This window comes from Fictibacillus norfolkensis, from assembly GCF_014836645.1.
In the GTDB taxonomy this organism is placed as follows: Bacteria; Bacillota; Bacilli; order Bacillales; family Fictibacillaceae; genus Fictibacillus; species Fictibacillus norfolkensis.
Genome location: NZ_JACSQM010000005.1, coordinates 115,344 through 230,686, shown reverse-complemented (window position 1 = coordinate 230,686; position 115,343 = coordinate 115,344). Strand labels below are relative to the sequence as shown.

The following is a 115,343-nucleotide window of genomic DNA, read 5'->3' as shown; positions in this document are numbered from 1 at the left end:
CTTATCAATTTAATGCGCGTTCTCTTACAATTGCTGACCAAATGATGGGGTTAGTAAACGGGCTTCGCTAAATGAGGTAGGTTTGTATGACGAATAAGATGCAAGAGTTGAATAAAAACGAAAAACCGAAAACACAGCGTTACCAAGAGAAAGAAACGTCTTCTAAAGAAGAGAAGAAAAAGTTGATCCATAGCGGAACGAAAAGAAGCTTTCCGATCTGGCTGCGTCTTCTGCTTCTTGTCTGTGGAATCATCGTCTGTTTTGCTGTTGGTACGATGGTTGGCTATGGTGTGATTGGTGACGGTAAACCGATGAACGTGTTTGAAAAAGAAACATGGACACACATCATCGACCTTGTAGAAAAAGATGCGTAAAGATATAATAAAAAAACAATGGCAATGAATGTAGTCATTGTTTTCTTTTGATGTAAAATTAGTACCAGGTAACAATACCAAGTATAATAAAAATAGACTATAAAACATGAGTGAAAAAAGAAAGGTGATGTTTGTATATGTTAACAATCGAAGAGATCAAAGAAATCATTCCGCACCGTTATCCGTTCTTGCTAATCGACCGTATTTTAGAAGTAGAAGAAGGAGAACGCGCTGTTGGAATCAAGAACGTTACAGCGAACGAAGAATTCTTCAACGGCCACTTCCCAGAATACCCGGTTATGCCAGGCGTATTGATCGTAGAAGCACTCGCTCAAGTAGGTGCAGTCGCGATGCTGAAAAAAGAAGAAAACCGCGGACGTCTTGCTTTCTTTGCAGGCATCGATAACTGCCGCTTCAAAAAGCAAGTCGTACCAGGCGACCAGCTTCGCTTAGAAGTCGAGATGACACGTGTGCGCGGTTCGATCGGTAAGGGCAAAGGAATCGCAACTGTGGATGGCCAGGTAGCCTGCGAAGTCGACATCACCTTCGCCCTAGGCAAATAGGGGTCTGACCCCACACAATTAACATAAAAGCTTGAAATGGAGCATTCCCTTAGGGTGTATGTCCTATTTCAAGCTTTCTTTTTATGCTATTTTTATTTCTAGCTTCAAAATATGGCTGTGCGAAGGAGAATAAATCATGATGAAGAATTATGAGTATATCTTGTTTGACTTAGACGGGACTCTTTCTGATCCTAAAATCGGTATTACAAAATCTGTTCAGTTTGCACTGAGAAGAATGGGCATTACAGAAGAGAACCTTGATCACTTAGAATCTTTCATCGGACCACCGCTTCAGCAATCTTTCTCAGAATTCTATTCCTTTAATGAAACGCAGATTGGAACAGCCATCACGCACTATCGTGAAAGATTCAAAGACAAAGGCATGTACGAGAATACACTTTACGAACATATCCCTTCACTTCTTCAAGAACTAAAAGATAATGGCGTTACATTAGTTGTCGCAACTTCTAAACCCACCGTATTTGCTGAAGAAATCTTAAAATACTTCAACATACATCATTATTTTAATCTGATCGTTGGCAGCAATCTCGACGGAACACGTACGAGCAAAACAGAGATCATCCAGCATATACTTCATCATTTTAACGATCAATCTAAGAAATCGTTCATCATGATCGGTGACAGAAAGCATGATATTATTGGTGCGCATAACACAGGTATCGATTCAATAGGAGTTACATACGGGTATGGGTCAATTGAAGAACTTACAGCGGCAAAACCTACTAATATTGTTAAAAATGTCTCTGAATTAAGGGAAGTTTTGTTGAATAATATAACTATTCAAATCCAGAGATAAAAATAATAAAAAATTCGGATTAAGTGTACGTGTGGAAAATACACTATTCCTATATGTCCGCATAAGGCGGTCGCAGTTAAATTATTACGAGGTAATTCCTTTTATATCCACGGATAAGCTCAATAATTCCAGGTATAAACTCAATAATTTCGCGTATAAAATTATTTATCCGATTTTCGACAAAAGTTCGCTATTAATCTGTCAACTACCATCAATATTTGGAAGACGCGACAAAAAAAACAAAAAAACCTGGAGCACCCTCCAGGTTTCAAACTACATGCTTATTTCGCCCTCGCCACGATTCCGTTATGCACCTTGATGTAACCATGTCGTAAAATCTCCAGTCCGTTTTCATGCAGATAGAGTCCCATCTGCTCTAACGTCATCAGCTCACGATACGTATGGTTCATCACATCCGCCATGATCTCGTAGTACAGCTTGGAACGCATTTGCGCACGAGGCGTTGTCATCACGATATAGCCGCTCGGCTTTAAGAATTTTCGATGCCACTCAACAACTTCAGCTTTCATAGAATCTGGAAAATGCTCTAACAACCCGACGCTGAGCACGATGTCGAACTCTCTGCCATATGGGAGATTGCGGATATCATCCACGACATACGAGATATTGAAGTCGTTTTTATAATAAACTTTATCTCCGCCCGTTCGTGAACTTTTTCCCAAAAACGGATAAGACTCAGGAAATTCTGCGAACCGTGTATCTCGGCAGAACGGATCATAATCCACCATCACTACTTCGCCGTCAGGGTACATCGCACTTAGCTGCATCGCTTCATATCCTTCAGCGGCACCCAAAAATAGAATACGAGGCTTATCCACGTCCAGTCCCTCGAACAAAGCTCTCTTTCCGCGCGGATCCCAGATGCCGTCCTGAATGCGGTGCACATAATTCCAGAGGTGGATCCGCACATAATCACCGAGTGCCGTCTTTACTTCACTAAGTTTAAAGCTTGTTAAACTTTTTAAAAATGCACCCTTTTTCTCTCCAATTTCAGTTGGAACATCCTTAGAGAACCATTCGTGAAAGGACTGGTTGAACATCGTCCAGGATGTATGCACTGGGAGCATCTCACCGTGCGCCTGTTCCCACTCTGTTTTTTCTTTTGAAAGAGAAGTCACCTCATACGGTTTGCCAATATCTTTCCACGTCACAGTGGACCAATCGTTCACCGTATTTACTTTTACAAACTTTTCATATTCTCTTCTGTCTCTATACTGTCGCAAATCCATTCGGTATGACGGTCTCATTTCCGTTTGGCCGAACGTTTTCGGTTGCTGAACCGCTGTTTCAAGCATGATACGTCCTCCTTAAAAAAAGGATTTTTTATAGTTATTCAAAGAAAGTATGTAAAATCCTCTAAAACCTAACATTTCGCTTTTGCATGATAAAATAGAATAAAGAAAACAGGGAGGGAAATGGATATGAAGATTATTTTTATCGGTGACAGCATTACAGCTTCAAATAAAAATACAGACCCAGATCGACTTGGGGACGGGTACGTTCGCATTATTAAAGAAGTCTTGCCAAAGGAAGTAACAGTGATCAATAAAGGTGTGAACGGACATCGCGTGACAGACCTCGCTTTTCGGTGGCAGCGAGATGTAATCGATCTTGAGCCAGATCTGCTATCCGTATCGATCGGAATCAACGATGTATGGAGACAGCTCGACAGCCCTCAATTACAGCAGATCGATGTTTCTCAGTTTGAAGAGGTTTACCGCAGCCTGTTATCTCAACTTTCAACAAAAACAAAACTCGTCTTAATGGAACCGACGATTATAAAAGAAAACACAGAATCTCAAGGAAATCAGCTGCTGATTACGTATGTGGAAGTGGTCCGAAAGTTAGCAAAAGAATTTAAAGCCGTACTCGTACCTACACATGAAATGTTCATCAGCCATCTAAACAAAAAACCAGATGTGTCCTTAACAACAGACGGTGTACATATGAGACGAAAAGGAAACGAACTCATGGCAAAAACTTGGCTGGAAGCGGCAGAGTCACTCATCACTCAATAAAACCGAACAGGAGTTACATAGATGGCAAATACACTAACATTCTTTAACGAGATACATCGAGACGCGTTAAACGCGTTTTATTTACCTCAGGAGCAAGAAAAATTCACGGCCATGCCGAGTGATGCCTTAAAAAAGTGCGAAAAAGATCAGGGTCGTCATCCTGTGGTTATTGAGGCAAACGGCAAAACAGTCGGTTTTGTCGTTCTGCATAAGGGTGAAAACATTCAAGATTTTACTGCAAACCCGAACGCGATGGTGATTCGTGCGCTATCCATTAATCACTCCGAGCAAGGAAAAGGGTATGCGAAGGATGCGATGCTGCAGCTGCCTCTGTTTATTTCCAAACACTTTCCGGAAGTGAACGAACTCATCCTAGCCGTAAACTTTAAGAACGATTCAGCAAAAAAGCTTTACGAAAAAGTAGGTTTTGTAGATCGCGGCCAGATCAAACCTGGTCCAGTCGGGCCACAATATGTGCTGCATTATGATGTTTGATTATTAAGCTAATATAAAGCTGATTTTTGAATTGTAAAGTGTTGGTTATGACTTGGTAAATTGCGTCTTTTCGGGTTTTTTTCATGATATATTCTGAACAGGGACAAAGAAATCCCATACTCATGCAAAAATCATAATGAAAATCCGAAGGGAGCAATTGAACAATGAGCAAAACGTTTTTGGCTAAAATCGGAGCATCTCTTTTGGCAATATTTTTGATCACTGCATGTAGCAACGCGGAAGACACGAACACTGAGGAAGAAACGAATACGGAAGAAACAGAGACTCAAGACGAAGAAACAACGACCGATGAAGAAGGTTCTACAGAAGAAGAAACTTCAACAGAAGAGGAATCGACAGAAGAGTCAGCTGAATAAGATAAAAGAAGTGCCGGGCCTCTACCTGTTGGAGAGGACCCGGTTTTTTGTTGTTTGAAGTCATTTGACATGGGACGAGCAAATTTCACTGCAAGGTGCGTGCATCTTATAAAATTTCACGGTACGTGTTTTTTTATTTATTACACGTTCGCTCAAAAATGGCCCCTTTTTGCTCCAACCATCTCTTGTTCTGCTCCAATTAACCATCGTTTCGCTCAATAAACCCCTGGTTTCGCTCCATAACCCTGAGATTTCACTCTTGACTTAAAAAAACAAGTAAACAGCTATCAACTTCATATTTCCAAACCCTCTACCTCCTTGGAAATGTCGAAAATATAAGAATATTTAACTATTTATAGAAAGTTTTATCAGCCGAACGGCTCATTTCCAAGAAAAGAAAACATGGCATAATAAAAGGAATGAAAGCGTTATCTTAAAAGTATTTGTGCAAACGCTTTCGCTAATTTGCACACCACTAAAAGGGGGAAATGAAGTGAGGAAAATGAAATTTCGCAACAGAGTTTCTTGGTTATTGCTTTTTACGCTTATTTTGCAAACGTTTGCATCTGCTTTACTCATACAACCATCTTCAACAAAAGCTGTGGAGCGCACCGTAACACTTGTTGGCGATCTGCAATCTGAACTTGGTGGTTCCGGTGATTGGAACCCGGCAGAAACAGCTACAAAAATGGAACTTCAACCGAACGGAAAGTACAAGCTTACAGGAAAACTTCCTGCTGGAACCTATGAATACAAGGTTGCGATTAATGGTTCTTGGGACGAGAACTATGGAGTGGACGGAAAACAAGGTGGCGATAACTACAAGCTGACGATCGATACGGAAAAAGAAGTGACATTTCTTTACGACGACACAACTCACAAACTTACGATTCCGGAACCACTTCCTGCTGAGAAAACACCGCGAATCGTAGGTGACATTCAGCCGGATATCGGAGCAGGCGGCGAGTGGACGCCTGGTGAATCGACGGCTCTTTTACAAGATGAAGACGGTGACAACATCTACACGTACACCGCACAAGTGCCAAAAGGAAAGCACGAATTTAAGATCGTGCTCGGTAACAATTGGGATGCCCCAAATTACCCGGCAGATAACATGAAATTGAATGTACTGAAAGACGCAGAGATCACGTTTTTTTACAACCATGACACAAAAGAAGTGTACACGAACTATGACGCGGGTCTTCCGGATGGCAGCGTGAACGCAGGCAAGCTTCACCATGATACATGGGACGAAGCGTTTCGTGCGCCGTTTGGAGCGATCAAAGCTGGAGAAGACGTAACACTCCGCCTGCAAACGAAAAAGGGCGATCTGACTGGTGCAAAGCTATATCTTCGTAACTATAACTCCGGCAATACGACGGTAAAAGATATGGTGAACGCTGGCTGGACGACAGTGAACGGCGAAGACATCGAGCTGTGGGAAGCTACGGTTACACCTGAAGAAAAAGGGGTGTACGGCTATAAATTCACCGCGCGTGATGGAGATGCGGTAAAAGAATATGGAGAAGATACGGGTGATGGCGGCAAAGGAACAGCTGCGGATACGAACGCCGCTCTATTCCAGATGACCGTGTACGACCCGTCTTACAAAACACCTGATTGGATGAAAGAATCTGTTGTATATCAGATTTTCCCGGACCGTTTTTATAACGGAAACAAAAAGAACGACAAAGCAAAAACAACAGCGCGTGGCACTGAACCGATCGAGCACAGAGATTGGAATGAGCTGCCGGACAACCCTCGTCAAGCAGAAACAGAAGGCTATGACGGAGACGAGATCTGGTCGAACGATTTCTTTGGCGGCGATATTGCTGGAATCCAAAAGAAATTAGATTATATCGAGTCACTTGGTGTTAATACGCTTTACCTAAACCCTGTGGCACATGCAGCATCCAACCATAAATATGATGCGACGGACTATAAAGCGATGGATCCGATGTTTGGATCACCAGAAGAATTTAAGGCTTTTACGAAAGAACTGAAAAAACGCAAGATGCACTTGATCCTTGATGGTGTATTCAACCATGTGGGAGACGATTCGATCTATTTTGACCGTTACGGAAAATACAAAACGGTCGGGGCGTATGAATATTGGGCAAGCATCTACGACCTGATGAGTTCAAAAGGCTTAACAGAAACAGAAGCGAAAAAACAAACAGAGACAAAGTTTAAGAAAGAAGGACAAGAGTTTAGTCCGTACGGGTTTCATAACTGGTTCAACATCGAGAACGAAAAAGTGAACGGTGTTTATAAATACCAAGCGTGGTGGGGCTTTGATTCACTTCCTGAGATCAAATCGATTCCTGGTGAAGCGGTAGACTATGATTCTGAGTTGAACAACAAGCCGTTCGCAGACTATATCATGTATGACAAAGATTCTGCTGCAAAATCGTGGCTAGACCGCGGTGCATCAGGCTGGCGATTGGATGTTGCAAACGAAGTAGATACAGAGTTTTGGAGAGAGTTCCGAAAAGAGCTGAAGGAAGGCAAGAAAGATGATCCACTGATCCTAGGTGAGATCTGGGATGATGCGTCTGAATACTTCCTTGGTGATCTGTATGATTCGGTTATGAACTATCGTTTCCGCGGTGCGATGATCGATTACTTGAAGAACGGTAACGCGGAAGGTGCAGAGAACCAGATGAACGCCGTGTTTGAGGATTACCCACAAGAAGCATTCTATGCCTTGATGAACTTGATGGGTTCTCATGACACACCTCGTGCAGCCTTTATCCTTGGAAACGGAACAGATTCTTACGAGCGTGCTGAACTTGATCCAAAGTATGACCACGAGCTAGGTGTGAAACGACTGAAGCTCGCGGCGATCTTACAGATGGGTTATGCTGGTGCACCGACTCTTTATTATGGAGATGAAGCGGGCGTTACAGGCTCTAAAGATCCGGATGACCGAAGAACGTATCCATGGGGCTCTGAAGACAAAGATCTTGTAAAGCATTATCAAAATATCGGAAAAGTGCGCAGTGATTATCATAATCTTTTTAGCTATGGCGAGCTTCACCATCTATACGCAGAAAAAGATGTGCTTGCTTATGCTCGTACAGATAAGAAAAATGCGGCACTTGTTATTACAAACCGCGGGACCGAAGACAAGACCGTTGAACTCGACGTGAAAAAGCTGATCGTAAATAACGTAAAGCTAACAGATCAGCTGAACAAAAAGTACAAAACAGCTGTAAAGAATGGAAAGCTATCAGTAACGATTCCAGCGATGAGCGGTCGCATGCTCGTTTCGGATAAGCACCAGAATCTGAAGACGCCAAAAGCTGTAAAGTATGTAAAAGCGTCAGAAAGCAGTCACGCAGTTTCGCTACTCTGGAAAGGTGACGCAAAACGTTACGCAATCTATCAAACTACGATCTCTGGTGCTTTTTATGAAAAGGTAGCAGAAACGAAAGGCAACTCAATCAAGATCGATAAATTGGACAACGGACGCAAGTATTATTTTGCCGTTGTTGCGGTCGATAAAAACAACAACGAATCTCTAAAAACAGAATCAAAAGCCGCGATTCCTCATGTGGCGTTAAAGAACGGTAACTATAACATTTCAAATGTAACAGCGTTAAAGAATGGCGTGATCGATTTATCTAAGCCACAAACGGTTTCAGCTGATATCAAAATCACAGGTGAAACAGAGACCGATTTAGCAGAAGGCTTACAAAGTGAGCTACAAGTAAAAGAGCCAGGCAAGACGAACTGGACATCTCACAAAGGAACGTATACCGCTCAAAACGGAGAATACAACACGTTTAGCGCAGATTTCTTACCTTTTAAAGAGGGAGCGTATCAATATCGTTATGCGTTCTCAACCGATCTAGGCAGAACGTGGGTCACAAGTGAAACAAAGACGGTTACTTTTACAAAAGGTGATGACACGATTGCTCCTGCAACATCAGTAACATTAGAAGAACCAGCGCAAGAGTCAGGACAAGTGAACCTGAAGTGGTCTATAGAGGGCGCAAACGAACCTTATCTATACACGATCGTTCGTGATGGAGAGGTCATTGACCAAGTCCTTGATACGAGTGCCATAACGTACAAAGATCTGAACGTAACGAACGGAAAAGTTTATACGTATGAAGTGCACATATATGACAAAGCCGGTAACAGCGTGAAGTCTAACGCCGTTCAAGTTACACCAGATCTTGTTATGGTGAAAGTCACAATGAAAGTAAACGCACCAGCCTATACACCACAAGGGGTGGATGTTACGATGCCAGGCAGCAAGAACGGCTGGAACACAGGTGCGTGGAAGATGACGCGTGGCGGCGCAGTAACAAACGATTATGAATATACGTTTGAAGCGCAAGAAGGCGAAGTTATTACCTACAAATACGCAAAGAACAGCTCTTGGGATCAAGAAGGTCTTGCTGACCATACACCGAGTAATCCGAACGATGATGATGTAAGTTATTACGGGTATGGTGCAACAGGAACGGACCTGAGTTTTGTGGTAACGAACCAAGGCGGCAATGCGATGGTCGTTCAAGATAAGATTTTACGATGGATCGATATGCCGGTCGTCGTAACCTCTCATACAGATGGCCAGACTGTAACATCTGACACGATCACCCTAAAAGGAAATGCCATCAAAGAAGGTGTGATGACGATCAACGGTCAGCCGGTTACGATCAACGACGACATGACGTTCTCACACACGGTGAACTTGAGTGCAGGAGAGAACAAGCTGAACATTCATATCGAACCGTCAGAAGAGAACAAAACGACTATCTTTAAAAATGACGGCGGCGCGATTGGAAAGAACACGAAGGATATCGTGATGACGATTAATAAGAATTAGTTTGGTAGGATGCTGCTTCTCTTATGGAGCGGCATCTTTTTTATACAAAAACGAGTAATCCCATAAGGAGTACTCGTTTTTAAAATATCTAATTCCTGTACTTCTCTAAAATATTTTCGATCACACTCTCTACATCTTTATTATTTCTCTTCGCCTCAGCATACCTCTCATAATCCTCAGCTGAAACCTCTAACAAGAAGCTTTTCGGAAAAATATAAGGTTTTCCTTTGTCTTGTTCGTCTAGATTGTTCAACACTTCCAGCTCGTCTTCGTTCTCCTTGTTGTGTTCAGGATCATATACAAACATCCTTCCATATTCTTCTTCTACACTTTTGTTCACATTGATAAAATACTTCATTCACAAAACACTCCTGTTTTTTGATTATGTAACTGTTATTCCCTAGACACGTTGTCATCAGACATATAAAGACACAAAAAGGGAAGATAACCTATAAAAATTGTACAAGCATGACTCGTCATATTTCGAACTTTGTCCCGATAAGATGTAGAGAGAGCCTGACAAGCGCAGGCTTATCAAGCGGAAAAGGAGTTGGAAGTAATGAAAACTGCTGGTTCTTGGTCTCATTCGTTAAAATTTCTTTTGTTCAGTGCAGTTGGTATTTTCATGTTCTTCATTCCGATCACAGTGAAAGGAAAGTCGTCGATTCCACTCGATCACCTTGTAACGTGGGTAAGAGATACGGCGGGTGAAGCAGTGCCGCTTTATGCATTGCTCGTCATATTGCTCGGTGCTGTTTATCCGTTCTACACGAAAACGTGGAACAAAGACCGAGTCACAACTACGTTCTCTTTATTAAAAGTTGTAGGGCTCGTTGCAGCTGTCCTGCTTTACTTTGAATGGGGGCCGAGCTGGTTGAGTGATCCGAACATGGGACCGTTCTTATTTGAGAAACTCGTGATTCCTGTTGGATTGCTCGTTCCACTCGGTGCAGTTTTCCTAGCGTTTATTGTAGGATATGGTCTGATGGAATTTATTGGGGTGCTTGTGCAAAAGATCATGAGACCCATCTGGAAAACCCCGGGCAGATCTGCAGTCGACGCAGTCGCTTCATTCGTCGGCAGCTATTCGATCGGTCTACTTATCACGAACCGCGTGTTTAAAGAAGGAAAGTATACGGTAAAAGAAGCAGCTATCATTGCAACAGGGTTCTCTACCGTCTCTGCAACGTTCATGATCATTGTGGCAAAAACGCTAGGTCTGATGGAAATGTGGAACACCTACTTCTGGACGACGCTTGTCGTGACTTTCTTAGTAACGGCAATCACAGTGAGAATTCGTCCGTTAAGCAGAATGGATGATACGTATTCAGGTGGGGAAGGTCAGCCTGAAGAAGAGGTGAATGAGAAATACTTGCAAACCGCTTGGAGAAACGCGATGGATTCATCTCAGAATGCTCCTGCATTTTTGACTAATATCTGGTCGAATTTAAAAGACGGTTTTCTGATGGCGATGAGTATATTGCCTTCCATTATGAGTGTCGGTTTAATCGCCCTTTTGTTGGCAGAATACACGCCTGTCTTTGACTGGTTGGGCTACGTTTTCTATCCGATCACATGGGCGCTGCAGCTTCCCGATGCCATGCTTGCTGCAAAAGCGGCTTCAATCGGTGTTGCTGAGATGTTCCTGCCTGCACTCTTAGTAGCGGAAGCGGCACTCGTCACGAAATTCGTAATCGGCGTCGTATCCGTAGCTTCCATTCTGTTTTTATCCGCAAGTATTCCGTGTGTACTCTCAACAGAAATCCCAATCAGTGTTCCAAAACTACTAATTATCTGGTTCCAACGCACGGTACTGGCATTGATTATAGCGACTCCGCTAGCTTATTTACTGCTATAAAAGGAGAACATTACTTTTACTGGTTGTTATGAATGCTCTTTATCGATAGAATAGTAGTATATAAAACTAAATAGTCATTACCACTAGGGGTGCCTTTGTTAAGGCTGAGATTAAAGTGAACTTTAAGACCCTTGGAACCTGATTTGGTTAGAACCAGCGTAGGGAAGTGGTGTGTGGATCAGATACTTCGCTATAAATACTAAAAACTGTGAAACCACCTCTTTGCTGCATAAAGGAGGTGGTTTTTTATTATGGAAAAACAGCTTCATGTGATTACTACGGGAAGGCAAAATGATGATGTTTTGGTGAAAATAGCTACAATCATTCATCCGTATATGACGATGCTGCATGTACGGGAAAAAACAAAGTCTGCTAAAGAAGTCAGTCATCTTATCGAACGTCTGCAGAAAGCAGGAGTGCCTTCCTCTAAAATGATCGTAAATGATCGGGTGGATGTAGCACTTTGCACAGGCGTAAAAGGTGTTCAGCTGACACATCGCAGTTTAGATGTGTCACAAGTGCGAAGAGCACTGCCTGAAATGATGATCGGGAGCTCCGTCCATTCCGTTTCAGAAGCACAGGATGCTGAACATAACGGTGCTGATTTCATCATGTATGGTCATATTTTTAAGACGGCTTCCAAACGTGATGCGGAGCCAAGAGGGATAGATCAGCTTCAATATGTGGTAGATCAAACCACAATTCCGGTCATCGCCATCGGAGGCATCACACCAGAAAACGTACAGAATGTCATCAAAACAGGTGCATCTGGAATCGCTGTGATGTCAGGCATCTTAGAAGCAAAATCACCACTACAAGCTGTGAAACTGTACAAACAACAACTGGAGGTGTGGGATGCGCACAACGTATGATGCCATCATTATTGGAGGCGGCGTGATCGGCTGTTCCATCGCCTATGAGCTTTCTAAACAAAACAAACGTGTGCTGCTTCTTGAAAAAGAAACAATTGGGAGCAGGGCGTCGAGTGCTGCAGCTGGCATGCTCGGTGCAGAGATGGAGTTTGAGACGAATCATCCACTCTATCTGCTCGCGAAAGAAAGTCGGGACTCCTTCAGCTCTTTATCACAGGAGCTTTTCGATGTTTGTGGGATAGACATCGAGTTAATCCAGGAGGGAATCTATGAACTCGCGTTTACAGAGGAAGAAGCGGTTGATTTAAAGAGAGAAGCGGCCAAGCGTCAAGATCAAGGGGAAGAAGTTTTCTGGCTCCCAGCACAAGACCTGCTTAGGAAAGAACCCGCGTTGTCTCCACTTGTAAAGGGAGCTCTCTATTTTGAAAAAGATGCTCAAGTTTCACCTGTTAAACTTACTCGTGCATTTTATCAGTCCGCAAAAATCCTTGGTGCCGAGATAAAAGAGCATAGGAAAGTGGTTCAGCTTCTCCAAACTGGCAACAAGGTGACAGGTGTCGTAACAACAAAGGAAACGTTTCATGCTGATTCCGTCATAGTAGCTGGAGGGGTGTGGAGCTCTGATCTAGAACCTTCACTAAAAATGATGCCGGTAAAAGGAGAATGTCTTTCTTTCAAAACGAAGCAACCACTACTCACAGGTACGGTAAAATACAAAAACTGTTACCTCGTTCCAAAGCGGGAAAACCGAATTCTTGTTGGCGCGACAAGTACACCGCACGTCTTTGATGAAGAAGTTACATTTTCAGGTCTCTTTGAATTGATGGAGAAGGCGAAACAGATCGTTCCTGAAGTAAGTAGTGCTAGTTTTGAAAAAGCATGGGGAGGCATCAGGCCTCAAACGCTATCCGGTAAGCCCTATATCGGTCCTCATCCACATAAAGAGGGGCTCATTCTTTCGACAGGACATTACCGAAACGGCATTCTGCTTTCCGCCATAACGGGAAAAAGGATTGCCGACCATATTGAAAGCGAGGTACATCATTCGTGAAACTTATGATAAATGGAGAAGAGGTCATGGTGCCAAACACTTTGCAGTCGATCACAGATCTGCTGAAGCACCTTAACTTACATGACCAAGTTGTAATTGCAGAAGTGAACGAAGATATTATCGATAATCAAAAACAAAGAGAAACTCAAATAAAAGAAAACGACAAGATCGAACTTGTTCGATTTGTTGGCGGAGGTTGATTGTATGTTAAACATTGGACACTATTCCTTTTCATCACGATTACTTTTAGGTACAGGCAAATATCCAGACTTCAAAACACAAAAAGAAGCGGTAGAGGCATCTGGTTCTGAGATTTTGACGTTTGCGGTTCGTAGAATGAACATCTTTGAAGGAAGTCAGCCCAACTTTTTAGAGATGCTTGATCTGAAAAAATACACGTTATTACCGAACACAGCAGGTGCGAAAACGGCGGCAGAAGCGGTTCGAATCGCAAAACTGGCGAAAGCATCGGGATTATGTGATATGGTAAAAGTAGAAGTCATCGGATGCGACAAAACGCTGCTGCCGGATCCCGTTGAAACGTTAAAAGCAACAGAAGAGCTATTAAAAGAAGGGTTTATCGTGCTTCCTTATACGTCAGATGATGTGGTTCTCGCTAGACGATTAGAAGAGCTTGGTTCACATGCGATCATGCCTGCCGCTTCCCCGATCGGTACCGGGCAAGGGATCATCAACCCGCTTTATTTAAAATTTATCATCGAGCAAACGAAGGTTCCGGTTATTGTTGATGCAGGAATCGGCAGTGCGAGTGACGCGATGATCGCGATGGAACTCGGAGCGGACGGTGTGCTGTTAAACACAGCCGTTGCGGGTGCGAAGGATCCTGTGAAGATGGCCCTCGCGATGAAAATGGCGGTAGAAGCGGGAAAGCTAGGGTATGAAGCGGGAAGAATCCCGAGAAAAGAAACGGCAACAGCGAGCAGTCCTTTAGAAGGGTTGAGTGTGAAGTGAATGGACGGTATTCAAGGCAGGAATTATATAGCCCGATCGGTATAGATGGGCAAGCAAAAATACGGACAAAAAGTGTGCTGATCGTTGGTGCCGGCGCGCTTGGTGCAGGAAGCGCTGAAGCTCTTACACGTGCAGGCGTGAAACGAATCGTTCTTGTTGATCGTGATTACGTGGATTGGACGAACCTTCAGCGCCAGCAGCTTTATTCTGAAGAAGATGCAAAGAGACAGCTGCCAAAAGTAGTTGCTGCAAAAAATAGATTGAACCAGATCAATTCCGAAGTAGAAATTCAGGCACATGTGATGGATATGGGGATCGAGGAAGCAGAAGAATTGATCTCTGGCATTGATCTGATCATGGATGCGACGGATAATTTTGAGACGCGTTTGTTGATCAACGACTTGGCTCAGAAAAATGAGATTCCATGGATCTATGGAGCGTGTGTTGGGAGCTACGGCATCTCTTACACGATTTTACCTGGGGATGGGCCGTGTTTGAATTGTTTGCTCGATAAGATTCCGGCGAACGGCCAAACATGCGATACGGCAGGAATTATCTCTCCAGCAGTTCAGATGGTTACCGCTTATCAAACAGCTGAGGCGTTAAAGATTTTAGTTGAAGACTATGCATCCATTCGGAAGAAGATCGTAACATTTGATACGTGGACCAATCAGCACGTTCAATTAGGGATGGGAAAAGCGAAGAAGATAGATTGTCCATCTTGCGGAGCTAACCCAACATATCCTTATTTAGAAAAAGGCGCTTCGTTAAAAACAGCTGTTCTTTGTGGGCGGGATACCGTTCAGATCCGTCCAGCTCATACTCTCGAAATTGATTTGGGAGAAATGGAGAAGAGATTGCTGCCTCATGGTGAAGTTCGCTGTAATCCTTATTTACTGGAGCTTCAAAGTGGCAGTCACCGCCTCGTTCTTTTTAAAGACGGACGCGCACTTGTTCATGGAACGAAGAATACGGCAGAAGCGAAATCTTTGTATCATAGATATATTGGGTAAAAATTTTGTATAATCATTAATAGGAGGTGATTTGATTTATGGAGTTTTTTGATCTGATCTATCAAACGGACGCATTAGTTTTATCCATTAGTATCGCACTAACGTTCATTATAGCTAAGCAGCTTTCGGTCGTTAATCAATCTCTTGTTCATAGATCAAATCACCATATGAAAAAGGACAGGCTATGTTCCGAGAAGAGGATGAACGATTCTCATCTTGTGCAAAACTATTGTTTCATTCGAGATGAGATCGCACGGACAATGTTTAGAAAAGAAACGCCAGATGATAAAGAAGGGCACGTTTACTCCTTGTTTGCTTAGATTTTTTTAAAAACAAGGAGGAACAACGATTGAAGAAATATGTATCCATTCTTTCATTACTTGCTATTTTTCTATTATCCGGCTGCAATAACGCACCGATTACCGCAGAAAGTCCGGGTGTGTGGAACCATTTTTTTATCTACCCGTTTTCAAAGCTCATCCAATATGTGGCGTATCTGTTTAACGATAGCTATGGCATTGCAATCATCATCTTAACCGTTGTAATACGGTTCCTGATCATGCCGTTAACGTTGAAACAAACGAAAAATCAGGAAAAGATGAAGAAGATTCAGCCGGAGATCAAGCAGCTTCGTGAAAAGCACACAGGGAAAGATCGAGAATCTCAACTGCAATTACAAAACGAATTAATGGCTGTTTATAAAAAACATGAGGTTAACCCGCTATCAATGGGGTGTTTGCCCCTTTTGATCCAGATGCCTATTCTGTTTGCGTTCTATTATGCAATCATCAAAACGAAAGAAATTGCTCTGCATAACTTTCTTTGGTTTAACTTAGGCACAGCAGATCCCATACATCTGCTCCCGGTGTTAGCGGCTTTAACCACGTTCATCCAATATAAAATGAGCACAACTGAGCTTGCTGCTTCAAATCCGCAAATAAAAATGATGGGTTACCTGATGCCGATCATTATCCTATTTTCTGCATGGAAGCTAGCCGCCGTTCTGCCTCTTTATTGGATGGTGGGGAATGTGTTTTTGACGATACAAAATGTTGTTTTGCAAAAACGAAAGAAGAAAGCAGCGTCTGCTAGCTTGTAATAAAAAAAGGCTGTTTTCGTATTCCTTGTTGCTTTTGAAAGTAGTTGATTTCCGTTCCAGATGCTCGCTTTCCGCGGGGCAGACGGTGAGCCACATTTGTACGTTTCCGTATAAGTGTCTCACCTGTCTAGTTGCAATGGCTAGCCCCTCGAGGTCAAAAGTTGAACGTTCAAGAAGGCAACTTGCGCCTTCATAGCCCATTCAACTTTTGCTGGTCGGGGCTGAACCAGCCATTTCCACTCTTCCGACTGCCCGCCTGTCCCGCAGGAGTCTCGCATCTTCCACTCCAATCAAAAGTCAAAGAAGGAAATAAAAGATTTAAAAGCAACATTTTTTAGAAAACAGCCTAAGAAAAACGACCAGATCTTTAATCTCTGGTCGTTTTTATATTCGTTATCCATGTTTAAGCCGCGTGTTTTTTGCGCAATCTTTTGTTCCGTATCTCTTCAACAGCACCAGATCCTAAGAGGACACCGGTGATAATGAGCAGGAATCCGAATATGTGCTGAAACAAGATCTGTTCACCTAAAAAGAGGTAGGCACCAACAAGAGCGAAAAATGGATTCAAGTTAATAAAGATTGAAGCTTCTGACGCTCCGATTTTACCGATTGCCTCATTATAGAGCATATGACCGACAGCTGTAGCGATACAAGCTGAGGCAAAATAGATCAGCCATAGAGAAACGGTCGAATTCTCAACAACACCTGCAAATCCTTGTGGCTCTTCAATCAATCCGATCACGATCAGGAACAGTGAACCGATCACCATCATATAGCCGGTCATGAGTCGCGGATCTAACGTGTGCGCCACGCGCTTGATGAGGATAAAGCTTACAGCTTGCGTAATTACAGATAATAAAATGTATCCATCACCGAACGAGATCCCTGCTACCTGACTGTTTCCTTCTAAAACGATGAACGTAACGCCAGAGAATCCAAGCAGAAGTCCGATCGATTTTAAGAGCGTAAGAGGCGTTCCTAAAAACGAGATAGCAAGAATGGTCGTTAGAAGCGGCGACATTCCCATGATCAACCCGCCGTTCGTGGCTGTTGTTTCGGTTAAGCCGATCGAAAGAAAGTAGTGGTGCGCGACAACATTAAAGATCGACGCGAGGAAGACATACCAAAACTCCTTTTTAGTCAGCCACCGCACTTTTTTTATTATAGAGAGAAGCAGAAAGACGGTTAAGCCCGCCGTTAGAACACGAATTCCAGTGATTGTAACAGGCAAAAAGTTCGTAACAAGAATCTTCGTCGCTGTTACGTTTAATCCCCACACCACCATCACTAGGAATAAAATCACATACGTCCGATACGCTTTCATTATGTCATCTTCTTTCTTCTGCTTTTTACTTCATAAAGTAAAGTATTTCAAATGTTTTAATTTCCATTGTACAGCATTCAAAGTGGATTTACAGGAAAAAAGCTTACAAAGTTTAGATTGAGGCGAAATGACCATATCTACTTTAAAAGGTAGTCTGCTATAGTGGGAGAAAATGTTTTTTGAAGCTGGCGATTAAGGGGTCTGGCAGGCGACGTTTTATGGACAGGTTTGTCGAATCGCCTTTATTTTTGATTTTAGACTTAATTGGTAGCTGTTTAGACTTAATGCGTGTCTGATTAGACTTAATCTACTCTGAAAACGACCTTATTGAAGCCCAAAACGACTTAATCTCAAAAAAAGGAGGTGAATCACACCATGCAAAAAGTTAACCCGTATGTACTATTAGTGGTCGCAAACTTAATCTGGGGCGGTAATTTTGTGATCGGACGTGCTATAGCGAGCAGTTTACCACCTGTAACACTATCATTTTTGCGATGGTGTACCGCATTCATTATTTTTCTTCCCTTCGCCGTACCATTTTTACGAAAAGAATGGCAGATGCTAAAAAAGCACTGGCAAGTCGTCCTCATCTTATCGATCACTGGAATCACGGGTTTTAATACGCTTCTGTACATCGCTCTGCACTTTACGACGTCCATTAATGCATCCATTGTTAACACATCAACGCCGATTCTGCTCTTCCTATTGTCGTTTGTTTTTCTCAAAGAGAAGCTTAATGCGAAACAGATTGCAGGAGCCCTGCTTTCACTCATTGGACTGCTATTTATTATCTCAAAAGGCTCAATCACAGTTTTACTCCAGCTGTCGTTTAATAAAGGTGACTTAATCGTGATCGGAGCTGTGATCTGCTGGAGCATCTATTCGCTACTGATTCGCAGATATGCGGGAATTCTCCCTACATACAGCACGTTCATTGTAACGGCGTTTCTTGGCATCATCATCTTGCTGCCATTTTTCATACACGAGATGCAAACGAAAGAAATTGTATGGTCACTTGGCACTATCGCAACCATTCTTTACACGGGGATCTTTGCATCGATCGTTGCGTTCATGTCCTGGAATACAGCGGTTGAGCGGCTCGGGCCGAGTAAAGCTGGAGTCTTTTTGAACCTGATCCCTGTGTTTGCTGCGATTTTTGCCGTTCTTTTTATCGACGAATCACTCGCATGGTATCAAGGAGCTGGAGGTGTGCTCGTTATACTGGGTGTTTTTATTTCAACACGCCTTACAAAAAAAGAGAAAAGCATATACCAAAAGCAAGCAGAAGTGTTAAAGTGATAAGTAAATAATTTACAAAATTAACGAAACTTTTCTTTTGTTTCAGTCGTATTACTGGTGAAAAGAGAGAGTTATGATAGGAGGAATTGGGGAGCACATGACAACACATACGTTAGAACTTAAAAACTTAACGAAAAAGATCAAAGGCAAGACCATTGTGGATGATCTCTCGTTTTCGGTAAGAGAAGGTGAGATTTTCGGTCTGCTTGGTCCGAACGGAGCGGGTAAGACAACAACGATTCGAATGATCGTTGGGCTGATCTCTATCACGGACGGAGACGTTTTGATCAACGGTGATAACCTGCGAGGGAACTTTGAAAAAGCGATGGAACGCGTTGGGGCGATCGTTGAAAATCCGCAGCTGTACGATTATATGACCGGCTATAAAAACCTCATGCAATATGCGAGGATCATGCCGGATGTGACGAAGGAAAGAATTGACGAAGTGATTGACCTCGTTGATCTGAAGAACGCGATTCACGATAAGGTGAAAACATACTCGCTTGGTATGAGACAGCGACTGGGTGTAGCTCAGGCACTTTTACATAAACCGAACGTGTTAATCCTTGATGAACCGACAAACGGACTCGATCCACAAGGAATCTATGACCTTCGTAACTATTTACGTCTACTCGCGAACAACGGTACGTCTGTTGTCGTTTCTTCACACATGCTCGCTGAGATGCAGATGATGTGTGACCGTGTAGCCATTATTCAACACGGAAAGCTTATGCGTATCGACGAGATTCTGAACCAGGATGACGAAGCCGATGTGAAGGTTCATTTCAAAATCGAAGGAGACGTTTCGCAGGCTAAACAAGTCCTTCTTAATTTGAATGAAGATTTGAACGTAACTGAGTCAGGTCAAGAACTGATCGTCCAAACAGCAGACGTCCGATTTATAGCTGAAATGAACAAACAACTTGTTCTAGCAGGCGTTCTCGTTGTGGGCATCCAACGTAAAACGAAGACACTCGAAGAACGATTCTTAGAAATGACAAAGAAAGGGGGAGATCTGAATGAAGTGGCTGTCCCTGTTAACGAATGAGTGGATTAAAATCTTTAGCCGTACACGTACATGGATCTTCCTTGCCATCCCAATCGTTATCATTATCGGTATCGCTGTTTATGACAAAGTAACAACAGATGTAGAAGTGAACGAAAATTGGAAGCAAGAGCTGACGCAAACGGTTAAGGATGACCAAAAAGCGCTGGATGAAGCAAAGAAAAACAACGATAATGAAATCTATATCGATATGTTAGAATCAAACATCAAGCAGAACGAATACGCCATCGCTAATGATATTTCTCCTTATGAAACAACAGCATGGCAGTTCATGAAAGATATGGCTTGGATATCAATTTTTATCGGATTGTTTGTAATCGTAGTGGCTAGTGATATTGTATCTAATGAATTTGCAAAAGGGACGATCAAGATGCTTCTGATCCGCCCTTATAGCAGGTGGAAGATTCTTTTATCGAAATTCGTTGCAACACTTGGCTTTGCGTTCTTGATGTGGCTCGTTGTCATCTTAGTGACATGGCTCGTTGGTGGCCTTGCCTATGGATTTGGAGGCATGGATCAGTCGTACTTGATAACAGCAGAAGATGGGCAAGTGAAAGAAAGGCTGATCGTGGAGTACGTGTTTGCTAACATTGGAGTAGAATTTATCGAATTAACAGCACTCGTAGCCATGTCATTCATGATCTCAACCTTGTTCATGAGTAACTCGGTCGCAATCGGTGTGGCACTGTTTACGATGTTTGCAGGAAATACGATTGTTGCACTTCTTGCTACAAAAGATTGGGTGATCTACACATTGTTTGCCAATATGGATCTTAGTGTATTGATTGATGGACAGAACCAGATGATCAAGGATTTAACACTACCGTTCTCCATCAGTGTGCTCGCGGTATACACGGTGATCATGCTCGCGATTACGTTTACGGTATTCCAAAAACGCGATGTAAAAGCTTAAAGGTTGTAGGGATGACTCTCAGTTTTGGGAGTTGTCCCTTTTTTAATAGGTAAAAACTTATTTATAGGCCCTAAAAAGTAGTTTATAAGCCCTAAAACATTTTTTATAGTCCTTCCAATCTTTTTATAGTCCTTTAAAAAAATTTATAGTCCCTCAAAATTATATATAGGCCTTTCGACAATTCTACATGCAAATAAAAAGGACAAGGGGCTCTGCACCTGTCCTTTCTCTATATATCTCCTATCCAATGATTCTATCTCTACGCTTTTTGTGATTGAAATTGGTCTTCTTCTGTAGATCCTTTAAGAGCCGTTGTTGAAGCTGTACCACCCGAAACGAGCTGTGTTACTTCATCAAAATAGCCTGTTCCTACTTCACGCTGGTGGCGAGTTGCCGTATAGCCATCGATCTCACTATCAAACTCTCTTTGCTGCAGCTCAGAATAAGCACCCATGCCTCTCGCTTTATAGCCTTTTGCTAGTTCGAACATGCTATGGTTCAGTGCGTGGAAGCCTGCCAACGTTACGAACTGGAACTTATAGCCCATTGCTGCAAGCTGCTGCTGGAACGTTTCAATCGTTGCGTCATCTAGCTTCTTTTTCCAGTTAAAAGAAGGAGAACAGTTGTAAGCTAATAGTTTACCAGGAAACTGCTCGTGGATCGCATCTGCAAAACGCTGCGCTTGTTCTAGGTTCGGTTCACTCGTTTCGCACCAGATCAAATCCGCATAAGGTGCATAGGCAAGACCGCGTGCGATCGCTTGATCAAGCCCAGCATTCGTACGGTAAAAGCCTTCAGCAGTTCGCTCACCTGTAATAAAAGCGCGATCGACTGGATCGATGTCACTAGTGATCAAGTCTGCCGCATCAGCATCCGTACGTGCGATCAGGATTGTTGGTGTTCCCATTACATCTGCTGCCAGACGAGCAGAGATCAAGTTACGTACTGCCGTCATCGTCGGCAACAGTACTTTTCCACCTAGATGTCCGCACTTTTTCTCAGAAGATAACTGATCTTCAAAATGAACAGCCGACGCTCCAGATTCAATCATACCTTTCATCAGTTCGAACACGTTCAGTTGTCCGCCAAAACCAGCTTCTGCATCTGCAACGATCGGGAGGAAGTAATCGACTTCGTCTCCGCCTTCCATGTGCTGAATCTGATCAGCGCGCTGAAGAGCAGAGTTGATGCGTTTTACCACGTGTGGCACAGAGTTTGCCGGATACAAACTTTGATCAGGATACATGTTTCCAGAAAGGTTGGCATCTGCTGCGACCTGCCAACCGCTTAAGTATACGGCTTTCAGACCTGCCTTAGCTTGCTGAACAGCCTGATTGCCCGTTAGTGCTCCTAAAGCGTTTACATATGTTTCGTTCTGAAGGAGATCCCAAAATTTTTCGGCACCCTTTTTAGCAAGTGTATGCTCGATATCAATAGATCCGCGTAAGCGAATAACCTCTTCTGCTGTATAAGGGCGCTGAACTCCTGACCAGCGCTCTTCATTTTGCCACATATCCTGTAATTTCTCCACACGTGATTGATTCATTTATCTCTCTCCTTAAGTTTTCATAGTATTTTTGAAATCGTGTTTTCTTAAAGGTTGATCTGAAAAACTGCGTGATTTTCGATCGTCTAAGTTTTATTTCTTCATTGACCAGTTGATTGGAGCGGAAGGTTGCCGACTCCTGCGGGACAAGCGGTCAGGTGAGACACTTAAGGGCGCAAAGCGGCAAGTGGCTCACCGCCTGCCCCGCGGAAAGCGAGCAACCTGGAGCGGAAATCAACCACTTCCAAAAGCAGCAAGAAATAAGACCTACAATACCTCATAACCTCGATTGGTCAAGAAATCTTGAAACTCATCATCGCGAATCAGCTCATCAAACAGCTCGACAGCTTCCCTAAAACGACCAGAATTGAATGATTCCTCATTCATTCCTTGCTTCAGCTTTTGAACTTCCTGCAACTTTAGTTCCTCTACCAGCTCGAACGTCACTTTGCGGCCGTCACGTAAAATGCCTTTAGGGTGTCTGATCCATTGCCATACTTGAGCTCGTGAGATTTCTGCAGTAGCTGCATCTTCCATGAGGTGGTTGATCGGTGCAGCTCCTTTACCTCTTAGCCAAGAAGCGATGTATTGGATGCCAACACTAATGTTGACGCGCAAACCTTCTTCTGTGATTTCGCCTTCTGGTACAGCCACTAAATCATCAGCCGTTACGACTACATCTTCACGTTTTCGATCGATCTGATTAGGTGTTGGCATGATTCGGTCAAAAACGTCCATAGCAACAGGCACGAGTCCCGGATGGGCGACCCATGTCCCGTCATGACCGTCAGAAGCCTCGCGCTCTTTGTCAGCACGCACTTTTTCAAAAGCAGCAGCGTTTGCGGCTTCATCATTTTTGATTGGAATCTGTGCCGCCATTCCACCGATCGCAGGAGCGTTTCGTTTATGACACGTCTTGATTGCCAAAAGAGAGTAGGATCTCATGAACGGAACAGTCATCGTAACGAGCGAACGGTCAGGAAGAATAACGTGTGGCTGATTACGGAACTTCTTAATATAGCTGAAAATATAATCCCATCGACCACAGTTTACACCTGCGGAATGTTCACGAAGTTCGTATAAAATTTCGTCCATCTCAAAAGCCGCAACAATGGTCTCGATGAGTACAGTTGATTTAATCGTACCTCGTGGAATCCCTAGCTGTTCTTGTGCGTAAATAAACACATCGTTCCAAAGGCGAGCTTCTTTATGACTTTCCATTTTAGGAAGATAGAAATAAGGTCCTGACCCGTTTTCGATCAGTGTCTTTACATTGTGGTAAAAATAAAGGCCAAAATCTACTAAGCTACCAGACATCGGTTCGTTGTCGACAACGATATGTTTTTCTTCAAGATGCCAGCCGCGAGGTCGTACGATGAGCGTGGCGATCTTTTCGTTCAATGTATACGTTTTTCCGTTTCCATTATCAAAAGAAATAGAACGGTTAACGGCATCCTTTAAGTTAATCTGACCATCAATCGTATTCTCCCAAGTTGGAGAGTTGGAATCTTCAAGATCTGCCATGAAAAGCTTAGCTCCTGAGTTAAGCGCGTTGATCACCATCTTGCGGTCAACAGGACCTGTTATCTCTACTCGTCGGTCTTGAAGATCTTGTGGAAGTGGTGAGATGGTCCAATCACTGTTACGGATATGTTCGGTTTCCGGTAAAAAGGTGGGCATGATCCCAGCATCAATTTCACTTTGCCTAGCTTTACGTTGTTTCAGAAGTTCTTTGCGGGTGTTGTTAAAGTGAAGGTGCAATGATTTTAAGAAAAGAATGCTACCTGGTGTTAATATTTTTTCATACGCTGGGGTAATGTCGCCTAACACTTGTAGATTAGTAGTTTCAATCGTCACTTATTACACAGTCCTTTCTGAACATGTTATTAAACAGATGTAGTTATAATACTATTGTTATATAACAGAAGAGGTAAAAAAATTTACCTCTCGTGTTTTCCCATGCAGCGCTCGCACTCATAAAGATAAGATTCATGTTGTTCCTCGATTACACATCCACACTCCGCACACGTCTTCTTAGGGATATTACGGTGAAGCTCCAAGTAATTTTTCATTTTAAATTCCTCCTGTTTTGTTATTGATTTGATTATAATGCATTGTATTATAACAGATTATATTTTGCAACACCTGTTTTATAACATTTTTGCGTTTTTTATAAAATTGAGTCATTTGTCCAGCTGTTTATCATTGATATAACTGGGTTTGTGGGAATGTATTGAATATTTTAAAACTGTTGTAATACAGTATAAAATCCATTGCATTTTTTAACCCTTATTTGAATTTTGAGAAAATAACGCTTACAATGAATTCATTCAAAGTAAGTGTGGTGATTGATTTGAAAATAGATGATACAGATCGAAAAATATTAGAGTTATTAACACAAGACGGCAGAATGTCTTATGCAGAGATCGGTAAGGAATTAAGCCTTTCGCGTGTATCTGTTCGCGAACGTGTTAATCAGATGAGAAAAGCAGGAGTTATAGAAAAATTCAGTGTGGTGATTGATTCAGAAGCAGCAGGTAAGACCGTTTCAGCTTTCTTTGAAGTGGATTGTGAACCAGCCTATTTAGTAAAAGTAGCAGAGAAACTCGTAAATAACCCAAGTGTCGCAAGCTGCTACCAGATGACAGGACCAAGCACATTACATATGCACGTATTGGTAGAAGATTTTCCTTCGTTAGAGAAGTTTATCAATAATGAACTGTATGGCATCAAAGGTATTTCCAGAGTAGAATCACATATTCTACTCAGAAGATTCAAGAGCCGATCAGGGCTAAAACTATAAGGCTGTTTTCGTAAACTTTGTTGCTTTTGGAAGTGTTGATTTCCGTTCCAGGTTGCTCGCTTTCCACGGGGCAGGCGCTGAGCCACATTCGTACGTTTCACTCTTAAGTGTCTCAGCTGCCCGCCTGTCCCGTAGGAGTCTCACACCTTCCACTCCAATCAATTGTCAAAGGTGACAAGGAGTTTAAGGCAACAATCTTTTAGAAAAGAACGAACTATAAAGAATACAAAGAGGATTCGAAATGGACACAATCCATATCGAATCCTCTTTTGTTATTTCAGTCAACTGCTATATGTGTGTCAGAAAATACTAGTTTCGACTAGAACTAAGTGAAAAAATTCCTATTAACATCATCTGTATTTAAAATAACAGACTAGTATGGTAGTTTGAGGTTAACAAAATTCAATGTGTAGCACTTAATTGTAGATAAGAAAGGACAATAATAATGAGTTGGAATGACAATCACCACGTAGAACGAGAAAAAACGAAATTCTTAACTAAAATTGGCTGTTTTTTCAGTGTAGTCACTTTAGGAATCTTCGTTATTTTAATAGTAGCTTGGTTTATTTCATCTTCTCAAGAAACTCAGTTAAAGGTAAGCCAGTCTCCTAATAAAACAAATTCAATCGAGATAGTTAAGAAAGATGATTTTCCCGACCCTACCATTGTAATTAATTACGATAACAAAAGTATTATGAAAACAAAAATACCAGACAAAATAACTGTGGAATGGAAAAATGATTATGAAGCTATTGTAATTCTTACTAAGCAAGGAAGAGAACCAGAAACTGTTAGATTAAAGTTTAAGCAATGACATAGAAGATTCAGTATTTCATGAAATTATGTTAACGAAAAGCATCGATTCAAGCTAATTGTCCACTCACGCCCTCCCCCTTGGTAATCCGAGCCCCAAAGCGTCCAAAGCGGAAAGGGGCTTACCTTTCACCCCACAAAAAAACCAAAACACCTGAAACGGAAATCCACTGCATTCAAAAGTCTCCCATTTACAACCCACTCAAATAAATATCATGAAACAAACCCAACTAGGTGCATTCTCCTATCTCAAGAACGTTTAGTAGTGCATTAGTTTATGTCTCTTTACATAGGTGCGGGAACAAAGAACCAAATTATGATTTTATATAGAAAATATTCTGAATATATTTTATAATCAGAAACAATATTAAACGTTTGTTAGCTAATATTTAAATTTTGGTTAACAAACGGAGGTAATTTCTACTTAATCGTACCGAAAAAGTGAAAAAAGGGGAGAGGTGAAGAGAAAATGGCAGGTTTGATTGTAAGGCGTGTTTTTCAGTTAGTGCTCTTATTAATCGGTATTTCATTCATTGTTTTTATGAGTATGCATATTGCGCCAGGTGATCCGGCAAGTATTATCGGTGGACCGACAGCGACTCAAGAAGACGTTGAAGCGATCAGAGAAAACCTTGGACTAAATGAGCCGTTGCTTGCTCAATATTTTGATTACTTGAAAGGTATTTTTGCAGGTGATTTAGGGTTCTCTTATCAAACAAAACAAGCGGTGTCAGAAGCGATTATCGATCGTTTCCCAAACACACTGAACCTGGCTATCGCAAGTATTATTGTTGCGATTGTAATCGGTGTAACGGCAGGAATCGTATCGGCATTAAAGCATAACACCTGGTTTGACGGACTGAGCACCATTATTGCTCTTGGAGGAATCTCCATTCCTAACTTTTGGTTAGGTGCCATATTAATCCTTATTTTCGCTGTTAACCTTCAATGGTTTCCAGTTGGGGGATTGACCGAACCGTTCTGGACTGTTGAAGGAATGAAACAGCTCGCACTTCCTGCTATCACTCTTGGAACAGGCTCAGCCGCAATGATCGCCAGAATGAGTCGTTCTGCCATGTTGGAAGTGATTCGAGCAGATTATGTAAGAACCGCAAGAGCGAAAGGCGTTCGTGAAAAATCAGTCATCATGATGCATTGTCTTCGAAACGCAATGATTCCTGTGATTACAGTAATCGGCTTAAATTTTGGATTCTTACTTGGAGGCACCATCATTACAGAATCTGTTTTTGCCATCAATGGGGTTGGCAGGCTCATGATCGAGTCTATTGCAGCTCGTGATTTCCCGATGGTTCAAGGGTCGGTTCTTCTTGTAGCCACACTGTTCGTCTTAGTGAACTTGATTGTAGATATCGTATATGCCTTTATTGATCCAAGAATCAGTTACGAATAAACGCGAAGGGGGGATAACATGTCAACGGAAGTAGTAACACAGCAGGTACCGTCACATAAGAAAAAGAAAGAGTTTGCGCTTTTCAAAACGTGGAAACGGCTCATCAAGAATAAGATGGCTATTGTCGGTCTCGTCATCATTGCTTTTCAGCTGTTTATGGCTCTTGCAGCTCCAGTCATCGTAGGAGTGGATCCGAACAAACAGAACTTGGAACTGAGTGAACTGCCTATTGGGACAGAAGGTCATTGGCTAGGAACGGATAATTATGGACGAGATATCTGGAGCAGAATCGTATATGGCGCGAGAATCTCGTTGTTAGTAGGAATCGGTGCTGTAAGTCTTGGATTAGTGGGCGGAGTCGTACTTGGTTTGCTATCTGGTTACTATAGAAGACTCGATGGCATTATTATGAGATTCGTAGATTTAATGTTTGCTTTTCCTGGTATCCTGCTAGCTATGCTGATCATCGCAATCTTAGGGACAAGCCTTGTGAACGTCGTAATTGCCATCAGTATCTGGTCGATTCCAACATGTGCGCGTATCGTCAGGGGAAGTGTTCTCTCCATTAAGAAGCAAGAGTACATTATCGCGATGCGGTCACTTGGAGCAAGTGACCTTCGCATCATGGTCAGGCATGTTCTGCCAAATTGTATGGCTCCTATTATCGTCTTTGCGACCATGAGGATGGCAACGGCGATTCTATCAACGGCATCATTAAGTTTCCTAGGCTTAGGCGCACAACCGCCAACGCCTGAATGGGGTGCGATGATTGCTGCAGGACAGGAGTACATGTGGACATCGCCACATATGATCGTGATTCCGGGTATCGCCATCATGCTAGTTGTGTTTGCGTTTAATGTTGTTGGTGATGCGCTTCGTGACGCGTTAGACCAAGGAATGAGTTTAGACAAATAAGAGGGGGATATGACAAATGGGAAAAAAGTGGTTTGCTAGTTTGCTAACGGTTCTTTTTGTATTGTCATTGGCTTTAGTGGGTTGCAGCAGCAATTCTTCATCAGGTGGAAGTGCAGGGAAAGCTGAACAAGAGCTAACCTATGCAACGACTTCAAAAGTGGTAGGTCTATCACCAATCCTAACAAATGATTCTGTTTCATCTACAGTGATCGAACAGATCTATGAAACGTTATTTGTTCGAGATAATAAAGGCGAAATCGTTCCACACCTTGCAGAATCTTACGAGAACCCAGACGAAAATACGTGGGTGATCAAGTTGAAGAAGGATATAAAATTTCACGATGGGACTCCGTTCAACGCAGAATCTGTTAAATACACGTTTGATAAATTGAAAGATCCGAAGACGGCAGCACCGCGGGCATCACTTTTAGCACCAGTTTCATCCATCGAAGTTCAGGACGAACATACAGTTGTTTTAAAAACAGAGAAGCCATATGGACCGATGCTTGCGGCCCTAACGCACTCCAATGCGGCCATCGTATCTCCAACAGCTGATCAAAAGCAGGATCTCATGAAAGATCCAGTCGGAACAGGACCATTTACGTTCTCTGAAAAAGTAAACGGCGACGACATCGTACTCGTGAAGAACAAGGACTATTGGCAGAAGCCGGCCAAACTTGAAAAGCTAACGTTTACAGTCGTTCCTGAAGTATCAACGGCGATCTCTATGCTGCAGACCGGAAAAGTTCAGTTGATCGATGGACTGGCACCTGAACTGATGCCGCGTCTAGAGAAGATTAAGAATGTTGAAATTCAGAAAAAAGAAGGAACTCCAGTTTATTACTTGGCTTTTAACATGGAAAAAGAACCGATGAACGACTTGAAATTCAGACAAGCGGTTTCTCAAGCGATCAATCGTGAAGGGTATTTGAAAAAGCTGAACGGTCTCGGAGTTTATTCAAACAGCTTCATCGGACCAGAGGTTTTTGGGCATAACGAAAGCAGTGATAAGGGACCGAAATTTAATCAGGCAGAAGCGAAGAAACTTGTGAAAGATAACGGGTTTGACAAAAAAGTGATAAAAATACTAGCAGCTAATACGAGTCAGTACATGAACATGGCTGAAGTCATTCAGTCACAGTTAAAAGAAGCAGGGATAAACGCAACCATCGAGACGATCGAATGGGGTACTTACCTGGATGTTTCGAAAAAAGGTGACTTTGATATTACGATTGCCGGCTGGTCGAACGTTACGGGAGATGGAAGTGAATTATTATTCCCACGACTTCATTCTGCAAACATTGATGCGACAAACTTAAGCCGTTATAAAGATGCTGAGCTCGATAAGCTGATCGATCAATCTCGTTCTGTTGTAGATCAGGAACAGCGTAAGGAAATCTTAACAAAAGCAGATGAATATGTGATGACACAGCTTCCTGTTCTGCCGATCTACCATGGCATCGCGTCAGCAGCTTACGATAAATCTGTTAAAGGCTTTGAGATGGAACCTACAGGACAGTGGTCATTATACGGCGTTTATAGAGAGTAGGGATGGATGATGAAAGAAACTGTTTTAGAGGTAAAGGATCTAGTGACAACGTTTAAATCAGCGGACGGTCCATTGCCGGCTGTCCGTGGCGCTTCCTTTTCAGTGAAAAAAGGAGAAACACTCTGTATCGTTGGAGAATCGGGCTGTGGTAAAAGTATCACAGCTCTTTCCATCATGGGACTTCTGCCATCAAACGGAATGATAGCAGACGGATCGATCTTCTTTAATCAAAAAAACCTTGCCGAGATGTCACCAAAACAGATGCAGAAGGTGCGCGGTAACGATGTATCTATGATTTTTCAGGAACCGATGACAGCTTTAAACCCAGTATTTACGGTAGGTTTTCAGATTCGTGAACCATTGATGATCCATTTGAAGCTATCCAAGAAACAAGCACATATGAGAGGAATTGAACTCTTAAAGATGGTTGGAATTCCGTCACCTGTCGAACGGATGAATCAATTTCCTCATGAGTTGAGCGGAGGGATGAGGCAGCGCGTCATGATCGCGATCGCACTGTCATGCAACCCGTCGCTGTTGATCGCTGACGAACCGACAACAGCACTTGATGTGACCATTCAGGCTCAAATCATCGACCTTTTGAACGATTTGAAAGAACAGCTCGACATGAGCATGATCATGATCACGCATGATATGGGAGTTGTCGCCGAGATTGCTGATCGAGTGATCGTGATGTATGCAGGAGAAATTATTGAAGAAGGCCGTGTGGAAGAAATCTATGAAAATCCACAGCATCCTTATACAAAAGGGTTGTTAGCTTCTGTACCAAATGTTGATGATCCTGAATTTGATCTGAAGCCGATCGTAGGGTCGATGCCGATGCTAAATGAGCAGATCTCGGGATGCCGTTTTCATCCACGCTGTCCGTTTGCTTTTGATAAATGTATGGAAAAATCTCCGGAAACGTTTCAAGTTACAGATAAACAGAATGTAAGATGCTGGCTGCAAGAAGAGGGGGTCGAACAGAATGGCGGTAGACGAGCAAGTTCTCTATAGCGTAAAAAATGTAAAAAAGCACTTTCCAGTGAGAGGCGGCATCCTGCAGCGGGTAAAGAACCATGTGAAGGCAGTTGACGGAATCACGCTTGATATTTATAAAGGAGAGACACTAGGCGTTGTTGGTGAATCCGGCTGCGGCAAATCGACGCTCGGAAGAACGATCCTTGGACTTGAATCGCTGACAGAAGGAGAACTCGTTTTTAACGGGAATAACATTAGTAACTATTCATCGAGGCAATTAAAGCCTTTTAAAAAAGAGATGCAGATGATTTTTCAGGATCCGTACGCCTCACTTAATCCAAAACAGCGGATTGGTGATGCTCTAGAAGAAGCGCTCATCATCCATACAAATCTATCCTCATTAGAACGAAGAGAAAGGGTCCTTCAACTTTTAAATGAGGTTGGTCTAAAAGAAGAGCATTATGAGCGCTATCCGCATGAATTTAGCGGCGGTCAGCGCCAGCGAATCGGAATAGCCCGTGCGATCTCAATCAATCCATCCTTTATTGTGTGTGATGAACCTGTGTCCGCATTAGATGTTTCTGTTCAAGCACAAGTGATAAAACTTTTACGCGATCTTCAAGAAAAGCATGGCTTAACCTATCTGTTCGTGTCGCATGACCTTGGTGTAGTGCGTCACCTCTGCAATCGAGTGCTGGTTATGTATCTAGGTCAGATGGTAGAACTCGCACCTGTTCATAAGCTGTACGAAAATCCAACACATCCATATACGGAGGCGTTATTGTCAGCGATACCAAGGCCGACCGTTGGGAGAAAGAGAGAACGTATCCGGTTAAAAGGCGATCTGCCTAGTCCTTCTAATCCACCAACCGGATGTCCGTTCCATACGCGTTGTCCTATCGCACAAAACAAGTGTTCAACAGAAAAACCCGCATGGCGCGAAATTGATGAAGGTCATTTTATCGCCTGCCACGAAAGGTGAGAATCATGAATCAAACGATACAGGATACACAACAGAAACTTCAGTACAATGCTCTTCATAACCCTTATCACTCAGATCGGATGAGCGTTTTTTCGAAAAAAGGGATGGTTGCGACGAGTCAGCCGCTCGCCGCACAAGCTGGGCTTGAAATGTTAAAAAAGGGTGGAAATGCAGTTGATGCAGCTATCGCCACCGCAGCTTGCCTAACGGTCGTTGAGCCAACATCGAACGGGATTGGTGGGGATGCGTTCGCCATCGTCTGGATGAATGGTGAACTGCATGGCTTGAACTCGAGTGGTCCCGCACCAAGAAGCATTTCGATCGAAGAAGTGAAGAAAGCGGGACATGATAACATGCCAAAGTTCGGCTGGCTGCCTGTTACGGTGCCAGGTGCACCTGCTGCTTGGGCGGAATTGACCAACCGATTTGGTAAGCTGCCGTTTAAAGAAGTGCTGCAACCTGCGATCTCTTACGCCGAAGAAGGTTACCCACTGACTCCTATTCTCGGTAAGTACTGGCGAAAAGCGTATGAAACGTACAAGCGTGAATTAAGTGGTGAGGAGTTCGAGAGCTGGTTCCAAACCTTTGCACCAGACGGACGTGCACCAGAAGTTGGCGAGATCTGGCGCTCACCTCACCATGCAAGTACCTTACGAGACATCGCAGAAACGAAATCAGAATCCTTTTATAGAGGAGCACTCGCACAAAAAATAAGCGAGGCGTCAGAAACGCACGGCGGATTTCTCCGAAGTGAAGATCTCGCTACCTTTTATCCCGAGTGGGTGAAACCGATCAGCGTGAACTACAGAGGATACGACGTTTGGGAAATACCGCCGAACGGTCAAGGAATCGTTGCACTCATGGCGCTCAACACGCTAAAAGGGTATGATTTTAACGAAAAAGAATCAGCGGAAACGTATCATAAACAGATCGAAGCCATCAAACTAGCCTTTGTGGATGCGAAAAAATATGTAACTGACCCACTAAGGATGAATGTATCTGTTGAAGGATTATTGTCGGAGAACTATGCTGCAAAACGAAGAGACCTGATCGGTAGTGAAGCTCTTCAGCCAGAACCCGGAACACCGCCAAGTGGTGGAACGGTATACCTTGCAACGGCAGATGAAGAAGGCAATATGGTCTCGTTCATTCAGAGCAACTACATGGGATTCGGTTCTGGCGTAGTTGTTCCTGAGACGGGAATTGGCCTGCAGAATAGAGGACATGATTTCTCGCTGGATCCAGATCACGATAACGCACTCGCTCCTGGCAAAAAGACGTATCACACAATCATCCCTGGCTTCTTAACGAAGAATGGAAAAGCGGTAGGTCCTTTCGGTGTGATGGGAGGCTACATGCAGCCGCAAGGTCACGTGCAGGTTGTGATGAACACGGTTGATTTTCATCTGAACCCGCAAGCCGCACTAGATGCGCCACGCTGGCAGTGGATGGAGGATAAGAAAGTTCTAGTCGAACGCTCACTACCGCCGCATATTGTTGATGACTTAGCTAGAAGAGGTCATGACGTTCAGGTGGCCGCAGATTCAGGAAACTTTGGTCGAGGACAGATCATTTGGAGAGACCCAGAGACGGGTGTTTTAGCAGGTGGAACGGAAGGAAGAACAGATGGCTCGATCGCTGCATGGTAACATACAAAACTCAACTAAGAATAAAGGACTGATCACATGACGTATCTCAACTTGTTTCTTGCCTTCTTTCGGTCGGGCATGCTGGGGTATGGGGGAGGTCCTTCTTCCATCCCTTTGGTTCATAAGGAAGTGGTCGGAAAATACAAATGGATGAACGACGAAGAATTTGGAGATGTGTTGGCACTAGGAAACACACTTCCTGGGCCGATCGCGACAAAAATGGCAGGTTACATCGGATACCGAGTTGCAGGCATTATGGGTCTCTTCGTCGCCCTATTAGCAACAATACTGCCTACTATTATTTTAATGATTCTACTTCTAACCTCACTCCGCGAATTTAAGGATCAGCCATGGGTGCAAGGCATGACAAAAGGCGTCATTCCTGTTGTAGCTGTGATGCTCGCTGTCTTAACGTGGCAGTTCTTTGATAGCTCCAAAAAAGGATTAGGTTTAAAACTCAGCCTTCTTCACATCTTTGCAGGCGTGGTCCTTCTTCAATTTCTCGGTGTTCACCCTGGAATCATTATTGGAGCGTTATTGGCCTTTGCTCTTTTTGGACCATTAAAGGGAAAGAATAAACAGACAGTAAACGTGCGGGAAGGAGAGAAGACAGGATGACTTTTTGGCATATCTTTCTCGCCTTTTTCCTACCCGGAATCTTAGGATACGGCGGTGGCCCAGCGTCGATTCCCTTGATTGAAAACGAAGTGGTTGACCGCTATGAATGGCTTTCTGTTAATGAATTTACAGAAGTGTTGGCGCTCGGCAATGCACTTCCTGGTCCGATCGCGACAAAGATGGCAGGCTACATCGGATACCAAGAAGGAGGCTGGTTCGGGGCGTTTGTTGGCGTATTTGCAACCGTTGCGCCTTCCCTTTTATTGATGGTCGCGTTTCTAGGTCTTGTTTATAAATTTAAAGATTCACCACGAGTAAAGAACATGAGCACGTATGTAAAACCGACAATCGCTGTACTACTTGGCATCATGGCGTATCAGTTCTTTGCCGAATCTTATATTAGTGTTGGTTGGATGCACACGCTGTTTCTAGCTGCTGTCAGTTTTTTATTGATGGAAAAAGTGAAAGTGTCCCCGGTGTTCGTCATTATTGGATCACTCGGGTATGGAGCGGTGTTTTTGGCTTAGGTTAGGGGGAAGCGGAACTTCATTGAGGTTTCGTTTTTTTTCGTGTGTTGCAGAGTTGTCAGTTATGGTCAAAAATCGGATAAATGTTGGATTACCTCGTATAAATGGCCGTTTACCACGTATAAAATTCCGATTACCTCGTAAAAAAAGTGAATTACCACGTAATGAACGACCTCATTACCCAATTAAAGAGCCTTTCCAAATTCGTACAACCATATGGTAAGATAATAAAAAAAGATAAGCATGTTGGACAAGACAGATGAATACTTTTTAAAGGGAAACGGAGGACTTAACATGAGACCGATATGGCTTGGAATTGCGGCAGCCTTTTTCTTTGGCGTCACGTTCATTTTGAATCGTTCCATGGACTTATCAGGCGGAAGCTGGCATTGGAGTGCAGCCCTTCGCTTTTTTTACATGGTTCCGCTATTATGGATCATCGTTTGGATGCGTGGCAACGTGCGTCCTGTTTTTCAGGAACTTAAAGCACGGTTTGGTATATGGTTCTTATGGAGTTCGGTAGGATTTGTGCTCTTTTATGCACCGATTACATACGCAGCAGGCTTTGGAGAAGCGTGGTTAGTCGCCGCGACTTGGCAGATTACAATCGTGGCAGGCTCTCTTCTCGTGCCTTTCTTCTATGAAGGAGAAAGAGGCAATGGTGCAACACGCCAAAAGATTCCTTTTAAAGGATTAGGTTTTTCGCTGATCATACTAGGAGGTGTCGCACTCGTTCAAGTGCAGGAAGCGAGTGGTGTGAACGGCTCCGCTTGGTTGAACGTTGTGTTGCCTGTTTTGATTGCGGCGATCGCTTATCCACTCGGCAATCGAAAAATGATGGTCGTTACGAACAAACGCCTCGATGCTTTTCAGCGAGCATTCGGCATGACAATCGCTTCACTTCCGTGGTGGATTGTCCTTGCTGGGATCGGATGGGTGGAGAGCGGACCTCCAACGAACGATCAGCTGTGGCAGACGTTCTTAGTCGCTATTTCATCAGGTGTTATCGCAACCGTTCTCTTTTTTCAAGCGACGGACCTTTGTGCGAACAATCCTGTAAAACTAGCAGGTGTAGAAGCGACGCAATCGGCGGAAATTATTTTTGTATTAGCAGGTGAGATGTGGCTGTTATCGATCGCAAGCCCAACGTTCCTCTCGATGATGGGCGTATTAATCATCATGCTCGGCATGTTTTTACACAGTTATTACGGAAAAACAGAAGTCGTGCAAAAAAAATCTATGAAACTTGCAAAATGATGAATAAAATTATGTGAGCTGGGAATAGTAGTACTACCCCCCCTTTTTAAATAGTAATTTGGAACAGCCGTTGCCCGTAGCAGCGGTTGTTTTTTATGTATAGAAACGTCTAATCCGTTAAACTGAATACGGAGATTGTCGGGTGTCATCTTCATCCCCTTGTTATTCTTATTTTGAAAGGAGGCGTTGTTGATGGATTCGCTTAAAAGTATGAACGACGCGTTGCAGTATATGGAAGAGCATCTTCAGGATGAGATCGACTTTGCAGAAGTAGCGAGGCGTACGTATTGTTCTGAGTACCATTTTAAAAGAATGTTTTCATTTTTGGCAGGAATTCCGCTTTCAGAATACGTTCGCCGCAGACGGCTCACTCTTGCAGCTTTTGAGTTGCAGAACAGCGACATAAAAGTGATTGATGTGGCAGTGAAATATGGCTACTCTTCACCTGATTCTTTTACAAAAGCATTTCAGCAGATGCACAGCATTACACCATCAGAAGCTCGTAAAAGCGGTCATTCACTCAAAGCCTTTCCGCGCATGTCCTTTCAATTATCGGTAAAAGGAGGAAGTGAAATGAACTATCGTATCGTTGAAAAAGATACCTTTTCTATTGTGGGTCTGAAAAAACGAGTATCGCTCGTTTTTGAAGGGGTAAACCCTGAGATCGCCGCGATGTGGCAGAGCCTCACACCAGAGATGATTAGTGAGCTGAAGAAGTTATCAAATATAGAGCCAAGTGGCTTAATCAGTGCGTCAACGAACTTTTCAGAGAGAACAACAGAAAACAGCGAGCTGGATCATTATATTGGGGCAGCCACAACAAGAGTGTGTCCTGAGAATCTGTCAGAACTGAAGGTGGAAGCATCTACTTGGGCTGTTTTTGAAGCGGTCGGTCCGTTTCCAGAAACGCTGCAGAACGTATGGGGACGCATTTACTCAGAATGGTTTCCATCATCGTCGTACGAACAAACAGAAGGACCAGAGATTCTTTGGAACGCGGACAAAGATACGACGTCACCTACATTTAGAAGTGAGATTTGGGTGCCGGTTAAGAAGAAATGAAATAGCAAATTGTGAAGCATCGGCTGAAAGTGGCCGGTGTTTTTTTGTGAGGAGCAGCATCTGCGTAAATTAGCCGATGCTGCTTCTCCTTAAATATTCTTCACTTTTTCCCTTCGATTACGCCACATAAACAATAGCGAACTAAGAACTAGAATGATAACGAAAGAGATAGGTACGAGATAAGGATTTAAATAGATCGTAGTCAGGTTCTGAATAAGATATGCAGTACCTGTTCCAAACAGCAAGAAGGCTAGCGGAACGTGCAGACCTACACTCGTCATATAATTGGGAGCAATGCTGCGTAAAAAAGAAGCTTAAAGAAAAAGAAAACGAGCGAAGTGTTCCGCTCGTTTTTTTGTGCTGTTATTGCTCCACAATTTCCTTGAGCTTGCTCTGCCATTTGTCGTCATCCAAAATAATTTGAAACGAGATGCGGCGGTTTTTTTGGAGAGCTCCAGCAGAGTTTCCTTCTGCAATCGGCTTATACTCACTGTATCCTGTTGCGGCGAGGTATTGAGCATACTCTTTTTTAGCGAGTTTCGGATTCGCTTTTCCAAGATAATCAACGACTGCAACCGCACGCTGAGTCGAAAGGGACCAGTTGTCGTATGGCACAGAGTCGGTATGGCCTTCGATCAGAATGATATACAGATATTGACTCATGTCTTTTTCCTCGATAATTGCGGCGAGAGCGTCAGCGAGCGGTTCGAGCACTTGCTTTCCTTTTTCCGAAATATCTGCACTGCCGGTATCAAAAAGGATGTTTCCTTCTACAGAGATCGTATTGTTCGGTCCACGGATAATCTTATCTTTTCCAACGTTTTCTTCTAGCTGTTTTTGGATGAGGTCTGAGATGTGCTTTTTCACCTCAGCCACCTGACCAAGTTCGCGTTTGATCTGAGCTTGATCATACGCGTTATAGATGCTCTGCACATAAGCGAGAATCGCGATAAAGATCATAACGAGCACCATCATCGCCATCATATCGGTAAAACTTGGCCAGAAGATTTCTTTTGTTTCTTGGCTGTCGTCGTTGTAGTAAGATTTGCGCGCCTTCATACCGATCACCGTCTCCTAAAATTTTGCGGCGAGACTTCTGGCATGCGTTCATCCTCGACGTATTCGGGTGCGCGAGGACTGCGTGTTTCATAGATCACTTGGTTGGATGATTGGTTCATCGCAGCTTGGTAGATGCGCTGCATGAGGTGGTACATGTCAGATAGGGTACGATTGTTGTCGGTGATGCTTCGCGTTAAGCCGTGGTGCAGGTTTTCGAGCGTTCGAGCGAGCTCGCGCATATCATCATCGCGGCTATTTTGATTCTGTGAGTTGTTTAGGGCAGAAGCGAGCTGTCGGCTCTGACTATCCATGATGTTGCGAACTCCATCAGTAAAATCTCGTTTGATATGTTCGACCGCAGCGTAAAATCCTTTTTCGAGCTGACCGACGCTTGAAGCGAAGTCAGCCGCCGCCCGGCCGTATTCGCCTTGTTTTTCAGCATAGCGGTAATGCCATTCGTCTTGTTTTTGCGCGAGACGGTTCTCGAGTGCGTCATGCTGATTTTGGTAGTGCTGCAGCTGTTCTTGCATGCCGCGGAGCATCGATTGTGCATGTTCTTCAGACCGTCGCTGTGCTTCTTGCAGCATTTTATCAGAACGCTGGATGAGCTGTTCAAATTTTTGCTGACCTTGTGTGTGACGGTCGTTGCTCGTTTTTAGCTGCTGCTCAAAAGAAGAGATGTTCTTAGCGAGCGCGTTAATACTCGTGTCGACCGTTTTTTGAATGGTTCCGAGTTCTTTTGTCGTCTCGTTGAACCGCTGTCCGAACTGATCGAGCTGTGTAGCGGATGCACCGAACTTCTCTGCGTGCTCGCGCTGTGCCTCAAATATGCCGTTCACGTCTTCCATCGCTTTCTGAAGACCTGCTGTAAAATTAACCATCTGTGATGCGAACTCACCGAGCGTTTTATCGAACGACGACTCGACGCGTGAAGCTAGGCGATCTAGAAGACGCTCAACCGAATCTTGCGGCTTGTCGTTGATCAGGTCGCTGTTGATGTTGTGATCCAGATACACTTCACAATCGGCTAAAAGTTTGTTCTGCATGTAAGAAAGTGATGTTCCTTGAGAGAAGAAGCCAGACTGAATGGCATTGAGCAGCAGTGCAGCGCCAATCCCGGCAATACTCGTATAAAAGGCAACACTCATCCCTTCAAATGGTGCGGTGAGGGAGGAGATGATCGAATTTAGCGTAAGTTTTGAGTCCGCAGGCTGCGTACCGAGCGTCATGAGCGTATCTTGCATGGATAAAAGAGAGAGTGTGAGTCCGACAAAAGTTCCAAGCACGCCGAGAATGATCGTGAAAGACGGAAGCTGGTTGAGCAGCTTTTGGATATTGCCGACCGGTACCCGCAAGATGCCAAGAAGCGGAATGCGTTCGTTGTATAGATGTTTTTCAATCAGTGCTTGCGTGTTGAGCTGTGGTACGCCTGCTAGATGAAACTGTTTGTAATCGGCTGTAACACGTTGCAGCCAATGCGAATACGGCTGCTGCTCTTTATTGGTTTCAAGCTGCTGAAGCTCTTTGTTCCATTTGCGAAAGTGATAAGCGGTTTGTGTATGACCCACAATCCCCATAAACACAAGAAACCCAATGACTCCGACGACGATTAAAGTAAGTTGATCCATCATGCCACCCCTTAGATGTCTTGTCTGACTGTCCTATATTGATAGATATGTCCTAGTGTTGGGAAATATTTTAGGAAATGGGGTCTGACCCCAAACAAATACAAAACCCCTTAAACTGTCCATTCAAGATGGACAGTTCAGGGGGAAACTTTGTGGGTCATTTATAGGTACATTAGCATAGGATAGTGGTGTTGTTAGGAACCGAAAGCCTAAAATATTCATTAGCGATTTCCCGTCTGGCAACCTCATCGTATGTACCTGGATATGATTCCTTGTTGAAAAAAGAGTAAAAAACCTCGAAGCCAAGGTCTCGAGGTTAATAGAAACTTATTCTGCTTGGTGTTCGTTCACTCGATCGTTGTAAAACGCAGCATACGAGGCGCTCATGTAGGGAGCTAGCCAAAAGAAACCGATGCCGAGTGATAAAACACAAAGAATTCCCCAGCCTAGAAAGCTTAGCTGTAAAACGAAAAACTGCCACTTATAGCCGTCCATCAGCTTGCGGCTTTTCTTGATCGCTGCGTTGATCCCGATATCGGGATGATCTTTTAAAACAAAGTACGTTTGCGAATAACTGAACGCTTTAATGATTCCAGGAATTAAAAGAAGAAGAGACCACAGAACCAAGTAGACCATCATCACGAGATAAGCACCGAGTATTTTTACATACGTACTGATCTCAGAAAACGCTTGAAATAGGCTTGAAACGTTGATTTTTTCACCCGTACGGATCACTGATAAAAACGTCCACAAATATCCAATATATAAAGGGAGTAAAACGAGTGTGATGATGAACGTGCTGAATGTCGGTCCGTTAAGTTCGTCGGCCGGTTGATTCAACCAAGCGCTCCAACCACCACTCAAATTCACTTCAATAATTAGTGGGATGAGGTAAAAGATGCTCGAGAACAACAACGTGAATAACGCCACTGTGCCCCATTGTCCCTTTAGTCGAAGTCTAGCTTGCTGTTTAATTTCTTTATTTTTCATGATGTATCACCTTTCTCAAGTTGTCCTATCCTTATACTACGGTTTAAAAGACGGAAAGATGCGTTTTCATGAAAATTAATAGTAGACTAGAGGAAAGCCGATGTTAGAGGAGGTCTATAGAGTGAAAAGTAATGAAGAAATAACTCCTGCTGTGCTTCTTTTTGATGGAGTATGTAATCTTTGTAATGGAAGCGTGCAATTTATACTGAAACATGAAAAAAGTGAGAAGTTAAAGTTCTCGGCCATCCAGTCAGATGCCGGACAAAAATTGTTATCCCAGCACAACATAGATTCCGAACAAACAAACTCCGTTATTTTAATTAGTGAGGGAGTGGTATATACAGAATCAGATGCCGTAGCAAAAGTTGCCGAGTTTCTGAAATCCCCATACAACATGGGGAAATATATGAAAGTTGTACCTCGTCAGATTAGGAATGTTTTCTATAAAAAGGTCGCGAGTAATCGGTATAAATGGTTCGGGCAAAAAGAGAGTTGTATGATTCCCACACCTGACCTTCGGAATAGGTTTCTGCAATAGTTTTTACGACCAAATTTCATAAGTCTGCATATCACACAATAGGATAGAACAAATGCCTAAAAAGGGGAACTGCACGATGGTACAAAAAGTTCTGTTCTTTGGTGACGCTGGAATCGACGATACGATCGCACTAGCTTATGCTTTTTTTAGCGATGAGATAGATATTGTTGGTGTTGTGGCAGACTATGGAAACGTATCAAGAGAACAAACAGTATTGAATGTGAAATTTATAGCCAAAACATTTAACTTTCCGGAAAATGTTAGAGTGATTGGTGGAGCAGAAGTTCCGATGACAGGGGAAAAACCAACGTTTTATCCAGACGTGCATGGTGTTTATGGATTAGGTCCGATTGATCCAGGTCTATCGGAAGGATTCATTGAAAACTTTTTTGAAATTGTAAATTTGATCGAACAGTATCAAGATGAACTCATTATCGTGAATGCTGGCAGGCTGACTTCTTTGGCTACAATGTTTATTTTGTTTCAATCGCTGATGAAAAAAGTAAAAGCTTACTATATCATGGGCGGAGCGTTCTGGGTGCCTGGAAATGTAACGCCCGTGTCTGAAGCGAATTTTTATGGAGATCCGATCGCGGTTAGAATCGTATTAACGTACGCCAAAAACGTGACGATCATTCCGTTGAATGTTACAGATCGGGCTGTTGTAACTCCTGAGATGGTGAATTATATCGATTACAAAGGTAGAATGCCCATTCTAAAACCGATGCTCGACTTTTATTACAACTTTTACAAAAGCAGGAACCCAGAAATACTCGGAAGTCCTGTTCACGATGCGATTACATTGATGGCGTGCATAAGAGAAGATATGTTCACGTTTAAGTCGCTTCCGGTACATATTGTGATTCAAAATGGCAATACGGCAAGAGGGCAGAGCATTGCCGATGTTCGACCGTATGCACAGTTTGCGGATGATGAAAAAAGGCACCGAATCGCTTTTGATTTTGATTATAGTTATTTTTTCAGAGATTTTATGAGCATTATGACGGGAGAGACGTTTTCATAGTGTTTGTTTAGACTTTTGAAAGGAAGTTAGGGGTTGTCAGGTTCGTTCTGATTGAAGGCCGAAAGGGGAAATCAGTGTCATAATAAAAAACCGGTGATTCTACGAAACGTACGAACCCCGGTCGAACTTTAAAAGATAGTTTTATGTGATTAAGCGCAATTTTTAATTTGATCTAGTTTGTTTAGTTTTTCGTCTAGAATCTGGCTCAGTTGAACAAGAAGCGGATCTGCAAGACTATTAACCTTTTTACTTACCTCATACATGGTCGTGCGAATGGCGTCTATCTCTGTAGTTAAGACAAGAGCATTGCTTCGGCTCATGGTCCATTCCCCCTCTAATATAATAACCACTTCTGCACCATTAATATCGGTAAATCTTGTAAATATTATATACCATATTTTGTGTCAAGTCTATTAATTTTTTACACATATAGGGGGACAGACCCCCTACAATTACATTTTTGCTCGTTTTGTACTACTCAGGTAGACAAGTTTTGCTCTATTTCTGTAAAACTTTGTAGCTTTCTGTCGATATACTTTTTGCTGCCTAGTAAAAAGTAACTGCAGGAGGAAGATATGATTAATAAAAGTCTACAGAGGCAAATTCTTGTGCCCTTTATATTGCTCATTATTATGACAGGGGTCGTGGTGAGCGGAGTTAGTTATATGTTCAGTAAGAAAACTACCGTTGAAAATTCATCAGAGAACACATCTGAGCGGATGCATGATCTAGATGAGACGCTCAACGGATTTTTGAGAGATAACGCAAATTTTGTATCGGCATATGCAGATTCCGCTACGATTAAGCTTCATGCAAAGGGAGACAGCCCGGACTATATCATCTCTAAGTTTGAAGACTATCATCTAGCAAATGAAGCGATCATGAACAGCTATTTTATTTCAAATGATAAGGAAGTAGTCATGTATCCGATTCCAGCATCACCGGTTGAGGACATGACGTTAACGCCGTGGTATCAACAGGCAACGAAGAACCCAAATGAAGTCTTCTGGACAGATCCATTTATTGACGAATCGACAGACCGCCCGGTTGTAAAAGCTGTAAAAGCCGTTGAGTACAGCGGAAAAATCGTGGGTGTAACAGCGATTGATATCGCAGTAAATGATATTTTAACGCTGATGCAAGACGTGAAAATCGGGGACACCGGTTATGCTCTTCTCATCGATAATTCGGGGAATTATATGGTTCATCCAGATGCAAAAAAGCTGGGGAAAAGCGCTACAAAAGAATCTTTTTATAAAGCTATTACTAAAAAAAATGGAACGTTAACTACAAAGGTCAGTGGTGAAGAAAGAGTAGTCAGCTATACGAAAAACGTTACAACCGGTTGGAAACTAGCCGGAACTGTCGCGCTTAGTGAGTTTGAGGAAAAAGCTTCTGTTATTCTTTTGCCGATCGGGATCGCTTTACTCGTCACTCTTTTAGTGGCTGCCATCATATCGGTTTTCGTTTCAAGAAGAATTACAGTACCCGTGAACCAACTAAAGAATGCGATGCATGAGATCAGGAATGGAAATCTACAGGCGAGCGTTTCTATACAAAGAAAAGACGAGATCGGTGAACTGGCTGCAAGCTTTGATGATATGTCTAACCAGATGCGAACGTTGATCAGAGAGATGGCTCAGATTACCGATCATGTGACGGATGCGTCTCAAACGGTCGTTGCGAGTGCAGAAGAAAATTCCGCATCCGCACAAGAAGTTTCAACAACGATGCAGCAGATCGCAGCAGGTTCTTCTCATCAAGCAGAGCTGATGGATCAAAATGCAAAAGCGGCCAATGTGCTGGCTGAGCGTATCAGTACTGTTCATGCACATGGCGCAAAAATCGAAAAAGCAACAATACAAATGAATCAAGAATCGTTGAACGGTGTAAAAAAGGTGAGCGTGCTAAAAGAGAAGTCTCTGATGACAACAGAAATGACAAAAGAGATGATTTCTTCTATTAAAAAACTTGATGAAACATCTGGCAGCGTTCAACAGATCGTTCTAACGATCAGCGATATAGCTAATCAAACAAATTTACTAGCATTAAATGCAGCAATCGAGGCAGCTAGAGCTGGAGAGTCTGGAAGAGGCTTTGCGGTCGTTGCGGATGAAGTAAGAAAACTTGCAGAGCAGACTGAGCTTTCCTTAAAAGATATCAGCGCATTGATCACGGATATGCAGCAAGTAACGAAAAACACCGTCGGACAAGTTCAAGAAGCTGCAGCTCTTATACTTTCACAAAGTGAAGCAGTCGAAGAGACAGAACAAAGCTTTTCTGCGATCTCTAGTGCAGTTAAAGGGAATGCAGAAGCATTAAAAGACGTGATTCAGTCTGTTGACGAAATGACGATGCAAAAGGATGTACTCCTGGAGAATGCGTCGCATATTTTGGCAATCACGCAAGAAACAGCGGCTGGAACCGAAGAGGTATCAGCATCAGCAGAACAGCAATCAGCATCGATGGAGCAGTTGAACCATCTAGCCGATCAGCTCGAGCAGTACGCTGAACAGATGCGCAACCATGTCCAGCGCTTCACCTTCTAGGGGTCTGACCCCATACAATTACATTTCTGCCGTATTTGTCTTTTCCAAAAAGACAAATACGGCTTTTTCTTTGCTAGTACTGACTTTTGAAAAAGGAAAGAGTGTAACTTTACATCTAGAATAAAAGGGTTTAAAGCTCTACAACAGGGGTGATCTTGCTCTCAACATAATCTCTGTACTGAGATTTCGAATGGTTAAACTGTTCAAGAAGGGTTGAGGTGTGTACGAAAGGGCACACCGATGGGGTTACATAATAGCGGTAACTGCTCCATTGATATTCAAGAGGGTACATGACCAAGTCGGCAGAAACAGGGTTCAAATGAATGTATCGGCTCGTATCTAGCAAATGTGATCGATCTTCGATCAATTCTGCTCCATATCGACCTTGAAACACATGTCCAGTTAGTTCATATTTTTTGTTGAAATACATTGCGTACGTTTCATTTAATTCTTTCATGAAATCTCCAGGTGGGGACTTGCTGCACAAAATTTGTAAGTGAGTATGGTTGGTCATGAGGCAATACGAGAAGAGCTCGACATCATGCTTTTTAACACAGTGACTTAAGATCTTTAAATAGCGGTGGAAATCCAAGTGGGAATAAAAAAGAGGTTCCCTGCGATTTCCGCGAGTAGTCACGTGATAAACAGCATCCGGGTACCAAATGCGAGGGGATCTAGGAATGTTTTTCACCTCCTTTCAATCGTATCTTAATTATAAGGGTTGAAAGTGAATCTGGGAAATGGGGACTGACCCCAAAATATTTATTTCCCCTGATGTTTTCAGGCAAAACTCCTATACAGGTTTTATAATGCAAACGGTTCGAAAGTTATCTTTTTAGAAAGGTATCTATTTTTAGCGAATAGCCCCTCTTAATAAATGTCGAACTTCGTCTTTTTAACAGACTTTCTATCATATTTCCTCGGAAATTATTAAAAAAGAGAATAGAGTATTCCTTTCTACATACAATAACCCCGTATTTTATAAAACGGAGGTATGTATGATGAATCAAGATCCAAATCAACAAAGCACGAATCCTCAATCCGGGAACAACAATCCTGAATTTAACCATCTAAACATGCAGACTGGACAAGTGCCGGCACAGATGAACCATGGCGGGCATGAGATGTTTGATGTTCATGAGATGTTAAGTGGTATTGTTGGAACATTAAACTTATATACACTTTGTAAAGGACATGTTCAGAATCCTGAGCTCAAAACGATGCTCAATCGTCATTATCAGCACATTACAAAAGAATATAACGCGTGTGTACAAGCTTTTCAGACAGGAAAAGATCCAGCAATGCGTACAGAATCTTACAAGATGGCTCAAGATAATGATTTTGTATATGGTTTGAAACCTGCGCAACCCGTTAAACCTATTCAAAGCGTTACAGAATTAAACGATCAATCTGTATCAACTCTAATTCTAGGAACATTAAAATCGAATGCTTCGCTAAGAGGAATGGCGACACTCGAAGTTACAAACCCTGTGCTAAGACGAGTATTAGCAGATGGGATTCCAAACTGGATCGAGATGGCTTACGAATTGTCTATCTGGCAGAATAAGAATCATTATTACCAAATTCCTCAACTAAACCAACAAGATATGACGAGCATGCTTGGTGCATACGCTCCATCCACTCAAGTACAGCCGCCAATTCAATAAAGATGATTTAACGAGTACCTAAAAGGTGCTCGTTTTTTACTTTTACACAAACTAAAACAGGGATATCATGAGAAGAAATAGAAAATTTCATAAAGTTGAAAGGACTCGACAACAAGAAATGAATTTGCCATAGTTATGAGTGGACTTATATGATGTACTGAAACTCTGGGGGGTTAAGGAAATGAAAAAGGGAACAGACTGGCGGTACCGTGTATCGAATAGAGAAGCCATAATGGGTACAGTGCTCGCCATTTTGAACTTTATCTGGTGGTATGCGTTCGCTTACGGCCTAGGCGGACGTCCTATTAAAGAATACACATACATACTTGGCTTTCCAGCTTGGTTTTTTTATAGCTGTATCGTAGGATTTGTTGTTTTTACTATTCTAGTTTGGATTATGGTGAAGTTTTTCTTTAAAGAGGTTCCGTTTGAACTTGATGAAACGAGCGAGAATGAGGAGGGAGATGTCCGATGAATTGGGATGTGATTCTTCCTTTAGCAATCTTTTTGATCTCAGTGTTCTTTGTAGGCATTTATACATCTCGGCACATTAAAAGCGGACCGTCATTTTTACAAGATTACTTTTTAGCAGGCAGAGAGCTGGGAGGTTTTGTGCTTGCGATGACAATGGTCGCAACATACGGAAGTGCGTCGAGTTTTATTGGTGGACCTGGCGCAGCCTATCAATTAGGTCTAGGTTGGGTGCTGCTCGCCATGGCGCAGCTTGTGACAGGGTATTTCACACTTGCTGTACTTGGTAAAAAGTTTGCCATCGTTGCACGAAAGATCAACGCCGTAACATTGATTGATTTTCTAAAAGCGCGTTATGAGAGCAAGTGGGTCGTTATTTTATCTGCACTAAGCATTGTTGTTTTCCTATTTTCTGCAATGGCCGCTCAATGGGTGGGCGGGGGACGGTTGATCGAATCGTTTACCGGTGTATCGTATACAACAGCGCTATTCATCTTCTCTGGCTCTGTTCTCGTGTATGTAATTGCAGGCGGCTTCCGAGCCGTTGTGATTACTGATGCGATACAAGGAGTCGTCATGGTAATCGGAACCGTCATCATATTGGCCGGTACGATTATCGCTGGTGGTGGCATCGAGAACATCATGAGCGAGTTAAGAGCGGAGAACCCGAACTTGATTACACCTTATGGGTCTGATCAATCGCTGACACCTCATTACGTATCATCGTTTTGGATCTTGGTTGGTGTTGGAGTCGTAGGCTTACCGCAAATTTCAGTGAGAGCGATGAGCTATAGAAATGCAAAAGCGATGCATCGAGCGATGATTATCGGAACGTTCGTTGTGGGGTTCATCATGCTAGGTATGCATCTAGCTGGTGTGTTCGGAAGAGTAGTGCTGCCAGGAATAGAAGTGCCGGATAAAGTTATGCCGCTTTTAGCACTCGAAGTATTGCCAGGGTGGTTAGCAGGTATCGTATTGGCAGCGCCTTTAGCTGCCGTGATGTCAACGGTTGACTCCGTGCTCTTACTCGTTAGTTCTGCAATTATTAAAGATGTGTACATCAATTACATCAAGCCAGATGCCGAAGAGAAATTTGTAAAAAAATTGAGCTTTGGAATAACGGCAGTTGTTGGACTAAGCGTATTCGCCATGGCGATCAACCCGCCTGACTTGTTGATCTGGCTGAATCTGTTTGCGTTCGGAGGACTAGAAGCCGCTTTTATATGGCCGATCGTATTGGGGTTATATTGGAAAAGAGGAAACGCAAATGGAGCGATCGCCTCTTTAATTGTTGGGGTAGGATCCTATATGTTCCTTCACCTTTACTATCCGAATCTATGGGGCATGCACACGGTAGTGCTGCCGATCATCCTATCCTTGATTGCCTACATTGTGGGGAGTTTCACAAAGGGGGTCAGACCCCATACAAATACATTCTAGAAGCCAATGTCCACACCTGGTGGACATTGGCTTCTTTCATTTTATTCTCTCTTTACACACCAACTACTTTACCGCAATAAAATACTAAAAAAACAATTTATAGTAATATCTTACTAAATACCCATTTACAGTGAATGGAGCGGGTGGTAATTTTATATCAGAATATAATTAGATAAGTGTGGAGCTGTGAAGGTTATTCTGTATGTGGGCGCTTGGATTAACTGAAGCTAGTAGCGCAACCGACCGCTTTCTTTATTGTTCTCTAAATAAAGGAAGGGGTATTTATTATGGAAATATCACGTAAAGAGAAATTTAGCACGAAGAAAAAGGCAGCTAAGAAATGGCCGAAGATTGTTTTAGCGACTACATTTGCACTTGGTGTAGGTACTACATCTGCGTATGCGGCAAACCCAAATCTTGCAAATGACTTATACAATAAGATCATGGAATATACGTACCAATCTGAGATCGAGACTGAGTTGAACAAAGAGAAGAATGACTTGCTTAAAAATGTAAATCTAGCAGTAAAAGGAATTGTTTCTGATGCCAAAAAGGATCTAGATTCTAACAAAGAAAAGATCATCCAAGACAAGAAAAAAGAGCTTGAAACGCACTATAAACAAGAACTAGCAGAAATTACGAAAAGAAAGAACGAAGCAGTAAATAAAAAAACCGAGAACATGAGCACTGATGCGACACGTTCTTCCGAGCAAAAGAAAGCAGACATCTCTTCAACCATTCAAAAAGAGATACAAGAGACTGACATAAATAAAAAATAGAAATTATTTCAAAGAGCGGAATCTTCATCTCCGCTCTTTTCCTTTTTCTGATATCCTAGAATATAGAAAATCTATGAACGGAGACAACACTATGAAAAAACTCTTTCTAGCGCTCGGTATACTCTTTGCTGTATACGCAACGGCCATGCTCATTCAAACGACCAACTTGGATATGGGACTTGCGGTTTTTTTCTTGTTAGGTACTCTTTTTCTCGTTCTTTTTCTCCGTTACAACTCAGCTATGAAACTATTTCAAACGTACAAAAAAACGACTCTTACTGTCTTAATCACAACCATTCTTTTTGCGGCAACGCTAGAAACTCTTATTCTCACATCTGCCAACACTGACCCAGAGAAGGTTTCTTCCAAGATAGATTCAATTCTCGTACTTGGTGGAGGAACGAAGAATAATCGACCAGGTGCTGTACTAAAAGGCCGGCTAGATCAAGCGCTTGCGTACGCTAAGGAACATCCAAACGTTACGTTCATCGTAAGCGGTGGTCTTGGCTTCGGTAAAACGACGAGTGAAGGATCTATCATGAAAAACTATCTCGTTGAAAATGGAATTGAACCAAGCCGGATTCAGATTGAGGAAAAAGCAACGAGTACATACGAAAATCTTTTATATACAAAAGAGATGATTGAACCAGACGATCAGCTGCTCATTGTAACGAGTGACTTCCATCTTTTTCGAACAAAGATGATCGCAAAGCGTGTTGGCATTGAGGCGGAGGGGCTTGGTTCGCCGTTAAGAATTTCTTCTGTTCCACAAGCGCACGTTAGAGAGTACATGGCCATCATAAAAAGTTACTTTACTGACAGATAGAGGGGGGCGGCTTCTATGAACAAAAATAAGTATCATTGCTGTGCGACGTGTGTCAATTTCAAGCCTGAAAAAACGAATCAAGGGATGCGCTATCACTGTGTGCGTCTCGGATTTGAAACGAAACCAGACTATCAGTTCAATTGTTGGGAGCCGAAACCACATGTGGTTGAGCTCATGAATAAGGAAAAAAAATTTTGGAATAAATTTACACAAATACCTTGCATTACAAGTTAGTGCCGCATATACTAATGGTATATCTTGTTATGCAAGGGATTCTTTTTTTACCTATAAACCTTGTAATACAAGATAGTGAAATGAGGTGTAGCACATGTCGAACACTCAAATGTTAAAAGGAATACTCGACGGCTGCCTTTTAGCCATCATTAACGAAGGAGAAGTGTATGGCTATGAGTTAGCTGAAAAGCTGGAATCATTCGGTTTTCAACAGACGAGTGAAGGAACGATCTATCCATTGCTCATACGCATGCAAAAAGAAGAACTTGTAACCACCACGTTAAAAAAATCAACGGCGGGGCCAAGACGGAAGTATTACTCACTTACCCCAAAAGGAGCGGCAGAGCTCCAATCATTTATTGAGAGATGGAATCAATTAAGCACTTCGGTCGATCACATTTTACAAAAGAGAGGAAGCGGAGAATGAATGCGCCCAAACATACGTTAACAGCTGAAAGTCAGGATTTTTTAGATAACCTAAGCCTTTACTTGTTTTCGAGTGGAAAAAAAGATGAAGAGGTGAAAGAGATCGTAGAAGAGTTGGAAGATCACCTGATTGAAGCGGAAAAGCGCGGAAAATCAGTCTCTCACATCATTGGCCATTCGCCAAAAGCTTATATGCAGCAGCTTTCAAACGAAATGTCATTTGATTTTAAATGGCTCTCTTACCTGCCGATCATTGTTCTCGGTGTCTTCGCTTATATTTTACTGGGAGATACGATCAGAGGGGGTGTGCAGTACACGCTGCTTCAAGGGATCGGTTATCCTGCTGTTTGTTTATTGCTGGTTCTTTTCTATTCACAGGTTTTTAAATTTTTAGCGAGCACAAAGCTATCTAAAACAAAGACGATCATTACCTATTTTATTTTGGGGAGTTTGCCGATTCTGTCCTTTTTAGGTCTTCTGTTTGCAAACGATGCGTATAAAACTCAGGTTGTTATAAAACTTGGTGCAACAGGAAACCTCATTGCAGCACTCGTTGCCGTCGCCATATTTATAGGGATATCCTTATGGAGTAAAACGTGGTTCACGATTGTTATTCCTATCTTGCTGTTTCTGCCTGAATTTTTAATTAGTCTGACATCACTTGATAAAGAAACAAAAGCGATTATGACGTTAAGTGTTTTATTTGTAACGTTTGCTGTCTATTACGCATTTACAATTAAAAAAGCAAAAAATGAGAGCTGAGTTTGAAAGATCAGCTCTTTTTTTGATTGGTTTAAGGTGTTCTGCTAGCAATAAAGAACCAAACAACGTACTTGCACTGAAAAAGCTTACAATGTTACATTGTGTAAGGCTTTACACAGCAAATAAGTGGAAATACTGTTGATAGATGAAGTGATTTTGAACAAAAGTGAGATCACTGATAGAGAAAGGAAATTTGATATGAATCTCCAACTTCCGATTGAAATAAAAGAAAAGCTGCAGCAAGATGCAGCGAAACGATTAGAAAATCTACCGAATGAATATAAAGAATTAATTGGGGAGCAGGGATATACAGCGCCTGACGCAGCATTGATTGAGGATGCGGTAATCGCACTTGCTCTCGGAAAAAATGTACTTTTAAAAGGACCGACGGGTTCAGGGAAAACAAAGCTTGCAGAGCTTCTTTCAAACGTGTTCGGACAACCTCTGCACCAAGTCAACGCCTCGGTCGATCTTGATGCAGAAGCGCTTCTAGGTCATAAGACGTTAAGCTATAGCGAGGGTAAACAGGAGATCGAGTTTATTCCTGGGCCAGTTACAAGAGCTGCAGCAAACGGCCATTTTCTTTATATAGATGAGATCAATATCGCAAAACCTGAAACGCTACCGATTCTAAACGGAATGCTCGATTACCGCCGTACGATTGCCAACCCGTTCACAGGTGAAGTGGTAAAAGCAGAGCCAGGTTTCAATGTCATCGCAGCGATCAACGAAGGGTACATCGGAACGGTACCTTTAAACGAAGCGTTGAAAAATCGTTTTGTCGTGATTGAAGTGCCTTACATTCAAGGTGATACGTTAAAAGAAATGCTAAAAAACCAATCTCAGCAAAAAGACGAAGAGGTACTATCCAAGTTTGTTCAGTTGTCGTCTGACTTGATCGGTCAAGCGAAAGCGGGTCATCTGTCTGAAGATGCAGCATCCATTCGTGCGTTGCTAGATGCGGCCGATCTCTCTGTTTATCTACCGGCGAAGCGTGCTATTCAGCGCGCTATCGCAGACAAGCTTGAAGATGCGCGCGAACGCGCCCTCGTTGCCAACGTAGCCGCAACTCTGTTCGCGTAAGCTGGGAAATGGGGTCAGACCCCATACAATTTATTTCCCACGACGATTTTGGAGGTTTTCCCTAGATGAAATTCCTAGTATTTGCGGATACGAAGATCGATTCTTTTGTTCACATGCAACTGATCGATCTTTCCCGCTCACTCTCAAAAATGGATAAAATGTACGTTTCGTTCTCGTACCACTCGTACCTCGAACGAAACAGCGGCATCACACACGTCAGCCAGTTCTGGAACCCGTACCCGCGCGATATTCAGCTAGAAGGCTGGAAATCGGATGTGTATTTACGCAGCTATGGAACTCAGTTTCACACGGACGACCACGTGATCTGGGATACTTTGCACAAGCTGAAATCCCATCCTCACCGGGAATTTCTTAAACAAGTCCTTCTTTTTGCAGAAGACTATCGATTAGAACAGATCTGTGTAAACGACCGTCCGGGGATGACGCATGCTTTTAAGCTCCGAAAAGAAACGTTTCAGGTTCACTACAACCGTGAGTACCGAAAACATATTCAGCAAAAGCGTACCCTTGATGCGCTTTTTTGCCATATCATTCTACTAGCGAACAAACGGTTTGTAGCCGTGCCACCAGAAACGCAAGAAGTCTATCAAGAACTGCGATCACTTTTAACAAAACTTACAACGGCAATATCGACTGAAGATATAGCGTCTATCATCAACGAAATGGCTGCTATCACGCAAAAACATACAAACGTAAACGATATGAAAACCGCATACCGCAGTTTCAGCGATCAATCGCAGCAAGCGGATAAAAACGGTGAGACCGATCAAAACTTTGACGACCTCACACGCAACAACGAAACGAAAACGAAGAAAACGATCACGAAAGATGAAGATTCAGACAAGGAAAAAGACGATAAAGAAAAAGAGTCTCATTCCTCTTGGCATGATGAAACATCTGACCCGCAGGATTCGTTTTTACAGATGGATCTTGATCAAGGGACAAACACGGATCTGTTAGGAGAAGGTGCGAGGGAAGCGGATAGTGGTGACGCGGTGTTCGGCTCGGTTCAAACGAGCGCTAAAAGTACAGAAAACAACGATTTTAACACCCAAAACGAGCATGAAGCCGAAACCGACAACAACCAAAATGGTTCTGACTCTGCAAACCACTTCCCGTACGGAGAAGTGAACAAAAACGTAACCGAGCATTTCTTGCCAGCGAAGCCTGCAACACTCGACGAAATCGCTCAGTATGACGAATACAACCAAGAGATCGCACCATTCGTTTCGCAACTGAAACAAAACTTTTTAAAAACGATGGAGCACAAACGAACAGCACCAAGAGAAGATCTGCACTTTGGAAGACTTGGAAAGAAGCTTACGAGACTCGTAACCGATAAGAACCCAAGGCTTTTCCGGAAAAAACAAGAATCTCAACAAGAACTCGACACGACGTTCACGCTCCTCGTTGACTGTTCGGCGTCCATGTTCAACAAGATGGAAGAGACGCAAAAAGGAATCGTACTTTTTCATGAAACGTTAAAAGCACTTAGGATCCCGCATTCTGTAGTTGGTTTTTGGGAAGATGCAGCAGACGCTTCAAGTAACGATCAGCCGAACTATTTTCATGAAGTGATCTCCTACCGCAACTCTCTGCATCAATCAGGAGCACCGATCATACAGCTCGAACCGCAAGAAGATAACCGTGACGGGTATGCGATCCAACGTATGGGAGAAGAGCTGGCAAAGCGACCAGAGCAGCAAAAGATTCTGCTTGTTTTCTCTGACGGTGAACCAGCGGCTTTTGATTATGAATCGCATGGCGTACTCGATACACACGAAGCGGTCACCCGAACAAGAAAGCTTGGGATCGAGACGATCGGCATGTTTATCGCAAACGGAGAGATCACAGAGGAAGAAGAGAAGTTGATGCAAAACATCTACGGACCGCAAAATGTAGTCGTGCCAAGTGCTTCCGAGCTTGTGGACTACTTAATGCCGGTACTTCGTAAGCTTCTTTTTAAATCGCTATAAAACGCCAAAACGCCTGGGGCAGCTCACCCCGAGGCGTTTTTTATGTATGTATCAATACTCCAATAGCTTCAGCCAAGCAAAGATTACTCCAACAAACCCTGTGTAGCTAAAGATCCTAACAGACCATTCAGGTAAAGTCGTCCGAAGCAGGCTTGAAAATATGCCGACCACAACGATCGCGGCAAGTAAGATGTAAATGGAAATAATATCGAACGGAATACGAAAAGACAGCCATTGTTCCATCGCCAAACCTCCCTAGTAAGGTTAATATCGGTCAAAATACCTATACATTAAGAACAATTCATGAAAAAGCCGAATTTTTTATGTGTTCGGAAACCAGGATATGAAGGAATACATCGGGCACCGCATACAGGGCAAACGCATATAGTATGAGTAATTCAGGTGTTAGGAGTGAATGATGTGAATCAACGTGTAGTAGACGTCATTTTAGCAGAAGCAGAAGAAGAATATTTAGCAAATAATAAAGATGGTACCACGTTTGCTGCAGAACTCGCCTTACTCGCCTCAACGCTTGTGACAGCGGGGGATTTTTTAGCAACGTTCAGTGCAGCGATTGCTCTTAGACAAGTGTACATCGATCAAGCAAACGATCTAAAAGACCAGCAAGAACAAGAAGCTCAGATGAAAGACATTCAAGATCAGATCACTGCGCTAAAAAATGAGATTAAAATGCTGAGGGGAAGAAAGTAAACAGTCTTCCCCTTCGCTATTACTTAAGAAATCAATCATACTCTTTCTTTTTCCACTCATCTTCAGGCATCTCGAACTCATCGCTCGAAAATCGTTCTTCTTTAAACGGATCTCCATACATATGAAAGCCGTTCTGCTCCCAAAAGCCTGGCTGATCCTCTTCTAAGAACTCGAACTTGCGAATCCATTTTGCACTTTTCCAAAAATAAAGGTGGGGGACAATGAGACGCAGCGGAAATCCGTGCTTTTCTGTTAATGGCTTGCCATCAAACGAGTGTGCGAGAATAACATCGTCTCGCAACAGATCTTGCAGCGGAACATTCGTCGTATAATCATAATCGGCGTGGACCATCACATATTTTGCTTTAGGATCCACATTAAAATGCTTTAAAAAGTCCGTGAATTTAACACCTTCAAACGCATTGTCGAACCGTGACCATCTCGTCACACAATGAATATCACGGACTACTGTCGTTTGAGGCATCTTCATGATGTCTTCAAAACTAAATTCGACACGTTTTCCTACGAGTCCTTCTACAGATAACGACCATTTTTTCATATCGTAAAGGGGAACTTCTCCTTCATGAAGGATGGGAAACTTTTTTGTTTCAACCTGCCCAGGAGGCAAGCGATTCTCTAGCTTTTCATCCACTTTGGGGACGCGCATCTTTTTAATGCGGTCCGCTTTGTTAAGGTCCATACTTGAACATCCTTTCTTTGCTGGTAAAAAAGTTAATACTGCTTTTCTAGATGCTTTTGGATGCGGTTGATTTCCGCTCTAGGTTGCTCGCTTTCCGCGGGGTGTGCGGTGAGCCTCTTAGCGCTATGCGCTGTTAAGAGTCTCACCTGTCTAGCTACAGTGGCTAACCCCTCGAGGTCAAAAGTCAAACGGTCATGAAGGCAAACAAACGCCTTCTTAGCCCGTTCGTCTTTTGCTTGTCGGGGCTGGACGAGCCACTTTCACTTTTGGGACTGTCCCACTGATCCCGCAGGAGTCTCACACCTTGCGCTCCAATCAACTATCTATGAAGTTATTGATAGAGCAGCACCCGAACAAAAAACGCCCTCTTTTAATAAAAAAGAGGACGAGTGGTTGTGTTCACATCCTCTTATCTTTCAGTCTGTAAAACTGTTAGATGTAGCACCGTGCCTAACAAAAAAGGTGGTTGCCGGGCTTCATAGGGCTAAATCCCTCCGCCTGCTCGAAATAAGAGACCGAATAATCGGCTTAAAAACGATATGTAAGTTAGAACTATTATACAGTCAGGACATGAAAAATCAACTCAAAAGGAGATCAGCTACAAAAGACATCTCACGAGAAATGCCAAGATACAGAACGACCACTCCAAAAAGCGCCGTGCTGATCAAGAAAAAGTATACGATTTTTTCTTCCGCTTCTTTTTCACTCTGCCTTTTTTCTGATTCGGTCGACTCACTCTTACCAGAGCCTTGAGACGTTTTTTTCTTTTGCTTACTCTTCCCAAACCCAAACATAGCTGACCCCTCCGCTTCTTACAAATGTTTCTGTTAACAGTTTTTCATGAAAGCTGTTTTCGTATTCATAGTTGTTTTAGATAGTAGTTGATCTCCGCTTCAGGTTGCTCGCTTTCCGCGGGGCAGGCGGTGAGCCACATTTGTTCGTTTCACTCTTAAGTGTCTCACCTGCCAGCCTGTCCCGCAGGAGTCTCTCACCTTACACTCTAATCAACTTCTCAAAGAAGCGAATGAACAAAAAGATTGTTAAAATGCATTAATTTCACAGAAAATACCGTTCATGCAGGAGGAAATATTAACAAATGCAATATAGTTGTATGTGTGGAAGGCAGTCGTGAATAGCACCTATGAGAAAGCGAAAATAAAAAGCCTCCAGAAGTCATAAACACTAACTTCCAGAGGCTATGGAGCATTTTTTTATGAGCTTGTTCTAAAAGATTGTCGCTTTTGCTTTTCATCCTAGACTGTTTGATTGGAGCGGAAATCAAACACTTTCAAGAACAAACAAATTCACTAAATGGGTTTTTAAAATTATTGCTGAACAGCCGCAGCTGCATTTACACGTCCGTTTTGGAACTGGCTGCCTGTTCCAGCTACAGGATCAGCTGTGTTTTCAAGCGCTGCACGGATTTGAGAAGCACTCTTCCCTTGAGCCGCAAGAAGTCCTGCTACCCCTGCAACAACTGGTGACGCCATAGACGTTCCTGAGAAGCTCGCATACTGGTTATTTGGTGTTGTGGAATAGATGTTAACACCTGGCGCTGCGATATCCACCCACGTACCGAAGTTAGAGAATGAAGCTTTACGGTCGTTTTGATCAGTAGCTGCAACCGCGATCGCGTTCGGATAATAAGCAGGGTAGCTAGGAGAAGATACACCCTCATTTCCTGCAGCAGCAATCACTACAGATCCTTTGCCCCACGCATAATCAACGGCAGATTGAAGCGTTTGTGTGCCGCCCGCTCCACCAAGACTTAGATTGATAACTTGTGCGCCTTGATCAGCTGCGTAACGAATGCCTTGAGCTACGTCATCTAAAGATCCGCTTCCGTTCGCATCAAGAACACGAACCGCTAGAATAGAAGCTTTCGGAGCGAGACCTGCGATTCCCACACCGTTATTTGTGTTCGCAGCCGCGATACCAGCAACGTGTGTACCATGCTCGTTCTCGTCCAATGGATCGTTATCGTCATCTACATAGTCGGCACCTTTAATGACTTTTCCAGCAAGATCTGGGTGGTTATAGTCAACGCCTGTGTCAATTACAGCAATTTTTACAGAGGAAGAGCTCTGCGTTGTATCCCAAGCTTGCTCAGCTCCTACTTTTTGTGGCGCGTATTGCTGACTTTGATAAGCAGGATCGTTAGGTACATAGCTTGCATGGAACGTTAAATTAGGTTCCACATACTCAACAGAGTCAAGATTTTCATAGTTCTTGATCGCATCTGCCACACTGCCATCTACTTTCACGACTGTAAAATCTTTCGTAACTTCAACTACTTTACCGCCAAGTTGTGAAACTTTGTTTTTGGTATTAGCTGCTGCTGAAACAGAATCTTTAAAATGAACAATAATTTCTTGTGAAGCTGCCTTCGTTGCAGCAGGTGCAAAAGAAGCTTTAGACACCTCAGAATTTGCAGCAGATGCTGGCAATGCTAATGACACCAGTAGTGGTAATGTTGCGACAGTTGCCACGAAACGCTTTAACATAAAAATCACTCCTCTGTTGTAATTACCAAGCAAGCTTGGTTCCGATGGTAAGGAATTCAACAATTTTCAACAAAACCCTTTAATGCTATTCGAAAATAATGATTATTTACCAAAAGACTACAATTACAGAGAAGATATTACTAGAAGTGCCACTAGGTTCACATGACCTATTCATTATCTTAAAATATAAAGTGGGTAGGTGATAAGACTCAAATTCGACAAAAAGCGCATTCCGTTTTATCTCTATAATCAGAAACATAGGACAACTTTTAAGAATGGTGTAAGGTAAAAGGGAAAGAAAAAAAAGAAAATTTTTTATTTGAGGAGGAGGAATAAAGGTGGCACGTTTACCAGAAGTAGATGTTGAAGGAACACCCTTTAAGAAAACCCTTGCGAACGCACCAGGCATTCTAGATGCTTTTCAGCAGATGGATAAAGCGCTGAACGACATACTAGAGGCTGAACTCATGGAATTGCTCCGCTTACGAGCGGCCTCAAACAACGGGTGTGAGTACTGACAAAGCATGGATTACGGGACTCTGGATGAGTCCTCTAGACAAGCGGCTATGAAAAAAGCAAACAGCGCAGAGTTATCAGCACGTGAAAAGCTAGCTCTCGAACTCGCTGATTACATCATGGCGTATCACGGACAACTGCCAGATGAACTATACAATCAACTGAAGCAACATTTTTCAAAAGAAGAGATCATTGCGCTATTCTTCCAGATCGGAAGCAAAAACGGAGCCAACTGGTTCATTATCGCGATGGGAATACTAAACGAGTAAAAAATAAAACGTCCAGATCACACATGCGATCTGGACGTTGTTTTATGTATTGACGAAATCTAGAGACATATTTTGACGAAACTTTTTAATGGAAAAAAACGTATAGAAAAGGTAGAAGAGGGGGTTGAAGATGAATATGTATGAAGGTCGACCAAAACTTAAGATACCAAGAACATGGTTAGAAAACTTTTTAGATATTACGTCAATCGCCTTACTTGTCTTGGGAACCGTGAGCTTGATCTCAGAGTGGGCCGCTATACCAGACACCGTACCTACTCACTTTAACGCAGCTGGAGAACCAGATGGATGGGGAAATAAGAGCAATCTTTGGATTTTAATCGTGATGGGAGCGGTGACATGGTTACTGCTTACCGTCCTAGAAAAATACCCGCACATCTACAATTATTTTAACTTAACAGAAGAAAACGTCGAGAGACAATACAATAACGCGCGCATCATGATCAATGTAATGAAAAATGAAATCTTGATCTTCTTCGTCTATATGACGTGGGCATGCTCGAAAGTTGCAAAAGGAGATAGCGAGGGTTTGAGTGTGTGGGTACTTCCCATTTTTGTGATAGGAATCACCGGCTCGATCGCATTTTTCATCGTCAGATCAATTAAATGGAAGTAAAGAAGAGGACGAACTTCATTTAGAGAAGTAGCGTCCTCTTTTTTGCTACAGAATATCTTTTCCTAGAGGACATAATCACCGTTTGTGTGCCTGGGAAGGATATTTATAAATCATAATTCGGTAATGTGAATTAATTTCACGGATAGGCACCATAATTTCACGGTAAATCATTTTATTTTCACGGATAAAAATTTTTATCGAATTTTCGACTCATACCGACAACAGAAATCAAAAATAGAGCAGCTCATAGCTTTGATGAGCTGCTCGCATTTTTGTTTACTGATCTTGATGGTTGTGTGCACGCGCTTCATCAGGACCTTCCATCTTAGTTGCGCCAGAATATTTTAAGTCTTGGTCACGGTCAGATTCAACGCGGCCAGACTCACGCAACTTCTTTTCCTGTCTGTCTTTTCCCATAGTGAAAACCCTCCAATCACATCAGATTTTCATTAGTATGAGAACTAACAGAAACTTTTATGTAAAACCTGAAAATATCCCTAAAAAGCCTACCCGAACGTTTAGCTTTTAGAGAAAAGGGAATCCCCTTACTACGAAAAAAATTAATCGAGGAGGACTTAAAATGGTACAAAGTGTAAACACTACAAACGGATATGAAAACGGCATGTATCCTGAAGATGCTTACGGTACAGCGCAACGAGAGAGAGTGGCAGATCCGCAAAAAAGCAAGCTACTAACAGGAATCGTAATTGGCGGTATCGTTGGTGGGGCACTTGCCTTGATTGATTATAATACGCGTTCAAAAGTGAAGAACACAGCGGTAGGGTTCAAGGATAGTTCAAGCAAAATGATTACAGAGGTCAAGCAAAATCCGGGTGAAGTGAAGGATCAGATGATCAGCCAGTTCAAAACGGCCAGCACCACCTTAAAAGATGCGATCAATGACGCGCAAACACTTTACGAGCGTCTCAATAAAGACGTATTCGGCAACATTAACACAATAAAAGAAATCTCAAATGATGTGCTGTCGACAGCAAAAGATACAAAAGGCGAGCTGGGCAATATCGGTTCAAAATTAAAAGAAGCAGGATCTGAAATTGCAGAAAATCCGATTGGAAACGATAAGCTGAACGACTATTCTACTGGATCGGCACAAGAAACGACATACACAAGGGAAAATGATTCAAACGTCGTTTCAGTCGGAGTAACTTCACAAAACAATCGAAAAAACTTATAAAGTAAACGAAAAAAACCGCTCTCTGTGTCGATACAGAGAGCGGTTTTTGTTTGTCAGTTTAAATTTTAGTTTCTATATAATAAGTTCTAGCTATTTATGATTTGTCTAATATCGTTCAAACGTACAACTTGCTTCGCATCTTCAAAGTGCTCTGAATAGTTTTCTGTTACGGAAAAGTCCACAACAGCGGTGTTGGTCAACAATGAAGTAATTTCTCCTTTTAAGCCGTCGAATGTTTCAATAATATCACCGATTTTAAATTCCATGCCTTTTCCTCCAACGTAATTAATGTTTGTACTATTTTACCATAATTGTGACTAATTTTCCTTTTATTTTTAAAAACTTCTATTTGTTAAGTATTATAGCGAAAGCATAAGAGCATTTCCATAAAAGCGCTTTTATGTAACGCTTCCAAATTTCACTAACTATCACCAAATTTTTTAAGAAAATGAAGGTTATCCAACAGTTATCCACAACAATAGAAAATTAAGCTCTCAGTAAAGTGAAGCTATCCACTGATTTATCCACATTATCCACATTGTCCACAGAAAGAAAAATCCGTCCTCTGAACTACTGCATCAGAAGACGAATTTTTGCGGTCGCTTTTTGTAGAGTCTTTTCTAAGAAGTTGGTTCTTATAATTCGATACCGCTCACTTCACGATCAACAATACGCGCACCTTTTTTGCTCGTATAGTTTCCGCCAGAAGAAGTGAAGATGTTTTGTGCGATTACCGTGTCCATCGCTGCATTTACAGCTGCAGGATCAACCGGTTCGATCGGAGCATCCAGACGGATGGTTACCGTTTTGTTCTCTTGGTTAAGAAACTGCAATTCAAGCACTTTGGCCATTGAAATCCCTCCTTTCTTCTATATTTTCCTCGCCTCTACTCTTAAGAGTGAATCGCGAAGGAATCGTTTCGCTTAATCATCACAAGCGGATACACTTGAAGTCCTGATAATGCGTTTGCTACCGCATAAAGCTGGTCAGGTGTCGAAGTCGTTTTAACATGAGCGAAGTTCTTATACTTCACCACCGGCTTGTTGTCTGCATCCAAACCACCATCAAGCTCCAAACGCATTGCTGAATCAATCAAAGCTGCTGTCGCCATGTGCCTCACCTCCTTTCACATCATAAGTTCCAGAAAGAAGTGAAAAGGAGGCATGGTGCTAAAAATTTTTTAGAAATGGCTAGAGAGTTGTTCAGAACCTACATTGTGCGGATGGAAAATCATTGAGGAAAGTTGGGTACTTTCTAACTAAAGATGTTGCTCTCAAGTGTTTTAACAACATTGAAGTTGATTGAAGTGGAAGGTGCGAGACTCCTGCGGGACAAGCGGTCAGGTGAGACACTTAAGGGCGCAAAGCGGCAAGTGGCTCACCGCCTGCCCCGCGGAAAGCGAGCAACCTGGAACGGAAATCAACAACCCTCAAACCGACAAAGCCAAACACAATTGTTCTACCCACAACACTTATCCACAATTTTTAAAATTTTCCTCAAAACCGACACTAAAATTTCTCGAAATCCAGCATTTCACACAAAAAATCTATCAATTTCCGTGATTCTGCACACACATTGTGGATAACTATTCAAAAGTTAACAGGCAACTTTTGCCGTTTTGCATCGTTTACCATACAACTTTCCAACAGTTGCACTTTGTTTTACAAAACTCCTCCAAATTATAGTGAAGATACCGCGGAATTCCTCGAATGTGCGCACATTCCAAAAGGAACGATTTCCATGAAAAACACACCGTTTGAAGAAGTTGCTGCAATGTTCGAACCACTCATCAAATCCCAGATTAAACGCTACCATCTCACAAACCATTTCGATCAATACTATCAAGCTGGTTTACTCGGACTCTGGAAAGCTTATGAAACGTACAACCCGGAAAAAGGGCAGTTCTCCTCGTTCGCCTTCACCCATGTTCGCGGCCGTATTTTACAAGAGTTGCGAAACGAGATGAAGAGGCAGGAGACAGAAGTTACTCACGATCCGCATAATTCGTTAAGTTTTCAACTGCTATCCCATCAAGACCATATTCCTTTTTTGGAAGACGAAACATTGAACCTCTATCTGATGCATCTCACAGAAAATCAGCAGCGGTGGGTCGTGCATCGCGTCTTTCAAATGAACACGGAAGCAGAGATTGCAAAAACGTTTGGGGTCACGCTTTATGCGGTGAAGTCATGGAGAAAAGCAGCTATAAAAAAGCTTCGTACAGTTTTAAATACCCAATAAAATCAAACTTTCTTACTATGTGATTTGATGGATATAATTCTAAAATTAGGGTATAGTAGAAAACTGTGGGCGAAAAAATTCCTTTTTTACCCATAATAGCCAATAGAGAAATAAGCTGCTATTTTTTTAGAATAACAGTGTAATAAGTTGGTAGAACAAAGCTTATATATTTATTAAGAGGGGGACAACCAAACGATGGAAACACAAGTTAATCAGAGTACTGGAAACAAGAAACGACCGTTGATCATTGGGCTAGCTATTATTGCAGTTCTTGCAATCGGGGCAACTGCTTATGCGATGTTCGTTGATCTATCTCCGCGTGAATTGTATTTAAAATCCGAAATGAACACATTTAAAGCACTGAACGAATCTTTTGAAGACAGCTTTGGAGATGCGCTAGCACTATCTGAAAAGCAGATGGAAGAAGCGTATAAGTCTGAAGCGAGCGTTGGGGTAGATGTTGACCCAGCGATGTTTGGAGCAGGTGGAATGGAAGCTGCTTTGATCGGTTCTGTTCTACAAAACAGCGAATTCAAGGTAACAACACAGCATGATCCAAAGAAAGAAGAAGGATCTGTTGGAATGGCTTTAAGAATGAACGATGCAGATTTAATGAATGCTGAGTTTTATCAAAACAACAAACAAACGGCTGTAAACGTACCTGCAGCTTACGATAAGAACGTTTACTTCGAAAACACCAAGTTCGGTGACGTGATGCGTAAGTTCGATCCAGCTTACCAAGGTATGGAAAAGCTTGAAAACTTCTTTAAAGCAGTGGATGGCGACCTAAGTGAAGACGCTCGTGATGAAGCGTTTGAAGAGTTTGCAAAAGTGTACGCGGACAGCGTGAAAGATGAAAACGTAAAACTAAAAGACGATGTTGATTTTAAAGGAGAGAAGCTTCGCGAGTTAACAGTTTCTCTTTCTGAAAAAGAAACAAAAACAATGCTTGTAAACTTTGTTGAAAAAATCGAAAAAGACGATGAGATCCTAGACGCAATCGCTGAACAATCAGCATTGCAAGGCGGACTTCAAACAGGCATGGTGGCACCAACTAGCAGCATGAGCAAGGCAGATGCGAAGAAAGAAATTAAGACACTTCTTGCTGATGCGAAAAAAGCGATCAAAGATGACTTGCAAGTTCCTGGTGGAATGAAGCAAGTGGTTATCATCGATGGCGATGATAAAGTAGTAAGCCGTAACGTAACAATGAAGATTGGTGCGAACGGTGAAGAAGCGATTCCGATGAACTACAAGTCTGAAAGCTGGACGAAGGGCGACGTAACGAACTCTTCTTGGGTTCTTAACGCAGGTCCTGAAGGTGAAACATTGCTTGTTGATGTGAAGATGGAAAGCGAACCAAAAGGGAAAGACGGTAAGAAGCGCGACATTAAAGCGAAATTCGAAATGACTGAAAACGGTACAACAGAAGGTATCGGTTTCCAAATTAAAGGTGAAGGTACAGATAAGAAGTCTAAATGGACGGCTAATCTTGTTCCTGCTGGCGATTCTCCAATGGAACTACCAGACATGACACTTGAGCTTGAGCACACGGGTGACCAAAACCTTGATAAAGACTTTGCAAACCACGATTACAAAGTAACACTAGTTGGTAACGACGCTACAATGGGCGATATCAACGTTGGATTAAACATCAAAACAAAAACAACGTTCGGCGATAAACTGAAATTCCCTGAGCTTTCAGAAGGAAAAGCAGTAAACGTTGCTGAGATGAGTGACGCTGAAATGATGACGATGATGTCAGACATTCAACGCAACATCGAGCAATTTATCGGTGAAAACGCTCAAATGTTCCAATAGAATGATTATAAGAAGGACAGAGATAACTTAAAACAAAGTTGATCTTTGTCCTTTTTTTCTAACTTAATAGGGTATATATAGCATGTAGGCTGCGTCCGTATTGTCGAGGATTGTAGACTCGTGGATAAACGGCCGAAACTTTTGGATAAAGAGCTAAAACTTCTGGATAAACAGGCGAAACTCGTGGATAAATAGCCAAAACTTCTGGAATCAACCAGTCCAATGCCCCTACAGGTATAGGTTCTAAGCCGTTTTCAGCTCCGAACCTACACCAAATTTTTAAGTGAAAGGAACGACACTATGAGGCAAACGCTACTCATTGCCCATCTAACGGTAAAATGCTGGATAAAGCAGCCTTTTCCTTTGATTGCTATGATGCTGTTTCCAATCCTGTTACTTGGAATCACGTATCTCGGGCTAAAACCACTTCTTGAAGAAAAGCAGTGGGTAGAGCCTTTTGCCGTAGCGATCGTAGATGAAGATAACACGTTTGAAACCAAATTGCTCATGAAGCAGTATGAGAACTCAGAAGAACTAAAAAACGTATTAACCTTTGAAAAAACAGATGCAGAAACCGCAAGTGAAAAGCTGGCTAGCAACGAGATCGCGGGCATGGTGATCGTGCCTGATGGGTTTACTAAAGGGATACGCAAAGGCAAAAATATTCCCGTAACCGTCATCGGGAACCCTGAACGGCCTTTTCAAGCAAAACTCCTTCAGCAAGTGATGGTATCGAACGCCAACTTAATCTCTTCTGCACAAAGTGGAGCGAACGCAGCTTTTCATTATTTGCGAAAAATGGACTTAAGTTCTGAAGAATTCCGGGCATACCGCGACACGGTTATCACGGATTTTACACTGCAAGCACTGAACCGAAACAAGATCTACGAAACAGAAACGCTAAGTGCGCTCGGCGGAGTCACAACAATCGACTATTACAGCTTATCTGGTGTGTTGATCCTGTTAATCGTTGGCGGATTGTTTGGTATGAGTTTGACCGCAAGAAATGAACAAACCGCACTGCGCGAAAGATTAAGTCTACAAGGGGTAAGGTCTGGCGTATTCTTCTTTAGCAATGTTATTTCCGTTTTCCTACTGCTCGTCATCCAAAGCGTTGTTTTGACTCTACTATTTTATGCGTTAACAAAAACGTGGAGCATCACAGCGACATTCATACTTTTAGCATACTGCCTAAGCATCGCATCCCTATTCGCGCTTTGTCAGGAGCTTTTTGTTCGGAACGCAGCAAAATGGGGAGCGGGAATCATCCTTGCAATGGGACTCGTTGCTACAAGCGGAAGTGTTCTGCCACTATCGTATCTTCCGGAAATGTGGCGCAGCGTAAGTATGCTTAACATCGTGCATCACGCACATAGCGGAATGATTGAAACACTATTTGTGGGGAACGAAACATGGATGTCTGTTCTTCTATTGCTAAGCTTTTCAATCACCATTTGGGCAGTGAGTTTGCTGCTTATCACGATAAAGAAGAGGTTGCCATGGTCTGGACAATTGCCATTACACGTATAAAATTATTGCTTCAAAGTCCGTGGAGCTGGCTGGGACTCATCGTTCCGGTTCTCGTGCTGATTTTTTTAGATTTGTCCGTGGAAAAAACAAGTGATACGACCAAGATTCCTGTTGTGATCGTGGACGAGGACGAAACGGAATACTCGAAATTGGTCATAGAACGAGTGATTAAAAATCCAGCGGTTGCGGTAAATGTTCGTAATGAAGAGGATGCGAGAAATCAGATTGAGACGCAAAAAGCGGCCATCGGTTTCTTTATACCTGAAGGATTTATGGAAAGCATACAGAAAAATGATGAAGATGAGCTAGTGACGATGTGGCTCTCGTCGGGTTCGATTTCTCATGGGTTGGTGCGTGAGATTTTTGCAAGTGAAGTGAAGCGGCTATCGAGTAATTCTTATGGCGCCAATACGGTATTAAAAACATACGGAAAAAGTGAGAAATTGGATGCTGGGGAACAGGCTAAGGTTTGGAAAGATGCTTGGGCCTATAGCGATAAGCATTGGGAGCCAAAACCTCTCATGACAGTTGACTATAAAGTTGGGGTAACGAGAGAATCATCGGTAGAGGCGGATAGCAGTGCCGCTTCGATCTATGTTCCAGGAATGCTCGTACTTCTCATGTTGTTCAGTTTCTTATATAACAGCTGGCCGATTAAAGACCGTGATTCTGGTATGCGGTCGAGAGTGCCTTACGCTGCCGGCCGATTTTCAACTTACTGGTTCGGAAACGCACTAGGCGTGTTACTTTTACAGCTATTCATGCTCATCTTATTGATTGGTTTTGGCTGGTGGAGAGAGGCGTTAAAGTTGAACGGGGCAACGATTTTTGGTTTGATCGGTTACGTCTTATTTCTTAACGCGCTATCTCTTCTGTTTGCATATTTCGTGCAAAGCAACCGCACATGGCAAGCGATCACACTCTTTGTCGTATTGTGCACATCGCTTCTAAGCGGAACTTTCTTCCCGAGCGATGAGCTATCAAGCTTTTTACAACGTGCTGCAGAATGGACGCCGCAATATTGGATCGTATCATCTTTAAACCAAGAAACGCTTATGATTCCATTCATATTTGTGGGTCTAAGTATCATTTTATACGTACTTTCAACCTTAAAGGCAGGTGACAACGCTTGATTGCAGCAGAAAATTTGAAAAAGAAGTTTGGTAGAAAAGAAGTATTAAAAGAAATGAACTTCTTTATTGAAAAAGGAGAAACCGTCGGCGTTGTTGGCCCGAACGGTGCAGGTAAATCAACGCTTTTGAGAATCCTCGCGACCCTTATGAAAGGGTCTGGCGGATCGATTCAGATCGATGGGCTTGATGTAAGAAAAGAACAAAAGAGAATTCGACAGAAAATCGGTTACGTACCGCAAGAAATCGCTGTGTATCATGAACTGACAACGCGCGAAAACTTACGATTTTTTAGCAAGTTAGCGAGAGGATCGTCAGAAGAAAGATGGATGCAGCGCTGCGAGGAGTGGCGACTTGCTGAGCACCTCGATAAAAAAGTGAAGCATCTGTCTGGTGGTAACCAGAGAAAGCTGAACATCTTGATCGCCATGCTACATGATCCCGATCTTTTAATTCTAGATGAACCAACCGTCGGAATTGATATATCTGCAAAGCAAGAGATTGTAAATGATTTGCGCCAGCTGGGGAGAGAAGGGAAAACGATCCTCTATTCCAGTCATGACGCCCAAGAGCTAGAAACATTATGTACTTCTTTTCTAATTTTAAAAGAGGGGGAACTGCTTTTTTATGGATCAAAACAAAAAGTGCGACAGTTCGGTTCCGTTGCACAATCGGAAAACTTCGCGGAAACGCTGGGAGAGATTGTTGGATGAAGTCTGCTATTATAGTAGGCTTCTTTTTTTATCCTGAATATTCCAATCAAAGAAGAAGCGTGCTAATATAAATATGTGAATAATTTCACATAAGGGGTGGTTTTTTTGTCAGGAAATCTTTCAAGGAAAATTGATTCAGCACTTTTCTCAGCTTTTTTACTACCCGGTTTGCTAAGTTTTTATTTTATTTATGATTATGGCTTCTCTGAAGATTTGTTTATCTTGTTGATAATATTATTCTTTACTTTGGTGGGAAACTTTTTTTATGCAATACCTGTTTCAATTCTGATTGATTGGATTACAAAAAGTATTCGTAGATCTCAATTTTTCATCTCAGGTTTTTTACATATTTTCTTTGGCTTCATTACCATCTTTATTATTGAAAGGTTAAACTTTTTTGCTATTACATGTGCCGTTCTTTTTTTCTTATCGGAAGAATGGCAAAAGCGAAAAAAGAATCCGTTTAATTGGATAATAGTGATAAAAAATGGTGTTGTTCTAGTTGGAATTGTGACCCTTGCTGTTTATTCTTCTTTTTTATTGGAAAAGTGGATGGAAAAAGAAACCTATGAATATTATCTTATTCCAGCTAATTACGAGGGTGAAGTAACGGTAATATATAACATAAAGGAAGAGCCAGTAGCGAAAAAGATGGGAAAGTATAACGTGATACAAGTAAACGATCATGGTTATGCTCTTACTTCGTTACGTCAAGCAGAGGGAACGATTAAAAATAAATATTATTTTGTAGATAAAAATGGTGAAAAGGTAAAGATTGATGAGAAGTGTGTTCACATCGGTAGTTCAGGTTCTATTTCAAATGATGAACAGGAGTTCCATTTTTTAAATCTTACGGTTAAAAAGAACGGATGTACAGATGATTTTTATATAAATGGAAATATGTATGGAGAGAATCATAGTCTTGAAATAGAAGAAATCCTGCAGCGAGAAGGCCTTGGGGATTTTGGATATTAAAGGAAAAAATAAATATTCTAGCACAATACTAAATTCGACAAGATTTTACAAGAAGACCAAATTCCTATTTTCCGTAACCGAAGCGTAAAACACAAGTCCTATTATTTATTGTAGGATAATAATAGATTACTTGGAAAATCAAAGGAGTTTGGGATAAATAATGAAAAAATGGATAGTTACATCAGTTTTAGGTGCTAGTTTATTATTGTCGCCATTACAGGCGTTTGCAAATATTGGAGATCAAACGCTTCGTCCTACTATGACACACTCAGATGTAAAAACACTTCAAACAATATTGCGAGATAAAGGATATTTTACATATAGCGGATCAGCAACGACATACTTTGGATCATATACAAAGAGTGCGGTAATGAGCTTTCAGCGTGCAAAAGGTTTAACGGCTGATGGGATTGCGGGTCGTAACACATTTAATAAACTTGGAGTCTATAACGTTAATAACACATATCTAGTAGACTATGCAAAACGTTTTCAAGGCACGCCATACAAATGGGGCGGTACAACAACAGCTGGGTTTGACTGTTCAGGTTATATCAATTACGTTTTCAAGAACTCTCACAATATCGTTTTGCCACGAACAGCGAAAGAAATGTGGAGCAATACTGGGTATAGAGTATCAGCTCAAAGTGTAGGAGATCTCGTATTCTTCTCGACGACTGATTCTGGTGCTTCACACTTGGGTATCTATATCGGAAACGGAAAGTTCATCCATGCTGGATCTTCAACAGGTGTTACCATTTCAGATATGAGCAACAGCTACTGGAAGCCGCGTTACTTAGGAACAAAGCGTCTATAATAAAGAAAAAGGAGTCCGATGGGGACTCCTTTTTTTCTACCCTAGAACAAGATTCTTGCCCAAGGATCGCAGCAATGATGTTGCTTTTTCTTAGCTTTTTTGAACTTTTTGCACTTCAACACTTCGTAGCTAGAAGATGAAGATGAAGATGAAGAAGAGGACGAAGAAGATGAAGAGGATGAAGAAGAAGATTCTTCACAAACCCATTCTACTTTCTTGTAACACTTCTCAACTTTTTCATGCTTCTCGTGCTTCTCATGTTTGCAGTGGTCGTAATTTCCACACTTGTTACACATTAATTGTTTCACCTCACAAATTGATACCGACTTCCAATTGGTTTCGGTTTCTGTATATCATATGTAGAAGAAGACAAGTTGCTTAGACGAATGATGGGGTTTAGTAGAAATGGGGGTCTGACCCCATACAATTACAGATCCCTTCAATTTGTTCTTTCCAGGAAAACACGGAAGTAAATCAGATACAAATACAGATCAAAAAAATCCACACTGCAACCGCAGCGTGGATTTTACTTTACTTCGTAGGTTCTTGTATGAGCATCCCTTCCTTTGCAAAGGCAAAGTGGATGGCGTGCTTCAGATTTCTAAAATATGTACTTTCTCCGAGAGAATACTGATGTTTCGTTATTTCTATACTTAGTTCTGGTGAGATACCGACCAATAACGTTTCCATTCCAAACAATCGAGCAGAGGAAACAAGCTTGTTCAACATATCGACCATTTCAGAATCAATAGACTTAATACCGGTTAGATCTAAGATAACAAATTTAGCACGGTGTTGAGGAAGTGCAGTTAGAGTATGCTCTAACATATCTTTAGAACGGAGCTCATTGTATTTACCGATTAAGGGAATAACCACGATATGATCGGTTACCGGAATAATAGGAGAGGAAATCTCCCTAATTAAATCGGTTAACTCTCTTGTTCGGTCTTCAACCATAGCTTCTAGCTTCATAATTTCATGCTGTTCTTCCCGTTGAACGAGTTCGCTGATGTTATCATTTGGTGTTATATGCGATTCTGAGATTGCTAATTTTAGCGTGTTAGGGTCGGATTCGTTTTCTAGGATCTTATACCACATGTTGGTTTGAAAGAGTCCAGTGAAAACGCCAGCCCAATGGCCAGGTAAGAATCGCCCCATGCGTTCGCTTTTCTGCGCTTTTTTAACTTTCGTTTCCCAGCTATTCGTAATAGTAATGATCGCTTCTTTCTTTTTAACATCAAGCTCTATGTATGTTTTACCCCAACCAGCTGATGCATAAATGGTAGGTAATGATTCAGCGGAAATTTCAATATCACCGATCGTTCTTATGTAAAAATCACTAACGATTAACCCTGTACGATACCCAGCTGTTTCATAAACAAGGTCTGCTGTTCCTTCTCCTGTTATCTCTTCGATGGAATCTAGGAACACCTTGAATGCTGAATCAATCCAAAACAGCATTACATCTTGGCCTTCAAATTGAAAAATACCTTTTGCTGTGTCCCAATGAAAAGAAGAACCGTTAACATCTACACTCTTTTGAGATTCCATTAGTTCATTTGGCGAATGCTTCATTTATAATCCTCCATAGACAAAAATAGTAGACACCCTTTTCCCGTTCCCTAATTTATTTACTACTAAACATCTGTGTGGGGTCTGACCCCACACAAATACAAAACCCACATTATGTACTTCCCACGAAGACACCAGCAAAGAAAACAACAACGTAAAAACCACCTGATGCAATCAGGTGGTTAGTTTTGTTTGTTTTTCCATTTGTTAAATTCGAGAAACTCTTTAAATTGCTCTTTACTTACACCAGAACCCATGGCTTCTTTCACTAATTCAGCCCATTCGTGATCTAGGTTTTTTGTGTCAACTTCAGCTTTAATTAAGTGATCTACAGAAATATTCAATACATCCGCAATCTTCTCGAGAAGTTGTATCGAAGGGTTTTGTTGAATATTTCTTTCTAGGGCACTTATATACGATTTTGCTACCCCTGCTTTATCGGCCAATCCTGTAATGGAGAGGCCTTTTTCGGTACGGTATTTTTTTACTCGCTCACCAATCATCATTTGCAATCCCCATTTAAGAAATAATTTGCCTTTATTATATCTTTCTGTATGAGGTAAGTAAATAAATTCTGTGACTTGCTTACTATTTCAATGAATTAATTTCCTTGCAATTGATATTTTTCTAAAGCCAATTGGGGATTTTGTAAAAAACGAATAATTTCTTCTTTAGTAAAACCTTGATCTCTCGCTTCTTTAATCAATTCAATCCACTCGTGATCTAGCTTTAACGTATTTTCCACTAAGAATCCCTCCAGAAAGTATATGATGTCCAGGTAACCCGGCGATCATAGCTTTGTAAGTTAAGCTTTAGACCCGTGGCTTTGCGCCCACTTCTTTCGAAAATGTTTGCCCTTGTCTGAAGGATAATTAGGCCATATTCCCTAACTAAAATTGATTATATACAAGCTAAATAGAAAATGTTGTCAGAAAATGACTGTAACAAAAATGTAATATGTGGAAATCGCAATTAACCCCTATAAAACTTTTTTAGAGGAATGATGCAGCTTGTGTTGAAATTATTCTTAATAAATACTCATTAAATGAATTTAAACTATTGAAAGGATGAACAAATTGCCTAATAAATTGCCAATGAATTTGTCGAATCAACTCAGTTTACCTGTGATTAACGCCCCAATGTTTCTTGTATCAAGTCCTGATATGGTTTTGGAAAGCTGTAAAAACGGAATTATAGGAACGTTTCCTTTATTAAATGCACGCACCTCCGATCTATTAGAAAATTGGATGAAACATATCTCAGAAGAGCTAAGTAAAGCAAGAGAAGAAGATCCTTCTGCAAAGATAGCTCCGTGGGGTGTTAATTTAATTGTTCACCGTACGAATAAACGTTTTGAGGACGATTTAGAGCTAATAAAGAACTATGAACCGCCAGTGGTAATTACTTCTCTAGGTAATCCAAGCGATGTGGCAAAAATCGTTCATGGATACGGTGGTCTCGTATTCTCTGACGTCATCTCGCTTGATCACGCCCGTAAGGCTGCTAAGACTGGCATCGATGGATTAATACTCGTGTGCAGTGGGGCAGGTGGCCATGGTGGAACGTTAAATCCATTTGCTTTCTTAAAAGCAGTAAAAGAATTCTGGGATGGGATGACGATTCTAGCTGGGGCGATTTCTACAGGTGAAGAAATACTGGCTGCCAAGATTCTTGGAGCAGATCTCGTATACATGGGAACGCGCTTTATAGCGACTCAAGAATCTTCAGCGAGTGAAGATTACCGACAGATGTTGATTGAATCTACTCTAGAGGATCTTGTTTATACAGACGCGATTAGTGGAATAAAAGGAAACTACCTGCTTCCATCCCTCCAAAAAGCGGGATTTGATGTAGAAAATTTAATGAAAAAAGAATCAGTTGATCTCTCGTTCTCTGAATCTAAAGCAAAAGCTTGGAAAGATATTTGGTCAGCTGGGCAAGGTGTCGGTAGTGTAAAGAGAATTGGTACCATACAGGAAGTAGTCGACGAATTGAAATCTGAATATCAAAAAGCTTTAAAAACAAAGGAAGCTATTAGTATAATCCCTTGAAATTAATAGTCCTTTAGAACTAAATCCCCCAAAAACTCTGTGTATAAACATGGTTTTTGGGGATTTTTGTATTGTCCTTCTGAAGTGGACAAATTATAAGGTTTTGTATTTGTTTGGGGTCAGACCCCAAACAAATACAAGATAATTCATCAGATAAAAAGAGGACTGAACTGAATGAGGGAGAAAGTAATAAGTAATATCTTTATGTAAAGAAAACGTGTAAACTGTAAGGAATTCCTTACAATACAATTAAAATTGAAAATGCTAATTATAGTGGAGGTGTTACCATGAATTTATTCTCATCTATTACGGAAGAAAGTTTTAACTATTTAATACATGATTATGGATTTTCTGAACCGATCGATACAGATGGGAGTTGGAAAACAACCTTCTTATACACAAATGACCAACTTGCGATTGAAATCGAATTAAATTACCGAGACATGGATACATTTATTTTTATGAAAAAAATGAGTGAAGATCAAGAGTGTGATGTTTCTCGTATGCAACTTGAGGAAATTATCAATATAGAGCCAATCAAAAGCAAGGGTGATCAAACTACGATTGAGGAGTTTGAAAAGGGGATTGTGGAAAAAGCGGTTCTATTAAAAACTCACCTTAACCAGATTATAAACAAAAAGGAAAGAATCTTCTCATAGTTGAGGATAGAGATAACCCTAAAATAGTAAAGGGTTCTCTTTTGAGGGAGAAAACGAGAAAAAATAAATTAAATTGCATAGTAATTAGGACTATAAATCGCAGCGCAATTCGTTGCGATTTTTTCTTGGTATATAAGGTTTTTGTTTAAAACTATAACTTTATCACCTTAATTCGCACACGTTTTAGCAGATGACAATAAAACTATTGTCACACTGCGTATTGGTATGCAAATTCACTTGTCAATTGACGTGCCATTTTTAGTGAAAAAGGATTAAAATGATGAAATCGAATATATAAAAAGGTTAAAAACGTGCTGTCCTTATTCCGCAAATGTAGCAGGATTGTTGAATAACTGGGTACGAGAGTTAAAGAATACTGAAAAAATATATTCATAGGCTTAAAAATATGGGGAGAGGCACAGAGTCATTAAAAAAAGAACAGATGCTCAATTATCGCATCTGTTCCTTTATTTTTTGGATTTCATCACCGAATTCCTTATCAATGATAATTTCTTTTGTTTTTATATACTCAACAGCATCCCCATTAGAATTGTATATCTCGTAGGTCAAAAGAATTCCCGTTTGCTTATCAATCCAAAACCTAAACTCTTTACCTTGAAATCTTCTTGCATTATCCTGTTCAAGAGTACCGCTAATCAGCAAACTTTTACGACCAAGATATTCTAAGTTTTGCTCTTTAATCTCCCAGTTATCATAATTCATAAGAAAATTGGTAGCAATCTCTTGCGGGAACAATGAGCCTTTTGAAATACCAACAATAGGGTGATCGTTTCTATATCGAAATAGAGGTTTTCCATCTAAACTCGAATATCGATATTCGATTTGTTTATCAAATTCAATTGCTTCTGTATACTCTTCATACTTTGTTTCTCTGACTGTTTGGTTGTTCTCAGAATCAATTGTTCTTGAAGATCCATTTATAGCAATCTTAATCATTTTTCCATATTTCTCATATCCTACTGAATTCTTCGCATCATTTTTTACTAAGTATTCAACGTTGGGCTCATATTGATCCTTGGATTTAAACTCAAGTGACCCTTTTGCAGTTCTAAAATAATCCATACTGTTTAACATCAAATAATGAACGTCTTTTTGTGAAAGAATTTCATTCGTAAAATCAGTTGGTTGAGGTTTTTGTTCGGGTGTTGAAGGTTTAGGAACTATTGTTTTAGCTGTATTATCAAGCTCTTTCAAAATGATTTTTTCGGTAACGATCGTTCCCATACTTAATATCAGGATGAGATAAACACAGATGCTGAGGGCTTTTTTAAAACGAAAATTTGAACGAGTTGGTGGATTATCGTTATTTTTTATTCTATTTAAAATGAAATATTTTTGCGAAGCTTTAAAAGTTGTGCCTTTAAAGTATGTAGAATCTAAGGCAATCTTGATTAGATTTGATCTTTTATCCATTTTTATAGCTCCTTTCGTACATTCGTCTTAGCTGCTCTTTAGCACGTTTGAGTCTCGTTTTTACGGTCTGGGCATTCAAATCGGCAATTTGGGCGATCTCTTTAATGGATAGGCATTCATAGTAATATAAGACAACGACTTCTCGATATTTAATTGGGAGGTTCATTACGGCGTCGGCTAACTCGTGTTTATCGCTATGTAGAAAAACTTCACTTTCAGCACTTTGGTTTGTTTTAATAAATAGATCACGCAGTTCATTGACAGAAAAATAATCAAATAATCTTTTCTTTCTTGTCTGATCAATGCATTTATTAACTGTAATGCGGTATAGCCAGGTTTTATAAGCAGCCTCTTCTCTAAAGTTATCTAGACTTTTGTAGCAGCTGATGAAGACTTCTTGTACTACATCTTCTGCTTTGCCCCAATCTTTAAGATATGTATAGGCAATCTTGTTTAGTGAAGCCCCGTATTGTTCCATAAGGAAGACTAGTTTTTCTTCTTTACAATGGCTAGATTCTTTTCTTAATTCATTCAACCAAAACAATTCCCCTCATTAATAGTAATCCTTAGACGAACTTGACTAACTAAAGTTTCATAATTTGTAAATTAAGTTATATATTAACTATATTTTATAGAAATACGCAGGGTTGTAATAAATTGTGTAGAAAAATCATATATCCAGAACTCAAGTTTGGGATGGATCAAGTAATTGGGGGAGCTTAGATTTTGAATAAAAGACAAAGGCACATCATAATTTTATCGTCGTTATTAATACTTGCTTTATTGGTATTTAATATAATTAATGAGCCGTTTCCAGTTAAGAATGTAAATAAAGAGGAAATATTAAAGAAGTCCATCAATCAGATGGAAAAATGATTAATACCTTCAGATCATCTGGGTTTCCAATGGTATATTTCGCAGAAAGGAACAGCAGAGGAAAATCTTAAACTGTTAATGAAAGATAAAGGATGGACCTTCGTAAAAAAGGAAAGTGATTCTTTCTTTTTTGAAGGTGTTCAAGGGAATATCATCGTTAAGAGAGATGTATGGAAAGAAAGCTATACGATATTTCGTTTCCCAGATGGAGTTTAAGGATTTTCTTAGGGTTTCAAGGAGAATAATATGGCTGAAGATTTTTATTGTGATGAAGTTTTAAGTGGTAAAACCCAAGTAAATCGAGTGCTAGAGACAGAAAATGTATTAGCGTATTATCATACAAGACCTTTTTATCCCGTACATATTGTTGCAATACCTAAGAAACATATCTCTTCTTTGATTGCATTAGAAGAAAGTGATAACGAATTATTATTGGAACTTTTAGGAGTAATTAAAAAGGTGGCAACTATGGTTACTGAAGAAAATAGAGCTTGTTAAGTTATTACAAACTTAGGGGATTATCAGGACTCTAAACATTTGCATTGGCATATCGTCTCTGGAAAGCCATTGAGATAGCTACTCAACAAACGGGTGCTTTAATTGAATAAGGCTAAACGACCAGACAAAATTTGTTCGTTTTTTATGTCATTTACATATCCAATTATAGTGCTATTTCACCTGCAAATTGGCTTCCAAATTACGATTCTCTCCTCCAAAAGAGAAGCCATTTGTTAAATACTATAAATAAGCAAAACGAGTGCAACATAGACCAAAATCATTAATAATGCTAGAAAAACACCCATTTTACTAGTTCCACCGAGTTTGCGAATTTCATGGATCTTTTCTTTATCGCTGATTGAACCTTGCTAAATCATGCTAATTTGTTTTTGCGCATGCTTTTTATACAGAAGGTTACCTCCAATGCCTAGCCAGCCGGAAAGAGCAGCACCTAGAGATCGATTGATAAGTGTTCCTTCAATTTCTATTAAAAGAAAAATGATATCGATGGCAAGAAAAGCATCTAAGACAAGGAAAATGGGTGTGTACATCTTTCGATACCCAAGCCATAAGAGCGTTAAGAAAAAAGCAGCCCAATTAAAATTATTATCCTTCTGCCACTTCTTTAAGTAATAATCCTTCTTTTTCTCTCCAACAAATTCTATAAGTTTTGTTTCCTGTCTTTCATCCATAACTCCTTCAAAATTTGAATACTTCATATTTTTAGTTTCAGTGAACGGATCCAATCTATTTAACTTCTTCAGTATTTTATTAACTGTATCTATTTTCGTATCAAATAATATACAGTTACGGGAAATATTCCATTTTATTCTAAATTCAAAACTCTGTAAGTTATTAAAACTTAGGGATAGCCACTAAAATTGAAACACAACTGTTCTTAAATGAAAACACAAATTAAAAAACTACATCACTCTTAACCTTTCATTTTTTTTATTAAAAATAATTTGATACCCAAAAGAAACAAGAATTGACAAGGTTTTTAACTCCTGCTATATTGAAAACAAATAAGTTCTATATAAAGAACAAAAGCTTATATAAAGAACAATAAGGATCACAGCCTATTTTTTTGATCGTTTTGTTCTTTAATAAGAACAAAGCTATAATGCGTAGGGAGTGATTACTAATTCGTGTTCTATTTTTGTTTCTCGTTTGCTTTATGGCAATTACTAGTACTAATTCTATTGAAGAGAAAAAACCTGAAATCAAACAAGTGGAATCACTGAATGAGATCACTTCAGACGTAATCTTTAAAACTAAGTCTATTAATCAACCTACAAAAACTAATCAATGGCAATTATTGTGGAGTGATGAGTTCCAGAATGAATCATCGTTAAAAGATTGGAACCTTCAGGATTGGCCATCTGATAAGAATAGTGAATGGCAATACTACACGCCTGAAAACGTGAAGGTTCAAGACGGGCATCTTGTTATCCAAAGTAAAAGAGAGCGGTTTAAAGGAAGAGACTACACTTCTGGTGCTTTGACTACTGAGAATAAATTGGAATTCACTTACGGAAAGATCGACATAAGAGCTAAACTTCCAAAAGGTAAAGGGGTATTTCCTGCTTTTTGGTTAGTGAATTCAATAAACGGAAACTGGCTGCCAGAGATTGATATGATGGAGAACTTGGGGAATTCGCCGAACGAACTATATTTTGTTGTTCATTGGCAGGATTCTAATGGAAAGCAAAAGAGAGACTTCAGGCATTTTATTAGTAAAGATGTAGATTTCTCGAAGGACTTTCACCTATACAGCCTCATTTGGGAAAAAGACAAGATTGTTTGGTTAATTGACAATCAGGAAGTATTCCAAACAACAGAGTTTGCTCCTTCTACTCCTTTATTCATTTATTTAAATACAGCAATTGGTGGTAACTGGCCGGGTTCGCCTAGTTCAACAGATTCATATCCTAAAGACATGTTAATAGACTATGTTCGTGTTTATCAAAAAAGTGAGGGGAGTGGTCAATAATGCTGTTTACATATTTTGCTTTAGGAATCTTCATGGCTTTTGTTATCTTTCAATCTCTTTATATATTCATTCCACTATTCAAAAATGAGAAAAAGAAGCTAAATGAAGTTACCAAGAACTATACATTTTCTGTTATTGTCCCTGCCTATAATGAGGAAAAGGTGATCCGGCATTGTTTGGTAGGTTTTCTTTATTCAAAGTACAAAGACGCTGAGTTGATCATTGTTAATGACGGGTCAACAGATAACACGCTGCACTATCTGAATAAGCTATTAGCTTTCAAGGTATGTGATAGGAAAATAGACAAAGAGTTGAAGTATCAATATATAAAGAATACGTATCAGTCATTAAAATTTCCAAATATATATGTAATCGATAAAGTAAATGGCGGTAAAGCAGATGCTCTTAACGCTGGTATTGGATTTAGCCAAAATGAAATTGTTGTCACGTTAGATGCAGATAGTTATTTACAAAAGCACGCACTACATGAAATAAATATGAAATTTCAAGAAAAAGACGTAATTGCATGTGGTGGTAATGTACTCATCGCACAGGCATTTACGGGAGATATCCAGAATTTAAAACCAACATTTAAAGTGAAGGGAATTATAAAGTTTCAATTTCTTCAATATTTAACAGCCTTCTATCTGCATAAAAGAGCTCAAGCTTCCATCGGTGCGATTACTGTTATCGCGGGGGCATTCGGTGCATTTAGAAGGGAGACACTTTTTAGTATAAACGGCTTTAGAAAAACTATTGGTGAGGATATGGACATCACGCTAAAGCTGCACAAATATATAAAAGAAACAAAAAGTAAGCAAAAAGTAGCGTTTGTACCAACTGCCATTTGTTACACAGAGTGTCCAAGCACATTAAAAGACATGTTTAAACAACGAGTTAGATGGCAGAAAGCATTTATAGATTGTCTCGTTCATTACCGAAAGTGTTATTTTCATAAATTTTCAATCCGATTCTCTCTCTTTTTCTTAGTTGACCAATTTATTATTGGAACTTTAAACGCTTTTCCATTCGTTATTACTCCATTCTTAATACTCTATAACCAGAGCAACGTTTTATTATTGCTTCTTCTTGGACTAGGAGCAGTTATGCTTTTCATGTATCAGAGCTTAACAACGATTTATGTCACGCATCTTCATGGAATCAAGTTTTCTAAAGTAGATCTTGCAAGGATAATCCTATTCCTTCCTTTTGAAATCTTTGTTTACCGCATGATTAATCTTTCTTTTGTTGTGTATGGTACGATTTCTTATTTTTATAAATCTCAATCATGGGACAAGTTAGAGCGATCTGGGAACATCTCTTGGAAAGGGGTGAAGAGAGCATGAAGGAACTCATTTCTAAAATTTCCGTTGCCTCTGGTTTTCTTATCCTTTTGAGTGGTCTAGGTTGGGGGCTTGGATTTGTAATCAATGAGTACGAGATTCTCGCTAAAGAACATGAAGGTCTACTGCCCAGCAATCAGCGAATTGCTTTAGAAAGCTGTGAAGATGGATCGAAAAGGATTGTTAGAACATTTGCTGTCCAAAAAGCGGCAAAAGATATCCCGATTTTAACGTACCATCGAATTGTCGATGAAAAAGATATAGTTAAAAAACATTATATTAACGGAAAAGTAAATCCTATGATCGTTACAAAAGCAGATTTCAAAAAACAGATGACATATTTGAAAGATGAGGGATACATCACCTTATCACTTAATGAATTGCATGGCTTTTTAACAAGGGATATATCACTACCGGAGAAAAGTGTTGTCATCACGTTCGATGATGGATACAAAGATAACTTTATAGAAGCTTATCCTATCCTAAAAAAATACGACTTCAAAGCTGTGAACTTTATCATTACAGGTGCAATATCTAATAAAGTACATCCGTATACACCTGAACATGTGCAATATTTCGGAGCAAAAGAATTAAGAAAAGGATGCGATGTATTTGAGTATCAAAGTCATACGTACAGCTTTCATAAAAGAGAGAAAAAGAATGGAGTGAAAACTTCTTACTTATTGTCAAAGTCTAAAGATGATGTAGTTAACGATATTCATACAAGCATCTTCCAATTAGGAGGAGAGCGTCTAGGCTTTGCCTATCCGTACGGAGAGTATTCTCCGGAAAGTATTAAGATAATTAAGCAAGCGGGATTTAAAATGGCGTTTACAACAGAAGATAGAGCAGCCAGTCCCAAAGATCATATATATGAAATTCCACGGTTTCAGATTTTATATAATACTTCATTGAAAGAATTTAAGCAGCTCGTTAAATAACGAAAGATTTTTAGCGAAGACAATTTAGTAGATTGGAGGGGTTATACATGATTGGGGCTAAAATACGAAGTCTACGAGTTGAAAAGGGGCTAACCTTAACTGAGCTTGCGGAAAAGGCTGGAATCGCAAAATCATATCTGAGTAATATAGAACGAAATCTACAAAACAATCCGACATTTGAATACATTAATAAAATTGCAAGAGCGCTGGATGTCGAACAAGAAAGATTATTATTTGAGGCAGATAGCGTTGGAAATAGTGAGGTTCAAAATGACCTTATGAATTTTAAAAAAGCGTTAGCTCAAATGGACGATTATCAATTAGAAGAATTGATTGATTACATTGAGTTTACAATGTGGAAAAGAAAACAAATGAACTAATTTCATCACTTCTTTCCCTTACTATTCCAATTATTATTATAAAAAGCGCATTAAAGGGTTCCAATTTTCTAAAAAATATAGTAAAATAATTTGAAAATTAGGTTTCGTTTTATCGGAATTAGGGAAGGAGAGTATATTTGGGGATGAAACATATTACATCTGGGTTTGGGTTTGCATTTACTTTCTTAGCAGCGCTTTTTGCACTAGGTCTCTATCAAACGGTGATGGTATGGGGGAACATTAATTTGTTCTTTGAACGAATAATGGGACTGACTTCAACTTCATTTATTTCTTCCATACTTCTATTCTGGTCAATTACGAGTGCTTTTTGGATTCTTAGCTTAAAAGTGTTAGATTTTGCGCATAAAACAGAATTGTACAATACGAAGAACGCAGTCTTCGGTATGTTGTTCTTATTATTCGCTATTCCATTTGGCATTTGCGTACAAGTTTACCATACGCTTAACATGAATACTGGCGTAACAACTATTACAACTGCACTGTTTATCATGACGATTGTTTCGTTTATAATTGGGTTTGTATTTAAATTTAGACGAACTGCACGTTAATACTGTATATTGAAAAAAAATTAAAACGTAAAGTGTCTTTTTGATGGGCAATACGCCAAAAACCTCGTTGTTAAATTACGAGGTTTTTTTATGCGTTATTGCAGTTAATCTTATCGACTTCATAATTTGGAAAAAGACATATACCATACCTATGTCTTTTTCTTCCTCACTATAAATTTATCCCATATCCATATCAACTAAGGTTTTGAAACAAACAAATACCGATCTCGAATAAATGCCTTTCCGTTCACCACTATTAGTTTTTCATTGAAATCATCAATATAACCAGAGTCAACGGTCACTTTTTTCTTCATACAAACAACATCTACCTTCACCATCAAATAACGGTGATTATTAAAATCAAAATCATTATTGATGGAACTGCCAGTTGGAATGATATACATGGACCGCACTCCTTTTTTCTCTTCATACAAATTACCTATATCATATTATGGAAAATATTTACTGTAAAGAAATTATTGAGTAAAAACCTGATTTTTTTCATTAACATTCATGATTATTGTGCCGATTTATTTGTATCGCAGAACCTATACATTCCTTCCCCCTTATCCACGCTTAAAAACATAACCGAATTGACAGCGATTTTTATTAATTTTGTTCTTTAGATAGAACGTGTAATTCCAGAAAAAAACTGAAATTCAATGAAAAAGAAAGATAAACACCGAAATGTAGTTCAAATGTACTCTAAAAAGAACAGAATGAACCTTTATAACGTTTTTTAAACTAGTAAAAACGTTCTATAATGATGATATAAATGTTCTTAAAAAAGAACAAATTATATCCTGATCCTTACTACGAAGGAGGGGTGCAAAATTAGAGTTAAGCGTTTACGCAAGTTTAGTAAAAGAAATTGGTTGTACATATTTAGTCTCAAATTGGGTATCATCTTTTATTCTTTGACTTTCTCTACTCTGTACCTTACAGGTAACACAGGCGCTTACTTTAACGATACGGAAAACGTAAACGGAGTTATTCAAGTAGGAACCTGGCCAGAGAAATGGGATAAGAGCTCGTTATTATTTTTACCAAACACTAAGCAACTTACTAATAAGAATCAATGTTTACCGGTTAAGGTGACTATTAAAAATGGTGGAGATAAGGACATGCATCGATCAGTTAACTATGAAGTATGGTGGGCTGAAAAAGGCAATCCGAAAGACGGCATGAAGATTTCAAGCGGAGAAGTAAAAGCTCTCAAAAGTGGTGAAAGCTTAGTGTTATCTTTAACACCTACTAAAAACGGAATTTATAAGCTTAAAGCTTTTCAGAGACCAGGACACCCAGGAAAAGGGGAACTTTGGAGTGATGAAATAGCAGTAAATTGCTTTAATACAAAAATTATTGAAGAACCTAAGGAAGTTCCAAAGAAAACAGAAGAAGTTGAAAAGGCACCTGAACAGAAACAAAAGGAACCGACTCAACCTTTAACACCAGAAACAACGGAGGAAGTACCACCAACTCAAACAAATGAAACAAAAGAAGATATAAAACCCATAGATACGACCAAATCGAGTTCAAATGCACAAGAAGCACAAAAAACAACTACACAAGGTGCAATAAATCCTAATTCTCAACCTGTTGAACAAAATGAGACAAAAAAGGATGATCCAAAATGAAAATGATTTTTGTGAAAAGATGGGTTAGTAACATTGTGACCACTATATTGTTTCTCACATTAATAGCTACTGCATTCGTAGTCATCTCATCTAAAGCTTCAGGTGGAGAACCGACTGTCATGGGTTTTCAGCTAAAGACAGTTCTATCTGGCTCAATGGAACCTGGTATACAAACGGGGTCTGTTATCGCTATAAAACCAGGTGGTGACTTAAAAAGATTTCAAAAGGGCGATGTTATTACCTTCAAAGAATCTGAGACAAAGTTAATTACTCACCGTGTTCAGGAAGTAAGGGGTACAGGTGATAACACACAATATATTACAAAAGGTGACAATAATGACGCGCCAGATCTAGCGCCAGTGTTAGCTGCGAACGTTGTTGGGGAGTATAACGGTTTCACAATTCCTTACACCGGTTATCTCTTAAACGCTGCTCAATCTAAGATGGGCTCTGCCTTACTATTAATCTTACCAGGTGTCCTGTTACTTCTTTACTCTGCCGTTACGATTTGGAAAGCCATTAAAGAAGTAGAAGTGACAAAAAAGACAACTACGACTTCCAACTAATGAGATTGAAATGCCGTAAAGATATTAATCGATACGGCTTCAATATAAAAATTGTACATACCCAAAAAAGGGTGAAAGGGAGGAAGTTTAATATGAGTTTAAAGAAGAAATTAGGTCTTGGGGTAGCTTCTGCAGCACTTGGTTTGTCTTTAGTAGGCGGGGGGACTTATGCGTATTTTAGTGATACAGCAGAAGCAAGTGCTACATTTGCAGCTGGAACATTGGATTTAAGTGTAGATCCGACAACTATAATCAACGTTGCTAATATTAAACCAGGTGATACAATGTTGCGATCATTTGATCTTGTGAATGGTGGGACTTTAGACATTGCAACAATCGATCTTATGACAGATTATACTATTACCGATGCAAATGGTAATAACAATGACGACTTAGGTAAGCATATCAGAGTTAACTTTTTGATTAATGGAGATAAGCTTGACGCTCCAATCTGGTCAACAACTTTATTTCAGCTTAAAGGTATGTCACCAGATGTAATTGAAGGTAATTTCTGGAGTCAATTCTTTGCTGAAAGAGGAGGGAATCTTGCAGCAGGAACTCGTGATAAGCTTTATGTACAATATGAGTTTGTTGACAATGGTCAAGATCAAAACCGTTTTCAAGGCGATAGCTTACAACTTAAGTGGACGTTCAACGGTATGCAGGGTGATGGAACTGCAAGATAAATTTTCTTAAAGCTAAAAAATATGAAGGTGGGATATTTCCCACCTTTTTAATTGATTGCTTGTTCGAGGAAAGCCGATAAGTATTTTTTATCTCCTACTATATTATAGGTTGAGAGGTAATGACTATGATGTTTAAGTCAAATAAAATTAAGTTAATTCTAATTTATAGTTTAGTATTACTAACCATTGTCGTTTTTATCCCGATCGGCAACACCGGTGCAGACTCAATCACACAAGAAATCAAAATAGATACGCTGCCTGAAAAGGTGCTCTTTGATATTGAAAATTTCAAACCGGGTGATTGGGCGCCTCGTGAGTTAACGATCCAGAACAATGGCAATCAGGACTTCTTTTATAACATTCAATCTCGGATGAAATCGGGTTCCGAGAAGCTTTATAATCAATTCCAGCTGAAAATTAAAGACCAATCAGGTCTGGTTTTTCAAGGGGAATTGAAAGACTTCAAAGGACTTGATCCACGTCCTTTAGCTGCTTTTTCAGAAGAGACGCTCACCTTAACTGTTGAATTTCCGTACATATCTGGCAATGAGTTTCAAGGATTAAACACGGAGGTTGAATTCGTTCTCTATGCAGAAGGAAAGGGCGAACCGCCACCGCCAGATACGGATAATCCTGATGAAGATGAAAACAGCGGAAACACTCCACCTAGCAATGACAGCAATAACCCGCCTGCAAAAGACACAGGCTCACTTCCGCAAACAGGAGAAGACAATCCAATCTTTATTATCCTGTCAGGGCTGTTCATCTCCATGGCTGGTCTTGCCTTATTGCTTATAAAAAAATCAATCCTTCCGAATCCTTTTAAGAGAGTGTAGGGATGAAGCGAACATTACCAAGATTAACGATAGGACATGATAAGAGTATTCACGATCATTAGCTAGCTGTTAGACGTTGTACTGCAGAAAGGAAGCAGCCGTCTCAACAGCTAGTTTATTTTTGTGCAATCAACTGTACTCCTACACATCAGCAAATTACCACTCTATCATTCTCATAATCTCTCCACACAAAAAGACCTCCGTTCGAGTGAACGAAGGTCTTTCTCACTTCAATTACTTACTAATCTTGATCAATCCAGCAGAGTTATCAGAAGCTTCTCCTAAAATTGTGAACTTCAGACCGTACTTAGGAAGAATCTTACCAGCGTCGTTAATGATACCATCTGTTAAACTGCCGTTATAATCTTTGTTATCGATGTACGTTACAGCATCGTTGAATACAGGTACTCCATTTTGAGATTTGTAATCAAAGATTCCGCGGCTTGGTGAGTTGAGGTACCAAGCTGGTGTTTTATCAAAAGAGAATGCTGCATCCGCAATTTGATAACGAGTAGAATCTTCAACCGTTGGCTTTCCATCCTTCATCCCTACGATTGCTTTAGGGTGAGAGTCAACGACTCCGATAAATCCTTCACCAGGGTGGATACCTGTCCAGTTGTCTGAGAAGCTGTCATCGCCATACCATACAACCATTCCTGTGTTGTATTTAACTCCACGGCTTGATTGAAGGGCTATGTCAGATCCTTGAGTATTTCTCCACTCAATATAGTAATAGTGGTTTGCGAATGAAATACCATTTGAAACGATGAAATTATTTAGTTTGAATTGTGGTGTGCCTTCTGCATTATCAGAGAATACAACTGTACCATCAGCTGTCAACTCAGCATTATCAAGAGCAAAGCCTTCTGGTGCAAGTGCGCCATCTGTTGAATAATCGAATACTAATTTAACTTTTTGTCCTGCAAATTCAGTTAGGTCATAAGATTTATCAACCCATTTGCCTTCAGTTGTGTACTTTGGTTTTTCTGCATTTGAAGCAGTCCATCCAAGTCTTTCAATTTCCTTAAGTGTTTTTCCACTTTCATCTTGAACGTAAACAGATAACTTATCGTACTCTCCAGCATTTTCAATTTCATAGTTTGCTTTAAAGTTGAACGTTGCTGAGGTCTTACCGGTAAGATCAAATAGAGGAGATTCCATACTAGTATGAAGGTTATCCCCTTTCGTACTGTAGTAGTACTTTTCACCAAATTCCGGCTGAATCTTGCTTGGTACTTCTTTTTGTGGAAGATTTACCTTCACGATACCTGGATTTTTAGATTTCGTGACGGATTGATCCACTTTAACCAATTTGCCTGCTGCCGTAATATCCTTCAAATCGACTTCAGTAATCTTTGCCCAGTTTCCACCCATCACTTTTTGGAAGTATTCCTTGTTTTGAGGAGAGAAGCTCGTTGGTTCTGTTCCTGCGATTTTTCCATTCCAGCTTCCGCCACTCATGATCGACCAAGATGCAACTGGTTCACCGTCACCTGAGTACTGTGTGTCATACTCATCTGGAAGACCTAAATCATGTCCGAATTCATGTGCGAAAACGCCGACTGCACCATCTTCAGGCTCGATTGTGTAATCGTAAGCAGCCATTTTTCCGCCCCAGTAAGGTACATCCGTTTGTGTACCAGGAACTGCAAACACACCGTTTAATACCCAGCGGTGAGACCAGATTGCGTCAGCGCCTAATGCTCCGCCGCCAGCTTCCTGACCAACACCTGCATGGATTACCATCAAGTGGTCAACCAATCCGTCAGGCTCGTTCATGTTTCCGTCGCCATCTAGATCATAAATATCCAGTTCATCGAAGTCTGCTAAGTTTACTCCGTCTGCAACTGCAGCATTCAGAGCATCTTTTACAAAATCACGAGGACCTTTTGGATTTAGGTTATCATGTCCGGATGCCGCGTCATCACCATACTCTTTTGCCGTTCCTGGTACGGTAACCCAGTTCGTTACATGGCCATCAACCGTGTAGCTGCCCCCAGATTGTTCTTCATAATATTGCTTGAACGTTTTTACCGTTGATCCATCGAACAGCTCGAAGTCTTCATCACCGAACAACATTTTTTCGTAGTGTTCGCGACTGAAGTCATCGGAGTACATATAGCCTTCTTCTTGTTCAATGCTGTTGTGTTTGAAATCCGAGAACTCTGCTAAAAGGACGAGTACCTTATCTTCGCGCACGCCGCCTTTATACTTTGCTGGTTTTGCAGGATCTACATTCATAAATCCGCTACCAGTCGTTAGGGTTTGCGAGTTATTTAACTTCTTAGATAGTTTTTCTTTTTGTTTGCTCAAGAATTCTTTAGATTGTTTGGAGATGTCTTTTGCATGCTTATCTTTTGTTTCTGTTGTTGCAGCTGATCCTTTTTTGCTTTTGAGTTCAATATACTTTTTTACAGCCTTTTCAGTTTCCGTTTTAGAAGCATTTTTGGCAATGATCCCCTGGTCCTTAAGTGCTTTTGCCAAACGGTCTTGATCTACTAAATGCATATCAATAGGTGCAGATTCTAAGATAGCTGATGTTTTTGAATAGGATTTTTCTACCGGAGCTTTATTGGTAGAAAAAGCGGATGGTGCCAGTAGACTCATAGAAATCCCCGTCAGCATTAAAGAAGTGCCGAGCTTTTTACTCCATTTTCCCATTTCTTCTCCTCCTGTTTTTTCATTGTTATAAGTACAAAAGCAAAAAAAGTAGCTGAACATCATCTCCTTATGTAAGTTCAATATATAGAACAAAAAGTTCTATAATTAGAATAATACGAAAATAGTAAACATTTGTAAAGGCAAAATAAACAATTTAATAGAAAAGATTTTTTGTACTGTATAAAGAACGTAACAATGTAAGCCTCGTTGCATTTTAAAAGCTCGTGGTATTCTTTTTTATCGGATAATTGGTGTGTGAATCCGAATTATATGGATTTTGTAGAAACTTGTCGACAAAATAAAGAACGTTTTGTTCGTTATAATGGTTGACAACGAATTAATGGTGGTGTAAATTTGAAATCACAAAGTGCTTTATATCGAACAAAAGGGTGTGTTGGAATGTACAAAAGGATTTTGAAAATCGTATCAAGTGCAATTGTCTTCTGTATGTTGATCAGCATTGGTTCCCTGTTATACATCACCTATCAAGGAAGCAAGAATCCAGATGAGATCCCGTCATTTTTCGGCTATAAACCCTTTACCGTTCTTTCAAACAGTATGCAGCCTTCCTTTTCGGCTGGGGACATGGTTTTTGTAAAAGATAAACCAGCTTCCGAAATTGCTGTAAATGATGTAATCACATTTAAAGAAGGAGAGCGGAAATTAATCACACATAGAGTAGTCGAACAAACGAATCAAGGGTTTGTTACAAAAGGTGATAACAATAACGTTATAGATTCAGAGATTGTTGCATCAGACGATGTAGTAGGAACTCATGCATTTACTATTCCAAAGGCTGGATATGTCTCTAAGTTTGTAAGCAGTCCAGTGGGAATTACGCTCCTCATATTAGTACCTTTACTAGGCTATTTACTTTTAGAAATCTATGACTTGATCACTAGATTTCTATCTAGAAAAGAAAAAACTGTATGACTATAATCTGATTTATTTTAGGAGGTGGGGCTATTCATTAAGTTGATAGGGGCGGTTTACATAGCTTGAATGAGTAGAAAAATAAAAATTAAAAATAATGGGAGGCAACAAAAATGAAAGTAGCAAAGAAAGCGTTATTAGGAACAGCATTAGCTGGTGCAATGGTAGTATCTGCAGGATTTGGAACTTATTCATGGTTTACAGATGTGAAGACGGCTAATGGAACAATCGATAACGGTTCATTAACACTCGGAATGGATACGGAGCTATTTGCACATAAAAATTTTGCCCCTTCTCAAATGTTCGTAAGTGAGTTTAAGAAAATTGAAAACACAGGGAGCTTGGATCAAATCTTAAGAGCTTCATACACACATTCAGTAGATAAGGCATCCGTTAAAAAGTACAAAGTAGGTTACTTGGCAGTTAAATATGCTGAAAGACCGGATGGGGCAGTTTTAAAAGATATCGCAATGGCATATCAAAAAGGCTTTGATAAAGGCGTAACAAATCCTGTTCTTCCGATGGGATCAGCTAAATCAGCTAACAGCTATGAAGTTGAAGGCGGAGTATTATCAGAAGAACAGGCAAGTGCAATGAAAGCACAAGCAGCTAATCATGAGAAAACTATTCATTTCGGAGAAGGGAAGTTCTGGAAACTTAAAGATAACCAAAATATTGAAATCATGTTCTTTGTAAAACTTCTTGATAGTGCCGGCAATGAATATCAAGGTGCACACTATGATGCAGAATTCAAAGTGGAAGCGAAGCAAACAGACAATGGTGCTGAATTTGGACCAGAAGCTGGTACAGAACCTACGGCAGAATAAATAAGATTTATCATGCGGGCAGTCGATTTTGTCGGCTGCCCTTTTATTCTTTTAGCCCGTGTATGGAAAGGTTTTAAAGCAGGAGGTGTGCTTATTGGAACAAATTAGAAAACGAAAGAAGAAAAGACACGTGATTTTATCTATGATCATCATGAGCTATTGCTTACTTTTTATGGTTTCGAAGTATGATACGTTTGCTTGGTTTACAACACAATCTTATGCAAATGGTAAAATCACGAACGCCAAGACTACTGATCTGTTGGATATTCATGTAGGGAATGTTAAGTATCTTGATAACTGTCAAGTGCAAAGCAGTGTGAAGATCACGAACATCTCTAAAATCAATATCCCTGTCAAGCTAGATTTGTTAAGTGATAGCAAAAGTAAATATCCAAAATCAAATGTCTTGAAGCCTGGTCAATCATTAATTAGTGAGACGAAGGATAGCAATTATCTTACTTCATGTAAATCAACGAAAATCACATACCATCTATTTGGTTTTCAGGGGTTTGTGGATGAAGAAATCGTCATTGCTTTAGATTCAACGAAAATGATCAAACCAATCGAACTACCGAAAGAAAAAATAGTTGAAGAAAACAAGAAAGAAGATCCAAAGACTGAAGATAAGCAGCAGCCAGAAGTGAAGGTAGAAGAACCAATACCAACACCATCACAGCCTGAACAACCTGCAGCACCTGAACAAACTGAACCAGAGACGAACACTACGGCACCATCAACAGAGCCGGCACCAACGGCACCTATTGAAAACCCAGCAACAACTAATGCAGAAAACAGTCAGCCTGCCACTCCCGCTACTCAATCTGTAGGACCGCCTTCGACTGAAAGTAAAGAAGTCACTTCAAAAGATGAGTAAGATAAATTTGTTTAACATGAACAATTATTTGGGAGTGGAGGTGTAGTTCATTGATTAAAAGGAAAAAAGTTCAACGTTTGATAGCTGGGATCATCTCGGTTTTAATAATTGGAGTTATCTCTTTTCAACCAGAAAAAATTTATTCGTTTAGCAATGATAGTTATGGACTTGAGCTGACACCTTCCGAATTTCATATGGATAATATGCGTCCTGGGTACGTACAAGACCATAAATTGACTGTGAAAAACACTGGGAGTTCGATCATGAAATACACAGTCAAAACAGCGTTTAAGTCAGGCGAGAAGCTATTTAAAGAATTAAATGTAACGGTAAAACATGAAAATACAGAATTGTATAAAGGGAAACTAAGTGACTTAACGATCTCATCTAGAACAATTCCTGCAAAAACGGAAGCTCTTCTAACTTTTTCAATTGGTTTACCGGGTGAAGCGGGAAATGAGTTTCAAGGTTTAAAAACATCATATGAAATTCAAGTCCAAGGTGAGGGGTCAACCCCGCCAACTGACGGAGAAGACCCAGGTGAAAATCCTGAAAATCCAGGAAAAGATGATGGGAACAAACCGCCAACTAGCAACACACCTCCTCAAGAAGGAACCAAGAAACCAGCTAACCCACCAACGAAAGACACAGGGTCCCTCCCACAAACAGGTGAAGAGAACCCGTTATTCTTCCTATTATCAGGGGTGTTCATGGCTGTGGCTGGTTTAGGATTATTACTCATTAAGAAATCTGTTTTACCCAATCCGTTTAGAAGGGGATAAGTGATGAAGTGGCTTGCATATGTATTGATAGTTGCAGGGCTCACGACCATGCTGTATCCGAAAGCCAAAAGCGTGTACTACTCATATCAAGAAGAACAGTTGTTGGATGACTGGGAATCAGCTTCGGCTGATTCCCTCATTCAACAAAGTTCACAACAGCTTGATGATGTTTTCACAGAAGAAAAGCCCCCTAATAATGATGGAAAAGCTGAGAAAGTCAAAAGCTCTATCGTCGGTAAACTTTCCATCAACAAAATCGACTTAACCCTTCCGATTATGGAGGGTGCATCACAGAAAAACTTAAAAGTAGCAGCAGGGCACATGAACGGCACATCTCCAATAGGTGAGAATGGAAATGCAGCTATCGCAGCACACAGAAGCTATACGTACGGAAAGCAATTTAATCGGCTTCCCGAAGTGGAGTCTGGTGACTTGATCCAGGTTGAAACCACACAAAAAATTTTCACATACAAAGTTACGGAAAAGCAGCTCGTTCTACCTACTGATCTTTCCGTTTTGCAGAGCAGGAAGGACGAAAGTGTCCTTACATTGATTACCTGTCATCCTATGAAAAATCCAACGCATCGCTACATTGTAAAAGCTGTCCTAGAAAAAGAGGAGGTTTTATAGCAAAGGAAGTTGTTATCAATGAACAAAAAAATCGGAAAACAAATTAAAAAACATCGATTGAAAAGACATTTAAGTTTATCAAAACTTTCCTCTATTGCAGGCGTTTCTAAAAGTTATTTAAGCAGTATTGAAAATCATGAAACAAACCCATCTGCGCATATGATTCATAAAATAGCTCAAGCGCTGGAGGTTCCTGTGGAAAAATTATTGAATAGCCAAGTTGAAACACTAGACCCCGAATGGGTAGAACTCGTATCACAAGCAAAAGAGATGGGCATACAGCAGGAGGACATTCGAGAATTTTTAGCATATGAGGCTTGGAAACGTTCCGAAAAGGAAGGAGATTAGCAGTGATCCGATTAGGAAATGGTTTGTATGTTTGCCATCTTAATGGCCACGTATTGAAGGTCGTTTATAAAGGGAACAACGAATGTGAGATCTATTTAGGTGACGAATTTCAGGGGAGAGCACCGTTTGATTATGTCAAAAAAAAGCTGTCTCTCATGGAGAAACGCTGGAGCACCTCTAAGATTCAAAAGTATCAATATAAGGAGTTACATTCTACATTTAATCAATTAATATGATGAGGGCCGATACTTATACATCAGTATGGGCTTTTTCTATGTGAAAAAGAAAGGAAGACCATACGAAGAGCTCAATTTGTATGCCTTACTTTAAAAATGAGGTTTTCTAAATGGAGAAGGCACGCCCCTTTTTGTGATAAGTGCTATTTCTTTTGTGGTGTTACTTTGTAATATTCAATAGATAAAAATTGTACCGCTCTTCGTGATGATATATTTTGTCTAACATTTTTGCTTTCAATTGACTATCGATAGCGTCCTTATAAAGAATTGTAAAGTATGTGAGCATTATTCTATGGTAGTACATCTTAAACTTAAGCACATGACACCCCAACAAATAGACATAATTTTATTAAGAATATCGTCTATATTATGATAAAGCTATATAGTTAGTAAGTATTTACTTTCCAAGATCAATAAGGGTTCTTAAGACCCGCTAAAGTATAATCTATGATTTAAGTAGTTCTTTATAACTATTTTATTTAAAGAGATGTAATAATTAAATCTATTACACATTGCTCAAGGCTGTATACAATCATATAGTCTTATACCTATCCGATAACATCATAATACCATTGCTCAATAAACTCTCACAAAAAAACTGGCTCAAAAGTGAAAATTCCACCTTTGAGCCAGCATGCTACATATTTTTTATTAATTATATACCTTACCCATTTACAACCTTACCGCCATTTATATGAATCATCTGTCCGGATACATAAGAAGAATCCTCACTCGCTAGATAGACATAAGCAGGTGCGAGTTCCTCTGGCTGACCTGGTCGGCCCATCGGTGTATCTTTACCAAACTGTTCTACTTTATCTGCGGTGAAAGTAGAAGGGATGAGCGGTGTCCAGATCGGACCTGGCGCAATACCGTTCACACGGATTCCTTTCTTCACTAGGTTATTCGACAACGAACGAGTGAATGAGACGATGGCACCTTTTGTTGACGCGTAATCAATCAACTCTGGATGACCTTGATACGCTGTAATGGAAGCTGTATTAATGATTGAACTTCCTTGTTTCAGATGAGGAAGAGCGGCTTTTGTCAGATGGAACATGCTGAAAATATTAGTGCGGAATGTTTTCTCAAGCTGTTCCGCTGTAATATCTTCAAAGTTCTGCTGTGGATGCTGTTCTGCGGCATTGTTCACGAGAACGTCCAGTCCGCCGAACGAACCAACCACATCGCGAACAGTTTGTTCACAGAATGCTTCGTCTCCGATATCACCACGAATTAACAAGCATTTTACGCCTTCTTGCTCAATCTGTGTTTTTGTTTCCTCTGCGTCTCCGGATTCCTCGAGATAGACTACCGCGACGTTCGCACCTTCTTTCGCAAACGCAATGGCAGCCGCTTTTCCAATTCCACTATCACCACCCGTGATCAGCGTTGATTTCCCTTTTAATTTTCCGCTTCCTTTATATGTAGGGCTTTCTGATTGGGGTTTCGGTGTCATTTCTGACTCTACGCCTGGCTGTTGGTTTTGATGCTGTGCGGGTTGACCTGTTGGATGATTTTGATTAGACATGTAATGAATCACTCCTTATTATTTCTTCATAATTCTTTTCTTCCCATCTCACAATGGAATAAACATCGTGACATGCTTTAATAAAAAAAATCTTCACGATGGCTCCTTTTCACAACCTCTAGACATTTATAGGATGAGTCAATTAAAGGGGGAAGAAGAGATGAGGGCAGGGAACATTTATCAGTTCAAACATATGAGCCAATTCCATAACGTGGCTAATTTTAATAAACATAAAGAGGTCTTTTTACAAAGAAACCCTGATCTATTTACACATTCAGAATTCATTGCATTTGAAGTGTTAAGTCAGTACAGTGTGGTAGTGCCTGGAGTAGCCAACGCAAAAATCGGAACGCTTGTATCAGCTTGCTCTCCCAAACAAGGAGGAATTTCACGCGCAACATTCGTTAGAATGCTGCGAAAAGCGAAAAAAGCAGGAATTATACAAACGTACAAAACGTATCGGTCAAGCGGAGGATTCAGTCATAATATTTTTGTTTTTCAATCATTTGACGCAACGTGTGACACGCAAATGACACAATGCGAGAACCAGGAAATTGCTTATGACAGTAAGGAGAGTGCGGTACAATCGACCGAGGAAACTGAAAAGCTCTTTATAAATCTGAAAAATAAAGATCTAAACATACGTCAGGAAAAAGAAGTCCAACCATTACACGATGATAATCAACTTTTATCAAAAGACCTTGATTATACATTCGTACCGAATACTGTGCCGAACATCTTTATACATACAGTGAAACCATTCTTTGATAGAGCGGATGAAATCTACACTTTTTGGCAAAAAGCACTTTTGGCCTATAAGAAGTTTAACTTCGATACACCTCTAGAACATATGACAACTATAGTGATCGAAGCATTCAAAACAACAGTCTTTCATTATAAACATCGCAATATCAAAACAACGTTCGTCCAGTACTATTATGGGACATTATCGGCAATGTTAAGTGCAGAAAAAAGGAGAGAGTATGCTCAACATGGGGTGAAACCGCGATACAATTGGCTAGATGTTTAATAGATTCACGTACAACTCAAAAAAGCTCTCTAAAGTATGTTCTCTCTAGTGAGCTTTTTAAATTAATCACGGGGAATTTTAAGGTTTTCTTTGCGCTTTCTATCTTTATCCATAAATAAGATGACGATGAATGCTAGGGCTGCAGCCGTGCTATGCCATACGAACTCCCATTCTCTAGTGACCAAATGATAGATGGTAAGGAAAGTTCCTAGAAAACCAGTCGCGAACATTAAATACGCCATTAGATCGGATGAAGTTATCTTATCTCTCATCTTCAACACTCTTGATCGCTTTCAACACGTATTGATCGAACTCTTCATCCGTAATCTGATTCAAGAGTTTTGCTCTCACTAATTCATCATAAAGGGGTAATATTTTTAACCCTTCTACTTCAATGCTAGTCTTTGCCTGCTGCATCGCTTTTTCGATTTTTTTCATATATCTATTTTTCACTGATCAAATCGATCTCGATCAGATCCCATGTTGTAATAATACCGAGCGGTTTTTCCAGTGGTGAACCGGTTTCTGTAATGATGACAGCTTCAAGTTTCCTATGACTCTGAAAAGCGTCTTCGTACATATCCTCTAGCTCAAAGATATTTATATTTCTTCCGAGGAATGCCACGTTGTGTTCTTTTTCATAATCTTGAATCTCACTCGCTGTATGCCCGTTTAAGTCGATTGTACCGTTTCGGATAGAAGAAGCTAGCCAGCTTGTTAGTCCATCTTCCGTTAGCAGAAACACGAATACACCATTTTCATAGACGGGAAGCTGGTTATAAGAAGACTCATGCATCAGTTGGATAACTTCTTCTATGGGAGTAGTAAGGTCAATGGTAGCAACAGATTTGCTCGCAATATTTGTAACTGCTGGTGGTCTAGTTAAAAGACTAGCGATTTTCTCGATCAATGTTACAGCTTCTTCACTCGGAGTAGCAATATAGGTTCTTACTTTCAGCTTTTCATGAACTAACGCATTTCGCAGTTTGGCAAATTGTCTTAATTCGTAAAAGAAGTTCTGAATGTAGCGGTGCTTCTGACTAGTTTCAGTTAACAGTTTCATAAATGCATCATTATATTCATGAGGATTCATGCGCTTTAACACACCATGAATCTGGTTAAATGCAACTTCAAACCTTTCAGCCAAATTGTGTGTAAGTTCTATTTCTTTATTCGTCATTCTTCTTCCCCCTCAACACTATTTATCGACAAGCGCTACTGCATTTTCATTCTCATACAAAATAAAAAAGCCAGCACCCATGCTGACTTCTCATTACTTCCATTTTTTCATTTTTTCTTTAAGATAATCTCGTACTTCTTCTGCTTCTGTTCGGTCAATACTTTGAAAGTGACCATCATGCTTTACGATGAAAAAGCTGTCACTTGGTTTTCTCTTGCCATATGTAAGCTCATAACCATTATCAACATTACACACAATTTTAAATGGCGATCGGAAAAAAGGCTGCATATCCAGTGGGCCATTTACTATGTTTTCAAACTCGTTAAGATCATTATCGATAGAGACAATGGAGGGGCGTTTACTCGGTTCCACCATTAACACGGATATCGTAGACAAAGGGTTTCCTCCTTAATTCATCCTACTATTATCATGGTATCATATTCCTGTAAAATTGGTAATGGGTGTAAATTGATAGTTTTTGTCGAAAAATAAAAAATTACATTTATTATGCTAGAAAAATATCATGAGTAACAATAACATATAATAAAACTAATTTAAATCATTTTTCAGCAAAAATCGACATGATAATATTACATTAAAAAAATATAACAAAAAACCAGACCTGTACAAGGTCTGGTTTTATTTACCTATTATTTTAAATATTCGTTCATTAATTGTTGGATTCGGAGTTTCTCTGATTCTTCTACGATTCCGTAATAAGTACCGCCGATCATTTTTCCTGAACTTTTGATTTCAGTAGACTCTATAGAATGACGTGCATTTTTATAATTCTTCTGGATATCCTTCATCTCTTGAAAAGTCATATTTGTTTTAACGTTTTCACTTAATATATCGAGGATGTTATCGAACTTAGTAATAGAAGAAACGCGTGCGCCTTTGTCAATAATAGACGTGATGACTTGCCGCTGACGATCGTTCCTTCCTAGATCGCCTTTAGGGTCTTGGTATCTCATTCTGGAGTATGCCAATGCTTCTTTCCCGTTTAGTTCTTGACGGCCTTCTGGAAATGTATAGCCGCCATCAGAGAAAGCAAAGGAGTTATTGACTTCCACTCCGCCGACGGCGTTAACAACATCTTTAAATGATTGCATGTTTACCTTTACATAATAATCAATGGAAGTATCAAGGAAGTTCTCTGCGGTATCCATTGCCATCTGTGTTCCGCCAAATGCATAAGCATGGTTGATCTTATCGTCCCTTCCTTTGCCGACGATCTCAGTTCGAGTATCGCGAGGAATATTGAACATCAGCATCTTGTCCTCTTTCGGATTGACAGCGATAATCATCATCGTATCAGAGCGGCCACTGTCACCTTCTCTTTCATCCACTCCTAAAAGCATGATGGAAATCGGTTTTAGATCCTTAGAATTTCCAGTAACGATTGGTTTTGGCTGATCAGTTTCTACCTTTTCATGCATATCATTAACAGCATCTTTTGTAGAATCATAAAGATAGTACGCATATCCACCGATACTAAGGACAATAAGTCCCACAATAATTCCTGTAATCATAAAGAATTTCTTCATTTATATAATCTCTTCTTTCTTTTAAAATAAAGCTGTTTTCGTATACATTGATGCTCTTGGAAAGTAGTTGATTTCCGCTTCAGGTAGCTCGCTTTCCATGGGGCGTGCGTTGAGCATCCTACCGCTTTGCGCCATTTGGAGTCTCCACCCTGCACTTCATCAAACTTGCATATGAAGAAAAATCAACAGACAAAAGCAACAATCTCTTAGAAAAGAGCCTAAAATAAAAACTTACTAAAAGGAGTATACCATGCGTAGGATTGATTGAATAATCTAAAAAAAATATAAATTACAGAATGATATAATTATGTTAATATAATGTAAATAATTAACCAGGTTTTACAAACTATTATAAAATATTACCTAAATTGACAAATAAGTGTGCTATAATACAACGAAATTAAAAACTATAAACATATATAGCTGGAGGCATTTATGGAAGAAACGATTTCTTTAAAAGATATTGCACATACACTGCGCAAGCGTATCTTACTAATTGCAGTAATTGCAGCAGTAGCAGTAGCAGTGAGCGGTGTGATTTCTTACTTCATCCTTACACCCGTGTATCAAGCATCTACTCAAATTCTTGTGAACCAAAAAACGAATGATCAACCTGTTCTCGATGCTAATCAAATTCGTACAAACGTCGAGATGATCAACACATACAGCGTCATTATTAAAAGCCCATCGATCTTAGATAAAGTTGTTGAAGATTATGATTTGCAGCAAACAGCAGACGCGTTAACAAATAAGATTACGGTAAACTCTGAGCAAAACGCTCAAGTGTTCAATTTAACCGTTCAGGATGAAGATCCGGCACAAGCTGTCAAACTAGCAAACGCAATTTCAGATACTTTCAGCAAAGAAGTTCCGAACATCATGAACGTTGATAATGTTAAAGTACTATCTCCAGCCGTATTGAAAGAGAATCCCTCACCAATAAAGCCGAAACCGCTTCTTAACATTGCGATCGCATTAGTTGTTGGATTAATGGCAGGGGTTGGAATAGCATTCTTACTCGAATACTTGGACAACACAATCAAAACAGAAGAAGATATTCAAAACGTGCTTCAACTGCCTGTTCTTGGAGTTATACCTAAGATTGCGGTAGAAGATCAAAAAGCACCGAGGAAAAAAGCAGCCAGTAAACGGATGGGAAGTGGAACACTTGAGTCGTAATCGGAAATTTAAGAAGACCATTCAAGATTTAACCCAAAGAAGTTTAATTACGCATATTAATCCAAAATCGCCGATTTCTGAACAGTATCGGACAATTCGAACAAACATACAATTTGCTTCAGTAGATAAAGAGTTTAAGACATTCATGGTTACATCAGCAGGTCCTGGTGAAGGAAAGTCGACTACAGTTGCAAACTTAGCAGTTGTACTTGCGCAACAAGGAAAACGTGTCCTTTTAATTGACGGAGACCTTCGAAAGCCAACCGTACATTATACATTTAAAGTGAGTAACATTTATGGAGTGACGAACGTTCTTACACGACAAAAGAAACTTCAAGATGCAGTCGTCTCTACTAAGATTCCAGATGTCGATGTACTGCCGAGTGGACCTGTTCCGCCTAATCCGTCCGAGTTGATAGATTCAAAGTCTATGGATCACCTTATTGAAGAAGCGAGCGCACTTTATGATTATGTATTATTCGACACGCCGCCGATTATGGCTGTAACAGACGCACAGTTGCTTGCTCATCGTGTAGATGGAGTGATACTTGTCGTTTCCAGTGGGAAAACGCAAATTGAAGGGGCTGTGAAAGCGAAAGAAATGTTAAACCATGCGAATGCGAAAATCCTAGGCACGGTGCTAAACGCGAAAGAGATTAAGAAAGATAGTTATTATTACTATTACGGTGCTAATTAATAACTCAAAATTCGACAAAAAAAGACCGTTGTAAAAAATGGCACCTATGTTAATATAACAATAGATTTCCAAAATTAAGTAAAATGAACTAGTTTTGCTAAAAGCTAGTTCAAAAGTTTGGGAAGCCACAAGGGGACTAGCGATGATTGATATACATAGTCATATATTGCCTGACATTGATGATGGTGCACAGAATTTAGAACAAGCAATTAGCATGGCAGAAACTGCTGTATTGGAAGGAATCACTCATTTATACGCAACACCGCATCATCGAAACGGAAGATATGAAAATGAAAAACCCAGTATCTTGCACCATGTAGATTTTTTCAATAAAGAGCTGCAGCAGCGCAATATACCACTTCATATTTTGCCTGGACAAGAGATACGAATATACAAAGAACTTATTGATGACCTTGATGGGAATGTTCTCATTCCGTTGCATCATCAGTCCAAATATTTACTTATTGAACTACCTTCAAATCAAGTCCCAGCATATGCCGCAGAAATACTCTATGAATTAACTCTCAGAAACTACACACCTATTATTGTTCATCCTGAGCGTAACAGCGAAATTATTGAAAACCCAGATATTCTTTACGATTTCATAATAACAGGAGCACTATCGCAGATCACCGCGAGTTCAGTCATTGGAAACTTCGGTAAGAAAATCATGAACTTTTCCCATGATTTGATACAAAGTAACATGGCACATTTTGTCGCGTCAGATGCACACAACACGACTAGCCGAGGATTTCATTTAACAAAAGCTTATGAAACGATACAAAAACAGTATGGAATAGACAGAAGATTTTATCTGCAAGAAAACGCAGAGATTGTGATGAAGGGTGAAAGTATTTATATCGAACAACCTTCACATGTACGAAAAAAGAAATTTCTAGGAATCTTCTAACGAAAGGATGTTCTTCGCATTGAAAAAAGTTAAAAAAGCCATTATTCCGGCTGCGGGATTAGGGACCCGTTTTCTACCAGCAACAAAAGCCATGCCAAAAGAGATGCTTCCAATTGTCGACAAACCGACAATTCAATACATCGTTGAAGAAGCCATCGCATCGGGCATCGAAGACATTATTATCGTAACAGGTAAAGGCAAACGAGCAATCGAGGATCATTTCGACCATGCCTTTGAGCTTGAGCAAAACCTGTTTGAAAAGGGGAAGTTAGACCTATTAGAAAAAGTCGAACAGTCCTCAAAATTAGCTGATATACATTATATTCGTCAGAAAGAACCAAAAGGTTTGGGTCATGCGGTATATTGTGCAAGAAAATTTATTGGGGATGAGCCTTTTGCCGTACTACTTGGGGATGACATTGTTCAAGCAGACAAGCCTTGTCTGAAACAACTGATTGAACGTTATGAAGAAACAACGGCATCTATCATCGGAGTACAACAAGTACCCGAAGATCAAACACATCGTTACGGAATTATCGATCCCCTTAGCAATTTTAATAATCTATACGGAGTAAAGAATTTTGTTGAAAAGCCTAAACAGGGAACAGCTCCTTCTAACCTAGCTATTATGGGCCGTTATATCTTAACACCAGAAATATTTAATTACCTCGAGAACCAGGAAACAGGTGCTGGTGGAGAAATACAGTTAACCGATGCAATCCAACAACTAAACAAATTCCAAAGAGTATTTGCTTATGACTTTGAAGGCACGAGATATGATGTTGGAGAAAAGCTTGGTTTCATCATGACGACGATTGAATTCGCACTAAAAGACAAAGAGATTAGTAAACAGCTATTACCCGAGCTAGAGCGCTTATTAGAGCAAGTAAAGTTAAAATATTAATCTAGAGCGATACGTTTACTTAAATGTTAATTAAAAGAGAACAAGAGTTAATAAAAATTTAATACCCTAAGAAAATGACTGCATTTTCCTTAGGGCTTTCTTTTGTAAAAAATATGATGTGAAGGAGGGATTTCTTTTGAGTTATCAAGGTCGGGTATCGATGCTGATTCTACTAGATTCGTTAATTGTAATAACGTCTATATATGTAGGGTATTACACACTTCATCCATACTTCAATTTTTATAACTTTAATCTGCTCACGATTAGCTCAATCACGCTACTAGCCAGTCATCACTTATTCGCTTTTAAATACCGTTTGTATCAAAGAGCTTGGGAATATGCAAGTGTAGGGGAAGTGCTCGGAATTGTTCGGGCAATTACACTATCCATCATTGCAGCTGGAGTTATGCAATATCTTGTAAATGGTAACGTGTATGTACGCGTACTCGGAATCACATGGATGCTACATATTATTCTGATTGGGGGATCACGTTTCTCCTGGAGAATGTTTAGAGATAATTATATGAACTCCCAGATCGAAAAGAAAAGAGCTTTAATTATTGGTGCAGGGTCGGCCGGTTCTATGCTTGTGCGTCAGTTAAAAAAAAGTAGTGACAATGATCTATATCCAGTTGCTTTCGTAGATGATGATCCTAAAAAACAAAGACTGCAGATTTATGGAGTAACCGTTGCTGGCAAAACCATAGATATTCCAAAGCTAGTTGAAGATCTTAACGTTGAAAAGATTATTATTGCCATTCCTTCTTTAAGTAAGAAAGAAATCCAAAGGATCTATCAAGAGTGCAGTAAAACCACAGCAACAACAAAGATTATGCCAATGATTGAAGACATTGTGTCTGGTAAAGTTTCCGTTAATCAATTCCGTGAAGTGCAAGTAGAGGATCTGTTAGGGAGAGACCCTGTACAGCTGGATATTGACAGTATATCGAAAACAGTGACAGGGAACACGATACTCGTAACAGGTGCAGGCGGATCCATTGGTTCAGAAATTTGCCGACAGGTAAGCAAATTTAAGCCAAAAAAGCTTCTATTATTAGGTCATGGTGAAAACTCTATCTATCAAATCGATATGGAACTTCGAAACAAACACGGCAAAGATTTAGAAATTATTCCTATTATTGCAGATATACAAGACCGTGATCGTATCTTTGAAGTGATGAGTGTTCATGCACCAGATGTTGTCTACCATGCGGCAGCACATAAACATGTTCCGTTAATGGAGTACAACCCGAAAGAAGCCGTAAAGAACAATGTGATTGGTACGAAGAACGTAGCTGAAGCAGCGGATATGTTCGGGGTATCAACATTTGTACTCGTATCTTCTGATAAAGCGGTTAATCCTACAAACGTGATGGGATCAACAAAACGAATTGCAGAAATGGTTATTCAAAAATTGGACAAGGAAAGCCAGACGAATTTTGTCGCTGTTCGATTTGGAAACGTGTTAGGAAGCCGAGGTTCAGTAATTCCACTATTTAAAAACCAGATTCAAGCAGGTGGACCAGTTACGGTTACACACCCAGATATGACTCGTTACTTCATGACAATTCCAGAAGCATCACGACTCGTTATGCAAGCGGGTGCGTTAGCACGAGGTGGGGAAATTTTCGTTCTTGATATGGGTGAACCGGTTAAGATAGTTGACTTAGCTAAGAACCTAATTCATCTTTCGGGTTATACCACTGAGGAGATTGGCATTAAATTTGCGGGGATTCGTCCTGGTGAGAAGATGTATGAAGAGCTTCTAGGAGAGAATGAAGTGCATAAGAAAGAGGTTTTTCCTAAGATTTTCATAGGAAAGACTGTGGAGTTTGATTATGAGAGGGTAGCTAACCTTATTGAAAATCATCAGTCTTTTGATGGTGGTTATTTGTCTAAGTATGTTTTAGGGTTGGCGAATAAGAAAGAGCGGATGTTGGTGAAGAGTGTTAATTAAATACATAAGGGGGTCTCTTTTTTTAAGGGACCCGCTTGTATGTTAGGTGAATTAACAAGTAATTATAATAGTAGAAACTCGGCATTAATTTGTTATTGTGTAAACTTTTATTCTGTTTTACTTAATGGAGAGAACAATTCCACAAGGCATCCGAGGTAGATTTAATTTAGTAGGTCAGTAGTTGGTTGGAAGGGAGTTTAGTTTCCAGTAAAGTCCTAACAGACTAAATTAACAAAACTTAAAAATAAGTGAGGAAAAATAAAATGGTTAATACGGTATTAAGAAATATTCCTTTCTCTCCACCAGATATTCAAGAAGCGGAAATTGAAGAAGTTATAAAAGCAATGAAGTCTGGGTGGATTACAACTGGACCAAGAACTAAAGAATTAGAAAAAAGAATTGCTAAATATGTTGGCACAAACAAAGCTGTTTGCTTGAATTCAGCAACTGCTGCTATGGAGCTTACTCTTCGTATCCTAGGGATAGGACCTGGTGATGAAGTAATAACTTCAGCCTATACATATACTGCATCTGCCTCAGTTATAGAGCATGTTGGGGCAAAAATAGTTTTAGTTGATACGGCACCAGATTCGTTTGAAATGGATTACTCTAAGTTAGCAGATGCAATAACTGAAAATACTAAAGCTATAATACCAGTAGATATCGCAGGAAAGATGTGTGACTACGATAAGATTTTTGAAATACTAGAAAGTAAGAAAGTACTTTTAAAGCCAAATAATGAACTCCAGTCGTTATTTAATAGGGTAATAGTTATGACGGATGCTGCCCATGCTTTTGGAGCAGAGAGAAAAGGAATGAAATGTGGGCAAGTTGCTGATTTTACTTGCTTTTCTTTTCATGCTGTAAAAAATTTTACAACAGCTGAAGGTGGAGCGGTTGTATGGCGTAATAGGGGTGGGTTAGATGATGAGTGGGTTTATAAGCAATTTATGCTGTATAGCCTACATGGTCAATCTAAAGATGCGCTAGCAAAAACTCAAATAGGTGCATGGGAATACGATATTGTTTATCCAGCCTATAAGTGCAATATGACTGATATTATGGCCAGTATTGGTTTAATACAGTTAGATAGATATGAAGGTCTGCTAGAAAGACGTAGAGAGATTATTGAGATGTACGATAGAGCGCTTCGACCATTAGGTATTCAAAGCTTGCAGCATTATGGTGAGGACTTTGCCTCGTCAGGTCATCTTTATTTAGTTAGAATTCCTGAAATTAGTGAAGAAAAGAGAAATGAATTTATTATTAAGATGGCTGAAGTGGGTGTTTCATGTAATGTCCACTATAAGCCATTGCCTATGTTTACGGCTTACAAGAATTTAGGGTTTGATATTAAGGATTATCCGAATGCTTATAAGCAATATGTAAATGAAATTACACTTCCGCTTCATACTTTGTTGAGTAATGAGGATGTAAATTACGTTGTTGGTAATTTGGAAAAAGTATTAAATGAATTTTAAGGTGGGTTACAAGATGTATAAGAACTTTTTTAAGAGATTATTTGATTTAACCTTAGCTTTAGTAGCCCTACCATTTTGGTTAATTATATTGGTGATTATAGGGCCAATTATTTACTTACAAGATAAAGGGTCTATTTTTTATAACGCTCCTAGGCTTAGTAAGAACGGAAAAGTATTTAAAATGTATAAGTTTCGCTCCATGAAAATGAATGCTCCGGATCTTAGAAATGATGATGGATCAACATTCAATGCAGAAGACGACCTTAGGTTAACTAGGATTGGAAAGTTTATACGTAAAACAAGCCTTGATGAAACACCACAGCTATTAAATATTATTAAAGGTGATATGAGTATTATTGGGCCAAGACCTGACTTACCAGAACATTATGAGCTATATGAGGGTAACGAGGAAAGAAAGCTTGAAATTAGACCTGGTGTTACGGGATTTAACCAAGCCTACTTTAGAAATACTGTGCCTTGGAAAGAAAGAATTCAAAATGATATTTACTATATAGATCATCTCTCTTGGTGGCTCGATATTAAGATATTTTTCAAGACAGCTATATCAGTTTTGAAGCGTGAGGATGTTTTTGTTACTGAAAAGAATACTAATTTAAACAAAAATACAGGAGTAAGGATGTAGGAGGATTTCTAATGAAAAATATAAAAGATGCAGTGACCTTTAATGAATTAAAGTGGGATACAGAATTTTTTGGAGTTTCTAGTTCAAAAGCTATACTGCATCGACCTCTTACATTACAAGAATGGGATGAACTAAAAAAAAGGTTTAAGGAATATAAGTATATATCAATCATGAATAAACACTCTGAACCAATTAATGCACAGCTTATCGGGAAAGATACCTCAGCGTTTTTGGCAGATGTAAATATGCAATTTGAAAAAAAAATAGTAAGTTCTAATGAAATGCCAACAAATGTAACAATTCAACAGATTCTAGAGAAAAATGAACAAATCATCCAAATATCAGATTTTCAGTTCTCAAAGTTTACTGAGGACCCCGAATTAGCTAAAAGAGGCGGCGACAAAATCTATCGGCAATGGCTAATTAATTCCTTTGGACAGCCAGATAAGTTTTACGCATTATCAAGGAATGAGAATGGTGATATAAACGGCTTTATACTGTTTTCCTATTCAGATGGTTCGTGTGTAATTGAGCTTATTGCTGTATCTAAAAAGGAGACCAAAGGTGGAATAGGTACTAGTTTATTTAAAGCAGTAGAACAAGCGGCACATCAACGTGGATACAGTAAAATAAAAGTCGGCACCCAAGTTCGGAATATGGGAGCAATTAATTTTTATCATAAAGTTGGCTGTAAACAGATAGGGTGTCATCAAGTTTATCATTTGTGGAATTCATAATATATGTAATGAATCTAGTTCGGGGGATTTAAATGAAGAAAATTCTTATTGTTTCAACAGTAAGTAGGCAGTTTTATCTATTTGAGCAAGGTAATATTGAAGTATTAAAATCCTTAGGGTATGAAGTACATGCTGCTGCAAATTTTAGTGATTCTAATGAAAGGTTAGATAGCTTAGAAATAGTCAGACACCATTTTGATATAGATCGTTCACCGTTTTCTTTAATTAATATAAAGGCATACAAAGAGCTCAAAAAAATTATGAAGTCAGAGAAATTTAATGTAGTTCATTGTCATTCTCCAATGGGAGGCGTTTTGGCACGTTTAGTCGCTAGATCAGTTGGTATTACACCTGTCATTTATACAGCCCATGGATTTCATTTTTATAAAGGTGCACCGATGATTAATTGGTTAGTTTATTATCCTGTTGAAAAGTTTTTATCGAAATTAACCCAAATGATAATAACTATTAATCAAGAGGACTTTGCTATGGCTAAGAAATTTAACACAAATAGAGTTGTTTATGTTCCAGGAATAGGAGTAAATACTGAAAAATTTAATGACTATATTGTAGATAGAGACAAAAAAAGAAAGGATTTAAATATACCAAATGAAACTGTTGTGTTAGTTTCTGTTGGAGAAATGATAAAAAGGAAAAATCACGAATCAGCATTGAAGGCACTTTCCAAAGTTAATAACAGAGATTATCTATATCTAATTTGTGGGAAAGGTGAATTAGATGACTATCTTAGAAGTCTTACTAAAAGTCTTGGAATTGAAGATAAGGTTAGGTTTTTAGGATATAGGAACGACATACCTGAAATTTGTATAGCTTCAGATATTTTTTTGTTTCCCTCTTTCCAAGAGGGATTACCAGTTTCTGTGATGGAAGCTATGTCAGCTGGACTTCCGGTTATTGGGTCAGAAATAAGAGGGAATACAGACCTTATTGACAATGATAAAGGCGGTTATTTGTTAAAACCAGAAGATGTTGCTGGATTTGCAGAGAAAATTGAAAGAGTTATTTCTAATAAAGAATTAAGAAAAAAGATGGGTAAATATAACAGTTTAAAGGTTAAAGAGTTTGATCAAAAAAGAGTTAAAAAAATTATGGCTGAGTTATATGAGGGACTGGGGGAATTAATATAAATGGAAAAAGTTCTCTTTGTACACGATGGCCCAATATATAAATCAGGGGCTGGCAATTATTTTGGAATCGACTACAATACAAATTTAAAAAATCGATACTTATACCTGGGTGATAAAGTAACCTTTATGACACGTGTAGAGAGGTTAAGAGATGATATGAACCTTTCCAAAATAGAGGGTGCAGATTTTGACGTTATATCGGTTCCGAATTTTAAAACTTTAACAAATTACTTTCCGTTAAAAAAACAAGCTAGTAAAGTAATTAAAACAACCGTAGAAGAACACGATTTACTTGTAATTAGACTTCCTAGTTCCATTGGTATACTGTCGTGGAAATATGCAATACAGTTTGGTAAGCCATATATATTAGAGTTGGTTGCATGTCCCTGGGACGGTTACATGAATCATAGTTTATTGGGTAAAATAATCGCACCTCAAATGTATCTTAAGACTCAGAAAATAGTAAAAGAATCATCATATGTTATATACGTTTCGAGTGAATTCTTACAGAGACGATATCCAACTAAGGGAAAAGAACTTTCTTGCTCTGATGTAACTCTACCCTATATTAATAAAGATATCTTAATAAAAAGACTTGAAAAGATTGAGAAAAGAAAAAAAGAGGATTCTCTTATACTTGGTACAGTTGGAGCAGTAAATATGAAATATAAAGGTCAACAATACGTAATAAAGTCAATTAAACATTTAATAGAAGAGGGATATAACGTTGAATACCAGCTTGTTGGTGGTGGAGATAATTCTTATTTAAAAAGATTAGCAAAGAAATTAGGCGTGGAAAAAAACGTGAAGTTTCTTGGTACCTTATCACACGATAAGGTATTAGATTTTATGAACCAGATTGATATTTATATACAGCCAAGTAATGTTGAATCACATGGCAGAGTGATCATTGAAGCCTTTAGCACGGCGTGTCCAGTAATAGGTTCTTCTACTGGTGGAATACCTGAGCTAGTAGATGAAAATTATATTTTTATTAGGAAAAATGTTAAAGATTTGGTTTCAAAAATAAAAAAAATGATGAATAGTGATCTAGCGATGATTAGCCAAAAAAATTTTTTAAAAGCAAAAACTTTTGAACAAGAAAAATTAAACCGTAATAGAAATGCATTTTATGATGAACTTTTAAATCAAGAGGGATAGTATGTTAAAAATATTACACATTGTTTCCGGATTAGGTAGCGGTGGAGTAGAATCCATGCTACACAATTATTATATTAATATGGATAAAAGAAAAGTGAAGTTTGACTTTATAGTCCATGACCCTAATATTGGAAAATTAGAAGAAGATTTCAAAAAACTAGGTTGCGAAGTTTTTCACGTTACTCCAAAGAAAGATTCCTTATTTAACAACGCGCTGGATATCTTTCAAATAATAAAGAAAGGTGACTATGATATTATTCATAGTCATCAAAATGCATCATCATTCTTAGCACTATTTTTTGCAAGACTAAACAAGATAAAGGTTAGAATTGCACATAGTCATGTAGGGATTCTTAAAGAAAAAACAAGTAGAAAAATGTTATTACTTCCATTCAAAATACTAACAAAGTATTTTTCTACAGATCGGTTTGCATGTTCTGTAATTGCCAGTAATTGGCTTTTCGGAAAGAAAAATAAGGATATAATAATAATTAATAATGCAATTGACCTAGAAAAATTTAAATATAACAGTCTTCTAAGGACAGAAGTTCGACAGAAGTATGGATGGGACGATAAATTTGTTATTGGTAATGTTGCACGTTTTTTTCCAGAAAAAAACCATGAATTTCTGATCCGAATTTTCAAGGAAATTCATAAACTAATACCTACGGCTATTTTAATTCTGGTAGGTGGTGAGGAAAAAGAAGAAGAAAAGAGAGTACGTAGGTTGACACAAGTCTTAGGCGTGAATGAACACGTCATTTTTTTGGGTGTTAGGGATGATGTTAATAAGCTAATGCAGGCTATGGATAGTTTTATACTCCCCTCTAAATTTGAAGGCTTTGGTATGGTCTTAGTAGAAGCACAAGCTTCCTCTTTAAAATGCTTTACGAGTGATAATGTACCAAAGGAAACGAGAATTACAAATTTAATAGAATATATCTCCCTAGAAAATTCGGAAAAATATTGGGCGGAAAAAGTAATAGATTCAACATACGGATATAATAGAAAAAAATATGATGAAAATGTTAGTAGAAGTAACTTTGATATACAAACTGAAGCTGTAAAGTTAAGTAAGATTTATTTTGATTTATATAAAACTAGATACTTAAAATAAAGGAGTAACTATTGTAATCTCCTATTATATTTGCAATTGTAAAAAGAGTGTTATTTAAATATTTTAATTAAAGTTTTATAGAAAGATATCATCCTTATACACCTTTTCAAGATCACTGTATAGACGTTTATGAGGTTCAAGGGTTTTGTTAGGAGGAATTGCATTATAATGCAGTCATATATATATAACTTAAATAATAATAATAGTAAAGTGCGATTAAGTGTTAAAATAAACTTTTATTTCACATGTTTATTAGTAATTTGGTCACTTACCCCTTATTTGATGAGGGAATTACAACAGCTATTTGTAATATTACTTTTTTTAGGGTGGTGGGTGACTGCTCTTTTTTCTATTTTAGCTAAAAAACCAATTACAATAAATAAAACAACGAAAGTTATTCCAATAACAATTATTTGGTTAATAATTGTGACCATATATGTAATGGTACAGTTACCTAATTTTTACTTCGGTAATTATTTCTATATAGTACTCTACTACATGCCTATCTTATTTTTAGCGTTTTATCTCAGATGTGGAAATATAAAGATAATAAAACAATTAGTACTTTTTACTTTAGTTGTTTTATTAACCAATTCAATTTCTAACATCATGATACTTTTTGATAATCCCTACGCAGCCAAAGAGGCAACCGGTGGTTATGGATTAATTGATTATTCTAACACTAATGTAATTACGGATAAATCAGCATTTACAATTGTACTAGGAATCTACTTAGCGCTTTTAGGTGTTTACTTTTCTCTTGTAAAAAGAATAAAAATATTATTTCTTATTTTAACTTACACTCTCCTATTATTATTATTACAATCAACTTTTTTTATTGGACTTATCTCTTTAATTATTATTATTTCCTGTTATTTCTTAATAAGAGGAGATAGAGTAATTTCTTTAATTAAAGGTCTTTTATTTTTGATTATTTGTACATTTATTTTAATTTTTAAAAATAATGTATCTTTTCTTATAAATGATTGGATAGTTGCCACAACAAGTAACCAATTAATAATTACTCGTGTACATTTACTTACAGACTTAATTGTTAATTTTTCTGTGTCTGGGACACTTGAAGCTCGCTTGGTAAATATAAGAGAGAGTTTTGTTACTTTTTTAGAAAATCCTTTCTTTGGTAAAGGATATGTGAATTCATTTATTTCACAGAGCGTCGGAATTGGTAACCATTCCTACATCTTTGACAACCTAGCAAAGTTTGGAATAGTCGGGTTCTTTTTTGAATTAACTGTATATATTACTTTTATTAGGTATGTAACCAGTAATATAGATAGCAAATTAAGAAAATATTATTATTGTTCATGGTCAGGGTTCGTGTTTTATGCTTTATTTAATCCGATTGTTTTTCCGTCTGTAGGAATATTGTTATTCTTTATATTTCCATTATTTATTCATTATAAATCATTAACTTTATCGAGAGATTCATAAGAAACTAATGGGGGAATCATTTTAATGAAAAAAATTCTAATGATAAATACATTACCAATTAATAATTTTGGTGAAACAAATAAGGTCAAAAGGACAGCAGGGAATCAGACCCTGTATAATACTTTAAAGGGATATAGTGAAAATGGATATGATGTTACAATGCTAACATTTTGTGATGTTCCAAAGGAAAGTAAGCCATTTCCTAATATAACTGTAAAACGATCTCGTTTTCTCAAAATATTTAATTTTTTGCTAAAAACTAAACAAAAACTATTATTTATTAAAAGGATTCGAAAAGAAAAGAGTGACAAAGTCACTACGGATATAAGCGTAAAAGGTTCCACTTTTTTATTTAAGTTTTGGGAAGTGTTTGGGTATCTTGAAGGCCTGTCTATTGCAAAAAAAAATAAAGCTGATTTAATTTACGGTTATGAAATATATAGTACTAGACCCTCAAAGCGAATTGCAGACAAAATAGGTGTTCCTTCTGTTTCAAGATTTCAAGGCACTGAACTTAGTTTTTATTTAAATGAACCTGATAAATTTGAGAAGTCTATGCCTTATATTTTGGGAACGAAAGTACCTACGGACTTAGTGATAATGGCAAATGATGGAACGCAAGGTGATGAGATCTTAGTACGTTTAGGTGTTGATATAAATAAAGTGCGTTTTTGGGTTAACGGATTAACAGATAAGAATAAATATTTAAACTACAAAAAAGAAGGAAATTACAAAGGCATTCTAGGAATCCCAGAAGATGCTTTTGTTATATGTACTGCAAACAGATTTGTTGATTGGAAAAGAATAGATAGAATAATAAAAGTAGTACATGAATTAACAAAAAAAAATCAAAATGTCTATTTAGTAGCAATAGGTGATGGTCCTGAAAAAATGGCATTAGCACATCTTGTATCATCATTAAATTTAAAAAACAATGTAATATTTACAGGTACACTGGAACATGCTGAAACTATTTATCATATTGCAAATGCAGATTTATATATAACCCTAAATGAAGGCGGGAATTTAGGAAACTCAGTATTAGAGGCACTCGCTTTAGGTACTGCCGTGTGTACATTAAGAAACAACAGTGTAGAGAAAGTGTTAATGGATGGTTATAATGCAATATTATTTAATACTGTGGATGAACAGAAGATTTCAAGTCAAATATATAAGTTGGTAGAAAACCGAGAGATGATTGAAAATATTAAAGTAAATGCACGAAATTATGCCGAAAGTAAGTTGTTATCATGGTCAGATAGGATGTTTTTAGAAGTGGAGACAATTTCTGAATTGATTGAGAAAAGTAAAAAAAGAAAGCTTAGTACCAATTTGCAAAAGTAATAATAGCAGCACTTGTTTTAACATTGTGAATGCTAATTAGTTCAAATTAAATATGATAAAAAAAACAAACTTTGTGGACGCATAATAAGATGGTTATTGAAATATATCCTACAGCAACAGGGTGTTGTGGAAAATATATTAAATATATGATTCTATCCACGTTTGATTATGAGGTAATTAGGATGAATAGTAGCTTTATTAAAAATAATATATTCACACTTTCTCGTCAGATAATTAGTATATTTATCTCTTTAATTTCATCAATTTTTATTGCTAGATATCTAGGCCCAGAAGGGCAAGGCAGTTACTCTTTAATTATTTTACTACCTTTGATGTTATTGACTTTTCTTAACTTTGGAATTGGGTCTTCATCAATATTTTATATTGGTAAAAAAGAGGAAAACTTAAATACTATAATTAAAACTATTATATTTACTGGTATTTGGTTAAGTATAATATCGGTAATTATTGGGTTAATTATAATTTTATTATTCTCAGATCAATTCTTTTCAGGGATATCATTAAAATTACTACTAGCCTCTTTGTTAGTGTTACCATTCTTATTTACTAAAAGTTTTCTACAATCAATTTTTCAAGGTAAACAAAACTTTCAAGTATTTAATATTATTTTATTGGTAGAACAAATTACAATATTAATTTTAGTAATCCTATTATTTAAGTTGGTAAATGTTAGCGTGGTGCAGGCACTCATAGCATATTTTATAGGGCAAGTTATAACATTGATAAGTATTGTAATAATTATAAAAAGAGATAAATCGATTAATATAAAAAAAGGTAGATTTTCTAGCAGCTTTTTACGAAAGTCACTTCAGTATGGTCTTAAAGTACACCTTAGTAATGTTTTAGCATTTGTTAATTATCGTGCGGATATTTTAATGATATCCTTTTTCATTAACCCAATGGCAGTTGGAATATATACGATTGCTGTTAACATCGCAGAAAAACTATGGATAATTTCCCAATCAGCATCAACAGTACTTTTTCCTAAAATAGCTTCCTTAAAAAATAATAATGATGGATCCAAGATAACATCTCAAGTTAATAGAAATGTATTAGCAATCTGCACTTTTTTAGGATGTGGAATATTCTTTTCTGTTGATTATATTATATATTTTCTATTTGGAGAAATGTATAGTGAAAGTTCGATAATAATAAAACTGTTACTTCCTGGTATTATTCTTTTTTCTGTGGCACGTATATTATCTAATGATTTTGCCGGAAGGGGAAAGCCTGAAATAAATTTATACACTGCTATTTTTACGGTATTTTTTAATATATGTTTAAATCTCTACTTAATTCCTTTATACGGAATAGAAGGTGCAGCAATTGCTACCTCAATAACATATAGCTTAAATAGCATTATGAACGTTTTTATATTCATTAACATAACAGGACAATCGCTAAAGTCAACATTATTAATTACTTTAAATGATATAAGAATGTATATCAGAATATTCACCAACATTCAAAAAAGATTTAGAAAAGGGTGAAAACTATGCATGTATTAATAGTTCCCTCTTGGTATCCAACAGAGTTCACTCCAATTGCAGGGATATTTTTTAAAGAACAAGCTAAGGCTCTGCAAAAATTTGGACATAAAGTAACAGTTGTGTTTCCCGAGACCAGAAGTTTGAAATCATATAATAAAGATTTTAAATCTG

General features: G+C 39.7%; 122 protein-coding genes, 1 pseudogene and 4 riboswitches (2 of these 127 cut by a window edge). Of the genes and pseudogenes, 90 read left to right on the top strand and 33 right to left on the bottom strand.

Annotated features, from left to right (window positions below):
• The 4 genes from H9648_RS13280 to H9648_RS13265 form a co-directional block, all read left to right on the top strand.
• Window positions 1-71 carry the 3' portion of a flagellar hook-basal body protein gene (locus tag H9648_RS13280; RefSeq protein WP_191754286.1) on the top strand. It extends 757 nt beyond the left edge of the window, so only the last 71 of its 828 coding nucleotides appear in the window; its start codon lies off the left edge, out of view; it ends in the stop codon at window positions 69-71.
• Window positions 72-86: 15 nt separating this feature from the next.
• Window positions 87-374: a DNA-directed RNA polymerase subunit beta gene (locus H9648_RS13275; protein WP_225218889.1), complete on the top strand. Its 288-nt coding sequence runs from the start codon at window positions 87-89 to the stop codon at window positions 372-374.
• Window positions 375-511: 137 nt separating this feature from the next.
• Entirely contained in the window at window positions 512-937 is a 426-nt protein-coding gene (gene fabZ, locus H9648_RS13270) for a 3-hydroxyacyl-ACP dehydratase FabZ (RefSeq protein ID WP_191754285.1), read from the top strand.
• 139 nt (window positions 938-1,076) lie between these two features.
• Complete coding sequence (locus tag H9648_RS13265) at window positions 1,077-1,754, top strand: HAD family hydrolase (RefSeq protein ID WP_191754367.1); 678 nt, start codon at window positions 1,077-1,079, stop codon at window positions 1,752-1,754.
• 281 nt (window positions 1,755-2,035) lie between these two features.
• On the opposite strand, the gene H9648_RS13260 is transcribed toward H9648_RS13265, so the two are convergent.
• On the bottom strand, window positions 2,036-3,070 hold the full coding sequence (locus H9648_RS13260; RefSeq protein WP_191754284.1) for a class I SAM-dependent methyltransferase: 1,035 nt from the start codon (window positions 3,068-3,070) through the stop codon (window positions 2,036-2,038).
• Window positions 3,071-3,196: 126 nt separating this feature from the next.
• Between H9648_RS13260 and H9648_RS13255 the strand changes: the two genes are divergently transcribed.
• The 4 genes from H9648_RS13255 to H9648_RS13240 all read left to right on the top strand — a co-directional run bounded on the left by H9648_RS13255 (window position 3,197) and on the right by H9648_RS13240 (window position 9,505).
• Window positions 3,197-3,793, top strand: a complete 597-nt coding sequence (locus H9648_RS13255) for an SGNH/GDSL hydrolase family protein (protein WP_318243530.1) — start codon at window positions 3,197-3,199, stop codon at window positions 3,791-3,793.
• Between the two features lie 21 nt (window positions 3,794-3,814).
• Window positions 3,815-4,288 (top strand): GNAT family N-acetyltransferase, encoded by a 474-nt coding sequence (locus tag H9648_RS13250; RefSeq protein ID WP_191754282.1) that lies wholly within the window; start codon window positions 3,815-3,817, stop codon window positions 4,286-4,288.
• Between the two features lie 164 nt (window positions 4,289-4,452).
• On the top strand, window positions 4,453-4,665 hold the full coding sequence (locus H9648_RS13245) for a hypothetical protein (protein WP_191754281.1): 213 nt from the start codon (window positions 4,453-4,455) through the stop codon (window positions 4,663-4,665).
• Between the two features lie 502 nt (window positions 4,666-5,167).
• On the top strand, window positions 5,168-9,505 hold the full coding sequence (locus H9648_RS13240; RefSeq protein ID WP_191754366.1) for a pullulanase X25 domain-containing protein: 4,338 nt from the start codon (window positions 5,168-5,170) through the stop codon (window positions 9,503-9,505).
• 88 nt (window positions 9,506-9,593) lie between these two features.
• Here the strand turns inward: H9648_RS13240 and H9648_RS13235 are convergent, their stop codons facing one another.
• Window positions 9,594-9,863, bottom strand: coding sequence for a hypothetical protein (locus H9648_RS13235; RefSeq protein ID WP_191754280.1), 270 nt, complete (start codon window positions 9,861-9,863; stop codon window positions 9,594-9,596).
• Window positions 9,864-10,064: 201 nt separating this feature from the next.
• Here H9648_RS13235 and H9648_RS13230 point away from each other — a divergent pair, with 201 nt between their 5' ends.
• The 8 genes from H9648_RS13230 (at window position 10,065) to yidC (ending at window position 16,370) form a co-directional block, all read left to right on the top strand.
• A complete protein-coding gene (locus H9648_RS13230) occupies window positions 10,065-11,363 on the top strand; it encodes a YjiH family protein (RefSeq protein WP_191754279.1) in 1,299 nt (432 codons plus the stop codon).
• Between the two features lie 75 nt (window positions 11,364-11,438).
• Window positions 11,439-11,545: riboswitch (TPP riboswitch) on the top strand.
• A 69-nt stretch (window positions 11,546-11,614) separates the two neighbouring features.
• Window positions 11,615-12,235 carry a thiazole tautomerase TenI gene (tenI, locus tag H9648_RS13225; protein ID WP_191754278.1) on the top strand — a complete coding sequence of 207 codons (621 nt, stop codon included), beginning with the start codon at window positions 11,615-11,617 and terminating at the stop codon, window positions 12,233-12,235.
• Window positions 12,219-13,286: a glycine oxidase ThiO gene (thiO, locus tag H9648_RS13220; RefSeq protein WP_191754277.1), complete on the top strand. Its 1,068-nt coding sequence runs from the start codon at window positions 12,219-12,221 to the stop codon at window positions 13,284-13,286. Before tenI ends, thiO begins: the two co-directional genes overlap by 17 nt.
• A 5-nt stretch (window positions 13,287-13,291) precedes the next feature.
• Window positions 13,292-13,486, top strand: coding sequence for a sulfur carrier protein ThiS (thiS, locus tag H9648_RS13215; RefSeq protein WP_225218899.1), 195 nt, complete (start codon window positions 13,292-13,294; stop codon window positions 13,484-13,486).
• 4 nt (window positions 13,487-13,490) lie between these two features.
• The gene (locus H9648_RS13210; protein ID WP_191754275.1) at window positions 13,491-14,258 is read left to right on the top strand and encodes a thiazole synthase; all 768 of its coding nucleotides are present in this window, start codon (window positions 13,491-13,493) and stop codon (window positions 14,256-14,258) included.
• A complete protein-coding gene (locus tag H9648_RS13205; RefSeq protein WP_191754274.1) occupies window positions 14,255-15,271 on the top strand; it encodes a MoeB/ThiF family adenylyltransferase in 1,017 nt (338 codons plus the stop codon). Before H9648_RS13210 ends, H9648_RS13205 begins: the two co-directional genes overlap by 4 nt.
• A 38-nt stretch (window positions 15,272-15,309) precedes the next feature.
• Entirely contained in the window at window positions 15,310-15,591 is a 282-nt protein-coding gene (locus tag H9648_RS13200; RefSeq protein ID WP_191754273.1) for a hypothetical protein, read from the top strand.
• 29 nt (window positions 15,592-15,620) lie between these two features.
• Window positions 15,621-16,370, top strand: coding sequence for a membrane protein insertase YidC (gene yidC, locus H9648_RS13195; RefSeq protein ID WP_191754272.1), 750 nt, complete (start codon window positions 15,621-15,623; stop codon window positions 16,368-16,370).
• Between the two features lie 403 nt (window positions 16,371-16,773).
• On the opposite strand, the gene H9648_RS13190 is transcribed toward yidC, so the two are convergent.
• Window positions 16,774-17,694 (bottom strand): DMT family transporter, encoded by a 921-nt coding sequence (locus H9648_RS13190; RefSeq protein ID WP_191754271.1) that lies wholly within the window; start codon window positions 17,692-17,694, stop codon window positions 16,774-16,776.
• A gap of 375 nt (window positions 17,695-18,069) precedes the next feature.
• Here H9648_RS13190 and H9648_RS13185 point away from each other — a divergent pair, with 375 nt between their 5' ends.
• The 3 genes from H9648_RS13185 (at window position 18,070) to H9648_RS13175 (ending at window position 20,972) form a co-directional block, all read left to right on the top strand.
• Window positions 18,070-18,993: a DMT family transporter gene (locus H9648_RS13185; protein WP_191754270.1), complete on the top strand. Its 924-nt coding sequence runs from the start codon at window positions 18,070-18,072 to the stop codon at window positions 18,991-18,993.
• A 97-nt stretch (window positions 18,994-19,090) separates the two neighbouring features.
• Window positions 19,091-20,041 (top strand): ABC transporter ATP-binding protein, encoded by a 951-nt coding sequence (locus tag H9648_RS13180; RefSeq protein ID WP_191754269.1) that lies wholly within the window; start codon window positions 19,091-19,093, stop codon window positions 20,039-20,041.
• The gene (locus H9648_RS13175) at window positions 20,013-20,972 is read left to right on the top strand and encodes an ABC transporter permease (protein WP_191754268.1); all 960 of its coding nucleotides are present in this window, start codon (window positions 20,013-20,015) and stop codon (window positions 20,970-20,972) included. The genes H9648_RS13180 and H9648_RS13175 overlap by 29 nt, the downstream gene beginning before the upstream one ends.
• Window positions 20,973-21,231: 259 nt before the next feature.
• Here H9648_RS13175 and aceA read toward each other — a convergent pair whose 3' ends face one another.
• From aceA to yhfH, 3 genes are all read right to left on the bottom strand, one after another.
• Window positions 21,232-22,518, bottom strand: a complete 1,287-nt coding sequence (aceA, locus tag H9648_RS13170; protein ID WP_191754267.1) for an isocitrate lyase — start codon at window positions 22,516-22,518, stop codon at window positions 21,232-21,234.
• Between the two features lie 267 nt (window positions 22,519-22,785).
• Window positions 22,786-24,375: a malate synthase A gene (gene aceB / locus H9648_RS13165; RefSeq protein ID WP_191754266.1), complete on the bottom strand. Its 1,590-nt coding sequence runs from the start codon at window positions 24,373-24,375 to the stop codon at window positions 22,786-22,788.
• An 83-nt stretch (window positions 24,376-24,458) separates the two neighbouring features.
• Entirely contained in the window at window positions 24,459-24,590 is a 132-nt protein-coding gene (yhfH, locus tag H9648_RS13160; RefSeq protein WP_191754265.1) for a protein YhfH, read from the bottom strand.
• 281 nt (window positions 24,591-24,871) lie between these two features.
• On the opposite strand from yhfH, the gene H9648_RS13155 reads away from it, so the two are divergent.
• The 12 genes from H9648_RS13155 (at window position 24,872) to H9648_RS13100 (ending at window position 37,085) form a co-directional block, all read left to right on the top strand.
• Window positions 24,872-25,321 (top strand): Lrp/AsnC family transcriptional regulator, encoded by a 450-nt coding sequence (locus tag H9648_RS13155; protein WP_191754264.1) that lies wholly within the window; start codon window positions 24,872-24,874, stop codon window positions 25,319-25,321.
• A 445-nt stretch (window positions 25,322-25,766) separates the two neighbouring features.
• Window positions 25,767-26,135, top strand: a complete 369-nt coding sequence (locus H9648_RS13150; protein ID WP_191754263.1) for a hypothetical protein — start codon at window positions 25,767-25,769, stop codon at window positions 26,133-26,135.
• Window positions 26,136-26,603: 468 nt separating this feature from the next.
• A complete protein-coding gene (gene nikB, locus H9648_RS13145; RefSeq protein WP_191754262.1) occupies window positions 26,604-27,545 on the top strand; it encodes a nickel ABC transporter permease in 942 nt (313 codons plus the stop codon).
• A gap of 18 nt (window positions 27,546-27,563) precedes the next feature.
• Window positions 27,564-28,460 carry an ABC transporter permease gene (locus tag H9648_RS13140; protein WP_191754261.1) on the top strand — a complete coding sequence of 299 codons (897 nt, stop codon included), beginning with the start codon at window positions 27,564-27,566 and terminating at the stop codon, window positions 28,458-28,460.
• Window positions 28,461-28,476: 16 nt separating this feature from the next.
• A complete protein-coding gene (locus tag H9648_RS13135; RefSeq protein WP_191754260.1) occupies window positions 28,477-30,009 on the top strand; it encodes a glutathione ABC transporter substrate-binding protein in 1,533 nt (510 codons plus the stop codon).
• Between the two features lie 9 nt (window positions 30,010-30,018).
• Window positions 30,019-31,026: an ABC transporter ATP-binding protein gene (locus H9648_RS13130; protein WP_191754365.1), complete on the top strand. Its 1,008-nt coding sequence runs from the start codon at window positions 30,019-30,021 to the stop codon at window positions 31,024-31,026.
• Entirely contained in the window at window positions 30,998-31,972 is a 975-nt protein-coding gene (locus tag H9648_RS13125) for an ABC transporter ATP-binding protein (RefSeq protein WP_191754259.1), read from the top strand. The genes H9648_RS13130 and H9648_RS13125 overlap by 29 nt, the downstream gene beginning before the upstream one ends.
• Before the next feature lie 5 nt (window positions 31,973-31,977).
• Window positions 31,978-33,621: a gamma-glutamyltransferase family protein gene (locus tag H9648_RS13120; RefSeq protein ID WP_225218888.1), complete on the top strand. Its 1,644-nt coding sequence runs from the start codon at window positions 31,978-31,980 to the stop codon at window positions 33,619-33,621.
• A 36-nt stretch (window positions 33,622-33,657) separates the two neighbouring features.
• Window positions 33,658-34,239 carry a chromate transporter gene (locus H9648_RS13115; RefSeq protein WP_191754258.1) on the top strand — a complete coding sequence of 194 codons (582 nt, stop codon included), beginning with the start codon at window positions 33,658-33,660 and terminating at the stop codon, window positions 34,237-34,239.
• Window positions 34,236-34,766, top strand: coding sequence for a chromate transporter (locus tag H9648_RS13110; RefSeq protein WP_191754257.1), 531 nt, complete (start codon window positions 34,236-34,238; stop codon window positions 34,764-34,766). Before H9648_RS13115 ends, H9648_RS13110 begins: the two co-directional genes overlap by 4 nt.
• A gap of 294 nt (window positions 34,767-35,060) precedes the next feature.
• Complete coding sequence (locus H9648_RS13105; RefSeq protein ID WP_191754256.1) at window positions 35,061-36,023, top strand: DMT family transporter; 963 nt, start codon at window positions 35,061-35,063, stop codon at window positions 36,021-36,023.
• Window positions 36,024-36,215: 192 nt separating this feature from the next.
• Entirely contained in the window at window positions 36,216-37,085 is an 870-nt protein-coding gene (locus H9648_RS13100; RefSeq protein WP_191754255.1) for an AraC family transcriptional regulator, read from the top strand.
• Window positions 37,086-37,448: 363 nt separating this feature from the next.
• Here H9648_RS13100 and H9648_RS13095 read toward each other — a convergent pair whose 3' ends face one another.
• The 3 genes from H9648_RS13095 to H9648_RS13085 all read right to left on the bottom strand — a co-directional run bounded on the left by H9648_RS13095 (window position 37,449) and on the right by H9648_RS13085 (window position 40,762).
• Window positions 37,449-38,144 (bottom strand): OmpA/MotB family protein, encoded by a 696-nt coding sequence (locus H9648_RS13095; RefSeq protein ID WP_191754254.1) that lies wholly within the window; start codon window positions 38,142-38,144, stop codon window positions 37,449-37,451.
• A gap of 5 nt (window positions 38,145-38,149) precedes the next feature.
• Window positions 38,150-39,775 carry a hypothetical protein gene (locus H9648_RS13090; RefSeq protein ID WP_191754253.1) on the bottom strand — a complete coding sequence of 542 codons (1,626 nt, stop codon included), beginning with the start codon at window positions 39,773-39,775 and terminating at the stop codon, window positions 38,150-38,152.
• A gap of 324 nt (window positions 39,776-40,099) precedes the next feature.
• Window positions 40,100-40,762: a DUF975 family protein gene (locus tag H9648_RS13085; protein WP_191754252.1), complete on the bottom strand. Its 663-nt coding sequence runs from the start codon at window positions 40,760-40,762 to the stop codon at window positions 40,100-40,102.
• Between the two features lie 121 nt (window positions 40,763-40,883).
• Between H9648_RS13085 and H9648_RS13080 the strand changes: the two genes are divergently transcribed.
• Both H9648_RS13080 and H9648_RS13075 read left to right on the top strand, forming a co-directional pair.
• Complete coding sequence (locus tag H9648_RS13080; protein WP_318243529.1) at window positions 40,884-41,300, top strand: thiol-disulfide oxidoreductase DCC family protein; 417 nt, start codon at window positions 40,884-40,886, stop codon at window positions 41,298-41,300.
• A gap of 76 nt (window positions 41,301-41,376) precedes the next feature.
• The gene (locus tag H9648_RS13075; RefSeq protein WP_191754250.1) at window positions 41,377-42,324 is read left to right on the top strand and encodes a nucleoside hydrolase; all 948 of its coding nucleotides are present in this window, start codon (window positions 41,377-41,379) and stop codon (window positions 42,322-42,324) included.
• A gap of 149 nt (window positions 42,325-42,473) precedes the next feature.
• On the opposite strand, the gene H9648_RS13070 is transcribed toward H9648_RS13075, so the two are convergent.
• Window positions 42,474-42,644, bottom strand: a complete 171-nt coding sequence (locus tag H9648_RS13070; RefSeq protein WP_082861519.1) for an aspartyl-phosphate phosphatase Spo0E family protein — start codon at window positions 42,642-42,644, stop codon at window positions 42,474-42,476.
• 255 nt (window positions 42,645-42,899) lie between these two features.
• On the opposite strand from H9648_RS13070, the gene H9648_RS13065 reads away from it, so the two are divergent.
• The gene (locus H9648_RS13065; protein ID WP_191754249.1) at window positions 42,900-44,873 is read left to right on the top strand and encodes a methyl-accepting chemotaxis protein; all 1,974 of its coding nucleotides are present in this window, start codon (window positions 42,900-42,902) and stop codon (window positions 44,871-44,873) included.
• Window positions 44,874-45,003: 130 nt separating this feature from the next.
• Here H9648_RS13065 and H9648_RS13060 read toward each other — a convergent pair whose 3' ends face one another.
• Window positions 45,004-45,510, bottom strand: coding sequence for a transposase (locus H9648_RS13060; RefSeq protein ID WP_191754248.1), 507 nt, complete (start codon window positions 45,508-45,510; stop codon window positions 45,004-45,006).
• Between the two features lie 361 nt (window positions 45,511-45,871).
• Between H9648_RS13060 and H9648_RS13055 the strand changes: the two genes are divergently transcribed.
• From H9648_RS13055 to H9648_RS13015, 9 genes are all read left to right on the top strand, one after another.
• On the top strand, window positions 45,872-46,540 hold the full coding sequence (locus tag H9648_RS13055; RefSeq protein ID WP_404825717.1) for a spore coat protein: 669 nt from the start codon (window positions 45,872-45,874) through the stop codon (window positions 46,538-46,540).
• 181 nt (window positions 46,541-46,721) lie between these two features.
• Entirely contained in the window at window positions 46,722-47,015 is a 294-nt protein-coding gene (locus H9648_RS13050; RefSeq protein ID WP_191754247.1) for a YhdT family protein, read from the top strand.
• The gene (gene panF / locus H9648_RS13045; protein ID WP_191754246.1) at window positions 47,012-48,451 is read left to right on the top strand and encodes a sodium/pantothenate symporter; all 1,440 of its coding nucleotides are present in this window, start codon (window positions 47,012-47,014) and stop codon (window positions 48,449-48,451) included. Before H9648_RS13050 ends, panF begins: the two co-directional genes overlap by 4 nt.
• A gap of 171 nt (window positions 48,452-48,622) precedes the next feature.
• A riboswitch (cyclic di-GMP riboswitch) is annotated at window positions 48,623-48,705 on the top strand.
• A 33-nt stretch (window positions 48,706-48,738) separates the two neighbouring features.
• A complete protein-coding gene (locus H9648_RS13040; protein ID WP_191754245.1) occupies window positions 48,739-49,230 on the top strand; it encodes a hypothetical protein in 492 nt (163 codons plus the stop codon).
• Between the two features lie 91 nt (window positions 49,231-49,321).
• Window positions 49,322-50,056, top strand: coding sequence for a YdcF family protein (locus H9648_RS13035; protein ID WP_191754244.1), 735 nt, complete (start codon window positions 49,322-49,324; stop codon window positions 50,054-50,056).
• 328 nt (window positions 50,057-50,384) lie between these two features.
• A complete protein-coding gene (locus H9648_RS13030) occupies window positions 50,385-50,717 on the top strand; it encodes a PadR family transcriptional regulator (RefSeq protein ID WP_191754243.1) in 333 nt (110 codons plus the stop codon).
• A complete protein-coding gene (locus H9648_RS13025) occupies window positions 50,714-51,478 on the top strand; it encodes an HAAS domain-containing protein (RefSeq protein ID WP_191754242.1) in 765 nt (254 codons plus the stop codon). The genes H9648_RS13030 and H9648_RS13025 overlap by 4 nt, the downstream gene beginning before the upstream one ends.
• A 198-nt stretch (window positions 51,479-51,676) precedes the next feature.
• Entirely contained in the window at window positions 51,677-52,561 is an 885-nt protein-coding gene (locus tag H9648_RS13020; RefSeq protein WP_191754362.1) for an ATP-binding protein, read from the top strand.
• Window positions 52,562-52,626: 65 nt separating this feature from the next.
• Window positions 52,627-54,558, top strand: coding sequence for a vWA domain-containing protein (locus H9648_RS13015; RefSeq protein WP_191754241.1), 1,932 nt, complete (start codon window positions 52,627-52,629; stop codon window positions 54,556-54,558).
• A gap of 51 nt (window positions 54,559-54,609) precedes the next feature.
• Here H9648_RS13015 and H9648_RS13010 read toward each other — a convergent pair whose 3' ends face one another.
• On the bottom strand, window positions 54,610-54,801 hold the full coding sequence (locus H9648_RS13010) for a hypothetical protein (RefSeq protein WP_137791032.1): 192 nt from the start codon (window positions 54,799-54,801) through the stop codon (window positions 54,610-54,612).
• Window positions 54,802-54,978: 177 nt separating this feature from the next.
• Here H9648_RS13010 and H9648_RS13005 point away from each other — a divergent pair, with 177 nt between their 5' ends.
• Entirely contained in the window at window positions 54,979-55,269 is a 291-nt protein-coding gene (locus H9648_RS13005) for a hypothetical protein (RefSeq protein WP_137791031.1), read from the top strand.
• A gap of 31 nt (window positions 55,270-55,300) precedes the next feature.
• On the opposite strand, the gene H9648_RS13000 is transcribed toward H9648_RS13005, so the two are convergent.
• From H9648_RS13000 to H9648_RS12990, 3 genes are all read right to left on the bottom strand, one after another.
• Window positions 55,301-55,969: a sulfite oxidase-like oxidoreductase gene (locus H9648_RS13000; protein WP_191754240.1), complete on the bottom strand. Its 669-nt coding sequence runs from the start codon at window positions 55,967-55,969 to the stop codon at window positions 55,301-55,303.
• A gap of 406 nt (window positions 55,970-56,375) precedes the next feature.
• A riboswitch (SAM riboswitch) is annotated at window positions 56,376-56,483 on the bottom strand.
• A gap of 64 nt (window positions 56,484-56,547) precedes the next feature.
• Window positions 56,548-56,763: a hypothetical protein gene (locus tag H9648_RS12995; protein ID WP_191754239.1), complete on the bottom strand. Its 216-nt coding sequence runs from the start codon at window positions 56,761-56,763 to the stop codon at window positions 56,548-56,550.
• A 531-nt stretch (window positions 56,764-57,294) separates the two neighbouring features.
• The gene (locus H9648_RS12990; RefSeq protein WP_191754238.1) at window positions 57,295-58,473 is read right to left on the bottom strand and encodes a S8 family peptidase; all 1,179 of its coding nucleotides are present in this window, start codon (window positions 58,471-58,473) and stop codon (window positions 57,295-57,297) included.
• A gap of 338 nt (window positions 58,474-58,811) precedes the next feature.
• Between H9648_RS12990 and H9648_RS12985 the strand changes: the two genes are divergently transcribed.
• The 3 genes from H9648_RS12985 (at window position 58,812) to H9648_RS12975 (ending at window position 59,892) form a co-directional block, all read left to right on the top strand.
• A complete protein-coding gene (locus H9648_RS12985; RefSeq protein ID WP_191754237.1) occupies window positions 58,812-58,991 on the top strand; it encodes a carboxymuconolactone decarboxylase family protein in 180 nt (59 codons plus the stop codon).
• A gap of 6 nt (window positions 58,992-58,997) precedes the next feature.
• Window positions 58,998-59,258 (top strand): carboxymuconolactone decarboxylase family protein, encoded by a 261-nt coding sequence (locus tag H9648_RS12980; protein ID WP_191754236.1) that lies wholly within the window; start codon window positions 58,998-59,000, stop codon window positions 59,256-59,258.
• Window positions 59,259-59,388: 130 nt separating this feature from the next.
• Window positions 59,389-59,892 (top strand): DUF1648 domain-containing protein, encoded by a 504-nt coding sequence (locus H9648_RS12975; protein ID WP_191754235.1) that lies wholly within the window; start codon window positions 59,389-59,391, stop codon window positions 59,890-59,892.
• Between the two features lie 276 nt (window positions 59,893-60,168).
• On the opposite strand, the gene H9648_RS12970 is transcribed toward H9648_RS12975, so the two are convergent.
• Window positions 60,169-60,309 (bottom strand): YpzI family protein, encoded by a 141-nt coding sequence (locus tag H9648_RS12970; RefSeq protein ID WP_191754234.1) that lies wholly within the window; start codon window positions 60,307-60,309, stop codon window positions 60,169-60,171.
• 163 nt (window positions 60,310-60,472) lie between these two features.
• Here H9648_RS12970 and H9648_RS12965 point away from each other — a divergent pair, with 163 nt between their 5' ends.
• On the top strand, window positions 60,473-61,087 hold the full coding sequence (locus H9648_RS12965; RefSeq protein WP_191754233.1) for a hypothetical protein: 615 nt from the start codon (window positions 60,473-60,475) through the stop codon (window positions 61,085-61,087).
• A gap of 86 nt (window positions 61,088-61,173) precedes the next feature.
• Here H9648_RS12965 and H9648_RS12960 read toward each other — a convergent pair whose 3' ends face one another.
• From H9648_RS12960 to H9648_RS12950, 3 genes are all read right to left on the bottom strand, one after another.
• On the bottom strand, window positions 61,174-61,353 hold the full coding sequence (locus H9648_RS12960) for a DUF2187 domain-containing protein (protein ID WP_066398675.1): 180 nt from the start codon (window positions 61,351-61,353) through the stop codon (window positions 61,174-61,176).
• Between the two features lie 369 nt (window positions 61,354-61,722).
• A complete protein-coding gene (locus H9648_RS12955; protein ID WP_191754232.1) occupies window positions 61,723-61,938 on the bottom strand; it encodes a DUF2922 domain-containing protein in 216 nt (71 codons plus the stop codon).
• Window positions 61,939-61,979: 41 nt separating this feature from the next.
• Window positions 61,980-62,198, bottom strand: a complete 219-nt coding sequence (locus H9648_RS12950) for a DUF1659 domain-containing protein (RefSeq protein WP_191754231.1) — start codon at window positions 62,196-62,198, stop codon at window positions 61,980-61,982.
• Window positions 62,199-62,827: 629 nt separating this feature from the next.
• On the opposite strand from H9648_RS12950, the gene H9648_RS12945 reads away from it, so the two are divergent.
• The 7 genes from H9648_RS12945 to H9648_RS12915 all read left to right on the top strand — a co-directional run bounded on the left by H9648_RS12945 (window position 62,828) and on the right by H9648_RS12915 (window position 70,311).
• The gene (locus H9648_RS12945; RefSeq protein ID WP_191754230.1) at window positions 62,828-63,328 is read left to right on the top strand and encodes a sigma-70 family RNA polymerase sigma factor; all 501 of its coding nucleotides are present in this window, start codon (window positions 62,828-62,830) and stop codon (window positions 63,326-63,328) included.
• Between the two features lie 195 nt (window positions 63,329-63,523).
• Window positions 63,524-65,149, top strand: coding sequence for a DUF6583 family protein (locus tag H9648_RS12940; protein ID WP_191754229.1), 1,626 nt, complete (start codon window positions 63,524-63,526; stop codon window positions 65,147-65,149).
• Window positions 65,150-65,449: 300 nt separating this feature from the next.
• Window positions 65,450-66,679, top strand: coding sequence for an ABC transporter permease (locus H9648_RS12935; RefSeq protein WP_191754228.1), 1,230 nt, complete (start codon window positions 65,450-65,452; stop codon window positions 66,677-66,679).
• A complete protein-coding gene (locus tag H9648_RS12930; RefSeq protein ID WP_191754227.1) occupies window positions 66,562-67,812 on the top strand; it encodes an ABC transporter permease in 1,251 nt (416 codons plus the stop codon). Before H9648_RS12935 ends, H9648_RS12930 begins: the two co-directional genes overlap by 118 nt.
• A complete protein-coding gene (locus tag H9648_RS12925) occupies window positions 67,809-68,522 on the top strand; it encodes an ABC transporter ATP-binding protein (protein WP_191754226.1) in 714 nt (237 codons plus the stop codon). The genes H9648_RS12930 and H9648_RS12925 overlap by 4 nt, the downstream gene beginning before the upstream one ends.
• 105 nt (window positions 68,523-68,627) lie before the next feature.
• Window positions 68,628-69,497 (top strand): DUF6843 domain-containing protein, encoded by an 870-nt coding sequence (locus tag H9648_RS12920; RefSeq protein ID WP_191754225.1) that lies wholly within the window; start codon window positions 68,628-68,630, stop codon window positions 69,495-69,497.
• A gap of 160 nt (window positions 69,498-69,657) precedes the next feature.
• Window positions 69,658-70,311: a C40 family peptidase gene (locus H9648_RS12915; protein ID WP_191754224.1), complete on the top strand. Its 654-nt coding sequence runs from the start codon at window positions 69,658-69,660 to the stop codon at window positions 70,309-70,311.
• Window positions 70,312-70,842: 531 nt separating this feature from the next.
• On the opposite strand, the gene H9648_RS12910 is transcribed toward H9648_RS12915, so the two are convergent.
• The 3 genes from H9648_RS12910 to H9648_RS12900 all read right to left on the bottom strand — a co-directional run bounded on the left by H9648_RS12910 (window position 70,843) and on the right by H9648_RS12900 (window position 72,628).
• Window positions 70,843-71,886: an STAS domain-containing protein gene (locus tag H9648_RS12910; RefSeq protein WP_191754223.1), complete on the bottom strand. Its 1,044-nt coding sequence runs from the start codon at window positions 71,884-71,886 to the stop codon at window positions 70,843-70,845.
• A 179-nt stretch (window positions 71,887-72,065) separates the two neighbouring features.
• The gene (locus H9648_RS12905; protein ID WP_191754361.1) at window positions 72,066-72,386 is read right to left on the bottom strand and encodes a helix-turn-helix domain-containing protein; all 321 of its coding nucleotides are present in this window, start codon (window positions 72,384-72,386) and stop codon (window positions 72,066-72,068) included.
• Between the two features lie 98 nt (window positions 72,387-72,484).
• Entirely contained in the window at window positions 72,485-72,628 is a 144-nt protein-coding gene (locus tag H9648_RS12900) for an anti-repressor SinI family protein (RefSeq protein WP_318243528.1), read from the bottom strand.
• Between the two features lie 29 nt (window positions 72,629-72,657).
• A riboswitch (cyclic di-GMP riboswitch) is annotated at window positions 72,658-72,749 on the bottom strand.
• A 210-nt stretch (window positions 72,750-72,959) separates the two neighbouring features.
• Here H9648_RS12900 and H9648_RS12895 point away from each other — a divergent pair.
• A complete protein-coding gene (locus H9648_RS12895; RefSeq protein ID WP_404825712.1) occupies window positions 72,960-73,934 on the top strand; it encodes an NAD(P)H-dependent flavin oxidoreductase in 975 nt (324 codons plus the stop codon).
• A gap of 287 nt (window positions 73,935-74,221) precedes the next feature.
• Complete coding sequence (locus H9648_RS12890; protein WP_191754222.1) at window positions 74,222-74,593, top strand: hypothetical protein; 372 nt, start codon at window positions 74,222-74,224, stop codon at window positions 74,591-74,593.
• Between the two features lie 450 nt (window positions 74,594-75,043).
• Here H9648_RS12890 and H9648_RS12885 read toward each other — a convergent pair whose 3' ends face one another.
• Together H9648_RS12885 and H9648_RS12880 are read right to left on the bottom strand one after the other, a co-directional pair.
• Entirely contained in the window at window positions 75,044-76,027 is a 984-nt protein-coding gene (locus tag H9648_RS12885) for a LolA-like protein (RefSeq protein WP_191754221.1), read from the bottom strand.
• Window positions 76,020-76,571, bottom strand: a complete 552-nt coding sequence (locus tag H9648_RS12880; protein ID WP_191754220.1) for a sigma-70 family RNA polymerase sigma factor — start codon at window positions 76,569-76,571, stop codon at window positions 76,020-76,022. Before H9648_RS12880 ends, H9648_RS12885 begins: the two co-directional genes overlap by 8 nt.
• A 578-nt stretch (window positions 76,572-77,149) precedes the next feature.
• Between H9648_RS12880 and H9648_RS12875 the strand changes: the two are divergent.
• Window positions 77,150-77,479 (top strand): annotated as a pseudogene (locus H9648_RS12875) (HIT domain-containing protein).
• A 290-nt stretch (window positions 77,480-77,769) separates the two neighbouring features.
• Here H9648_RS12875 and H9648_RS12870 read toward each other — a convergent pair.
• Window positions 77,770-78,093, bottom strand: coding sequence for a DUF2628 domain-containing protein (locus tag H9648_RS12870; protein WP_191754219.1), 324 nt, complete (start codon window positions 78,091-78,093; stop codon window positions 77,770-77,772).
• A 485-nt stretch (window positions 78,094-78,578) separates the two neighbouring features.
• On the opposite strand from H9648_RS12870, the gene H9648_RS12865 reads away from it, so the two are divergent.
• The 5 genes from H9648_RS12865 to H9648_RS12845 all read left to right on the top strand — a co-directional run bounded on the left by H9648_RS12865 (window position 78,579) and on the right by H9648_RS12845 (window position 82,627).
• Window positions 78,579-79,394, top strand: a complete 816-nt coding sequence (locus tag H9648_RS12865; protein ID WP_191754218.1) for a glycoside hydrolase family 16 protein — start codon at window positions 78,579-78,581, stop codon at window positions 79,392-79,394.
• The gene (locus H9648_RS12860; protein ID WP_191754217.1) at window positions 79,394-80,740 is read left to right on the top strand and encodes a glycosyltransferase family 2 protein; all 1,347 of its coding nucleotides are present in this window, start codon (window positions 79,394-79,396) and stop codon (window positions 80,738-80,740) included. The genes H9648_RS12865 and H9648_RS12860 overlap by 1 nt, the downstream gene beginning before the upstream one ends.
• Window positions 80,737-81,678, top strand: coding sequence for a polysaccharide deacetylase family protein (locus tag H9648_RS12855; protein WP_191754216.1), 942 nt, complete (start codon window positions 80,737-80,739; stop codon window positions 81,676-81,678). The genes H9648_RS12860 and H9648_RS12855 overlap by 4 nt, the downstream gene beginning before the upstream one ends.
• Window positions 81,679-81,725: 47 nt before the next feature.
• Window positions 81,726-82,058, top strand: a complete 333-nt coding sequence (locus tag H9648_RS20885) for a helix-turn-helix domain-containing protein (protein WP_191754215.1) — start codon at window positions 81,726-81,728, stop codon at window positions 82,056-82,058.
• Between the two features lie 143 nt (window positions 82,059-82,201).
• Entirely contained in the window at window positions 82,202-82,627 is a 426-nt protein-coding gene (locus H9648_RS12845) for a hypothetical protein (protein ID WP_191754214.1), read from the top strand.
• Window positions 82,628-82,824: 197 nt separating this feature from the next.
• Here H9648_RS12845 and H9648_RS12840 read toward each other — a convergent pair whose 3' ends face one another.
• Window positions 82,825-83,031, bottom strand: coding sequence for a hypothetical protein (locus tag H9648_RS12840; protein WP_191754213.1), 207 nt, complete (start codon window positions 83,029-83,031; stop codon window positions 82,825-82,827).
• A 396-nt stretch (window positions 83,032-83,427) separates the two neighbouring features.
• On the opposite strand from H9648_RS12840, the gene tapA reads away from it, so the two are divergent.
• From tapA to H9648_RS12820, 4 genes are all read left to right on the top strand, one after another.
• Entirely contained in the window at window positions 83,428-84,264 is an 837-nt protein-coding gene (gene tapA, locus H9648_RS12835) for an amyloid fiber anchoring/assembly protein TapA (RefSeq protein ID WP_318243534.1), read from the top strand.
• Window positions 84,265-84,266: 2 nt separating this feature from the next.
• Window positions 84,267-84,830: a signal peptidase I SipW gene (gene sipW / locus H9648_RS12830; RefSeq protein ID WP_191754358.1), complete on the top strand. Its 564-nt coding sequence runs from the start codon at window positions 84,267-84,269 to the stop codon at window positions 84,828-84,830.
• Window positions 84,831-84,922: 92 nt separating this feature from the next.
• Window positions 84,923-85,516 (top strand): CalY family protein, encoded by a 594-nt coding sequence (locus H9648_RS12825; RefSeq protein ID WP_191754211.1) that lies wholly within the window; start codon window positions 84,923-84,925, stop codon window positions 85,514-85,516.
• A 125-nt stretch (window positions 85,517-85,641) separates the two neighbouring features.
• A complete protein-coding gene (locus H9648_RS12820) occupies window positions 85,642-86,352 on the top strand; it encodes an LPXTG cell wall anchor domain-containing protein (RefSeq protein ID WP_191754210.1) in 711 nt (236 codons plus the stop codon).
• 234 nt (window positions 86,353-86,586) lie between these two features.
• On the opposite strand, the gene H9648_RS12815 is transcribed toward H9648_RS12820, so the two are convergent.
• Window positions 86,587-89,013, bottom strand: coding sequence for an immune inhibitor A domain-containing protein (locus tag H9648_RS12815; RefSeq protein WP_191754209.1), 2,427 nt, complete (start codon window positions 89,011-89,013; stop codon window positions 86,587-86,589).
• Window positions 89,014-89,412: 399 nt separating this feature from the next.
• Here H9648_RS12815 and H9648_RS12810 point away from each other — a divergent pair, with 399 nt between their 5' ends.
• The 7 genes from H9648_RS12810 to H9648_RS12780 all read left to right on the top strand — a co-directional run bounded on the left by H9648_RS12810 (window position 89,413) and on the right by H9648_RS12780 (window position 93,643).
• A complete protein-coding gene (locus H9648_RS12810) occupies window positions 89,413-89,946 on the top strand; it encodes a signal peptidase I (RefSeq protein WP_191754208.1) in 534 nt (177 codons plus the stop codon).
• Between the two features lie 113 nt (window positions 89,947-90,059).
• The gene (locus tag H9648_RS12805) at window positions 90,060-90,773 is read left to right on the top strand and encodes a TasA family protein (protein WP_191754207.1); all 714 of its coding nucleotides are present in this window, start codon (window positions 90,060-90,062) and stop codon (window positions 90,771-90,773) included.
• Window positions 90,774-90,867: 94 nt separating this feature from the next.
• Complete coding sequence (locus H9648_RS12800) at window positions 90,868-91,647, top strand: hypothetical protein (RefSeq protein WP_191754206.1); 780 nt, start codon at window positions 90,868-90,870, stop codon at window positions 91,645-91,647.
• A gap of 50 nt (window positions 91,648-91,697) precedes the next feature.
• Complete coding sequence (locus tag H9648_RS12795; RefSeq protein ID WP_191754205.1) at window positions 91,698-92,429, top strand: LPXTG cell wall anchor domain-containing protein; 732 nt, start codon at window positions 91,698-91,700, stop codon at window positions 92,427-92,429.
• A 3-nt stretch (window positions 92,430-92,432) separates the two neighbouring features.
• Window positions 92,433-93,059 carry a class D sortase gene (locus H9648_RS12790; RefSeq protein WP_191754204.1) on the top strand — a complete coding sequence of 209 codons (627 nt, stop codon included), beginning with the start codon at window positions 92,433-92,435 and terminating at the stop codon, window positions 93,057-93,059.
• An 18-nt stretch (window positions 93,060-93,077) separates the two neighbouring features.
• Window positions 93,078-93,407, top strand: a complete 330-nt coding sequence (locus H9648_RS12785) for a helix-turn-helix domain-containing protein (RefSeq protein ID WP_191754203.1) — start codon at window positions 93,078-93,080, stop codon at window positions 93,405-93,407.
• Between the two features lie 2 nt (window positions 93,408-93,409).
• Entirely contained in the window at window positions 93,410-93,643 is a 234-nt protein-coding gene (locus tag H9648_RS12780) for a hypothetical protein (RefSeq protein ID WP_191754202.1), read from the top strand.
• A gap of 664 nt (window positions 93,644-94,307) precedes the next feature.
• Here H9648_RS12780 and H9648_RS12775 read toward each other — a convergent pair.
• Entirely contained in the window at window positions 94,308-95,174 is an 867-nt protein-coding gene (locus H9648_RS12775) for an SDR family oxidoreductase (RefSeq protein WP_191754201.1), read from the bottom strand.
• Window positions 95,175-95,334: 160 nt separating this feature from the next.
• Here H9648_RS12775 and H9648_RS12770 point away from each other — a divergent pair, with 160 nt between their 5' ends.
• Window positions 95,335-96,204 (top strand): hypothetical protein, encoded by an 870-nt coding sequence (locus H9648_RS12770; protein WP_191754200.1) that lies wholly within the window; start codon window positions 95,335-95,337, stop codon window positions 96,202-96,204.
• 62 nt (window positions 96,205-96,266) lie between these two features.
• Here the strand turns inward: H9648_RS12770 and H9648_RS12765 are convergent, their stop codons facing one another.
• The 5 genes from H9648_RS12765 to H9648_RS12745 all read right to left on the bottom strand — a co-directional run bounded on the left by H9648_RS12765 (window position 96,267) and on the right by H9648_RS12745 (window position 98,931).
• Entirely contained in the window at window positions 96,267-96,476 is a 210-nt protein-coding gene (locus H9648_RS12765) for a hypothetical protein (RefSeq protein ID WP_191754199.1), read from the bottom strand.
• A complete protein-coding gene (locus tag H9648_RS12760; protein WP_191754198.1) occupies window positions 96,466-96,642 on the bottom strand; it encodes a hypothetical protein in 177 nt (58 codons plus the stop codon). The genes H9648_RS12765 and H9648_RS12760 overlap by 11 nt, the downstream gene beginning before the upstream one ends.
• A 4-nt stretch (window positions 96,643-96,646) precedes the next feature.
• Window positions 96,647-97,384, bottom strand: coding sequence for a CBS domain-containing protein (locus H9648_RS12755; RefSeq protein ID WP_191754197.1), 738 nt, complete (start codon window positions 97,382-97,384; stop codon window positions 96,647-96,649).
• Window positions 97,385-97,477: 93 nt separating this feature from the next.
• Window positions 97,478-97,780 (bottom strand): DUF3846 domain-containing protein, encoded by a 303-nt coding sequence (locus H9648_RS12750; RefSeq protein WP_191754196.1) that lies wholly within the window; start codon window positions 97,778-97,780, stop codon window positions 97,478-97,480.
• Window positions 97,781-98,034: 254 nt separating this feature from the next.
• Window positions 98,035-98,931, bottom strand: coding sequence for an LCP family glycopolymer transferase (locus H9648_RS12745; protein ID WP_191754195.1), 897 nt, complete (start codon window positions 98,929-98,931; stop codon window positions 98,035-98,037).
• Window positions 98,932-99,366: 435 nt separating this feature from the next.
• Here H9648_RS12745 and H9648_RS12740 point away from each other — a divergent pair, with 435 nt between their 5' ends.
• From H9648_RS12740 to H9648_RS12670, 15 genes are all read left to right on the top strand, one after another.
• Window positions 99,367-100,110 (top strand): YveK family protein, encoded by a 744-nt coding sequence (locus H9648_RS12740; RefSeq protein WP_191754194.1) that lies wholly within the window; start codon window positions 99,367-99,369, stop codon window positions 100,108-100,110.
• Complete coding sequence (locus H9648_RS12735; protein ID WP_191754193.1) at window positions 100,100-100,807, top strand: CpsD/CapB family tyrosine-protein kinase; 708 nt, start codon at window positions 100,100-100,102, stop codon at window positions 100,805-100,807. The genes H9648_RS12740 and H9648_RS12735 overlap by 11 nt, the downstream gene beginning before the upstream one ends.
• A 142-nt stretch (window positions 100,808-100,949) precedes the next feature.
• Window positions 100,950-101,717 (top strand): tyrosine-protein phosphatase, encoded by a 768-nt coding sequence (locus H9648_RS12730; RefSeq protein WP_191754192.1) that lies wholly within the window; start codon window positions 100,950-100,952, stop codon window positions 101,715-101,717.
• A gap of 19 nt (window positions 101,718-101,736) precedes the next feature.
• Window positions 101,737-102,621 carry a UTP--glucose-1-phosphate uridylyltransferase GalU gene (galU, locus tag H9648_RS12725; protein ID WP_191754191.1) on the top strand — a complete coding sequence of 295 codons (885 nt, stop codon included), beginning with the start codon at window positions 101,737-101,739 and terminating at the stop codon, window positions 102,619-102,621.
• 136 nt (window positions 102,622-102,757) lie between these two features.
• Window positions 102,758-104,578: a polysaccharide biosynthesis protein gene (locus H9648_RS12720; RefSeq protein ID WP_318243527.1), complete on the top strand. Its 1,821-nt coding sequence runs from the start codon at window positions 102,758-102,760 to the stop codon at window positions 104,576-104,578.
• Window positions 104,579-104,841: 263 nt separating this feature from the next.
• A complete protein-coding gene (locus H9648_RS12715; protein ID WP_191754190.1) occupies window positions 104,842-106,059 on the top strand; it encodes a DegT/DnrJ/EryC1/StrS family aminotransferase in 1,218 nt (405 codons plus the stop codon).
• Between the two features lie 13 nt (window positions 106,060-106,072).
• Complete coding sequence (locus H9648_RS12710) at window positions 106,073-106,702, top strand: sugar transferase (RefSeq protein WP_191754189.1); 630 nt, start codon at window positions 106,073-106,075, stop codon at window positions 106,700-106,702.
• 11 nt (window positions 106,703-106,713) lie between these two features.
• Window positions 106,714-107,439, top strand: coding sequence for a GNAT family N-acetyltransferase (locus H9648_RS12705; protein ID WP_191754188.1), 726 nt, complete (start codon window positions 106,714-106,716; stop codon window positions 107,437-107,439).
• Window positions 107,440-107,471: 32 nt separating this feature from the next.
• The gene (locus tag H9648_RS12700) at window positions 107,472-108,587 is read left to right on the top strand and encodes a glycosyltransferase family 4 protein (protein ID WP_191754187.1); all 1,116 of its coding nucleotides are present in this window, start codon (window positions 107,472-107,474) and stop codon (window positions 108,585-108,587) included.
• On the top strand, window positions 108,588-109,748 hold the full coding sequence (locus H9648_RS12695) for a glycosyltransferase (RefSeq protein WP_191754186.1): 1,161 nt from the start codon (window positions 108,588-108,590) through the stop codon (window positions 109,746-109,748).
• A gap of 1 nt (window position 109,749) precedes the next feature.
• Window positions 109,750-110,865, top strand: a complete 1,116-nt coding sequence (locus H9648_RS12690; RefSeq protein WP_191754185.1) for a glycosyltransferase — start codon at window positions 109,750-109,752, stop codon at window positions 110,863-110,865.
• Window positions 110,866-111,033: 168 nt separating this feature from the next.
• A complete protein-coding gene (locus H9648_RS12685) occupies window positions 111,034-112,317 on the top strand; it encodes a hypothetical protein (RefSeq protein WP_191754184.1) in 1,284 nt (427 codons plus the stop codon).
• Between the two features lie 24 nt (window positions 112,318-112,341).
• On the top strand, window positions 112,342-113,661 hold the full coding sequence (locus H9648_RS12680) for a glycosyltransferase family 4 protein (RefSeq protein WP_191754183.1): 1,320 nt from the start codon (window positions 112,342-112,344) through the stop codon (window positions 113,659-113,661).
• A gap of 182 nt (window positions 113,662-113,843) precedes the next feature.
• Window positions 113,844-115,172: a flippase gene (locus H9648_RS12675; protein WP_225218886.1), complete on the top strand. Its 1,329-nt coding sequence runs from the start codon at window positions 113,844-113,846 to the stop codon at window positions 115,170-115,172.
• A gap of 5 nt (window positions 115,173-115,177) precedes the next feature.
• Window positions 115,178-115,343: the start of a glycosyltransferase gene (locus H9648_RS12670; protein ID WP_191754181.1), read on the top strand. It continues 989 nt past the right edge of the window; only the first 166 of its 1,155 coding nucleotides appear in the window; the start codon lies at window positions 115,178-115,180; its stop codon lies beyond the right edge, outside the window.

What these genes read in the sequence shown, in the direction of transcription:
- H9648_RS12675 (WP_225218886.1), top strand. Translation starts at nt 113,844, where the DNA reads ATGAATAGTAGCTTTATTAAAAATAATATATTCACACTTTCTCGTCAG.
- H9648_RS12995 (WP_191754239.1), bottom strand. Translation starts at nt 56,763, where the DNA reads ATGTTTGGGTTTGGGAAGAGTAAGCAAAAGAAAAAAACGTCTCAAGGC.
- H9648_RS12915 (WP_191754224.1), top strand. Translation starts at nt 69,658, where the DNA reads ATGAAAAAATGGATAGTTACATCAGTTTTAGGTGCTAGTTTATTATTG.
- H9648_RS13255 (WP_318243530.1), top strand. Translation starts at nt 3,197, where the DNA reads ATGAAGATTATTTTTATCGGTGACAGCATTACAGCTTCAAATAAAAAT.
- aceA (WP_191754267.1), bottom strand. Translation starts at nt 22,518, where the DNA reads ATGAATCAATCACGTGTGGAGAAATTACAGGATATGTGGCAAAATGAA.
- H9648_RS13085 (WP_191754252.1), bottom strand. Translation starts at nt 40,762, where the DNA reads ATGAAAAATAAAGAAATTAAACAGCAAGCTAGACTTCGACTAAAGGGA.
- H9648_RS13050 (WP_191754247.1), top strand. Translation starts at nt 46,722, where the DNA reads ATGAAAAAGGGAACAGACTGGCGGTACCGTGTATCGAATAGAGAAGCC.
- H9648_RS12740 (WP_191754194.1), top strand. Translation starts at nt 99,367, where the DNA reads ATGGAAGAAACGATTTCTTTAAAAGATATTGCACATACACTGCGCAAG.
- H9648_RS13190 (WP_191754271.1), bottom strand. Translation starts at nt 17,694, where the DNA reads ATGAAAGCGTATCGGACGTATGTGATTTTATTCCTAGTGATGGTGGTG.
- H9648_RS12940 (WP_191754229.1), top strand. Translation starts at nt 63,524, where the DNA reads ATGGAAACACAAGTTAATCAGAGTACTGGAAACAAGAAACGACCGTTG.
- H9648_RS13175 (WP_191754268.1), top strand. Translation starts at nt 20,013, where the DNA reads ATGAAGTGGCTGTCCCTGTTAACGAATGAGTGGATTAAAATCTTTAGC.
- H9648_RS12820 (WP_191754210.1), top strand. Translation starts at nt 85,642, where the DNA reads ATGATGTTTAAGTCAAATAAAATTAAGTTAATTCTAATTTATAGTTTA.
- H9648_RS13055 (WP_404825717.1), top strand. Translation starts at nt 45,872, where the DNA reads ATGATGAATCAAGATCCAAATCAACAAAGCACGAATCCTCAATCCGGG.
- H9648_RS12690 (WP_191754185.1), top strand. Translation starts at nt 109,750, where the DNA reads ATGTTAAAAATATTACACATTGTTTCCGGATTAGGTAGCGGTGGAGTA.
- H9648_RS12845 (WP_191754214.1), top strand. Translation starts at nt 82,202, where the DNA reads ATGAAACATATTACATCTGGGTTTGGGTTTGCATTTACTTTCTTAGCA.
- H9648_RS13030 (WP_191754243.1), top strand. Translation starts at nt 50,385, where the DNA reads ATGTCGAACACTCAAATGTTAAAAGGAATACTCGACGGCTGCCTTTTA.
- H9648_RS13275 (WP_225218889.1), top strand. Translation starts at nt 87, where the DNA reads ATGACGAATAAGATGCAAGAGTTGAATAAAAACGAAAAACCGAAAACA.
- H9648_RS13265 (WP_191754367.1), top strand. Translation starts at nt 1,077, where the DNA reads ATGAAGAATTATGAGTATATCTTGTTTGACTTAGACGGGACTCTTTCT.
- H9648_RS12970 (WP_191754234.1), bottom strand. Translation starts at nt 60,309, where the DNA reads ATGGGAAAAGACAGACAGGAAAAGAAGTTGCGTGAGTCTGGCCGCGTT.
- yhfH (WP_191754265.1), bottom strand. Translation starts at nt 24,590, where the DNA reads ATGAAAAATTACTTGGAGCTTCACCGTAATATCCCTAAGAAGACGTGT.
- H9648_RS13200 (WP_191754273.1), top strand. Translation starts at nt 15,310, where the DNA reads ATGGAGTTTTTTGATCTGATCTATCAAACGGACGCATTAGTTTTATCC.
- H9648_RS13230 (WP_191754279.1), top strand. Translation starts at nt 10,065, where the DNA reads ATGAAAACTGCTGGTTCTTGGTCTCATTCGTTAAAATTTCTTTTGTTC.
- H9648_RS13105 (WP_191754256.1), top strand. Translation starts at nt 35,061, where the DNA reads ATGAGACCGATATGGCTTGGAATTGCGGCAGCCTTTTTCTTTGGCGTC.
- H9648_RS12770 (WP_191754200.1), top strand. Translation starts at nt 95,335, where the DNA reads ATGAGGGCAGGGAACATTTATCAGTTCAAACATATGAGCCAATTCCAT.
- H9648_RS12870 (WP_191754219.1), bottom strand. Translation starts at nt 78,093, where the DNA reads ATGGATGAAAGACAGGAAACAAAACTTATAGAATTTGTTGGAGAGAAA.
- H9648_RS13245 (WP_191754281.1), top strand. Translation starts at nt 4,453, where the DNA reads ATGAGCAAAACGTTTTTGGCTAAAATCGGAGCATCTCTTTTGGCAATA.
- H9648_RS13140 (WP_191754261.1), top strand. Translation starts at nt 27,564, where the DNA reads ATGTCAACGGAAGTAGTAACACAGCAGGTACCGTCACATAAGAAAAAG.
- H9648_RS13010 (WP_137791032.1), bottom strand. Translation starts at nt 54,801, where the DNA reads ATGGAACAATGGCTGTCTTTTCGTATTCCGTTCGATATTATTTCCATT.
- H9648_RS12790 (WP_191754204.1), top strand. Translation starts at nt 92,433, where the DNA reads ATGAAGTGGCTTGCATATGTATTGATAGTTGCAGGGCTCACGACCATG.
- H9648_RS13040 (WP_191754245.1), top strand. Translation starts at nt 48,739, where the DNA reads ATGGAAATATCACGTAAAGAGAAATTTAGCACGAAGAAAAAGGCAGCT.
- H9648_RS12775 (WP_191754201.1), bottom strand. Translation starts at nt 95,174, where the DNA reads ATGTCTAATCAAAATCATCCAACAGGTCAACCCGCACAGCATCAAAAC.
- H9648_RS13130 (WP_191754365.1), top strand. Translation starts at nt 30,019, where the DNA reads ATGAAAGAAACTGTTTTAGAGGTAAAGGATCTAGTGACAACGTTTAAA.
- H9648_RS13000 (WP_191754240.1), bottom strand. Translation starts at nt 55,969, where the DNA reads ATGGACCTTAACAAAGCGGACCGCATTAAAAAGATGCGCGTCCCCAAA.
- H9648_RS12810 (WP_191754208.1), top strand. Translation starts at nt 89,413, where the DNA reads ATGTACAAAAGGATTTTGAAAATCGTATCAAGTGCAATTGTCTTCTGT.
- H9648_RS20885 (WP_191754215.1), top strand. Translation starts at nt 81,726, where the DNA reads ATGATTGGGGCTAAAATACGAAGTCTACGAGTTGAAAAGGGGCTAACC.
- H9648_RS12860 (WP_191754217.1), top strand. Translation starts at nt 79,394, where the DNA reads ATGCTGTTTACATATTTTGCTTTAGGAATCTTCATGGCTTTTGTTATC.
- H9648_RS12685 (WP_191754184.1), top strand. Translation starts at nt 111,034, where the DNA reads ATGCAGTCATATATATATAACTTAAATAATAATAATAGTAAAGTGCGA.
- H9648_RS12890 (WP_191754222.1), top strand. Translation starts at nt 74,222, where the DNA reads ATGAATTTATTCTCATCTATTACGGAAGAAAGTTTTAACTATTTAATA.
- H9648_RS12840 (WP_191754213.1), bottom strand. Translation starts at nt 83,031, where the DNA reads ATGTATATCATTCCAACTGGCAGTTCCATCAATAATGATTTTGATTTT.
- H9648_RS13095 (WP_191754254.1), bottom strand. Translation starts at nt 38,144, where the DNA reads ATGAAGGCGCGCAAATCTTACTACAACGACGACAGCCAAGAAACAAAA.
- H9648_RS12910 (WP_191754223.1), bottom strand. Translation starts at nt 71,886, where the DNA reads ATGAAGCATTCGCCAAATGAACTAATGGAATCTCAAAAGAGTGTAGAT.
- tenI (WP_191754278.1), top strand. Translation starts at nt 11,615, where the DNA reads ATGGAAAAACAGCTTCATGTGATTACTACGGGAAGGCAAAATGATGAT.
- H9648_RS13120 (WP_225218888.1), top strand. Translation starts at nt 31,978, where the DNA reads ATGAATCAAACGATACAGGATACACAACAGAAACTTCAGTACAATGCT.
- fabZ (WP_191754285.1), top strand. Translation starts at nt 512, where the DNA reads ATGTTAACAATCGAAGAGATCAAAGAAATCATTCCGCACCGTTATCCG.
- H9648_RS12765 (WP_191754199.1), bottom strand. Translation starts at nt 96,476, where the DNA reads ATGAGAGATAAGATAACTTCATCCGATCTAATGGCGTATTTAATGTTC.
- H9648_RS13115 (WP_191754258.1), top strand. Translation starts at nt 33,658, where the DNA reads ATGACGTATCTCAACTTGTTTCTTGCCTTCTTTCGGTCGGGCATGCTG.
- H9648_RS12745 (WP_191754195.1), bottom strand. Translation starts at nt 98,931, where the DNA reads ATGAAGAAATTCTTTATGATTACAGGAATTATTGTGGGACTTATTGTC.
- H9648_RS12955 (WP_191754232.1), bottom strand. Translation starts at nt 61,938, where the DNA reads ATGGCCAAAGTGCTTGAATTGCAGTTTCTTAACCAAGAGAACAAAACG.
- H9648_RS13100 (WP_191754255.1), top strand. Translation starts at nt 36,216, where the DNA reads ATGGATTCGCTTAAAAGTATGAACGACGCGTTGCAGTATATGGAAGAG.
- H9648_RS12815 (WP_191754209.1), bottom strand. Translation starts at nt 89,013, where the DNA reads ATGGGAAAATGGAGTAAAAAGCTCGGCACTTCTTTAATGCTGACGGGG.
- H9648_RS12855 (WP_191754216.1), top strand. Translation starts at nt 80,737, where the DNA reads ATGAAGGAACTCATTTCTAAAATTTCCGTTGCCTCTGGTTTTCTTATC.
- H9648_RS12825 (WP_191754211.1), top strand. Translation starts at nt 84,923, where the DNA reads ATGAGTTTAAAGAAGAAATTAGGTCTTGGGGTAGCTTCTGCAGCACTT.
- H9648_RS13025 (WP_191754242.1), top strand. Translation starts at nt 50,714, where the DNA reads ATGAATGCGCCCAAACATACGTTAACAGCTGAAAGTCAGGATTTTTTA.
- H9648_RS12990 (WP_191754238.1), bottom strand. Translation starts at nt 58,473, where the DNA reads ATGTTAAAGCGTTTCGTGGCAACTGTCGCAACATTACCACTACTGGTG.
- H9648_RS13090 (WP_191754253.1), bottom strand. Translation starts at nt 39,775, where the DNA reads ATGATGGATCAACTTACTTTAATCGTCGTCGGAGTCATTGGGTTTCTT.
- H9648_RS13015 (WP_191754241.1), top strand. Translation starts at nt 52,627, where the DNA reads ATGAAATTCCTAGTATTTGCGGATACGAAGATCGATTCTTTTGTTCAC.
- H9648_RS12755 (WP_191754197.1), bottom strand. Translation starts at nt 97,384, where the DNA reads ATGACGAATAAAGAAATAGAACTTACACACAATTTGGCTGAAAGGTTT.
- H9648_RS12965 (WP_191754233.1), top strand. Translation starts at nt 60,473, where the DNA reads ATGGTACAAAGTGTAAACACTACAAACGGATATGAAAACGGCATGTAT.
- H9648_RS12705 (WP_191754188.1), top strand. Translation starts at nt 106,714, where the DNA reads ATGAAAAATATAAAAGATGCAGTGACCTTTAATGAATTAAAGTGGGAT.
- H9648_RS12975 (WP_191754235.1), top strand. Translation starts at nt 59,389, where the DNA reads ATGAATATGTATGAAGGTCGACCAAAACTTAAGATACCAAGAACATGG.
- H9648_RS13250 (WP_191754282.1), top strand. Translation starts at nt 3,815, where the DNA reads ATGGCAAATACACTAACATTCTTTAACGAGATACATCGAGACGCGTTA.
- H9648_RS13210 (WP_191754275.1), top strand. Translation starts at nt 13,491, where the DNA reads ATGTTAAACATTGGACACTATTCCTTTTCATCACGATTACTTTTAGGT.
- H9648_RS13070 (WP_082861519.1), bottom strand. Translation starts at nt 42,644, where the DNA reads ATGAGCCGAAGCAATGCTCTTGTCTTAACTACAGAGATAGACGCCATT.
- H9648_RS13235 (WP_191754280.1), bottom strand. Translation starts at nt 9,863, where the DNA reads ATGAAGTATTTTATCAATGTGAACAAAAGTGTAGAAGAAGAATATGGA.
- H9648_RS12710 (WP_191754189.1), top strand. Translation starts at nt 106,073, where the DNA reads ATGTATAAGAACTTTTTTAAGAGATTATTTGATTTAACCTTAGCTTTA.
- H9648_RS13135 (WP_191754260.1), top strand. Translation starts at nt 28,477, where the DNA reads ATGGGAAAAAAGTGGTTTGCTAGTTTGCTAACGGTTCTTTTTGTATTG.
- H9648_RS13065 (WP_191754249.1), top strand. Translation starts at nt 42,900, where the DNA reads ATGATTAATAAAAGTCTACAGAGGCAAATTCTTGTGCCCTTTATATTG.
- H9648_RS13075 (WP_191754250.1), top strand. Translation starts at nt 41,377, where the DNA reads ATGGTACAAAAAGTTCTGTTCTTTGGTGACGCTGGAATCGACGATACG.
- H9648_RS12885 (WP_191754221.1), bottom strand. Translation starts at nt 76,027, where the DNA reads ATGGATAAAAGATCAAATCTAATCAAGATTGCCTTAGATTCTACATAC.
- H9648_RS12785 (WP_191754203.1), top strand. Translation starts at nt 93,078, where the DNA reads ATGAACAAAAAAATCGGAAAACAAATTAAAAAACATCGATTGAAAAGA.
- H9648_RS12805 (WP_191754207.1), top strand. Translation starts at nt 90,060, where the DNA reads ATGAAAGTAGCAAAGAAAGCGTTATTAGGAACAGCATTAGCTGGTGCA.
- H9648_RS12865 (WP_191754218.1), top strand. Translation starts at nt 78,579, where the DNA reads ATGGCAATTACTAGTACTAATTCTATTGAAGAGAAAAAACCTGAAATC.
- H9648_RS12945 (WP_191754230.1), top strand. Translation starts at nt 62,828, where the DNA reads ATGAAAAACACACCGTTTGAAGAAGTTGCTGCAATGTTCGAACCACTC.
- H9648_RS13125 (WP_191754259.1), top strand. Translation starts at nt 30,998, where the DNA reads ATGGCGGTAGACGAGCAAGTTCTCTATAGCGTAAAAAATGTAAAAAAG.
- panF (WP_191754246.1), top strand. Translation starts at nt 47,012, where the DNA reads ATGAATTGGGATGTGATTCTTCCTTTAGCAATCTTTTTGATCTCAGTG.
- H9648_RS13185 (WP_191754270.1), top strand. Translation starts at nt 18,070, where the DNA reads ATGCAAAAAGTTAACCCGTATGTACTATTAGTGGTCGCAAACTTAATC.
- H9648_RS12760 (WP_191754198.1), bottom strand. Translation starts at nt 96,642, where the DNA reads ATGAAAAAAATCGAAAAAGCGATGCAGCAGGCAAAGACTAGCATTGAA.
- H9648_RS12695 (WP_191754186.1), top strand. Translation starts at nt 108,588, where the DNA reads ATGGAAAAAGTTCTCTTTGTACACGATGGCCCAATATATAAATCAGGG.
- H9648_RS12980 (WP_191754236.1), top strand. Translation starts at nt 58,998, where the DNA reads ATGGATTACGGGACTCTGGATGAGTCCTCTAGACAAGCGGCTATGAAA.
- H9648_RS13240 (WP_191754366.1), top strand. Translation starts at nt 5,168, where the DNA reads ATGAAATTTCGCAACAGAGTTTCTTGGTTATTGCTTTTTACGCTTATT.
- H9648_RS13180 (WP_191754269.1), top strand. Translation starts at nt 19,091, where the DNA reads ATGACAACACATACGTTAGAACTTAAAAACTTAACGAAAAAGATCAAA.
- H9648_RS12700 (WP_191754187.1), top strand. Translation starts at nt 107,472, where the DNA reads ATGAAGAAAATTCTTATTGTTTCAACAGTAAGTAGGCAGTTTTATCTA.
- thiS (WP_225218899.1), top strand. Translation starts at nt 13,292, where the DNA reads ATGATAAATGGAGAAGAGGTCATGGTGCCAAACACTTTGCAGTCGATC.
- H9648_RS12935 (WP_191754228.1), top strand. Translation starts at nt 65,450, where the DNA reads ATGAGGCAAACGCTACTCATTGCCCATCTAACGGTAAAATGCTGGATA.
- H9648_RS12715 (WP_191754190.1), top strand. Translation starts at nt 104,842, where the DNA reads ATGGTTAATACGGTATTAAGAAATATTCCTTTCTCTCCACCAGATATT.
- nikB (WP_191754262.1), top strand. Translation starts at nt 26,604, where the DNA reads ATGGCAGGTTTGATTGTAAGGCGTGTTTTTCAGTTAGTGCTCTTATTA.
- H9648_RS13110 (WP_191754257.1), top strand. Translation starts at nt 34,236, where the DNA reads ATGACTTTTTGGCATATCTTTCTCGCCTTTTTCCTACCCGGAATCTTA.
- H9648_RS13035 (WP_191754244.1), top strand. Translation starts at nt 49,322, where the DNA reads ATGAAAAAACTCTTTCTAGCGCTCGGTATACTCTTTGCTGTATACGCA.
- thiO (WP_191754277.1), top strand. Translation starts at nt 12,219, where the DNA reads ATGCGCACAACGTATGATGCCATCATTATTGGAGGCGGCGTGATCGGC.
- H9648_RS13150 (WP_191754263.1), top strand. Translation starts at nt 25,767, where the DNA reads ATGAGTTGGAATGACAATCACCACGTAGAACGAGAAAAAACGAAATTC.
- H9648_RS12730 (WP_191754192.1), top strand. Translation starts at nt 100,950, where the DNA reads ATGATTGATATACATAGTCATATATTGCCTGACATTGATGATGGTGCA.
- H9648_RS12905 (WP_191754361.1), bottom strand. Translation starts at nt 72,386, where the DNA reads ATGATTGGTGAGCGAGTAAAAAAATACCGTACCGAAAAAGGCCTCTCC.
- H9648_RS12680 (WP_191754183.1), top strand. Translation starts at nt 112,342, where the DNA reads ATGAAAAAAATTCTAATGATAAATACATTACCAATTAATAATTTTGGT.
- sipW (WP_191754358.1), top strand. Translation starts at nt 84,267, where the DNA reads ATGATTTTTGTGAAAAGATGGGTTAGTAACATTGTGACCACTATATTG.
- H9648_RS12930 (WP_191754227.1), top strand. Translation starts at nt 66,562, where the DNA reads ATGGATGTCTGTTCTTCTATTGCTAAGCTTTTCAATCACCATTTGGGC.
- H9648_RS12960 (WP_066398675.1), bottom strand. Translation starts at nt 61,353, where the DNA reads ATGGAATTTAAAATCGGTGATATTATTGAAACATTCGACGGCTTAAAA.
- H9648_RS12950 (WP_191754231.1), bottom strand. Translation starts at nt 62,198, where the DNA reads ATGGCGACAGCAGCTTTGATTGATTCAGCAATGCGTTTGGAGCTTGAT.
- H9648_RS13260 (WP_191754284.1), bottom strand. Translation starts at nt 3,070, where the DNA reads ATGCTTGAAACAGCGGTTCAGCAACCGAAAACGTTCGGCCAAACGGAA.
- H9648_RS13020 (WP_191754362.1), top strand. Translation starts at nt 51,677, where the DNA reads ATGAATCTCCAACTTCCGATTGAAATAAAAGAAAAGCTGCAGCAAGAT.